Source organism: Citrobacter sp. Cf116 (assembly GCF_030336505.1).
GTDB lineage: Bacteria > Pseudomonadota > Gammaproteobacteria > Enterobacterales > Enterobacteriaceae > Citrobacter > Citrobacter freundii.
Genome location: NZ_JAOWEQ010000034.1, coordinates 1 through 115,343 on the forward strand (window position 1 = coordinate 1; position 115,343 = coordinate 115,343).

The 115,343-nt window shown below is 49.0% G+C and carries 81 protein-coding genes, 1 rRNA gene, 1 other RNA gene, 4 pseudogenes and 1 other annotated feature; of the genes and pseudogenes, 46 read left to right on the top strand and 41 right to left on the bottom strand.

Features of this window, described 5'->3' with window-relative positions; all coding sequences use genetic code 11:
* Positions 1 to 10 precede the first annotated feature (10 nt).
* The 4 genes from OGV74_RS05590 to rluD all read right to left on the bottom strand — a co-directional run bounded on the left by OGV74_RS05590 (position 11) and on the right by rluD (position 6,404).
* Positions 11 to 1,552 (bottom strand): 16S ribosomal RNA (locus OGV74_RS05590).
* Positions 1,553 to 1,992: 440 nt separating this feature from the next.
* Positions 1,993 to 4,566, bottom strand: coding sequence for an ATP-dependent chaperone ClpB (clpB, locus tag OGV74_RS05595; protein WP_003031249.1), 2,574 nt, complete (start codon positions 4,564 to 4,566; stop codon positions 1,993 to 1,995).
* Between the two features lie 129 nt (positions 4,567 to 4,695).
* A complete protein-coding gene (gene yfiH / locus OGV74_RS05600) occupies positions 4,696 to 5,427 on the bottom strand; it encodes a purine nucleoside phosphorylase YfiH (protein WP_003845843.1) in 732 nt (243 codons plus the stop codon).
* Positions 5,424 to 6,404 (bottom strand): 23S rRNA pseudouridine(1911/1915/1917) synthase RluD, encoded by a 981-nt coding sequence (gene rluD / locus OGV74_RS05605; RefSeq protein WP_003031246.1) that lies wholly within the window; start codon positions 6,402 to 6,404, stop codon positions 5,424 to 5,426. The genes yfiH and rluD overlap by 4 nt, the downstream gene beginning before the upstream one ends.
* 131 nt (positions 6,405 to 6,535) lie before the next feature.
* Here rluD and bamD point away from each other — a divergent pair, with 131 nt between their 5' ends.
* From bamD to pheA, 4 genes are all read left to right on the top strand, one after another.
* Entirely contained in the window at positions 6,536 to 7,273 is a 738-nt protein-coding gene (gene bamD, locus OGV74_RS05610) for an outer membrane protein assembly factor BamD (RefSeq protein ID WP_003031245.1), read from the top strand.
* A gap of 269 nt (positions 7,274 to 7,542) precedes the next feature.
* Positions 7,543 to 7,881 carry a ribosome-associated translation inhibitor RaiA gene (gene raiA / locus OGV74_RS05615; RefSeq protein WP_003031244.1) on the top strand — a complete coding sequence of 113 codons (339 nt, stop codon included), beginning with the start codon at positions 7,543 to 7,545 and terminating at the stop codon, positions 7,879 to 7,881.
* A 102-nt stretch (positions 7,882 to 7,983) separates the two neighbouring features.
* Positions 7,984 to 8,109, top strand: a sequence feature (Phe leader region).
* Positions 7,985 to 8,032 carry a pheA operon leader peptide PheL gene (gene pheL / locus OGV74_RS05620; RefSeq protein ID WP_100250063.1) on the top strand — a complete coding sequence of 16 codons (48 nt, stop codon included), beginning with the start codon at positions 7,985 to 7,987 and terminating at the stop codon, positions 8,030 to 8,032. (Overlaps the previous feature by 48 nt.)
* Before the next feature lie 22 nt (positions 8,110 to 8,131).
* The gene (pheA, locus tag OGV74_RS05625; RefSeq protein ID WP_086504437.1) at positions 8,132 to 9,292 is read left to right on the top strand and encodes a bifunctional chorismate mutase/prephenate dehydratase; all 1,161 of its coding nucleotides are present in this window, start codon (positions 8,132 to 8,134) and stop codon (positions 9,290 to 9,292) included.
* 96 nt (positions 9,293 to 9,388) lie between these two features.
* Here the strand turns inward: pheA and tyrA are convergent, their stop codons facing one another.
* Together tyrA and aroF are read right to left on the bottom strand one after the other, a co-directional pair.
* On the bottom strand, positions 9,389 to 10,510 hold the full coding sequence (tyrA, locus tag OGV74_RS05630) for a bifunctional chorismate mutase/prephenate dehydrogenase (RefSeq protein ID WP_086504438.1): 1,122 nt from the start codon (positions 10,508 to 10,510) through the stop codon (positions 9,389 to 9,391).
* 10 nt (positions 10,511 to 10,520) lie between these two features.
* On the bottom strand, positions 10,521 to 11,591 hold the full coding sequence (gene aroF, locus OGV74_RS05635; protein ID WP_003031241.1) for a 3-deoxy-7-phosphoheptulonate synthase AroF: 1,071 nt from the start codon (positions 11,589 to 11,591) through the stop codon (positions 10,521 to 10,523).
* 214 nt (positions 11,592 to 11,805) lie between these two features.
* Between aroF and OGV74_RS05640 the strand changes: the two genes are divergently transcribed.
* The 4 genes from OGV74_RS05640 (at position 11,806) to OGV74_RS05655 (ending at position 14,571) form a co-directional block, all read left to right on the top strand.
* Positions 11,806 to 12,180 (top strand): DUF2799 domain-containing protein, encoded by a 375-nt coding sequence (locus OGV74_RS05640; RefSeq protein WP_086504439.1) that lies wholly within the window; start codon positions 11,806 to 11,808, stop codon positions 12,178 to 12,180.
* 158 nt (positions 12,181 to 12,338) lie between these two features.
* On the top strand, positions 12,339 to 12,857 hold the full coding sequence (gene yfiR, locus OGV74_RS05645; protein ID WP_003839843.1) for a regulatory sequestration protein YfiR: 519 nt from the start codon (positions 12,339 to 12,341) through the stop codon (positions 12,855 to 12,857).
* Positions 12,850 to 14,076, top strand: a complete 1,227-nt coding sequence (dgcN, locus tag OGV74_RS05650) for a diguanylate cyclase DgcN/YfiN (RefSeq protein WP_032949832.1) — start codon at positions 12,850 to 12,852, stop codon at positions 14,074 to 14,076. The genes yfiR and dgcN overlap by 8 nt, the downstream gene beginning before the upstream one ends.
* A 12-nt stretch (positions 14,077 to 14,088) precedes the next feature.
* Positions 14,089 to 14,571 carry an OmpA family protein gene (locus OGV74_RS05655; RefSeq protein WP_044713232.1) on the top strand — a complete coding sequence of 161 codons (483 nt, stop codon included), beginning with the start codon at positions 14,089 to 14,091 and terminating at the stop codon, positions 14,569 to 14,571.
* Positions 14,572 to 14,702: 131 nt separating this feature from the next.
* Here the strand turns inward: OGV74_RS05655 and rplS are convergent, their stop codons facing one another.
* From rplS to ffh, 5 genes are all read right to left on the bottom strand, one after another.
* Entirely contained in the window at positions 14,703 to 15,050 is a 348-nt protein-coding gene (gene rplS, locus OGV74_RS05660) for a 50S ribosomal protein L19 (protein WP_002914145.1), read from the bottom strand.
* 39 nt (positions 15,051 to 15,089) lie between these two features.
* The gene (gene trmD / locus OGV74_RS05665; protein ID WP_003031232.1) at positions 15,090 to 15,857 is read right to left on the bottom strand and encodes a tRNA (guanosine(37)-N1)-methyltransferase TrmD; all 768 of its coding nucleotides are present in this window, start codon (positions 15,855 to 15,857) and stop codon (positions 15,090 to 15,092) included.
* A gap of 44 nt (positions 15,858 to 15,901) precedes the next feature.
* On the bottom strand, positions 15,902 to 16,450 hold the full coding sequence (rimM, locus tag OGV74_RS05670; RefSeq protein ID WP_003031230.1) for a ribosome maturation factor RimM: 549 nt from the start codon (positions 16,448 to 16,450) through the stop codon (positions 15,902 to 15,904).
* An 18-nt stretch (positions 16,451 to 16,468) separates the two neighbouring features.
* Positions 16,469 to 16,717, bottom strand: a complete 249-nt coding sequence (rpsP, locus tag OGV74_RS05675; RefSeq protein WP_003031228.1) for a 30S ribosomal protein S16 — start codon at positions 16,715 to 16,717, stop codon at positions 16,469 to 16,471.
* A 249-nt stretch (positions 16,718 to 16,966) separates the two neighbouring features.
* On the bottom strand, positions 16,967 to 18,328 hold the full coding sequence (gene ffh, locus OGV74_RS05680) for a signal recognition particle protein (protein ID WP_003031226.1): 1,362 nt from the start codon (positions 18,326 to 18,328) through the stop codon (positions 16,967 to 16,969).
* A 165-nt stretch (positions 18,329 to 18,493) separates the two neighbouring features.
* On the opposite strand from ffh, the gene OGV74_RS05685 reads away from it, so the two are divergent.
* The gene (locus OGV74_RS05685; RefSeq protein WP_003031224.1) at positions 18,494 to 19,285 is read left to right on the top strand and encodes a cytochrome C assembly family protein; all 792 of its coding nucleotides are present in this window, start codon (positions 18,494 to 18,496) and stop codon (positions 19,283 to 19,285) included.
* A gap of 18 nt (positions 19,286 to 19,303) precedes the next feature.
* Positions 19,304 to 20,593, top strand: a complete 1,290-nt coding sequence (locus OGV74_RS05690) for an HlyC/CorC family transporter (protein WP_008324538.1) — start codon at positions 19,304 to 19,306, stop codon at positions 20,591 to 20,593.
* 49 nt (positions 20,594 to 20,642) lie between these two features.
* Here OGV74_RS05690 and grpE read toward each other — a convergent pair whose 3' ends face one another.
* Entirely contained in the window at positions 20,643 to 21,236 is a 594-nt protein-coding gene (grpE, locus tag OGV74_RS05695; protein ID WP_003031221.1) for a nucleotide exchange factor GrpE, read from the bottom strand.
* Between the two features lie 122 nt (positions 21,237 to 21,358).
* On the opposite strand from grpE, the gene nadK reads away from it, so the two are divergent.
* From nadK to bamE, 3 genes are all read left to right on the top strand, one after another.
* Positions 21,359 to 22,237: an NAD(+) kinase gene (gene nadK, locus OGV74_RS05700; protein WP_003031220.1), complete on the top strand. Its 879-nt coding sequence runs from the start codon at positions 21,359 to 21,361 to the stop codon at positions 22,235 to 22,237.
* An 85-nt stretch (positions 22,238 to 22,322) separates the two neighbouring features.
* Positions 22,323 to 23,984 (top strand): DNA repair protein RecN, encoded by a 1,662-nt coding sequence (gene recN, locus OGV74_RS05705; RefSeq protein ID WP_003845854.1) that lies wholly within the window; start codon positions 22,323 to 22,325, stop codon positions 23,982 to 23,984.
* 149 nt (positions 23,985 to 24,133) lie between these two features.
* Positions 24,134 to 24,478 (top strand): outer membrane protein assembly factor BamE, encoded by a 345-nt coding sequence (gene bamE / locus OGV74_RS05710; RefSeq protein WP_003826401.1) that lies wholly within the window; start codon positions 24,134 to 24,136, stop codon positions 24,476 to 24,478.
* Positions 24,479 to 24,528: 50 nt separating this feature from the next.
* Here the strand turns inward: bamE and OGV74_RS05715 are convergent, their stop codons facing one another.
* Both OGV74_RS05715 and ratA read right to left on the bottom strand, forming a co-directional pair.
* A complete protein-coding gene (locus OGV74_RS05715) occupies positions 24,529 to 24,825 on the bottom strand; it encodes an RnfH family protein (RefSeq protein ID WP_003839823.1) in 297 nt (98 codons plus the stop codon).
* On the bottom strand, positions 24,809 to 25,252 hold the full coding sequence (ratA, locus tag OGV74_RS05720) for a type II toxin-antitoxin system toxin RatA (RefSeq protein WP_003031213.1): 444 nt from the start codon (positions 25,250 to 25,252) through the stop codon (positions 24,809 to 24,811). The genes OGV74_RS05715 and ratA overlap by 17 nt, the downstream gene beginning before the upstream one ends.
* Positions 25,253 to 25,406: 154 nt before the next feature.
* On the opposite strand from ratA, the gene smpB reads away from it, so the two are divergent.
* The 19 genes and pseudogenes from smpB to OGV74_RS05810 all read left to right on the top strand — a co-directional run bounded on the left by smpB (position 25,407) and on the right by OGV74_RS05810 (position 58,115).
* Entirely contained in the window at positions 25,407 to 25,889 is a 483-nt protein-coding gene (gene smpB / locus OGV74_RS05725) for an SsrA-binding protein SmpB (RefSeq protein ID WP_003031211.1), read from the top strand.
* 582 nt (positions 25,890 to 26,471) lie between these two features.
* Positions 26,472 to 37,697, top strand: coding sequence for a BapA/Bap/LapF family large adhesin (locus OGV74_RS05730; RefSeq protein WP_286520471.1), 11,226 nt, complete (start codon positions 26,472 to 26,474; stop codon positions 37,695 to 37,697).
* Between the two features lie 100 nt (positions 37,698 to 37,797).
* The gene (locus OGV74_RS05735) at positions 37,798 to 39,207 is read left to right on the top strand and encodes a TolC family outer membrane protein (RefSeq protein WP_086504441.1); all 1,410 of its coding nucleotides are present in this window, start codon (positions 37,798 to 37,800) and stop codon (positions 39,205 to 39,207) included.
* Complete coding sequence (locus OGV74_RS05740) at positions 39,204 to 41,390, top strand: type I secretion system permease/ATPase (RefSeq protein WP_286520473.1); 2,187 nt, start codon at positions 39,204 to 39,206, stop codon at positions 41,388 to 41,390. The genes OGV74_RS05735 and OGV74_RS05740 overlap by 4 nt, the downstream gene beginning before the upstream one ends.
* Positions 41,391 to 41,397: 7 nt before the next feature.
* Positions 41,398 to 42,561: a beta-barrel domain-containing protein gene (locus tag OGV74_RS05745; RefSeq protein WP_085951585.1), complete on the top strand. Its 1,164-nt coding sequence runs from the start codon at positions 41,398 to 41,400 to the stop codon at positions 42,559 to 42,561.
* A gap of 72 nt (positions 42,562 to 42,633) precedes the next feature.
* Positions 42,634 to 42,997: a transfer-messenger RNA gene (ssrA, locus tag OGV74_RS05750) on the top strand.
* Between the two features lie 165 nt (positions 42,998 to 43,162).
* Positions 43,163 to 44,392, top strand: a complete 1,230-nt coding sequence (locus OGV74_RS05755) for an integrase arm-type DNA-binding domain-containing protein (protein ID WP_174592890.1) — start codon at positions 43,163 to 43,165, stop codon at positions 44,390 to 44,392.
* Positions 44,393 to 45,758: 1,366 nt separating this feature from the next.
* Positions 45,759 to 47,306: a type I restriction-modification system subunit M gene (locus tag OGV74_RS05760; protein WP_286520480.1), complete on the top strand. Its 1,548-nt coding sequence runs from the start codon at positions 45,759 to 45,761 to the stop codon at positions 47,304 to 47,306.
* The gene (locus OGV74_RS05765) at positions 47,303 to 48,547 is read left to right on the top strand and encodes a restriction endonuclease subunit S (protein ID WP_286520482.1); all 1,245 of its coding nucleotides are present in this window, start codon (positions 47,303 to 47,305) and stop codon (positions 48,545 to 48,547) included. The genes OGV74_RS05760 and OGV74_RS05765 overlap by 4 nt, the downstream gene beginning before the upstream one ends.
* A gap of 58 nt (positions 48,548 to 48,605) precedes the next feature.
* Positions 48,606 to 51,845, top strand: a complete 3,240-nt coding sequence (locus OGV74_RS05770) for a type I restriction endonuclease subunit R (RefSeq protein WP_286520484.1) — start codon at positions 48,606 to 48,608, stop codon at positions 51,843 to 51,845.
* 117 nt (positions 51,846 to 51,962) lie between these two features.
* Positions 51,963 to 52,358: pseudogene (locus tag OGV74_RS23370) on the top strand (KwaA family protein); the annotation flags it as partial.
* Complete coding sequence (locus OGV74_RS05775; protein WP_112020170.1) at positions 52,339 to 53,325, top strand: ankyrin repeat domain-containing protein; 987 nt, start codon at positions 52,339 to 52,341, stop codon at positions 53,323 to 53,325. The pseudogene OGV74_RS23370 and the gene OGV74_RS05775, both read left to right, overlap by 20 nt.
* Before the next feature lie 356 nt (positions 53,326 to 53,681).
* Entirely contained in the window at positions 53,682 to 54,122 is a 441-nt protein-coding gene (locus tag OGV74_RS05780; protein WP_080917247.1) for a hypothetical protein, read from the top strand.
* A 15-nt stretch (positions 54,123 to 54,137) separates the two neighbouring features.
* Positions 54,138 to 55,082, top strand: a complete 945-nt coding sequence (locus OGV74_RS05785) for an ankyrin repeat domain-containing protein (protein ID WP_286520490.1) — start codon at positions 54,138 to 54,140, stop codon at positions 55,080 to 55,082.
* 176 nt (positions 55,083 to 55,258) lie between these two features.
* Positions 55,259 to 55,663, top strand: a complete 405-nt coding sequence (locus OGV74_RS05790) for a hypothetical protein (protein WP_001594377.1) — start codon at positions 55,259 to 55,261, stop codon at positions 55,661 to 55,663.
* Positions 55,660 to 56,871, top strand: coding sequence for a relaxase/mobilization nuclease domain-containing protein (locus tag OGV74_RS05795; RefSeq protein ID WP_113410398.1), 1,212 nt, complete (start codon positions 55,660 to 55,662; stop codon positions 56,869 to 56,871). The genes OGV74_RS05790 and OGV74_RS05795 overlap by 4 nt, the downstream gene beginning before the upstream one ends.
* Before the next feature lie 188 nt (positions 56,872 to 57,059).
* A complete protein-coding gene (locus OGV74_RS05800; protein WP_016246257.1) occupies positions 57,060 to 57,332 on the top strand; it encodes a hypothetical protein in 273 nt (90 codons plus the stop codon).
* A gap of 49 nt (positions 57,333 to 57,381) precedes the next feature.
* Positions 57,382 to 57,768, top strand: coding sequence for an SEN1984 family lipoprotein (locus OGV74_RS05805; RefSeq protein WP_286520493.1), 387 nt, complete (start codon positions 57,382 to 57,384; stop codon positions 57,766 to 57,768).
* A gap of 26 nt (positions 57,769 to 57,794) precedes the next feature.
* Positions 57,795 to 58,115, top strand: a complete 321-nt coding sequence (locus OGV74_RS05810; protein ID WP_286520495.1) for a cell wall-binding protein — start codon at positions 57,795 to 57,797, stop codon at positions 58,113 to 58,115.
* Between the two features lie 140 nt (positions 58,116 to 58,255).
* Here OGV74_RS05810 and OGV74_RS05815 read toward each other — a convergent pair whose 3' ends face one another.
* Complete coding sequence (locus OGV74_RS05815) at positions 58,256 to 58,681, bottom strand: hypothetical protein (RefSeq protein WP_016246259.1); 426 nt, start codon at positions 58,679 to 58,681, stop codon at positions 58,256 to 58,258.
* 995 nt (positions 58,682 to 59,676) lie between these two features.
* Between OGV74_RS05815 and OGV74_RS05820 the strand changes: the two genes are divergently transcribed.
* Together OGV74_RS05820 and OGV74_RS05825 are read left to right on the top strand one after the other, a co-directional pair.
* On the top strand, positions 59,677 to 60,240 hold the full coding sequence (locus tag OGV74_RS05820) for a helix-turn-helix domain-containing protein (protein ID WP_286520498.1): 564 nt from the start codon (positions 59,677 to 59,679) through the stop codon (positions 60,238 to 60,240).
* A gap of 70 nt (positions 60,241 to 60,310) precedes the next feature.
* On the top strand, positions 60,311 to 60,616 hold the full coding sequence (locus OGV74_RS05825) for a hypothetical protein (RefSeq protein ID WP_112016340.1): 306 nt from the start codon (positions 60,311 to 60,313) through the stop codon (positions 60,614 to 60,616).
* A 173-nt stretch (positions 60,617 to 60,789) separates the two neighbouring features.
* Here the strand turns inward: OGV74_RS05825 and OGV74_RS05830 are convergent, their stop codons facing one another.
* The 3 genes from OGV74_RS05830 to OGV74_RS05840 all read right to left on the bottom strand — a co-directional run bounded on the left by OGV74_RS05830 (position 60,790) and on the right by OGV74_RS05840 (position 62,453).
* Positions 60,790 to 61,065 (bottom strand): hypothetical protein, encoded by a 276-nt coding sequence (locus OGV74_RS05830; protein WP_001065761.1) that lies wholly within the window; start codon positions 61,063 to 61,065, stop codon positions 60,790 to 60,792.
* 204 nt (positions 61,066 to 61,269) lie between these two features.
* The gene (locus OGV74_RS05835) at positions 61,270 to 61,476 is read right to left on the bottom strand and encodes a helix-turn-helix transcriptional regulator (protein WP_032298274.1); all 207 of its coding nucleotides are present in this window, start codon (positions 61,474 to 61,476) and stop codon (positions 61,270 to 61,272) included.
* Positions 61,477 to 61,598: 122 nt separating this feature from the next.
* The gene (locus OGV74_RS05840; RefSeq protein WP_016246264.1) at positions 61,599 to 62,453 is read right to left on the bottom strand and encodes a DUF6387 family protein; all 855 of its coding nucleotides are present in this window, start codon (positions 62,451 to 62,453) and stop codon (positions 61,599 to 61,601) included.
* A 240-nt stretch (positions 62,454 to 62,693) separates the two neighbouring features.
* Between OGV74_RS05840 and OGV74_RS05845 the strand changes: the two are divergent.
* A pseudogene (locus tag OGV74_RS05845) lies at positions 62,694 to 62,820 on the top strand (IS3 family transposase); the annotation flags it as partial.
* A 66-nt stretch (positions 62,821 to 62,886) separates the two neighbouring features.
* On the opposite strand, the pseudogene OGV74_RS05850 reads toward OGV74_RS05845, so the two are convergent.
* Positions 62,887 to 63,035, bottom strand: a pseudogene (locus tag OGV74_RS05850) (ATP-binding protein); the annotation flags it as partial.
* 186 nt (positions 63,036 to 63,221) lie between these two features.
* Here OGV74_RS05850 and OGV74_RS05855 point away from each other — a divergent pair.
* Positions 63,222 to 64,202 (top strand): ankyrin repeat domain-containing protein, encoded by a 981-nt coding sequence (locus tag OGV74_RS05855; RefSeq protein WP_232101137.1) that lies wholly within the window; start codon positions 63,222 to 63,224, stop codon positions 64,200 to 64,202.
* Between the two features lie 734 nt (positions 64,203 to 64,936).
* Here the strand turns inward: OGV74_RS05855 and OGV74_RS05860 are convergent.
* Together OGV74_RS05860 and OGV74_RS05865 are read right to left on the bottom strand one after the other, a co-directional pair.
* The gene (locus OGV74_RS05860; RefSeq protein ID WP_016808123.1) at positions 64,937 to 66,706 is read right to left on the bottom strand and encodes an ATP-dependent nuclease; all 1,770 of its coding nucleotides are present in this window, start codon (positions 66,704 to 66,706) and stop codon (positions 64,937 to 64,939) included.
* A gap of 315 nt (positions 66,707 to 67,021) precedes the next feature.
* On the bottom strand, positions 67,022 to 69,286 hold the full coding sequence (locus OGV74_RS05865; protein ID WP_182944990.1) for an nSTAND3 domain-containing NTPase: 2,265 nt from the start codon (positions 69,284 to 69,286) through the stop codon (positions 67,022 to 67,024).
* A 329-nt stretch (positions 69,287 to 69,615) separates the two neighbouring features.
* On the opposite strand from OGV74_RS05865, the pseudogene OGV74_RS05870 reads away from it, so the two are divergent.
* Positions 69,616 to 69,757, top strand: a pseudogene (locus tag OGV74_RS05870) (arsenate reductase); the annotation flags it as partial.
* A 149-nt stretch (positions 69,758 to 69,906) separates the two neighbouring features.
* On the opposite strand, the gene OGV74_RS05875 reads toward OGV74_RS05870, so the two are convergent.
* Positions 69,907 to 70,563 carry an alpha/beta fold hydrolase gene (locus OGV74_RS05875; RefSeq protein WP_229837704.1) on the bottom strand — a complete coding sequence of 219 codons (657 nt, stop codon included), beginning with the start codon at positions 70,561 to 70,563 and terminating at the stop codon, positions 69,907 to 69,909.
* A 297-nt stretch (positions 70,564 to 70,860) separates the two neighbouring features.
* Between OGV74_RS05875 and leuE the strand changes: the two genes are divergently transcribed.
* From leuE to OGV74_RS05890, 3 genes are all read left to right on the top strand, one after another.
* A complete protein-coding gene (gene leuE, locus OGV74_RS05880; RefSeq protein WP_181631215.1) occupies positions 70,861 to 71,505 on the top strand; it encodes a leucine efflux protein LeuE in 645 nt (214 codons plus the stop codon).
* 931 nt (positions 71,506 to 72,436) lie between these two features.
* Entirely contained in the window at positions 72,437 to 75,979 is a 3,543-nt protein-coding gene (locus OGV74_RS05885; protein WP_086504443.1) for an inverse autotransporter beta domain-containing protein, read from the top strand.
* Positions 75,980 to 76,412: 433 nt separating this feature from the next.
* On the top strand, positions 76,413 to 80,768 hold the full coding sequence (locus tag OGV74_RS05890; protein WP_086504444.1) for an autotransporter outer membrane beta-barrel domain-containing protein: 4,356 nt from the start codon (positions 76,413 to 76,415) through the stop codon (positions 80,766 to 80,768).
* A gap of 214 nt (positions 80,769 to 80,982) precedes the next feature.
* Here the strand turns inward: OGV74_RS05890 and iolB are convergent, their stop codons facing one another.
* The 10 genes from iolB to OGV74_RS05940 form a co-directional block, all read right to left on the bottom strand.
* Positions 80,983 to 81,801 (bottom strand): 5-deoxy-glucuronate isomerase, encoded by an 819-nt coding sequence (gene iolB, locus OGV74_RS05895; RefSeq protein WP_032938049.1) that lies wholly within the window; start codon positions 81,799 to 81,801, stop codon positions 80,983 to 80,985.
* Between the two features lie 9 nt (positions 81,802 to 81,810).
* Entirely contained in the window at positions 81,811 to 82,701 is an 891-nt protein-coding gene (gene iolE / locus OGV74_RS05900; RefSeq protein WP_086504445.1) for a myo-inosose-2 dehydratase, read from the bottom strand.
* Positions 82,702 to 82,715: 14 nt separating this feature from the next.
* The gene (locus OGV74_RS05905) at positions 82,716 to 84,620 is read right to left on the bottom strand and encodes a bifunctional 5-dehydro-2-deoxygluconokinase/5-dehydro-2-deoxyphosphogluconate aldolase (protein ID WP_008321519.1); all 1,905 of its coding nucleotides are present in this window, start codon (positions 84,618 to 84,620) and stop codon (positions 82,716 to 82,718) included.
* A gap of 12 nt (positions 84,621 to 84,632) precedes the next feature.
* The gene (locus OGV74_RS05910) at positions 84,633 to 85,766 is read right to left on the bottom strand and encodes a Gfo/Idh/MocA family protein (RefSeq protein WP_032949849.1); all 1,134 of its coding nucleotides are present in this window, start codon (positions 85,764 to 85,766) and stop codon (positions 84,633 to 84,635) included.
* An 8-nt stretch (positions 85,767 to 85,774) separates the two neighbouring features.
* Positions 85,775 to 86,803, bottom strand: coding sequence for an ABC transporter permease (locus OGV74_RS05915; RefSeq protein WP_003839791.1), 1,029 nt, complete (start codon positions 86,801 to 86,803; stop codon positions 85,775 to 85,777).
* An 11-nt stretch (positions 86,804 to 86,814) separates the two neighbouring features.
* Positions 86,815 to 88,362 carry a sugar ABC transporter ATP-binding protein gene (locus OGV74_RS05920; RefSeq protein WP_003839789.1) on the bottom strand — a complete coding sequence of 516 codons (1,548 nt, stop codon included), beginning with the start codon at positions 88,360 to 88,362 and terminating at the stop codon, positions 86,815 to 86,817.
* Positions 88,363 to 88,413: 51 nt separating this feature from the next.
* Complete coding sequence (locus OGV74_RS05925) at positions 88,414 to 89,343, bottom strand: sugar ABC transporter substrate-binding protein (protein WP_032949851.1); 930 nt, start codon at positions 89,341 to 89,343, stop codon at positions 88,414 to 88,416.
* 38 nt (positions 89,344 to 89,381) lie between these two features.
* On the bottom strand, positions 89,382 to 90,368 hold the full coding sequence (gene iolG / locus OGV74_RS05930) for an inositol 2-dehydrogenase (RefSeq protein WP_003845960.1): 987 nt from the start codon (positions 90,366 to 90,368) through the stop codon (positions 89,382 to 89,384).
* A 343-nt stretch (positions 90,369 to 90,711) separates the two neighbouring features.
* Positions 90,712 to 92,637 (bottom strand): 3D-(3,5/4)-trihydroxycyclohexane-1,2-dione acylhydrolase (decyclizing), encoded by a 1,926-nt coding sequence (gene iolD, locus OGV74_RS05935; RefSeq protein WP_086504446.1) that lies wholly within the window; start codon positions 92,635 to 92,637, stop codon positions 90,712 to 90,714.
* Positions 92,638 to 92,648: 11 nt separating this feature from the next.
* Positions 92,649 to 94,154 carry a CoA-acylating methylmalonate-semialdehyde dehydrogenase gene (locus tag OGV74_RS05940; protein ID WP_061547963.1) on the bottom strand — a complete coding sequence of 502 codons (1,506 nt, stop codon included), beginning with the start codon at positions 94,152 to 94,154 and terminating at the stop codon, positions 92,649 to 92,651.
* 293 nt (positions 94,155 to 94,447) lie between these two features.
* Here OGV74_RS05940 and OGV74_RS05945 point away from each other — a divergent pair, with 293 nt between their 5' ends.
* The 4 genes from OGV74_RS05945 to OGV74_RS05960 all read left to right on the top strand — a co-directional run bounded on the left by OGV74_RS05945 (position 94,448) and on the right by OGV74_RS05960 (position 100,693).
* On the top strand, positions 94,448 to 95,302 hold the full coding sequence (locus tag OGV74_RS05945) for a MurR/RpiR family transcriptional regulator (protein ID WP_003839777.1): 855 nt from the start codon (positions 94,448 to 94,450) through the stop codon (positions 95,300 to 95,302).
* Positions 95,303 to 95,546: 244 nt separating this feature from the next.
* Positions 95,547 to 96,113 carry a Slp family lipoprotein gene (locus tag OGV74_RS05950; RefSeq protein ID WP_003839775.1) on the top strand — a complete coding sequence of 189 codons (567 nt, stop codon included), beginning with the start codon at positions 95,547 to 95,549 and terminating at the stop codon, positions 96,111 to 96,113.
* Between the two features lie 280 nt (positions 96,114 to 96,393).
* Positions 96,394 to 97,548: an efflux RND transporter periplasmic adaptor subunit gene (locus OGV74_RS05955; protein ID WP_003839773.1), complete on the top strand. Its 1,155-nt coding sequence runs from the start codon at positions 96,394 to 96,396 to the stop codon at positions 97,546 to 97,548.
* 28 nt (positions 97,549 to 97,576) lie between these two features.
* Positions 97,577 to 100,693 (top strand): efflux RND transporter permease subunit, encoded by a 3,117-nt coding sequence (locus OGV74_RS05960; protein WP_286520513.1) that lies wholly within the window; start codon positions 97,577 to 97,579, stop codon positions 100,691 to 100,693.
* Between the two features lie 207 nt (positions 100,694 to 100,900).
* On the opposite strand, the gene OGV74_RS05965 is transcribed toward OGV74_RS05960, so the two are convergent.
* Together OGV74_RS05965 and OGV74_RS05970 are read right to left on the bottom strand one after the other, a co-directional pair.
* Positions 100,901 to 101,248 (bottom strand): HdeA/HdeB family chaperone, encoded by a 348-nt coding sequence (locus tag OGV74_RS05965; protein WP_086504447.1) that lies wholly within the window; start codon positions 101,246 to 101,248, stop codon positions 100,901 to 100,903.
* A complete protein-coding gene (locus tag OGV74_RS05970; RefSeq protein ID WP_032949861.1) occupies positions 101,248 to 101,844 on the bottom strand; it encodes a DUF308 domain-containing protein in 597 nt (198 codons plus the stop codon). The genes OGV74_RS05965 and OGV74_RS05970 overlap by 1 nt, the downstream gene beginning before the upstream one ends.
* Before the next feature lie 281 nt (positions 101,845 to 102,125).
* Between OGV74_RS05970 and OGV74_RS05975 the strand changes: the two genes are divergently transcribed.
* Positions 102,126 to 102,758, top strand: coding sequence for a YfdX family protein (locus OGV74_RS05975; protein WP_008321509.1), 633 nt, complete (start codon positions 102,126 to 102,128; stop codon positions 102,756 to 102,758).
* Between the two features lie 74 nt (positions 102,759 to 102,832).
* Here the strand turns inward: OGV74_RS05975 and OGV74_RS05980 are convergent, their stop codons facing one another.
* The 6 genes from OGV74_RS05980 to dpaL all read right to left on the bottom strand — a co-directional run bounded on the left by OGV74_RS05980 (position 102,833) and on the right by dpaL (position 112,621).
* Positions 102,833 to 106,075 carry an ATP-binding protein gene (locus tag OGV74_RS05980; protein WP_286520515.1) on the bottom strand — a complete coding sequence of 1,081 codons (3,243 nt, stop codon included), beginning with the start codon at positions 106,073 to 106,075 and terminating at the stop codon, positions 102,833 to 102,835.
* Positions 106,076 to 106,079: 4 nt separating this feature from the next.
* Positions 106,080 to 106,694, bottom strand: coding sequence for an acid-sensing system DNA-binding response regulator EvgA (gene evgA, locus OGV74_RS05985; RefSeq protein ID WP_003839762.1), 615 nt, complete (start codon positions 106,692 to 106,694; stop codon positions 106,080 to 106,082).
* Positions 106,695 to 107,164: 470 nt separating this feature from the next.
* Complete coding sequence (locus OGV74_RS05990; RefSeq protein WP_003839760.1) at positions 107,165 to 108,451, bottom strand: MFS transporter; 1,287 nt, start codon at positions 108,449 to 108,451, stop codon at positions 107,165 to 107,167.
* Between the two features lie 78 nt (positions 108,452 to 108,529).
* Entirely contained in the window at positions 108,530 to 110,122 is a 1,593-nt protein-coding gene (locus OGV74_RS05995) for an N-acyl-D-amino-acid deacylase family protein (RefSeq protein ID WP_286520517.1), read from the bottom strand.
* Between the two features lie 67 nt (positions 110,123 to 110,189).
* Positions 110,190 to 111,374: a YgeY family selenium metabolism-linked hydrolase gene (locus tag OGV74_RS06000; RefSeq protein ID WP_003839756.1), complete on the bottom strand. Its 1,185-nt coding sequence runs from the start codon at positions 111,372 to 111,374 to the stop codon at positions 110,190 to 110,192.
* A gap of 32 nt (positions 111,375 to 111,406) precedes the next feature.
* Positions 111,407 to 112,621, bottom strand: a complete 1,215-nt coding sequence (dpaL, locus tag OGV74_RS06005; RefSeq protein ID WP_008321489.1) for a diaminopropionate ammonia-lyase — start codon at positions 112,619 to 112,621, stop codon at positions 111,407 to 111,409.
* A gap of 381 nt (positions 112,622 to 113,002) precedes the next feature.
* Between dpaL and OGV74_RS06010 the strand changes: the two genes are divergently transcribed.
* Positions 113,003 to 114,751, top strand: coding sequence for a sigma-54 interaction domain-containing protein (locus OGV74_RS06010; protein ID WP_008321488.1), 1,749 nt, complete (start codon positions 113,003 to 113,005; stop codon positions 114,749 to 114,751).
* 55 nt (positions 114,752 to 114,806) lie between these two features.
* Here the strand turns inward: OGV74_RS06010 and OGV74_RS06015 are convergent, their stop codons facing one another.
* Complete coding sequence (locus tag OGV74_RS06015; protein ID WP_199880190.1) at positions 114,807 to 115,094, bottom strand: tetratricopeptide repeat protein; 288 nt, start codon at positions 115,092 to 115,094, stop codon at positions 114,807 to 114,809.
* Positions 115,095 to 115,343 lie beyond the last annotated feature (249 nt).

The window sequence follows — 115,343 nt, forward strand, 5'->3', positions numbered from 1 at the left end:
TTCTTTAAGGTAAGGAGGTGATCCAACCGCAGGTTCCCCTACGGTTACCTTGTTACGACTTCACCCCAGTCATGAATCACAAAGTGGTAAGCGCCCTCCCGAAGGTTAAGCTACCTACTTCTTTTGCAACCCACTCCCATGGTGTGACGGGCGGTGTGTACAAGGCCCGGGAACGTATTCACCGTGGCATTCTGATCCACGATTACTAGCGATTCCGACTTCATGGAGTCGAGTTGCAGACTCCAATCCGGACTACGACATACTTTATGAGGTCCGCTTGCTCTCGCGAGGTCGCTTCTCTTTGTATATGCCATTGTAGCACGTGTGTAGCCCTACTCGTAAGGGCCATGATGACTTGACGTCATCCCCACCTTCCTCCAGTTTATCACTGGCAGTCTCCTTTGAGTTCCCGACCGAATCGCTGGCAACAAAGGATAAGGGTTGCGCTCGTTGCGGGACTTAACCCAACATTTCACAACACGAGCTGACGACAGCCATGCAGCACCTGTCTCAGAGTTCCCGAAGGCACCAAAGCATCTCTGCTAAGTTCTCTGGATGTCAAGAGTAGGTAAGGTTCTTCGCGTTGCATCGAATTAAACCACATGCTCCACCGCTTGTGCGGGCCCCCGTCAATTCATTTGAGTTTTAACCTTGCGGCCGTACTCCCCAGGCGGTCGACTTAACGCGTTAGCTCCGGAAGCCACGCCTCAAGGGCACAACCTCCAAGTCGACATCGTTTACGGCGTGGACTACCAGGGTATCTAATCCTGTTTGCTCCCCACGCTTTCGCACCTGAGCGTCAGTCTTTGTCCAGGGGGCCGCCTTCGCCACCGGTATTCCTCCAGATCTCTACGCATTTCACCGCTACACCTGGAATTCTACCCCCCTCTACAAGACTCTAGCCTGCCAGTTTCGGATGCAGTTCCCAGGTTGAGCCCGGGGATTTCACATCCGACTTGACAGACCGCCTGCGTGCGCTTTACGCCCAGTAATTCCGATTAACGCTTGCACCCTCCGTATTACCGCGGCTGCTGGCACGGAGTTAGCCGGTGCTTCTTCTGCGAGTAACGTCAATCGTTGCGGTTATTAACCACAACGCCTTCCTCCTCGCTGAAAGTACTTTACAACCCGAAGGCCTTCTTCATACACGCGGCATGGCTGCATCAGGCTTGCGCCCATTGTGCAATATTCCCCACTGCTGCCTCCCGTAGGAGTCTGGACCGTGTCTCAGTTCCAGTGTGGCTGGTCATCCTCTCAGACCAGCTAGGGATCGTCGCCTAGGTGAGCCGTTACCCCACCTACTAGCTAATCCCATCTGGGCACATCCGATGGCAAGAGGCCCGAAGGTCCCCCTCTTTGGTCTTGCGACGTTATGCGGTATTAGCTACCGTTTCCAGTAGTTATCCCCCTCCATCGGGCAGTTTCCCAGACATTACTCACCCGTCCGCCACTCGTCACCCAAGGAGCAAGCTCCTCTGTGCTACCGTTCGACTTGCATGTGTTAGGCCTGCCGCCAGCGTTCAATCTGAGCCATGATCAAACTCTTCAATTTAAGTTTGATGCTCGTGAATTAAACTTCGTAATGAATTACGTATGTTCACTCAGAGACTTGGTATTCATTTTTCGTCTTGCGACGTTAAGAATCCGTATCTTCGAGTGCCCACACAGATTGTCTGATAAATTGTTAAAGAGCAGTGCCGCTTCGCTTTTTCTCAGCGGCGCGGGGTGTGCATAATACGCCATCCCGCCACGAAGTCAAGCATTTAATTTCGCTTTCTTCGCCGGAGTTCTCAGTGGAACCCCGCTGACCCGGCGGCTTGTAATCCGTTGTTCCGTGTCAGTGGAGGCGCATTATAGGGAGTTATTTCGGGCTGACAAGTTAAAAATATAAAAAACTTATCAAGCGATTACTTTTCAATCAATACGTCTATTTTCGCCTGAATTTTAAACAAAAACGAGCCCCGCAGGGCCCGTTTATTGTTGTTTTGTGACTTACTGCACTGCCACGATGCGATCGTCATTCACTTCCAGACGAATCGTTTTGCCCGGAATCAGTTCACCAGACAGAATTTGCTGCGCCAGCGGGTTTTCGATCTGCTGCTGGATAGCACGTTTCAATGGACGTGCGCCATACACCGGATCGTAACCATTCGCACTCAGCAGTTTAAGCGCCTCGTCAGAAATATGGATTTCATAGCCACGCTCTTCCAGACGTTTGTACAGACGCTGCAGCTGGATCTGAGCAATAGAAGCAATGTGCTGCTCACCCAACGGATGGAATACAACAACCTCATCTATACGGTTGATGAATTCCGGTCGGAAGTTATGGCTCACGACGCCCAGCACCATATCTTTCATGTGGCCGTAATCCAGCTCACCAAAGCGTTCCTGGATTAGATCGGAGCCCAGGTTCGAGGTCATGATGACAACCGTATTACGGAAATCGACCGTTCTTCCCTGTCCGTCAGTCAGACGACCATCGTCAAGCACCTGCAGCAGAATGTTGAACACATCCGGGTGCGCTTTCTCCACTTCATCCAGCAGGATGACAGAGTAAGGACGACGACGTACTGCTTCCGTCAGATACCCACCTTCTTCATAACCGACATATCCCGGAGGTGCCCCAACCAAGCGAGACACCGAGTGTTTCTCCATAAACTCGGACATATCGATACGCACCATTGCGTCGTCACTGTCGAACATAAAGTTTGCCAGCGCTTTGCACAGTTCGGTTTTACCGACCCCGGTTGGACCAAGGAACAAGAATGAACCAATCGGACGATTCGGATCGGACAAGCCCGCGCGGCTACGACGGATGGCGTTAGAAACGGCTTCCACCGCTTCGTTCTGACCAATCACACGGCTGTGCAGCTCCTGTTCCATACGCAACAGTTTTTCCCGTTCGCCTTCCAGCATGCGAGCAACCGGGATCCCGGTCCAGCGCGCCAGCACCTCAGCAATTTCTGCATCCGTGACTTTATTACGCAGCAGACGCATGGTTTTGCCTTCAGACTGGGTGGCTGCTTCCAGCTGTTTTTCCAGTTCAGGAATTTTGCCGTACTGCAGTTCAGACATCCGCGCCAGGTCGCCAACGCGGCGCGCCTGTTCGATGGCGATTTTTGCCTGCTCCAGCTCAGCCTTGATAGTTTGCGTTCCCGAGAGGGAGGCTTTTTCAGCTTTCCACTCTTCCTCTAACTCAGAATACTGGCGCTCTTTGTCGTCCAGCTCTTCGTTGAGCATATCGAGACGTTTTTTACTTGCCTCATCAGACTCTTTCATTAATGCCTGCTGTTCCAGTTTGAGCTGGATAATACGGCGGTCGAGTCTGTCGAGTTCCTCCGGCTTGGAGTCAATCTGCATACGAATGCTGGATGCCGCTTCGTCAATAAGGTCGATAGCTTTATCCGGTAACTGACGATCGGCAATATAACGATGAGACAACGTAGCTGCCGCAACAATCGCCGGGTCAGTAATCTGCACATGATGGTGCAGCTCATAACGTTCTTTCAGGCCACGCAAGATTGCGATGGTGTCTTCCACTGAAGGTTCAGCCACAAACACTTTCTGGAAACGACGTTCCAGCGCCGCATCTTTTTCGATGTACTGGCGATATTCATCAAGCGTTGTGGCACCTACGCAGTGCAGTTCCCCGCGAGCCAGCGCTGGTTTCAGCATGTTCCCGGCGTCCATCGCGCCATCGGCTTTACCCGCCCCAACCATGGTATGCAATTCGTCGATAAACAGAATGACGTTGCCTTCCTGTTTCGAGAGATCGTTCAGCACACCTTTTAAGCGCTCTTCAAACTCACCGCGATATTTGGCCCCAGCCACCAGCGCGCCCATATCCAGCGCCAGTACACGACGGCCTTTTAAGCCCTCCGGCACTTCACCATTGATGATGCGTTGGGCCAGCCCTTCAACAATGGCTGTTTTACCGACACCGGGTTCACCGATTAACACTGGGTTATTTTTAGTACGACGTTGCAGCACCTGAATGGTACGGCGAATTTCTTCATCACGGCCGATAACTGGATCGAGTTTGCCCTGTTCAGCACGTTCAGTCAGATCGACGGTATATTTTTTCAAGGCCTGACGTTGGTCTTCAGCCCCCTGGTCATTCACGCTTTCACCTCCACGCATTTGTTCAATTGCCTGAGTGATATTGGCGGTCGTCGCCCCTGCTGATTTTAATAAATCGGTCAGCGTACCGCGTGACTCAAGCACCGCCAGAACGAACAGTTCTGACGAAATAAAGTTGTCCCCACGTTTTTGCGCCAGCTTGTCGCAAAGATTCAGTACACGCACCAGTTCCTGAGAAGGCTGCACATCACCGCCGGTACCTTCTACCTGCGGCAAGCGGCTCAACGCCTGGTCAATGGCTGTACGTAACTGGCCAGCATTAATGCCAGCAGACGTTAATAAAGGACGTACCGATCCCCCTTCCTGATTCAGCAAGGCGCTCATTAGATGAAGTGGTTCGATGAATTGATTGTCGTGCCCCAATGCGAGTGACTGGGCATCGGCAAGAGCAAGCTGGAATTTATTGGTAAGACGATCCAGACGCATAACTCCTCCCATAACAGGTCAAAATTGCTACTGGAGATTAAATGAGGTCATCCCTCAATTATTCAAGGTGAATGACCTGAATTATGTGAAAAGAAAATTACACGTACCGGATCGTCTTGATTCTTTAGGTTATATCAGCCAAATAAAACTTGCCATACGACCCGTGGTATTGTCGCGACGATAAGAGAAGAACGTCTCACTTTCACTAAAGGTGCAACGGTCGCCGCCGTGGATGTTCTCCACGCCGACATTTGCCAGCCGCTGACGGGCAAGCTGGTAGATATCCGCCAGATACTTGTCGCCGCGCGGTACAAATGCGAGGTCCGCTTGCGGATCTTTCGTCATGAATGCCTCGCGAACTTCTGCTCCCACTTCAAAGGCGTTTGGGCCTATCGCCGGTCCTAGCCAGGCAATAATGTTTTCAGGTTCGTCGGCAAAACACGCCACCGTCTCTTCCAGCACGCCAGCGCATAATCCTCGCCAACCCGCATGGGCCGCAGCCACTTCCGTCCCGGCGCGATTGCAAAACAGCACCGGCAGACAATCAGCGGTCATTACCGCACACACTGTGCCCGGCGTGTTGCTATACGACGCATCTGCGCGTTTGGAGGCGTAAGGCCCGCCTGTCAGTTTCAGGACATCCTTACCGTGGACCTGCTCCAGCCAGACCGGCTTTGACGGCAGATTGCCCGCAGCAAACAGTCGTTTGCGGTTCTCTTCAACATGCTCCGGGTTATCGCCGCAATGGGCGCCCAGATTCAGCGAATCGTAAGGCGGCATACTGACTCCGCCAATACGGGTAGAACTACACGCCGCGACACCTTGAGGTATCGGCCACTGCGGAACAATTAGCTTACTCATAGCCAGGCAATATCATCCTTATGTTCTTCGAAATCAGCGCGCATCACTTCAATCAATTGCACCATATCTTGTGGGATCGGCGCATGCCATTCCATTTCGATACCGGAAATCGGGTGATACAAACGCAGCATGGTCGCATGTAGCGCCTGGCGGTCGAACTTACGCAGTACGGAGATAAATTCGTCAGAAGCGCCTTTCGGTGGACGTGGACGACCGCCGTAGACCTGATCGCCCACCAGCGGATGAGTGATATGTGCCATGTGCACGCGGATCTGGTGCGTACGTCCGGTTTCCAGACGCAACCGCAGACGCGTGTGCACACGGAAGTGTTCCATAATGCGATAGTGCGTTACCGCCGGTTTCCCCATTGGGTGTACCGCCATGTGCGTACGCTTGGTCGGGTGACGGCTAATCGGTTCCTCAACGGTTCCGCCAGCAGTCATGTGACCAATTGCTACGGCTTCGTACTCACGGGTAATTTCGCGCAGCTGCAATGACTCAACCAGACGTGTTTGTGCCGGAACCGTTTTTGCCACCACCATTAATCCGGTCGTGTCTTTATCCAGACGGTGTACGATACCGGCACGAGGAACATCCGCGATTGGCGGGTAGTAATGCAGTAACGCATTCAATACCGTACCATCAGGATTCCCGGCGCCCGGATGCACTACAAGGTCACGGGGTTTGTTGATGACAAGAATATCATCATCTTCATAAACGATATCCAGTGGGATATCCTGAGGTTCAAAACGAACCTCTTCATCAATTTCTGCATTGATGGAGACACGCTCTCCACCCAACACTTTTTCTTTCGGTTTATCGCAAAGATTGCCATTTACCAGCACGCGCTGGTCGAGGATCCATTCTTTTATGCGCGATCGCGAATAATCAGGGAACAATTCGGCCAAAGCCTGATCTAAGCGTTGACCGAGCTGATTTTCGGAGACTGTTGCGGTGAGTTCTACTCGTTGTGCCATAAACTGCTTCTTCGTTTAACGTTGGGTTTTACGGCTTTGCCGTTTAATATAGTGTGCTATTGTAGCTGGTCTTAACCGGGAGCAGGAACAGAGAATCTCCCGTATTACATTTTGAGGAAAGTCAAAACGTCATGACGCGCATGAAATATCTGGTGGCAGCAGCCACGTTGAGCCTGTTTTTGGCGGGTTGCTCTGGTTCAAAGGAAGAGGTGCCCGATAATCCGCCAAATGAAATCTACGCGACTGCTCAGCAAAAGCTGCAGGACGGTAACTGGAAACAGGCAATAACGCAATTGGAAGCGTTGGATAACCGTTATCCATTTGGACCGTATTCTCAGCAGGTGCAATTAGATCTCATCTACGCCTACTACAAAAACGCCGATCTGCCACTTGCTCAGGCTGCTATCGATCGTTTTATCCGTCTTAACCCGACACACCCTAACATTGATTATGTCATGTATATGCGTGGCCTGACCAATATGGCGTTGGATGATAGCGCACTGCAAGGATTCTTTGGTGTTGATCGCAGCGATCGCGATCCGCAACACGCCCGAGCTGCGTTTAATGACTTTTCCAAACTGGTACGTGGCTATCCGAACAGCCAGTACACCACTGATGCCACCAAACGTCTGGTGTTCCTGAAAGATCGTCTGGCGAAGTATGAATATTCCGTTGCGGAATACTACACTGCCCGCGGTGCATGGGTTGCCGTGGTAAACCGTGTGGAAGGTATGCTACGCGACTACCCTGATACTCAGGCAACACGTGATGCTCTGCCGTTAATGGAAAAAGCTTATCGCCAGATGCAGATGAATGCGCAGGCAGAAAAAGTAGCGAAAATCATTGCCGCCAACAGCAGCAATACCTGATTTACCTCAGAATGCAAAACGGCAGCCCAAGGGCTGCCGTTTTTTTATCCGTTAACGCTACAACTGAAGCGGTTTAGCTCCGACGCATCCCATCAAATATGGCCTGCTTTCAGGTATTCCTCAAGTAAAAAATCGCCTGTTCCTGCGGTGCCTCACAAAAAGGTTTTCTTGACAAAAAGCGACAAAAAAATGTGATTTAGATCACGCATTTTGACATTGGGAACGGTATGCTGGAATCACCAAGACGGGAAAGACAAGAGGTAAAATTTATGACAATGAACATTACCAGTAAACAAATGGAAATTACTCCGGCAATTCGCCAGCATGTCGCAGACCGTCTCGCCAAACTAGAAAAATGGCAAACTCATCTGATTAATCCACATATCATTCTGTCTAAGGAGCCACAGGGTTTCATTGCTGATGCCACCATCAATACACCGAACGGACATCTGGTCGCCAGCGCAAAACACGAGGATATGTACACCGCAATTAACGATTTGATCAACAAGCTGGAACGGCAGCTCAATAAAGTGCAGCACAAAGGCGAAGCCCGTCGTGCAACAACTTCAGTCAAAGACGCCAACTTCGTCGAAGCAGAAGAAGAGTAGTCCTTTACATTGAGTGTATCGCCAACGCGCCTTCGGGCGCGTTTTTTGTTGACAGGGTGAAAACAGTACGGGTACTTTACTGACGTAGCCAAAGGAAAATTACATGAAACTTGTCCCGTTCTTCTTCGCATTCTTTTTTACCTTCCCCTGAATGGGAGGCGTTTCGTCGTGTGATAAAGAATGCGAAGACGAACAATAAGGCCTCCCACAACGGGGGGCCTTTTTTATTGATAACAAGAAAGGCAACACTATGACATCGGAAAACCCATTGCTGGCGCTGCGCGATAAGATCAGCACGCTGGATGAAAAATTACTGGCCCTGCTGGCTGAGCGACGTGGACTGGCCGTAGAAGTTGGTAAAGCTAAACTGCTTTCACATCGTCCGGTACGAGATATCGACCGTGAACGTGACCTGTTGGATCGCCTGATTCAGTTGGGCAAAGCACATCATCTCGATGCTCACTACATTACCCGCCTGTTCCAGCTCATAATCGAAGACTCCGTCCTGACTCAACAGGCTCTGCTCCAGCAGCACCTGAACAAAATTAACCCACACTCCGCGCGCGTGGCCTTCCTTGGGCCAAAAGGATCATATTCCCATCTGGCAGCACGTCAGTACGCCGCCCGCCATTTTGAACAATTTATTGAAAGCGGCTGCGCAAAATTTGCCGATATCTTTAATCAGGTCGAAACCGGACAGGCTGACTATGCTGTGGTTCCGATTGAAAACACCAGCTCCGGTGGGATTAACGACGTTTACGACCTGCTACAGCACACCAGCCTGTCTATTGTTGGCGAGATGACCATTACGATAGACCACTGTGTACTGGTGTCCGGCACGACGGATCTTGAGGCCATTGAAACGGTATACAGCCATCCACAGCCGTTCCAGCAGTGCAGCAAGTTCCTGAATCGCTACCCGCACTGGAAGATTGAGTACACTGAAAGCACCTCTGCGGCAATGGAAAAAGTTGCGCAGGCTAACTCGCCGCGCGTGGCGGCTCTGGGGAGCGAAGCCGGAGGCGTGCTGTATGGTTTGCAGGTTCTTGAGCACATTGAAGCTAACCAAACACAAAACATCACCCGCTTCGTGGTGCTGGCACGTAAAGCAATCAATGTATCCGACCAGGTTCCGGCAAAAACCACGTTGCTGATGGCAACAGGACAACAGGCCGGTGCTCTGGTAGAAGCATTGCTGGTGCTGCGTAACCATAATCTGATTATGACTAAACTGGAGTCACGCCCGATTCACGGCAATCCGTGGGAAGAGATGTTTTACCTTGATATTCAGGCCAACCTGGAATCCCCGCAGATGCAAAAAGCATTGAAGGAGCTGGGTGAGATTACACGTTCGATGAAAGTACTGGGATGCTATCCGAGTGAGAACGTGGTGCCGGTCGATCCGAGCTAACGTTTGACAGTGCCGGATGGCACTACGCTTATCCGGCCTACAATTCATGCGATTTTTGTAGGCCGGATAAGACGAAGCCGCCATCCGGCATCTTAATTAAGGACGGCTGTCATTCGCCTGGCGTAACAAAGTACGGCTTTCACTCTGGAAGCGTTTCGCATAATCGCCAAACCAATGCTCGACCTTACGGAAACTGTCGATAAACGCTTGCTTATCGCCCTGTTCCAGTAAACCAATCGCCTCACCAAAACGTTGGTAGTAGCGTTTGATCAGCGCAAGGTTGTTCTCAGACGACATAATAATATCGGCATAGAGCTGCGGATCCTGGGCAAACAGACGGCCAACCATCGCCAGTTCAAGACGGTAAATCGGCGAAGAGAGCGCCAGCAGCTGCTCCAGTTGAACATTCTCTTCCGCTAAATGCAGACCGTAAGCAAAGGTCGCAAAGTGACGCAATGCCTGAATAAACGCCATGTTCTGATCGTGTTCAACGGCGCTGATCCGATGTAGTCGTGCACCCCATACCTGAATCTGTTCCAGAAACCACTGATAGGCTTCCGGCTGACGTCCATCACACCAAACGACGACCTGCTTTGCCAGGCTGCCACTGTCCGGACCAAACATTGGGTGTAACCCCACCACCGGGCCATCATGTGCAGCCAGCATCGCCTGCAAAGGACCATTTTTCACTGAAGCCAGATCCACCAGGATGCAGTCAGACGGCAGACGCGGTAGTTTGGCGATCACCTGCTCGGTGATGTGGATCGGCACACTGACGATCACCATCCCAGCATCAGAGACGATCTCCGGCGCGCGATCCCAATCCTGCTGTTCCAGGATCCGCACCTGGTAACCTGACAGGGTGAGCATTTTTTCAAACAGACGCCCCATCTGACCGCCGCCACCGACGATCACTACCGGCCGCAGAGAAGGACAAAGCGTTTTAAACCCTTTGTCGTTCTCACTGGAATAAGACTCACGCATAACGCGGCGTAGCACATCTTCAATCAGATCCGGCGGCACGCCAAGGGCTTCCGCTTCTGCCCGGCGAGAGGCAAGCATAGAGGCTTCCCGTTCCGGCACGTAAATCGGCAACCCAAAACGGCTTTTTACTTCACCAACTTCGGCAACCAGCTCCAGGCGGCGTGCCAGTAAATCCAGCAGCGCCTTGTCGACTTCATCAATTTGATCGCGTAATGCGGTCAATTCAGCAACCATAACCAACCTCTTATGCTACACGCGCCGACAGCTGACCGTTTAAATCTTGACTAATTTCACGCAGCAGCGCATCCGTCATTTCCCAGCTAATGCAGGCATCGGTTACGGACACGCCGTATTTCATTTCGCTGCGCGGCTGTTCAGAAGACTGGTTGCCTTCGTGAATATTACTTTCAATCATCAAACCAATGATCGAGCGATTGCCATCTTTGATTTGTGCAATTACGGATTCAGCCACGGCAGGCTGACGGCGGTAATCTTTATTGGAATTACCATGACTGCAATCTACCATCAGAGAAGGTCGTAGTCCCGCCTGCTCCATCTCTTTTTCGCACTGGGCGACATCTGCCGGGCTGTAGTTCGGCGCTTTACCCCCGCGCAGGATCACGTGGCCGTCCGGATTCCCCTGAGTTTGCAACAGCGCAACCTGCCCGGCCTGATTAATACCAACAAAGCGGTGCGACTGCGCAGCCGCACGCATGGCGTTAATGGCGGTCGCCAGGCTACCGTCAGTACCATTCTTAAAGCCAACCGGCATCGAAAGACCGGAAGCCATTTCGCGGTGTGTCTGCGATTCCGTGGTACGGGCTCCGATTGCGGACCAGCTAAACAGATCGCCCAGGTATTGCGGGCTATTTGGATCCAGCGCTTCAGTTGCCAGCGGCAGTCCCATATTTACCAGTTCAAGCAGCAGCTGGCGCGCAATTTTCAGACCTGCTTCAACATCAAAAGAGCCATCCATATGAGGATCGTTAATTAACCCTTTCCAGCCAACGGTGGTACGGGGTTTTTCAAAATAGACGCGCATCACCAGGTAGAGGCTATCGCTGACCTCTGCGGCAAGGGCTTTAAATCGACGAGCATACTCAATAGCCATTTCAGGATCGTGAATGGAGCATGGGCCACATACGACCAGCAGGCGCGGATCGCGACCGGAGATAATATCTGAGATGGTTTTACGCGACTGGGCGATTTGCGCCTCTTGCTCCTGGCTCAGCGGAAATTCAGCTTTCAGCTGCTCCGGGGTCATCAGAACCTGTTCGTCGGTAATATGTACGTTGTTCAGCGCGTCTTTTTGCATGATGGTGATCCTGTTTAGCTCGTTTGCGATAGTTGATCCTCAGCGAGGAGGAAATAACGATACCACAACAGGTAAAGATTTCAATCCACAATCCGTAAATTTTAATTTACACAGCTTTATTTTAAGGCAAAAACAGCCCTTATAAATGTACACTTATATTTACATCGCGAATTTTAAGATCCGCTATGCTTAAAAAAACAAGGGAGCACAGGCAATGAAGCAACTCATCAGCACCTTATTTCTATTCCTTCTTAGCGGATGTCAGATAGATCCCTATACCCATGCCCCCACCTGGACTGGTACCGACTGGTATAACGCCGGGATACAAGATGCCATTTCGGGCTATGCCGTTAAAGATAATGAAACTCTTGCCGACAACTTCAATGATCCCGAAGTCGATCGTACGAAATATCTTAAGGGTTACGCCGAAGGGCAACGCAAAATCTGCCAGCAAGATTTTGTTTACGCCAGAGGTCTGACCGGGAAAACCTTTCCTGCAAGTTGTGATACGGTCGAAAATATTGACCAGTTACACGATGCCTGGAAAAAAGGAGCAAACGAAGGTGCTGCCTCAATAAGATTAAACTAAACAATGGTTTAAATATTACAGACAACTAGGATTTAACTTAAATCGCCATCTGCTTTACCCCTAGAATAATGACGGCTTAGGAAAATAATGTTATTTTGTCTTAAACAATCTTGAATGTATTTCGACGCTTTACGGCAAACGCTGGTAGGTAACTATTCATGAGCTATTCTTACCGACTCATACTTCTACTGGCACTGCTCCTGACCGGGTTACCGCTGTACGCCCAAAGCGTTACAGAAGAAGCAAAATCTGTACGTGCTATGGTTTCCGGCATCGTCAGTTATACACGCTGGCCAGCACTTTCCGGGCCACCCAAACTGTGTATTTTCTCTTCATCGCGTTTTTCCAGTGTTCTGGAAGATACCAGTACTGGGGCATTACCCTATCTTCCCGTCATCATTCGTACGGAACAAGAAATATTAGTTTCGCAATGTGACGGTTTTTATTTTGGAAAAGAATCACCTACTTATCAGGTGGAATTAAAGAATAAATATCCGACTAAGGCATTGCTATTAATTGCAGAACAAAATCCCGAATGCGTTATTGGCAGCGCCTTTTGCCTCATAATTAAAGATGAAGATGTGAGATTTTCCGTAAATATGGATTCCCTTTCACGCAGCGGCGTAAGGGTAAGTCCTGACGTATTGATGCTTGCACGGAATAATAAGCATGGATAAGGGCCATTTTCCTGTAACACGCCCAACGTTTAAACGGACATTACGGCGTATCAGCATAATCAGTGTCCTGGTGACGATGACGTTGATCTGGCTGCTGCTCAGCATTTCTTCCGTGCTGGCATTAAGACAGTATGCGCAAAAGAATCTGGATCTGACTGCCGCTACCATGACCCGCACGCTTGAAGCTGCATTAGTCTTTTCTGATAGTGTTGCAGCAACTGAAACACTGGCGGCACTGGGCCAGCAAGGGCAATTTTCCGTTGCGGAAGTTCGTAATAAACACCAGAAGGTGATCGCCACCTGGCGCTATAACGCGCAAGACACCACGGAGAAGATCAGCGGACTGATCAGCCACTGGCTGTTCCCACAACCGGTCACTCAGCCTATTTTGCATAATGGCAACGTCATCGGCGAAGTACGATTGACTGCACGCGATAGCGTTATCAGCCGTTTCATCTATTTGTCGCTGGCCGTTCTTACCGGGTGCATTTTGTTGGCATCAGGCATAGCATTAATGCTCACCCGCTATTTACACAATGGCGTCGTGGAAGCCCTGCAAAATATAACCGAGGTGGTACATGATGTACGTACCAACCGTAACTTTTCGCGACGCGTTTCCGAGGAACGCATTGAGGAGTTTCATCTTTTTGCCCAGGACTTTAATAGTCTGCTGGACGAGATGGAGGAGTGGCAACTTCGGCTGCAGGCAAAGAACGCTCAACTTTTGCGTACCGCGCTACATGATCCTCTGACGGGCCTGGCAAATCGCGCCGCTTTTCGTAGCAGTATTAACGCGCTGATGAATGACGATGCCGCCCACAGCAGCTCCGCTTTGTTATTCCTTGATGGTGATAATTTTAAATTTATCAATGATACCTGGGGCCACGCTGCGGGGGATCGGGTTCTGATTGAAGTCGCTAAAAGGCTGTCCGAATTTGGCGGTAATCGACATTCGCCATACAGACTTGGCGGCGACGAGTTCGCGATGGTGCTGTATAGCGTTCATTCTGAATATGAGGTTCAGCGGATCTGCGCGGCACTGTCACAAGAGTTTAACCGACCTTTTGACCTACATAATGGTCATCTGGCAAGCATGACACTCAGCATTGGATTTGCGCTGACGTGGGAACATGCCTCTGCCGAAAAATTACAAGAACTTGCCGATCAAAATATGTATCAGGCTAAACATTTGCGTTCTGAACGCATTATTAAAAAATAAGGAATTACACACATGCTAAAACGTTTATTATCCCCGTTTCTTCTGCTTTTACTGATTCTGGCAGGCTGTCAGGCACCTCAGGGGAAATTTACCCCAGAGCAAATTGCAGCCATGAAATCATACGGATTTACTGAAGCATCAGGAGACTGGTCTCTGGGCCTGTCTGATAACATCCTGTTTGATAAAAACGACTACAAGCTCCGCCCCGAAAGCGAAAAGCAGATCCAGGAGATGGCTTCTAAACTGGCTGCTACCGGGCTTAACCATGCGCGCCTGGACGGTCATACTGATAACTACGGTGAAGACAGCTATAACGAAGCTCTGTCGCTCAAACGCGCGAATGTGGTTGCCGATGCCTGGGCGCAGGGCGCTAATATTCCCCGCACCAACCTGACGACTCAGGGACTCGGGAAGAAATATCCCATTGCCAGCAACCAGACATCAAAAGGTCGTGCTGAAAATCGTCGCGTGGCGGTAGTGATCACGACGCCATAATTATCCCCCAACTGGCTGCGCGCCGCGCAGTCATTCCATTGCCATAAAGAACAACAGAGCAAACGTCGGGATAAAAAAAGGGCCAGCCTTTCGGCCAGCCCTTTTCTAACAGGATGTCGCTTGCGCGAATCTTAGTTAAGACGCTCTTTGATACGAGCAGACTTACCAGTGCGCTCACGCAGGTAGTACAGTTTAGCTTTACGAACAGCACCACGACGTTTAACAGCAATGCTGTCAACTACCGGAGAGTGAGTCTGGAAGACACGCTCAACGCCTTCGCCGTTGGAAATTTTACGAACAGTGAATGCAGAGTGCAGACCGCGGTTACGAATAGCGATAACCACGCCCTCGAATGCCTGCAGACGTTTTTTGGAACCTTCAACAACCCATACTTTCACTTCCACGGTATCACCCGGACGGAAGGAAGGTACGTCCTGCTTCATCTGTTCTTGTTCAAGTTGCTTAATAATGTTGCTCATAATTTAATCTCTTATCCTGGGTAAACTGATATTGGGGGCTTACGCCTGCCCATCATGTTTATGTTGCTGTTGTGCGTGTTCCTTTTTGAACTCCGCCAGCAACCTTGCTTGCTCTTCAGTCAGAGCCAGGTTTTCCAGAAGTTCAGGTCTTCTAAGCCAGGTCCGGCCCAGCGACTGTTTCAAACGCCAGCGACGTATCTCAGCGTGGTTTCCTGACAGTAACACTGCCGGTACTTCCATCTGCTCTAACACTTCAGGTCGGGTATAGTGCGGGCAATCCAGCAATCCATCAGCAAACGAATCTTCGATTGCTGAAGCTTCATGACCCAGAACTCCCGGAATAAATCGGGAAACGGAGTCGATCAGCGTCATTGCCGGTAACTCACCACCGCTGAGTACGTAATCGCCGATTGACCATTCTTCGTCAATTTCGGTTTGAATCACGCGCTCATCTATTCCTTCATAGCGACCACATACCAGAATCAGCTTTTGATTCGTGGCCAGTTCGCTAACGCCCGCTTGATCAAGCTTGCGTCCCTGAGGTGAAAGATAAATCACCTTTGCGCCTTCACCAGCCGCAGCTTTTGCTGCGTGAATGGCGTCCCGTAAAGGTTGCACCATCATTAACATCCCCGGTCCGCCGCCGTACGGACGATCGTCCACGGTACGGTGCCGGTCATGAGTAAAGTCACGAGGACTCCAACTCTGGATGTTCAGCAGGCCATTTTTTACTGCCCGGCCAGTTACCCCGTAATCGGTAATTGCGCGGAACATTTCTGGAAACAGGCTAACGATACCTATAAACACAAGCCAATCCCCATAACGCCGACTTTTACCGTTTATCCGGTGGTTTAAAAACCAGGATCCCAATCTACTTCGATAGTTCGAGTAGCGAGATCGACTTTCTTGATAACCTGCCCATCGAGGAACGGCACAAGACGTTCCTTGATACCAAACGCATCTTTCAGGTTTGCCTTGATGACGATGACGTCATTCGAACCGGTTTCCATCATATCGACGACTTTACCGAGATCGTAGCCTTCAGTGGTCACTACCTGGCAGCCCATAAGGTCTTTCCAGTAGTAGGAACCATCTTCCAGCGCTGGCAACTGCGAGGAATCCACGACAATTTCGCAATTAGTCAGTAGATTCGCCGAATCACGATCGTCAACGCCTTTCAGCTTGATGATCAGATCCTGATTGTGGTGCTTCCAGCTTTCCAGCTGTACTTGCTGCCACTGACCCGCCTTCTGGATAAACCAGGGCTGATAGTCAAAAATGCTTTCGGCGTCTTCAGTGGAAGAAAACACTCTGAGCCAACCACGGATACCGTAAGAAGACCCCATTTTCCCCAAAACGATGGGTTCTACAGGAGCCTGTGCGGCGAGTTGCTTGCTCATCATGACCACCGTGACAGATTAAGCTGCTTTGTTTGCTGCTTTGATCAGCGTAGCTACGCGATCAGAAATAGTCGCGCCCTGGCCAACCCAGTGAGCGATGCGATCCAGATCCAGGCGAGTGCCTTCTTCTTTTTCGCTAGCGATTGGGTTAAAGAAGCCAACGCGCTCGATGAAGCGACCGTTGCGTGCATTACGGCTGTCGGTAACAACAACCTGGTAGAACGGACGCTTTTTAGCGCCGTGACGAGCTAAACGAATAGTAACCATAACATCCTCTTGTGTGAATAAAACACCCAGGCCCCATCGAGGAACGGAGCCCGGGTGTCATATTAAAAGCCCGAAAATTTTACTGATTTCTGGGGAAAATGCAATCAGCAGTTGATAACTCTGCTATAAAAGGCCGTCGGCGGTGCCGTCAGTTCGGTGCCGGTGTGTGCGCAGCCACCGGAGCGTACACGCAGTACGTGAGGATGGCGAGCACACCCCAGTGCCGAAATGGCAAACAAGCCAGGCCGATTAGCGGCCAGGGAAGCCGGGCGGCATCATCCCCTTCATACCACGCATCATCTTCGCCATACCGCCCTTCTTCATTTTCTTCATCATGCGCTGCATGTCGTCGAACTGTTTCAGAAGGCGGTTTACGTCCTGTACCTGCATACCGCAACCGGCAGCGATACGGCGTTTACGGGAACCTTTGATAATTTCCGGCTTAGCGCGTTCTTTCATCGTCATCGAATTGATGATGGCTTCCATACGCACCAGAACTTTATCGTCCATCTGCGATTTCACATTGTCAGGGATCTGACCCATGCCCGGCAGCTTGCCCATCAGGCTTGCCATACCGCCCATGTTTTTCATCTGGTTGAGCTGTTCAAGGAAATCATTGAGATCGAAGCCATCGCCTTTTTTCAGCTTGCTGGCTAATTTTTCTGCCTGCGCGCGGTCAACCTTGCTTTCGATATCTTCGATCAGCGACAGCACGTCGCCCATGCCGAGAATACGCGAAGCAATCCTGTCCGGGTGGAACGGCTCCAGCGCTTCGGTTTTCTCGCCGACGCCGAGGAATTTAATTGGCTTACCGGTAATATGACGAATAGAAAGCGCCGCACCGCCACGGGCATCACCATCAACTTTTGTCAGTACTACGCCGGTTAACGGTAGCGCTTCGTTAAAGGCTTTTGCGGTATTCGCGGCATCCTGACCGGTCATGGCGTCGACCACAAACAGCGTTTCTACCGGTTTGATAGAAGCGTGGACCTGTTTGATTTCGTCCATCATCGCTTCGTCAACGTGCAGACGACCGGCGGTATCCACCAGCAGCACGTCATAGAATTTGAGTTTGGCTTCTTTCAGCGCGGCGTTAACGATATCGACCGGCTTCTGGCCAACATCCGACGGGAAGAAGTCCACGCCGACCTGCTCGGCCAGAGTTTCCAACTGTTTGATCGCCGCCGGGCGATAAACGTCCGCGGAGACCACCAGCACTTTTTTCTTGTGCTTCTCGCGCAGGAATTTACCCAGCTTACCGACGCTGGTCGTTTTACCCGCACCCTGCAGGCCCGCCATAAGCACCACGGCTGGCGGCTGTGCAGCCAGATTCAGGGTCTGGTTTTCTTCGCCCATTGCCGCAACCAGTTCGTTACGGACAATCTTGACGAATTCCTGACCCGGCGTCAGGCTTTTGTTAACTTCATGACCAACCGCTTTCTCTTTTACGCGATTGATAAACTCACGCACTACCGGCAGCGCTACGTCAGCCTCCAGCAGCGCCATGCGCACTTCGCGCAGCGTCTCTTTAACGTTGTCTTCAGTAAGGCGTCCACGGCCACTGATATTGCGCAGCGTGCGCGACAAACGATCGGTTAAATTATCAAACATTGTCTCTCGCCTGGGGTGGAAACGGTCGGTCGCGACAGCGACACATCAACAGAAATTTGTCGCAGTATAACATGAAGCCGCCTTTGTTGTTATGCAACGGTTGGAGCAGCGGTCACGTAACGCTATACTGCTTTTCTTTATCACTGGCCAACTGTCGACACCTATATGCCCGTTTTTGCTCTGCTCGCCCTTGTCGCCTACTCAGTCAGCCTCGCGCTGATTATTCCCGCTCTGCTGCAAAAAAACAGCGGCTGGCGGCGTATGGCTATTCTCTCTGCGGTTGTCGCGCTGGTAAGCCATGCTATCGCCCTGGAAGCGCGTATTCTGCCCGGCGGTGAAAGCGGACAAAACCTGAGTCTGTTGAACGTCGGCTCGCTGGTGAGCCTGATGATCTGTACGGTAATGACCATTGTCGCTTCCCGCAATCGAGGCTGGCTATTGCTGCCCATTGTCTACGCCTTTGCGCTGATAAACCTGGCCTTCGCCACGTTTATGCCTAACGAGTTCATCACCCATCTCGAAGCTACGCCGGGCATGATGATCCATATCGGGCTTTCGCTTTTCGCTTACGCCACGCTGATTATCGCCGCACTCTATGCGCTACAGCTTGCATGGATTGACTACCAACTGAAAAACAAAAAACTGGCTTTCAGCAATGAGATGCCGCCGTTGATGAGTATTGAGCGGAAAATGTTTCATATCACCCAAATTGGCGTGGTTCTGCTGACACTCACCCTGTGCACAGGCCTGTTTTACATGCATAACCTGTTCAGTACCGAGAACATTGATAAAGCCGTTCTCTCTATCGTGGCATGGTTTGTCTATATCGTTCTGTTGTGGGGGCATTACCATGAAGGTTGGCGCGGACGTCGCGTCGTATGGTTTAACGTCGCAGGCGCAGGCATTCTGACACTGGCCTATTTCGGCAGTCGTATCCTGCAGCAGTTCGTGAGTTAAATCTTTAAGGAATCCTACGTGGAACACATCTCCACCACCACGCTCATTGTCACGCTCCTCATCATGGTGGTCATTTCCGCCTATTTTTCCGGTTCTGAAACCGGAATGATGACCCTGAATCGCTATCGTCTACGTCATCGGGCCAAGCAGGGAAATCGACAGGCAAAACGCGTTGAAAAGTTACTTCGCAAGCCGGATCGCCTGATAAGCCTGGTGCTCATCGGCAATAATCTGGTGAATATTCTGGCCTCCGCGCTCGGTACTATTGTCGGTATGCGCCTGTATGGCGATGCGGGCGTCGCCATTGCCACTGGGGTACTGACGTTTGTGGTACTGGTTTTTGCCGAAGTACTGCCAAAGACGATTGCCGCACTATATCCGGAAAAAGTCGCCTATCCGAGCAGTGTCCTGCTGGCTCCCCTGCAGATTCTGATGATGCCGTTGGTATGGTTACTCAACACCATCACGCGGCTGCTGATGCGCATGATGGGCATCAAAACGGATATCGTAGTGAGCGGTTCGCTGAGTAAAGATGAACTGCGAACGCTGGTGAATGAATCGCGCTCGCAAATCTCACGCCGTAACCAGGATATGCTGCTGTCAGTGCTGGATCTGGAAAAAGTCAGCGTCGATGACATCATGATCCCGCGTAATGAAATTATCGGCATTGATATCAACGATGACTGGAAATCAATCGTGCGTCAGCTTTCGCACTCTCCGCACGGTCGTATTGTGCTGTATCGTGACTCGCTGGACGACGCTATCAGTATGCTACGCGTACGTGAAGCCTGGCGATTGATGGCCGAGAAAAAAGAGTTCACCAAAGAGACCATGTTACGCGCCGCCGACGAAATTTATTACGTTCCGGAAGGCACGCCACTCAGCACCCAGCTCATTAAATTTCAGCGTAATAAGAAGAAAGTGGGCCTGGTCGTCAATGAATATGGTGATATTCAGGGACTGGTTACGGTCGAGGATATCCTGGAAGAGATTGTTGGTGACTTCACGACCTCAATGTCACCGACGCTTGCCGAAGAAGTCACGCCGCAGAATGACGGTTCGGTTATCATTGACGGTAGCGCCAACGTTCGTGAAATCAATAAGGCGTTTAACTGGCACCTGCCGGAGGATGATGCACGTACCGTGAACGGTATTATTCTTGAAGCGCTGGAAGAGATCCCGGTTGCCGGAACACGTGTGCGTATTGGGCAGTACGATATCGATATTCTCGACGTGCAGGACAATATGATTAAACAGGTGCAGGTGTTGCCCGTCAAACCGCTGCGGGAAAGCGTATCGGACCAGTGAGAGTAATCCAGACCGGGTAGCGCATCAGCATTACCCGGTCTGAGGCTGATTAGCCTTTGGCTTTCGCCACAGAGACCATCGCCGCACGGATGGTACGTCCGTTCAGGGTATAGCCTTTCTGCATAACCATCAGCACATTACCGGCAGCAACGTCGTCAGACTCTACCATGGCAATCGCCTGATGCACGTTCGGGTCCATCGGCACGTCGATATCCGCAACCACTTGTACGCCAAACTTCGCCACAACATCCAGCATTGACTTACGGGTCAGCTCAATACCTTCAACCATCGCCGCCATCGCGTCATTATCTTTGTCCGCAACTTCCAGCGCACGGTCCAGGCTATCCAGCACCGGCAGCAGCTCGTTGACGAATTTTTCCAGTGCAAACTTATGCGCTTTTTCTACGTCCAGTTCGGTACGACGACGCAGGTTTTCCATTTCCGCTTTGATACGCAACACGCTGTCGCGCTCGCGAGTTTCGGCTTCAGCAAGCTGAGCTTCCAGATTCGCAATTTTTTCATCGCGCGGATCCACCTGCTCAGCAGAAGCGTCTGATTCAACCGCCTCAACTTCTTCGTGCTGATCCATGATAATTTCTTCCGGGGCTTGCCCCTCAGGCGTTTTCTGTTCTTTACTACTCATGAATTTCTCCGCGTTTTTTTCGCATTCATCTCGCTAACCTGGATTATTATGGGGATAAGATTCAGGGTTTCAAGGGAAGTACTCACATTGTCACTAATCTTCGTTACAAGGACCTCGAGAAAATGAACAAACATTTCAAGTGTATTGGCATTGTGGGGCATCCACGTCACCCCACTGCACTGACCACACATGAAATGCTCTACCGTTGGCTGTGCGCCAAAGGTTATGAGGTAATCGTTGAGCAACAAATCGCCCACGAGCTGCAGCTGAAAAATGTGAAAACCGGTACGCTCGCAGAGATTGGCCAGCAGGCAGACCTCGCCGTGGTTGTCGGTGGCGACGGCAATATGCTGGGCGCCGCACGCACCCTGGCACGTTATGACATCAAGGTTATTGGCATTAACCGCGGCAACCTCGGTTTCCTGACCGACCTTGACCCAGACAATGCACAACAACAGTTAGCTGACGTGCTGGAAGGCCACTACATCAGCGAAAAGCGCTTTTTACTCGAAGCCCAGGTGTGCCAACTGGACTGCCAGAAGCGTATTAGCACTGCGATCAATGAAGTCGTGTTGCACCCCGGAAAAGTGGCGCACATGATTGAATTTGAAGTCTATATCGATGAAATTTTTGCCTTCTCCCAGCGTTCAGACGGCTTGATTATTTCCACACCGACCGGCTCTACCGCCTACTCACTCTCTGCCGGAGGCCCGATACTGACGCCTTCGCTGGATGCCATTACGCTAGTCCCGATGTTCCCACATACGCTTTCCGCACGACCGCTGGTGATCAACAGTAGCAGCACCATTCGCCTGCGCTTCTCTCATCGCCGTAACGATCTGGAAATCAGCTGTGACAGCCAGATCGCCCTGCCTATACAGGAAGGTGAAGACGTATTAATTCGCCGCTGTGATTATCATCTGAACCTGATACACCCAAAAGATTACAGCTATTTCAACACATTAAGCACTAAGCTAGGCTGGTCAAAAAAATTATTCTAATTTAAAGCCAACCTCTTTACTGTATAAAAAACCAGTTTATACTGTATGTAATTACAGTTATGGTTTTTCATACAGGAAAACAGCTATGTTGGCACAACTGACCATCAGCAATTTTGCTATCGTTCGTGAACTTGAGATCGATTTCCAGAACGGAATGACCGTTATTACCGGTGAAACCGGTGCGGGTAAGTCCATTGCCATTGATGCTCTCGGTTTGTGCCTGGGCGGACGCGCAGACGCCGACATGGTACGTGCAGGCGCCACGCGAGCTGACCTCTGCGCCCGCTTCGCCTTAAAAGACACCCCCGCGGCCCTGCGCTGGCTGGAAGAAAACCAGCTTGAGGAAGGCCGTGAGTGTTTGCTACGTCGCGTTATCAGCAGCGACGGACGTTCACGTGGCTTCATTAACGGCACTGCCGTACCGCTGTCACAGCTGCGCGAGTTGGGCCAGTTGCTTATTCAAATCCACGGTCAGCATGCGCATCAGCTCCTGACAAAATCAGAACACCAAAAATCCCTGCTTGATGGCTACGCCAATGAAGCGTCCCTGACTCAGGAAATGGCTGTGCGCTACCAACTGTGGCACCAAAGCTGCCGTGACCTGGCACATCATCAACAACAGAGTCAGGAACGCGCAGCCCGGGCAGAGCTATTGCAATACCAGTTAAAAGAACTGAACGAATTCAACCCGCAGCCAGGTGAATTTGAGCAAATTGATGAAGAGTACAAGCGTCTGGCTAACAGCGGGCAATTGCTCACCACCAGCCAACAGGCACTGGCTATCATGGCAGACGGCGAAGACGTTAATCTGCAAAGCCAGCTGTACACGGCAAAACAGTTGGTTAGTGAATTGGCAGGAATGGACGGTAAGCTCTCCGGTATTCTGGACATGCTGGAAGAGGCCACTATCCAGCTCAGCGAAGCCAGCGACGAGCTGCGCCACTATTGCGATCGTCTGGATTTAGACCCTAACCGTTTGTTCGAACTTGAGCAGCGTATTTCCAAACAAATCTCATTGGCGCGAAAGCATCATGTTGCCCCTGAAGCGCTGCCACAGTTCTATCAGTCATTGCTGGATGAACAACAGCAGTTAGACGATCAGGCCGACTCTCTCGAAACCTTAACCCTGGCGGTGAACAATCACCACCAGCAGGCACTGGAAACGGCAAAAATGCTGCACCAACAGCGCCAGCATTATGCTCAGGAACTGGGACAACTTATTACAGAGAGCATGCATACTCTCTCAATGCCGCACGGTGTCTTTTGCATTGATGTGAAATTTGAGGAACATCATTTGAGCTCAGACGGTGCCGATCGCGTAGAGTTTAAAGTGACCACTAACCCAGGCCAGCCGTTGCAGCCGATTGCGAAAGTCGCTTCCGGTGGGGAACTGTCGCGCATTGCGCTGGCTATTCAGGTTATTACCGCACGTAAAATGGAAACACCGGCGCTGATTTTCGATGAAGTGGATGTCGGCATCAGCGGCCCGACTGCTGCGGTGGTGGGAAAAATGCTGCGTCAGTTGGGCGAGTCAACCCAGGTAATGTGTGTTACTCACCTGCCGCAGGTTGCTGGCTGTGGCCATCAACATTTCTATGTCAGCAAAGAAACAGATGGCGCGATGACCGAAACACACATGCAGCCGTTGGATAAACGCGCTCGCCTGCAGGAATTAGCCCGCCTGCTTGGCGGTAGCGAAGTGACGCGCAATACCCTCGCAAATGCAAAAGAACTGCTGGCGGCATAAACTTTTTTACCTTGTTAAGGTCTGAGTTCAACATAAAATCGCCGACCGACCCGACAGCAAAAGGTTTTAAAGTGGTGAAAGGTCTATTATCATCGGCATATTACATATGAGCCGCGTACTGCTCGGGCCCGAAAAGGAATCAAATCACTATGCGCTGTAAAACGCTGACTGCTGCTGCAGCAGTACTACTGATGTTGACTGCAGGCTGTTCCACTCTGGAGCGAGTGGTTTACCGCCCTGACATCAACCAGGGAAATTATCTGACACCTACCGATGTCGCCAAAGTGCGCACGGGTATGACGCAACAGCAGGTTGCTTATGCTCTGGGTACACCAATGATGTCAGATCCTTTTGGCACTAACACCTGGTTTTATGTGTTCCGTCAGCAACCTGGTCATGAAGGCGTAACCCAGCAAACACTGACGCTGACTTTTAACAGCAGCGGCGTTTTGACGAACATTGATAACAAACCTGCGTTGACCGACAACAAGTAGGATTAACAGATCAAAAAAAGGTGCTCAATGAGCACCTTTTTTATTGTCTGCTATTTTTTTGCGGATTTCTCTGCTCGCTGTCTGCGCAGCTCTTTCGGATCAGCAATCAGTGGCCGGTATATTTCCACCCGATCGCCGTCATGCAGAACATCAGCAAGCTTTACCGGACGGCTGTATATCCCGACTTTATTTTTGCTGAGATCGATATCGGTACGTAATTCCAGCAGCCCGGAAGCGCGGATAGCCTCTTCCACCGTAGCACCCTGTTGCAGCGTTACACGCTGTAGATACTGTTTCTCGGGCAGCGCATACGCCACTTCAACGACAATTTTAGCCGACGCTGACACTGTAAACCTCTTTCGCGCGAACCGTGAAGGCCTGCACCATGTTTGAAGCCAGTTCTTTAAAGATACGACCAAACGCCAGCTCGATTAACTTATTGGTAAACTCAAAATCGAGATGAAATTCAATACGACATGCTTCATGACTCAGTGGCGTAAACTTCCATCCGCCAATGAGTTTCTTGAACGGGCCGTCGACCAGATGCATCAGGATGCTCTGGTTACTGGTCAATTGATTGCGCGTGGTGAACGTTTTGCTAATCCCTGCTTTCGAGACATCCACAGCCGCGGTCATCTGTCCCGGAGTTGACTCCAGCACACGGCTACCGGTGCAACCCGGTAAAAACTGGGGATAGGATTTAACATCATTCACTAGCTGATACATCTGTTCCGCACTGTAAGGTACTAAAGCGGTCCGGCTAATCTGAGGCATAACAATTTCCATCAATATCAATCACACAAATAATACCATTTATCCCCCGCTAAAAAAAACGCTATAGCCTAACTCGTGCTAAGATAGCGCCTTGCGCCCCGCTGGATGAAATGGGGTGTTTTTCGATTCCAGATTACCTATACTGAGCGGCATTATGACGAAGAAAAAAGCACACAAACCTGGCTCAGCCACAATCGCGCTTAACAAGCGCGCACGACACGAATACTTTATTGAAGAAGAGTTCGAAGCAGGACTCGCTCTGCAAGGTTGGGAAGTCAAATCTCTGCGCGCAGGTAAAGCTAACATCGGCGATAGCTATGTCATCCTTAAAGACGGCGAAGCGTTCCTGTTTGGCGCCAACTTCACGCCAATGGCTGTTGCCTCAACGCATGTGGTATGTGATCCCACCCGTACCCGTAAGCTGTTGTTAAACCAGCGTGAACTCGACTCCCTGTATGGTCGTATGAATCGTGACGGTTATACCGTCGTTGCGCTTTCACTGTACTGGAAAAATGCCTGGTGCAAAGTGAAAATTGGCGTCGCAAAAGGTAAGAAACAGCACGACAAGCGCTCCGATGTGAAAGAACGCGAATGGCAGTTAGATAAAGCGCGCATTATGAAAAATGCTGGTCGCTAAACGCTACTCCTCTGTGACCAGTCTCTCACCCTGAGACTGGTTCTTATTTTTTAGTTATTGAAACCCACCCAATACATTCATCAAATTTATGGTTTATTTGTGCTGAATCGTTCAGGTATGAAATAAACTCCCATGGCATTACCGTAGCGACCCATAGTCTAATAAAATAAAACTTCAAGACCATATTGCCTATATTTAGATTTATTTTATAACACTATTATTACTGTTGTTTATTATATCCACCTCATTTCAATTTAAATAAAAAACATTAAAATACAATAAGTTAACAAAAAACAAATCATTAAATACGCACCGGAAAGTATCCTTTTCAATTAGCCAAATATATTTTTAATATGGATAAGTTGCAGAATACTTTCTTTCTGACTATATCATCTAATACGAAAGAACTATTCAGTCGGCAGGTCCCGAACGTATTTACTAAGTAAACGAACATCTGCATGACCTAATCAATGTAATTACATGTGTAAATTCATCTTTATGATGAACGGGGCCCCTGTCTGCTCATTTTCCCAGCGCGCTGTTGCGGATTAATACTCCCGACATGCCATCAGGAGTGAACATATGCGTCTACTCGCCGTTGTATCAAAATTAACTGGCGTTTCCACAAATGTTGAATCCTCTGAAGTTACGCTCAGTTCGCCTTCTATCGTGAAACTGTCGGTGTCGCGTGAGGAGGTAAGTCAACTAACACGCGTTAATCAGGATCTGGTTGTCACACTCCGCTCGGGTGAAACCATCACCATTAAAAACTTCTACGTCGGAAAAGGTGATGCGCAAAACCAGCTTGTTCTGGAAGACAGCAATGGCGCGCTGTGGTGGGTTCAGGATACTGATGGAGCGTTCCACTTCCAGCATTTAGACGATCTCACTCCGCTAATGACTGCCGAGGGAAGCCATGAAGGCGGCGCCGTCTGGCCGTGGGTTCTTGGCGGGATCGCGGTTGCTGGCGGAATTGGCCTTGCCGCAGGTGGCGGCGGTGGAGGTGGCGGCGGTGGGAGCGATAACAACGCCGGAAGCGGTAATGGCAACGGTAACGGTAACGGTAACGGTAACGGTAACGGCGATGGTGGTGGAAACGGTAATGGCGATGGCGATGGTGGCGATCCGCCAACGACAACACCTAACGCACCAGATGTGCCGGTTATTACCAGTGTAATCGATGACCAGGAGCTGATTACTGGTCCTGTTAATCAGCAGGAATCCACCAACGATAATACGCCCACTCTCCAGGGTAACGGCCCCGCAAATGCTACATTGCATATTTTTGATAACGGTGTAGAAATCGGCCAGGTCGCTATCGATGCCAACGGCAACTGGTCGTTTACGCCATCCTCTCCACTCGCAGACGGTACCCACAAGTTTACCGTCAGTGCATCAGACGGTACAGGCAGCAGCGGCATGTCAGACAGTTGGGAGATTATTGTCGATACGCTTGCCCCCGACGCCCCTGTGGTCACAGAAGTAACTGACGATTCCGGTTCCATTAAAGGCTTGATCGGTATTAACGGCGTAACCGACGATGCCACGCCAACGCTCACAGGCACTGGCGAAGCCGGTTCTTACATCAGCATTTCTGATAACGGCATTCTGATTGGCATGGTTCCGGTGGATGACAATGGCAACTGGACGTTTACACCGGACACAGCGCTTAGCGACGGTGTTCACAATCTGACGCTGACGCAAACTGACGATGCGGGTAACGTGAGCGCGGAAACGAGCGTACCTACATTCACCGTCGATACTACCCCGCCTGAAGGCGCGGTCATTTCCTCCGTTAATCCGGAAGGCACTGAGGTAACCGGTAGTGCTGAGGCTGGAAGCCTGGTGATGATCATCGGTAGCAATAATCAGGTTCTGGGTTCAATAACGGTCGGCCAAACCGGCAATTTCGTCATCGCGATTTCACCTTCACAGACGCACGGTGAAGCGCTAATCGCGAAGATTCAGGACCAGGCCGGTAACATCGGGCCAGATACCCCATTCAATGCGACGAACTCGGGCTATCCTGGCGTACCGGTTATCGTCAGCGTGATGGATGACTTCTCCCCATCAACCGGGCCATTGAGCAACAATCAGGCCACCAACGATAATACCCCCACGCTCTCTGGCACTGCCGATGCCAACAGCACAGTGACTATTTACGACAACGGCACAATTATCGTCAGCGTACTGGCTGACGGTAACGGTAACTGGACATGGACTTCCAGCTCCCCGTTATCAGATGAGTTACACGCCTTCACCGCCACCGCGACAAACCAGTCAGGTACAGGAGGCATGTCACCAGCGTTCAATATCAACATCGACACCCAACCACCGTCGCCACCTGATGATCTCAACGTATCTGCGGATGGGACTGTCGTCACCGGAACGACCGAGCCAGGCAATACCGTAGTTATCACCAGCAGTAGCGGAACTCAGATCGGCAGCGGAGTCGCCGGGCCGGATGGCTCATTTACCATCACCATTAACCCACCACAGACCAATGGCGAAACCATTGAAGCCATCGCAACCGATCCGGCAGGAAACCCAAGCCTGCCAGAAACTGCGCTTGCACCAGACATTACCGCGCCACAGCCCCCAACAAACCTGCTAGTTAATGGCACTGGAGACCAGGTCACCGGCAAGGCCGAACCCAACAGTACGGTCAATATTCTGGATCCGGATGGCAATATCATTGGAACAGCAACTGCCGATACAAATGGGGATTTCACCGCAACGTTGGTTCCGCCACAAACCAACGGCGAGACCCTTACGGCAAATGCGACCGACACCGCAGGCAACAAGGGCGACGACGCCTCTGTCAACGCACCGGACACCACCGCACCTGATGCGCCGACAGGCGTCACAGTTGCAGGAAATGGTGGAGCGGTTAGCGGTCACGCCGAAGCCGGAAGTACCATCACCGTCAAAGACAGCAACGGGGCTCCTATTGGCGTGGGTCAGGCTGACAGCGGCGGCAATTTCACCGTCCAGATCACCCCGTCGAAAATCAACAATGAAACAGTAAACGTCACCGCAACGGACAGCACTGGTAACGAAAGCCTGCCAACTTCGGCTGTTGCCCCGGATCTCACCGCGCCAAACCAACCCGTTATCATTGCCGTTACTGATGACGTCGCCGATATCACAGGCCCCATCAATAACAATGGGTTAACCAACGACGATAAACCGAAAATTGAGGGCAAAGCTGAGGCCGGTTCTCAGGTCAAAATTTACGATAACGGAACTCTGCTTACGACCATTACCGCTGATATCAACGGTAACTGGAACTATACGCCCACCTCAGCATTGGGCCAGGGGGCACATGTATTTACAGTGACGGCAACCGATGCCGCTAATAACACCAGCGCCGCCGCCAGTTGGAAAATCATTGTCGACAGCATTGCCCCCAGCGTACCAGTTATTACGCTTATCTACGATGACGTTGGCAGCATCACCGGCAACGTCGCGAACAACGGATTCACCAACGACAAAACGCCAACAATCTCAGGAACCGGTGAACCCGGTTCGCTGGTGACGCTGTATGATAATGGTCTGCAAATGGCAGTCTTTTTTATCGACAGAACAGGCACCTGGAGCCATAACGTTACAACCGATGAGGCCCTCGCCGAAGGCACTCACCGTTTTACGGTGACCGCAACGGATGCCGCCGGGAACGTCGTCACTTCCCCCAATCCTGTCATCGTGACCGTTGATACCCAGGCACCCGCAGCGCCCGTTATTGTGAGCGCCACGGACGACGTCGGGAATGCACCAACCGATCTGCCCACCGGTAGCCGTTCAAACGATACCCTGCCGCTGCTGAAGGGAACCGGGACCGTCGACTCCACCATCACTATCTATGATGGCGCCACGCCAATAGGCACCACCACGGTCCTGGCCGGGGGCACCTGGAGTTTCCAGGTCACTCAACCGCTGAGTGAAGGTCCACATGCGCTGTCGGCTATCGCAACCGACGCGGCGGGTAACGCCAGCAGCGCCGGGAACTTCACGCTGACCATCGATACCACCCCACCCGCCGCCCCAGTCATCTCATCGGCGGAAGGCCTGGTTGGCAGCAGCACACAAACGCTGATTAACGGTGGCAGCACGAAAAGCGCCGACCCCACACTGTCGGGAACCGGTGAACCGGGTGCGACTATTACTATTTATGATAATAGCGCCCCGATTGGCAGCGCCCTCGTACAGCCAAATGGGACCTGGACATTTATCCCAGACACTCCGCTTCTGGATGGCCCGCACAAATTCACCGCCACGGCGACTGACGTAGCAGGCAACGTGGGGATCCCATCCGCTGGCTTTACGCTGACGGTGGATAATCTACCACCAGTGAAACCCGAACCACCAACCATCACTGACGACGCCAATCCGATAACGGGGATCGTCACTAACGGTATCACCAACGATACCACGCCAACCTTTAGCGGCACGGGAAGCGCCGGCGATCTGATTACCATTTATCTTAGCGGTACTCCGCCATTGCAAGGTACGGCAACGGTTGGCGCAGACGGCACCTGGAGCTTTACGCCACCCGTCCCTGTCGCCCCAGGCAGTTACCAGATAACCGTCACCGCAACCGATCCGGCTGGCAACGTTAGCCAGCCATCAGTGGCGACTAACCTGGAAATCGACACCACGCCATCAGCGCCGCCAGCCATTACTGCGGTGAGTGATGATGTCGGCGACTTCAAAGGTGATCTCGCCTCCAACGCGGTAACCGACGACACAACCCCGACTATTCGCGGAACCGGCACAGACGGCGATACCATCACCCTGTACAACGGCAGTACGGTGATCGGCACCACCACGGTCGTTGGCGGCGTCTGGAGTATTACTCCCGGAACGGCGCTGGCAAACGGCAGCTACACGCTGACCGCCACCGCCACCGATCCGGCAGGTAATACCAGCGGTAGCTCAAACAGCGTCTCGTTTACGGTTAACACCACAACGCTGACCCAGCCGCAGGTAACGGATATTCAGGATAACGTCGGGATCATTACCGGCTCACTGACCAACAACAGCGTGACGGACGATACCACCCCGACGATAAGCGGGACCGGCACGCCAGGCAGTACCGTGCTCATTTATGAGGTTGGCAATCCTGTTGCAATTGCCACGGCCACCGTTGCCGCGAACGGCACCTGGAGTGTGGATGTTCCTCTGACACCAAATGCCACCCATACGCTAACGTTCGGTGCCAAAGATGCCGCGGGTAACGTGCTGGCGGCAGGCAATCCGGTGATATTGAAGATTGATACGCTGCCTCCCGGCGACCCAATTGTTACTAGCGTTAACCCTGATGGCACACAGGTTAGTGGTACGGCCGAAGAAGGCAGCACCGTCATTATTCGCAGCGGAACAACGGTTCTCGGTCAGGGGATCGCAGACAGTTCAGGAAATTACGTCATCACGATTTCACCAGCGCAAACGGCTGGTCAGGCACTGAATGCCATCGCCCAGGATCCCGCGGGTAACCAGAGCAATCCCACCCCGTTTACCGCTGCCACCTCCAGCGTTCCACATCCGCCAACTCTTGAGATCGTGGATGACGTAGCCCCCGGCATGGGCGAAATCGGCAGCGGTAAAACCACTAACGATACCTTACCGTTGTTGCAAGGAACCGCCACGGCTGGGGCTACAGTGACTATCTATCAAAATGGCGCGTCTATCGCCACGGTCACCGCCGATGCGGTTTCCGGTGCCTGGAGTTATCAGTTGCTCACCCCGCTAACTAACGGCACAACCTATAACTTCGCAGTGTCACAAACCGTCAACTCAATACCCAGCGGGCAGTCACCCAATTATGCCATTACCATCGACACCACCGCGCCGCTGGCACCGCTCATCACCAGCATTATCGATGACGTTTCGCCCGGCAGTGGGCCGCTGGATAAAGGACAAATTACCAATGACTCACGCCCGACCTTAAACGGAACCGGCGAAGCGGGAGCAACCATCACCCTCTACGATAACGGTATCGCTTATGCCACAACCACGGTAAACAGCAACGGATTCTGGAGCTTTACCCCGACAGACGCGCTGGGAGAAGGCAATCACCTCTTTACCGCTCGCGCAACCGATGCTGCTGGCAACCAAGGCGATGCCTCCGCTGATTTTCTGATCATTGTTGATACTTTAATTCCGAATGCCCCCTCCATTGTCACAGTCACAGACAACGTTGGCACCATTCAAAACCTGACATCCGGACAGTCAACCAACGATAACACCCCGACGCTTGCTGGCGTCACTGAAGCGGACTCTGTGGTCACTATTCGCGATAATGGCGCGGTGATCGGCACGACGATCAGCGACGGAAGTGGCAACTGGAGCTTTACGCCAGCTCCTGCGCTCAGTGAAGGCAGCCACTCGCTGACTGCAACCGTCACGGATGGCGCAGGTAACATCAGCCCTGCGACACCACCGTTCACACTGGTCGTCGATACGCTACCGCCCGCTGCCCCGGTCATCACCTCAGTCATTGACGATCAGCCAGGCAATACATCGCTGGCAAACGGGCAACTGACCAACGACGCGCAGCCTACGCTGAACGGCACAGGGGAAGTGGGTGCCATCATCACCATTAAAGATAAAGGTGTCGACATCGGTACTGCGCAAGTAGATGGCTCAGGCAACTGGACCTTTACACCGGGAAGCGCACTGGGCCAGGGTCAGCATGTCTTTACTGCAGTGGCTACTGACCAGGCCGGTAACACCGGGGGAGCCTCTTCATCCTTTACCCTCGAACTGGATTCTATTGCTCCCGTAGCGCCGGTCATCAGTACGGTGCAAGACAACACGGCTCCCACCACCGGGCCGATCGGTAACGGTCAGACGACGAACGAAACCCGCCCGGCACTGAGCGGCAGCGGTGAAGTTGGCGCAACCATCACCGTTCTGAGTGACGGCTTGCCGATTGGCACCACCACCGTCGGCGCTGGCGGCACCTGGAGTTTTACCCCAACGGATGCGCTGGGTAACGGTACGCATACGCTGACCGTCACCGCCACCGACAGCGCGGGCAATACCAGCCCTGCCTCCAACGGCTTTACGCTCACGGTTGATACCGTATCGCCGAACGCACCGCTCATCACTCAGGTCACCGATGATGTCGGCCCGCTGACCGGAAATCTGAACAACGGCCAGGCGACAAACGATGCGCGCCCTACCCTCAGCGGCACGGCAGAGGCCAATTCAACGGTTAAAATTTACGACAACGGCACGCTGATCGATACCGTTTCGGCAGACGGGGGCGGTGCATGGATTTTCACGCCGGGAACAGCGCTGAGCAACGGCAATCACACGCTGACGGTGACAGCAACCGACGCAGCCGGAAACGTTAGCTCAACGTCCGCTGGATTTAACATCGTTGTTGATACTGTTGCCCCGCTTGCGCCAACGATTATCCAGGCTTTTGATGACGTGGCGCCGGGAACCGGAACGCTGTCGAACGGCGCTTACACCAATGATACTCGCCCCGTACTGAACGGCTCGGCGGAAGCCGGTGCCCGGGTAGCCATCTACGATAATGGCACGCTGCTGGCGACGGTGACAGCAGCAATAGATGGCACCTGGGAATATCTGCCTGCCACACTGGGCAACGGCCAGCATGTCTTTACCGCCATTGCCACGGATGCCGCCGGGAACGTCAGCCCCACCTCAAGCGAATTTATTATCAACGTTGACACGATCGCGCCGTCAGCGCCACTCCTGACCTCGGTGGTGGATGACGTCGCAGGCGGTGTGTTCAACGCGGGACTTAGCAACGGGCAACTGACTAACGATGCCCGACCAACGCTCAACGGTACCGCCGAAGCAGGCAGCACCGTCAGCATTTATGACGGCAGCACCCTGTTGGGTACCACGCTGGTGCAAAGCAATAACAGTTGGTCGTTTACCCCAACCACGCCGCTGGCAAATGGATCGCACACCTTTACCGTCACCGCCACCGATGCGGCGGGCAACACCAGCGGCGCAACGGCAGGCTTTAGCGTAGTGGTCGACACCACGGCACCAACGCAGCCTTCAATTAGCAGTATTGTTGATGATGTCGGACCAAACACCGGGGTGATTGGCAATAATCAGCCAACCAACGACGCACGCCCAACGTTAAACGGCACCACGGAAGCCAACGCTCGGGTCGATATTTATGATAACGGCACCTTTGTAACCAGCGTAACGGCGGACGGCAGCGGCAGCTGGAATTACACGCCACCTACGGCGTTGGGTCAGGGGACGCATTCCTTCACCATCACAGCAACAGACACCGCAGGTAATACCAGCGGGCTATCGTCTGCCTCCGCAATTGTGGTCGATACCGTCGCACCGGGTATTCCAACCGGTCTGGCGGTCAACGCCAACGGCACCACGCTGACCGGCGCTGCCGAAGCGAACAGTACGGTGATCATCACCTCCAGCAGCGGAACCGTACTTGGTACCGCAACAGCCAACGCCTCCGGTAATTTCACCTTCACGCTGAGCCCACCGCAAATCAGTGGGCAAACGCTGCTGGTCAGCGCACAGGATGCCGCAGGCAACATCGGCACAGCGGGTAACGTGCTGGCACCGTTTACTGGCGTACCGCCTGCGCCAGTTATTGCCAGCGTGCTCGATGACGTTGGCACTATCATGGGACCCGTCGCTCCCGGTAAAACTACCAATGATACCCTGCCAACGCTTAGCGGAACGGCGCAGGCTAACGCCATCATCAATCTGTACAACAACAGCGTACTCATGGGCAGTACGACCGCAGATAGTAACGGGCTCTGGAACTTTACCCCATCCGGCGCGCTCAGCGAAGGTAACCACGCGTTTACCGCCACGGCAACAAACGCCAACGGCGTAAGCGGGGTGTCCGACTCGTTCAGCGTGATTGTGGATACCACGCCACCGACCGCGCCAACGATACTGATCAGCGCCGATGGCGGTACCATCAGCGGCGTCGCCGAAGCGGGAAGCACGGTTACCATCTCTCTGCCCGGCGGCACCAGCGTGACGGCAATCGCCAACAGCAGCGGTGTATACAGCGTCAACCTGCCGGTTCGCCAGATTGAGGGGCAGTCGCTGTCCGCCACGGCGACCGATGCGGCGGGAAATACCTCATTGCCAACAAGCGCTATCGCGCCGGTATTGCCGCTGCTGGCTGAAGACAATGTCACCAGTCTGCCTCTACAAGCCGATGTCACCGTCAGCACCGAGCATCAAAGCGATTATGGTTTCCTGTTGGTCAATGCGCTGGGAAATGTCGCCAACGTGCTGGGGAACGATACAGCAAGCGTCAATTTCAGCATCGCTTCTGGCGGCAGCGGATCCATTACAATCAATGCCGCAGCGACCGGCGTGGTGCTGTCGCTGTTAAACACGCTTGAAGTCGTCATCCAGCGCTTTGACACCGGGCTGAATGCCTGGGTAACGGTGGTGGATACCGGGAAACCAGACTTTGCCAGCCTGCTCACCCTGGGCGCCTCGGGCGTAACGCTCAATTACAGCGGACTGACTGGCGGGGATTACCGCGTGGTCAGCTACAACACCAACCTACTGGCGACAGGGGCATACACCAGCCTTGATGTCTCGGTGGTAAAAGCCAGCGCAGGGACCATCACCGGTGGTACTACCGAGTCTGGCAATATCATCACCGATACCGATCCCGCCAATGGGCAGGATAACGCCCCTTCCGGCACGCTGGTCACCACCATCACTGACGGTAACGGCAACGTGGTGAACATCCCGGCGGGCGGCATTGATGTGCAGGGTAAATACGGCACCCTGCATATCAATCAGAATGGTAGCTACACCTATACTCTGACCAATACGTCAATCTCAGTGTATGGACGTTCCGAAAGCTTTACCTACACGCTAACGCATGGCAGCGATCACTCCTCGGCAAAACTGGTGGTCACGCTGGGTCAGGCCCCAACCACCAGCACGGTAACTGCGGCAGACGATGTGGCTGCGCTGACTTACGGGACGCAGGTCATCGCAGTCGACAACCATCCATCACAACAAACCGGCTTCACGCTCGCCAGCGTTGGTTTGGGACAATTGTTGGATGTTAGCCTGGTCAACGGTTTGACCAACCCGATTAAATTCAACGTTGATGACGGCGCGACGCGAACGATCACGGTTCAGGCCAACGTACTTGGCGTAACGCTGGGCGGCTTTGATCTCTATGTCTACCGCTTCAACGAGTCTATTCAGCAGTATGAGCAGTACCGGGTACAGCCGAACTGGGTCACCGCCCTGCTGGGCGGCAGCTCACCGGCGTATACCATTACACTGCCGGGCGGTGACTATCTGTTCCTGCTTAACGCTTCCGGCGGCCTGACGCTGTTAACCAGCTATACCCTGAATATTCAGGCCGATCACACCTACGCCGTCGACAGCCTGAGTGCAGCAACCAATGGAAATCTGCTGGCCAACGACTCGGCTCCGGCTAATACCGTTATCACCGAAGTTAACGGTGTCACCGTTAACACAACAGGCACTACCACCATTAACGGACAGTACGGCACACTGACTATTGATGCGAAAGGGAACTATACCTACACGCTGAGAAGCGGACTGGGCGCAGACGGTATCAATACGCCGGATAGCTTCGTGTATAAGGTCAAAGCACCAAACGGCGATACCGGTAGCGCGTCGCTGAACATTACGGCAACCCCACAGGCGCTGGATGCCGTAAACGACATCAGCAGCCAGATGGCGGTCACCACCCAGGCCGATACATCCAGGTCGTTTACCGACAACAGCGTTGGCAACGCCAGCTGGAGCGCCCAACTCCTTTCACCCACCTCACAAAATGGTACTGGCGTCATTGAAGTCGCGACGGGAACGGCGGTGCAAAACGCCATACTGCATTTTAACGTCGCTTCAGGTCTGACGCTGGGCGGACTGACCGTCACCTGGGCGCTGTATGACAGCAACAACGTCAAGATTGCCGGTAACTCATTCAATGGCGGATTGCTGATTGGCGGCAATATTGATATTGCCCTCAGCGGGGTAGTACTGCACCCCGGCAACTATCGCCTCGACTATACCGGCAGCGTCGGGGCTCTGGGGCTGGGGAATATCACCATCACCCCCAGCGTGAAAGGCACGATAATCGACCTGCAAAACTTCGAGACTTCCACAGCGAATAGCGTCACCGGCAATATTTATGACGGAGACCATATTGCCAGCGTGCATACCTTGCTAACGGTGAATGGCACGGGCGGCAGCGCCGCCACGCTGGATCCGCTGAGCAGCACGACCAGCGCCATCATTAACGGGTTGTACGGCAAACTGACCATTGGCATTGATGGTCAATACACCTATGCCCTCAACAGCGATGTCTCGCTCTCCACCATCGTCACCAAAGAGACATTTACCTACACCCTTAACGACCTGAATGGCCATACCGATACCGCTACGCTGACCATCAATATGAATCCGCAAGTGGTGAGTACCGTCGATGCCAATCGCCTGACTGGCAGCGCCTACGGCGATACGCTGATTTATCACCTGCTCAATGCCAACGACGCTACCGGCGGTAACGGAACAGCGGACACCTGGACCAACTTCTCGCTGGCCCAGGGTGACAAAATCGATATCGGTGACCTGCTGGTGGGCTGGAACGGGCAGAACGCGACGCTCGGTAACTACCTCACCGTTACCACCAGCGGTAACAACACGGTTATTGCCATCGACCGTGACGGTACGGGCAACACTTATCACTCAACCAATCTCATCACGCTGGAGAACGTACACACCACGCTCGACGAGCTGGTGCAACAAAATCACATTGTGCCCTGAAGTGAACATATAGCGTTAAAGCGCCATAACTACAGCCCCGGATGCGATGACATCCGGGGCAATAACAGTCGTCGCTGCCGTATTTTGTAAGGGATAATCTATGAGAAATGTCGCGCCTGTTGCCCTACTGCTGGCATTAACGCTCTGTACCCTGCGGGTGAATGCCGAAGATGAACCGCAAATTATTACGCCGGAAGGACTGGCCACTAGCCAGATGCTTCCCTCGCTGGACGGCGCGGTTGCCGATCTGCCGCTAAGTGCCGCCGCTCCCGGTAGCCTGACGCTCAACGACGCGGTGAGTCGTGCCGTGAGCTGGCATCCTTCTATTCGTGAATCCATCGGCAAACTGCTCTCGCAAAACGAGCAAATCGACGTGGCGAAGTCAAAATATTACCCGCAGGTTTCTGCCGGAATGAACAACGGTTACAGCAATACCTACACCGACCACGGCTTTAGCCCGGCGCTGGTGATTTCGGTATCGCAAATGCTGTACGACTTCGGCAAAGTGGCAAGCCAGGTCCGCGCCGAGACCGCCGGAGCCGCGCAACAGCAGGCGAATGTGTTACTCAGTATTGATACCATCGCCCACGCCACCGCCAACGCAATAGTCCAGGCGCAGACGTGGCAGCAAATGGTGGACGCCGCCGAAGAGCAGCTCACCGCCTTAAACGGCATTGGTCGACTGACCCGTCAACGCAATGATGAAGGGGCAACCTCGCTGTCAGACGTGGTGCAAACCGATGCGCGTATCGAGTCTGCACGTTCTCAGTTGGCGCAGTATCAGGCCAATCTCGACAGCAGCAAGGCAACGCTGATGAGCTTCCTCGGCTGGAACTCGCTTAACGGCATCAGCAATGAATTCCCGGTCAAACTGGACAGCAGTTGTGATGTGGTCAAACCGGACGATAAACTGGTTCCCGCGGTCCTGGCGGCCTGGGCGCAGGCGAATGTAGCGCAGGCAAATCTCGACTACGCCAACGCGCAGATGACGCCCACCATCTCTCTGGAACCGTCGGTTCAGCACTATCTCAACGACAAATACCCCAGCCATGAGGTACTCGACAAAACCCAGTATTCTGCATGGGTAAAAGTTGAAATGCCGCTGTATCAGGGGGGCGGACTCACCGCCAGACGCAACGCCGCCAGCCATGCGGTAGAATCTGCACAATACTCCATCCAGCGCACCCGACTCGAAGTACGGCAGAAATTACTGGAGTCCCGCAGCCAGGCGATGAGCCTCGCCACCGCCCTGCAGATTCTGCGTCGCCAACAGCGGCTGAGCGAACAAACGCGCGAGCTTTATCAACAGCAATATCTGGACCTTGGCTCGCGCCCACTGCTCGACGTGCTTAACGCCGAGCAAGAGGTGTATCAGGCCCGTTTTGCTGAACTCCAGACTCAAAACCAGCTGCGCCAGCTCCAGTTGAACTGTCTCTATAACACCGGCTCGCTTCGCCAGGCGTTCGCCTTAAATAATCGCAGCATTCAATCGGTGGAGATCAAGCTATGAGCGACCTCGATTCACATGCGGATGATGTAATTGGCGAACACGCCCTGAGCCAGTGGGCGCAGGCGATGACGCATATTGCCAATCACTATCGCGTGGCCTGTTCTCCTGGCGCAATCCAGGCCAACGCCCCATGGTTTGCGGGAAAAAGCCGGGCCACGGCCCTGTCGCAACTGGCGCGTCAGGCGGGACTGTCATTTCATGCGCTGAATACCGCCGCGCAGGCGTTCGGTCAATGGCGCCTGCCGATGGTGGCGGAACTGCGCGACGGCCAACTGATGGTAATAGAACATTTCAACGGCGAAGGTACGTTAGATGTTTTCATCATCGCCGAAGAAGGCCAGCGTAACAGGTTAACGATAGCAGAACTTCTGCCGGAGATCGTGAGCATTACCTCGCTGCGCCCACTGTCGGCGCTGAAGGACAGTCGGGTAGACCGCTATATTTCTCGCTTCAAGCCCGACTGGATGCGCGAACTGGTGTTAAAGGACATCCGCCCTTACCTGCCGGTCATGATTGCCGCCTTTCTGATTAACGTCCTGTCGCTCGCCGGGATTATCTTTTCCATGCAGGTCTATGACCGGGTGATCCCCGCCCAGTCTTATCCAACGCTGTATGTTCTCTCTACCGGTGTTCTGGTGGCGGTGCTGTTTGGCTTTTTGCTGCGCGAAGCGCGTACCCACATAATGGATCTGCTCGGCAAACGCGCCGATATGCGCATTTCCGATCGCGTGTTTAGCCACGCATTGCGGCTGCGCAACAGCGCCGTCCCCCGCTCGACGGGGAGCTTTATTTCTCAACTGCGCGAGCTGGAACAAGTTCGCGAGATGATCACCTCCTCAACCATGTCGACCATTGTCGATCTGCCGTTTTTCTTTCTGTTTATCGTGGTGCTGGCCTGTATTGCCCCACCATTGGCGTGGATAGCCCCCGTCGCGGCCCTGTTGATGATACTGCCTGGCTTGCTGTTACAGAAGAAGCTGGCGGTGCTCGCCAACCAGGCTGCCCATGAATCCACCCTGCGCAACGCGGTGCTGGTCGAAAGCGTCCAGGGGCTGGAAGACATCAAGCTGATGCAGGCGGAAAACCGCTTTTTACAGCAGTGGAACAGCTATATCCGTATTACCGGAGAGTCAGGGCTACGCACGCGTAAGCTGACTCAAGGGCTGATTGGCTGGGGCATGTCGGTACAAAGCCTGGTCTACGCCGCCATCATTATGTTTGGCGCGCCGATGGTCATTGAAGGCACGATGACCACCGGCGCCGTGGTGGCGGCTTCAATGCTCGGTTCCAGAATGATTGCCCCGATGGCTAATCTGTGCGGCGTGCTGGCCCGCTGGCAACAGGTTAAGGCGGCGAAGATGGGATTAGACAGCATCATGCAGCTTCCCACCGAAACGCAGTACGACGAAGACCGGGTGCATCAGGAGATTTTTCACGGCCATTATCTTTTTGAAAACGCACACTTTCGCTACCACAGCGACGATCAGCGCGTTCCACTGCGGATCACGCGTCTGGAGGTCATGCCCGGCGAACGGGTGGCGATCCTCGGGCGTAACGGTGCCGGAAAATCAACGCTGCTACAGGCCATGGCGGGTGGTGTGGAGATTATCCAGGGCGATGTCCGGCTCGATAACCTGAGTCTGGCGCAAATTGATATGGCCGATTTACGCCGCAATATCGGTTTTCTCAGCCAGAATGCGCGACTGTTTTTCGGCACCCTACGCGAGAACCTGACCCTCGGCGCACCGCACGCCAGCGACGCGCAGATCTTCGAAGCGCTGGAGGTCAGCGGCGCGGCTGCTTTCGTTAAACAGCTCGCCAAAGGGCTGGCGCATCCCATTATGGAAGGCGGCAACGGTTTGTCCGGTGGACAACGGCAGTCGATCCTGCTGGCTAGAATGCTGCTGCGATCGCCCAATATCGTGCTGCTCGATGAACCCAGCGCCTCGCTGGATGAACATACCGAGCGGGAATTTATTCAGCGCCTCAACCAGTGGTTGGGTAACCGCACATTGATTGTCGCCACCCATCGCGTACCGGTTCTGGAACTGGTCGAGCGCGTGGTGGTGTTGAAAGAAGGTCAACTGGTCATGGATGCCCCGAAAGCGCAGGCGTTGAATGCGAGCCGGGCACCTGCCCCAACTCACGGTCGGGAGTGGAAAAATGAAAACCAATCCGCATGATGCCGCCATGGACGACCTCGATATCCGCCGCGAGCACCGTTTTTCCGGGGCCAGCCGCATTATTCTGCTCAGCACGCTGCTGTTTGCCGTCCTGGGTATCTGGGCATATTTCGGCAAGCTGGATGAAGTCTCAACCGGCAGCGGGAAAGTGATCCCCAGCTCGCGTGAACAAGTCTTGCAATCACTGGATGGCGGTATTCTCGCCGAACTGACGGTCCGTGAGGGAGATAAAGTCCAGGCTAATCAAATTGTTGCTCGCCTCGACCCCACCCGTTCAGAGTCCAACGTTGGGGAGAGCGCCGCCCGTTATCGCGCCTCACTGGCCTCCAGCGCAAGGCTCAATGCCGAAGTTAACGATCTGCCGCTGGTCTTTCCCGATTCACTGCGCGCCTGGCCGGATCTCATCGCCTCCGAAACTCGCCTGTATAAAAGCCGCCGCGCACAGCTTGCGGATTCAATGGCGGAACTGCAGGATGCGCTGGTCTCGGTAAATAAAGAATTGGCCATTACTCAGCGACTGGAGAAAAGCGGTGCCGCCAGCCACGTAGAAGTGCTGCGCCTGCAACGCCAAAAAAGCGATCTGGGATTAAAAATCACCGACCTGCGCTCGCAATATTTCGTGCAGGCGCGGGAAGCGCTGTCAAAAGCCAACGCCGAAGTGGATATGCTGGCGGCTATTTTAAAAGGACGCGAGGATTCCGTCACCCGCCTGACCGTACGCGCGCCGATGCGTGGTATTGTGAAAAATATCCAGGTCACCACCATTGGCGGCGTTATTCCGCCCAACGGCGAGATGATGGAGATTGTGCCGCTGGACGATCATCTGCTGATCGAAACCCGCCTGTCGCCGCGTGATATCGCGTTCATCCATCCTGGCCAGCGGGCGCTGGTGAAGATAACCGCCTATGACTACGCCATTTACGGCGGTCTGGAAGGCGTAGTCGAAACCATCTCACCGGACACCATTCAGGATAAAGTGAAACCGGAAATCTTCTATTACCGCGTGTTTATCCGCACCCATCAGGACTTCTTACAGAACAAACTGGGACGCCATTTCTCCATCGTACCGGGCATGATTGCCACAGTGGATATAAAAACAGGTGAAAAAACCATCGTCGACTATTTAATCAAACCGTTTAATCGCGCAAAAGAAGCGCTGCGTGAGCGCTAAATCCTTGAGGATTAGGGGTTGCGGGGGCTGGTCACGCGTGTCACAAGTCTGTTATACTTGTCCTAACACATTGGGGCTGATTCTGGATTCGACGGGATTCGCGAAACCCAAGGTGCATGCCGAGGGGCGGTTGGCCTCGTAAAAAGCCGCAAAAAAATAGTCGCAAACGACGAAAACTACGCTTTAGCAGCTTAATAACCTGCTCTGAGCCCTCTCTCCCTAGCTTCCGCTCTTAAGACGGGGATCAAAGAGAGGTCAAACCCAAAAGAGATCGCGTGGATGCCCTGCCTGGGGTTGAAGCGTTAAATCTAATCAGGCTAGTCTGGTAGTGGCGTGTCTGTCCGCAGGTGCCAGGCGAATGTAAAGACTGACTAAGCATGTAGTACCGAGGATGTAGGAATTTCGGACGCGGGTTCAACTCCCGCCAGCTCCACCAAATATTGATGTACCGAAGTTCAGTAAAGTCTACTAAGCCCGCACAGCACAAGCTCTGCGGGCTTTTTTACGTCCATTGTCGTCTAGTGAGAATTGCTGAGAACCACGAGTTATGGCACCCTAAATGGGACCCAAGACAAAGGGTCCAAAAATCGAGGGTCCCAAAATGGCAAAGATCGCGAAGAAACTCACCGACACTGAAATCAAAAACACCAAGCCAGCAGACAAAGAAATCAACTTGTTTGACGGTGATGGCTTGATTCTACGAATCTCTCCCCTCTCAACAGGTGGGAAAAAGAATTGGTATTTCAGGTATTCAGTACCAGTGAGCAAGAAAAGAACCAAGATGAGCCTTGGGACCTACCCTCACCTTACCCTGGCAAGAGCAAGAGCCTTACGTGATGAATACCTCTCCTTGCTTGCCAATGGCACGGACCCTCAAGTCCATAACAACGATAAAGCTAATGCATTAAAGAATGCCACAGAACACACATTACAAGCCGTGGCGAGAAAATGGTTGGATGAGAAGGTAAAGACCTCTGGCATCTCACAAGACCATGCAGAAGACATCTGGCGGAGCCTTGAACGAAATATTTTCCCCGGTCTGGGTAATGTGCCAATCAATGAGATCCGTCCCAAGCTCTTAAAACAGCATCTTGATCCAATTGAACAACGGGGAGTACTGGAAACCTTGCGGCGGCTAATTTCCAGGTTGAATGAAATCTTCCGTTGGGCGGCTACAGAAGAGCTGATTGAATTTAACCCCGCAGATAATCTAGGCCAACGTTTCAGTAAGCCTAAAAAACAGAATATGCCTGCCTTACCCCCCTCTGAACTCCCTCGTTTTCTGGCAGCACTGAACAATGCTTCTGTCCGTTTAGAAACAAGACTACTGATTGAATGGCAACTTCTCACATGGGTTCGCCCTGGTGAAGCTGTCCGCGCAAGATGGTCTGATATAGATATGGATAACAGCATGTGGAACATCCCAGCTGAATTTATGAAGATGAAAAAACCTCATAAGGTCCCATTAAGCAAACAATCTCTTCGGATACTCAAGTCTATGGAATCAATCAGTGGGCACCGCGAGTGGGTATTTCCCAGCATAAAGGCTCCCTTAAATCATATGCATGAACAAACAGCCAATGCAGCAATTATCCGTATGGGCTTGGGAGGTGAACTTGTTGCCCACGGGATGCGATCTATTGCAAGAACGGCAGCGGAAGAGTCAGGTAAGTTCAGGACAGATGCCCTTGAAGCGGCCCTTGCCCACTCAAAAAAAGACGAAATTATCGCTGCATATAATCGTGCGGAATATATTACCGAACGAGTAGCTCTCATGCAGTGGTGGGGAGATTATGTCCTGGCGCAACAGCTTAAAATTTTTGCTGCTTAAAGGGACGAAAGGCTACTAATCAGTAGCCTTTCCAGTATCCCCATACATGGGGCAAATAACAAACTGTACATAGTACAGGATACATATCAGCAAAAACACTTGATGACATACATTATTAATAAATCATTTTTAAATAATGTCAACGTCTGTGATGTGATTTATTTCTATAATTAATGTTAGATCTGGCAATGCCATTATACTTTTAAAAAAAATAAAATCCATACTATCCCCCCCCGTTACTTATAATCAAATGAAAATATAACTTATCCTAATCCTGTCAAATAAAATTTATTTTTCACTTACAAATAATCAGCCTTTAAAAAAAATAACTAATACAAATTCAATACACAATAATAATTTCACACCTATACATTTACCATTCACTGTTATAGCCCATTATAATCTTGAGCTAAAGAAATGTATTACCGGGTTTCACTTGCACAATCGAAGATGTATATTAGAAGCACTACCTGCGCTGCAAGAGAAGCCTTTAAAATCAATACAAGCGAAGCATTTAAACAACCTTTTCATATAACTTCCTTTAAGCTACCGAAGCGATGCATTCGGAGCTTCTCCTGAACTGCAAGAGAAGCTTTAAAATCAATGCAAGCGAAGCTGTATATATTTACATAAGAATATCCGTTACTACGTTTTTTATTATTATAACTAAAGCAAGGGCTAACTCTGCGAAGCCGCTGCGCTTGCTTCTTCGAGTTCCCCTTGCTTTTCTTCCCTTCGGTTAGAAAAGAAAGAAAACCTCTGCCAACCTTGCATATCAATAATTATACTCAGGAAAATATCATACATACTTCTCTTAAGCATTTCTTCCAAAAATAAACCTCTCACTTTACAAACAACTTGACACATCATTTTAGCTTGACATCCTATTCGTTTAGAATATTAACACCCGATGAATTTTAATGACCAAGTAAAAACTTTCACCATGACAAAAAATTTAATAACTAAACGTGATGTAAGTACATTAAGACAGTTTTTTGATTACAAAGTTTTGTATCTTTTGCTTTATCTTCCTGTAAATATGCAAGAAGAGGATAGAGTGAAGGGTACAGAAAATTCTCACAGTTATGTAGTATGGAACTCACTTGGTGTTAGTCCGAGTAATAGAAATTCACCCAGACAAACATTAACAACTATACAGCAATTATGCCTATGACCGTGACTTCATTGAGGGCCAACGACTGACATCAACAACCCTGTTACAAAGCACTTACTCCATGAGTCATTGCACTTGCTGAGCTAAACAAACACACTAAAACCAGACAATAATTAATCGCTGTATAAGCTCGTAACAAGCGGAACTTTAAGGCAAAATAGGGCCATCGTCCCCCTTCACAAGGTTACGCTAATGGCCAGAAAACCTAAAGAAATCAAAACAGACCCGTTAGAGGTCATCCTGTGGAAAGCAGCTGACAAGCTACGTAAGAACATTGATGCAGCCGAGTACAAGCATGTCGTGCTGGGCCTGATTTTCCTTAAGTATATTTCTGATTCTTTTGAATCTCATTATGAGTTGCTGAAGGCTGGTGAAGGCGAGTTCACAGGCGCTGACCCGGAAGATAAAGACGAGTACACTGCTTACAACATTTTCTTTGTCCCTGAGCTTGCACGCTGGAACTATCTAATATCTAAGGCCAAGCTACCCGAAATCGGTAAGCTGGTTGATGATGCTATGGAGCTTATCGAAGCGGGTAACCCACAGCTAAAAGGTGTGTTGCCGAAAGTCTACGCTCGCCAGAACCTCGACGCCACTGTACTGGGTGAACTGATAGATCTGATTGGCAACATTGCACTGGGAGATGCCAAAGCGCGTTCTGCTGATGTATTAGGCCACGTATTCGAATACTTCCTTGGTGAATTTGCACTGGCAGAAGGCAAACAGGGCGGTCAGTTCTATACGCCAAAATCCATCGTAAGCCTGCTGGTTACCATGCTGGAACCCTATAAAGGCCGAGTCTTTGACCCTTGCTGCGGTTCCGGTGGTATGTTCGTTCAGTCAGAAAAATTTGTTGAAGCGCATCAGGGAAATATTGACGATATTTCGATTTACGGTCAGGAATCCAACCAGACCACCTGGCGTCTGGCAAAAATGAACCTGGCAATTCGTGGCATTAACTCCGAACACGTTCGCTGGAATAATGAAGGTTCATTCCTTAACGATGCTCATAAAGATTTAAAATCTGATTTTATCATTGCTAACCCACCGTTTAACGTTTCCGACTGGTCCGGTGAGCAGCTTCGTGGTGATGCCCGCTGGCAATATGGCATTCCACCTGCTGGCAACGCTAACTTTGCATGGATGCAACATTTTTTGTATCACTTGTCTCCTAAAGGGCAAGCGGGTGTTGTTCTGGCAAAAGGGGCATTAACTTCTAAAAGCTCTGGTGAAGGTGATATTCGTGCTGCACTGGTAAAAGATGCCAATGTGATTGACTGTATCGTCAACTTACCGGCAAAGCTGTTCCTGAATACTCAGATCCCTGCTGCATTATGGTTTATGCGCCGTGACCGTCATAACAGCAACCAGTATCGTGATCGCAGTAAAGAAATTCTGTTTATCGATGCCCGTAATCTTGGTCATTTGATTAATCGTCGTACCAAAGTGCTTTCTGACGACGATATTAAAACCATCGCAGACACCTACCATAACTGGCGTAACAAAGGTGGCGACTATGAAGATGTGGCGGGTTTCTGTGCGTCCGTAGACATTGATGAAGTGGCTAAACTCGATTATGTGCTGACTCCTGGCCGTTATGTTGGCCTTGCTGACGAAGAAGACGATTTTGACTTTAAAGAACGCTTTACGGCTCTTAAAGCCGAGTTTGAAGCACAACTGGAAGAAGAAACACGCTTGAATAAGGCTATCGCTGATAATCTTGCGAAGGTAATATTATGAGTGAGTGGGAATTTTTACAAATTAAAGATCTGGTAAGTGATGGTAGCCTTGAAAAACCACTAGATGGTAATCATGGCGGCATACACCCAAAGGGTGCAGACTTCGTATCGTCTGGAATTCCTTTCGTTATGGCTTCAGATATAAACAATAGCCAAATCGATTTGGTTGGATGTAAGTTTATATCCAAACAACAAGCATTGTCTCTACGTAAAGGATTCGCAAAAACAGGGGATGTTCTATTAACACATAAAGCAACATTAGGCCGGACAGCTATCGTTCCGCCATTAAAAACCGACTTTATAATGTTAACACCACAAGTTACTTATTATAGAGTAAAAGACAAGAACAGAATAAATAATCATTATTTAAAATATTATTTTGACACCCCTGATTTCCAACAAACTCTTGCTAATCATGGAGATGCTGGTTCGACAAGAGCTTACATAGGTATAACTGCTCAACATGATCTACCAGTTATTCTTCCTCCAATAAATGAGCAAAAAGCCATCGCGTCTGTGCTGTCCTCTCTTGATGACAAAATAGACCTGCTTCATCGCCAAAATAAAACGCTGGAATCTATGGCTGAAACACTGTTTAGGCAATGGTTTGATGTGGATAGCAATGATGAATGGCAAGAAAAAAATGTCCTAGATATATTCACATTAGTTGGAGGTGGAACGCCAAAAACTTCAGTTGCTGAATATTGGACCGATGAGATACCTTGGATTTCCGGAGGAGATATTTCAGCAGCTCATCAAGGCTATCTGTATAGCACAGAAAAGTCTATAAGCTTAGCGGGACTTCAAAACAGTTCAGCTAAATTGCTGCCTAAAAACTCAACCGTTATAAGTGCTCGTGGTACAGTGGGAAAGTACGCTCTTTTAGCAAGAGATATGGCTTTTAGTCAATCCAATTATGGCATTGTTTCAAAAATTGGAAGCTATCCTTTCTTCATATATCTTCTGGTTGGATTTATTGTCGATGATTTGCTGACAGCGGCTTATGGCAGCGTATTTGACACTATTACGACAAGAACTTTCGAGTCTGTAAACTTGAAGTTTCCTTCTTTAAATTCAATTGAGAAATTTAATGAAGAAATATCTCCGATATTTAGTAAGAAAGAGACGAACACTCAGCAAATTAAAACACTAGAAAATCTCCGCGATACCTTACTTCCCAAACTGATGAGCGGTGAAGTACGGGTTCAGTATGCAGAAGAAGCAATCGCATCAGTAGCATAAAATAATTATGCGGGTGTACAGCCCGCTCTCTGGTTAAGCGGCAATAAGGACAGTACGCATGGCAAAGATGACCGAATCCGATATTGAAGTAATGGCAATTGAGCACCTGCAAGGGCTGGGCTATGAGTATGTTTACGGCCCGGACATTGAACCCAGTGGAATCAATCCGTTACGTAGCTATCAGCAGGTTATCCTTGAAGATAAAGTGCGTACAGCATTGCAACGAATTAATCCGCACCTTGGTGAGCAGAAGTGTGAGGAAGCCCTGAAACAGGTGATGCAGATCAGCACACCTGACCTAATGACAAACAATCTGGCCTTTCATCGCCTGTTGACCGAAGGAATCAATATCGAAGTCAGCAAGGATGGTAATACACAAGGAGAGCTGGCCTGCCTGATCGACTTTAACGATCCCACGAATAATGAATTTCTGGTCATTAATCAGCTCACCATCAAAGAAGGCAACCATACCCGCCGACCGGACCTTATTTTATTCATCAACGGTCTACCATTAGTCGTTATCGAACTTAAAAATGCCGCTGACGAAAATGCTACGGTAACAGGTGCCTATAATCAGATTAAAACCTATCAGAACCAAATCCCCGGTCTGTTTAACTACAATGCTTTTAATGTGATATCTGACGGGCTGGAAGCCAAAGCGGGGACGGTTTCTGCCGATTTCAGTCGTTATATGACGTGGAAAACTGCTAACGGTAAAACGCAAGCCACCAGTACCCAACCACAGCTTGAAGTTTTATTACAGGGGTTGCTTAATCCTGTAACGCTGCTGGATATGATCCGCCACTTTATCGTGTTTGAGGCCAGCAAACATGAAGACAGCAAAGGGATTATCAGTATCCGTACTGTTAAAAAAATGGCAGCTTATCACCAGTACTACGCGGTTAATGCAGCAGTACTTTCCACTATTCGTGCCTCAGGTGTAAATGCAGATTCCCCCTCTGCCGAAGTAGCACTGCGCCAGCAGGGACGTAACAGTAAAGTTCTTGTTAATGCGCAAAAAACCGGAGATCGTAAAGCGGGGGTCGTGTGGCATACCCAGGGTTCCGGTAAATCGCTTTCGATGGTGTTTTATACCGGGAAGATTGTACTGGCGCTGAATAATCCAACAGTGGTAGTGATCACTGACCGTAACGATTTGGATGATCAGCTATTCGGTACGTTTTCTTCTGCCACTCAGCTACTTCGTCAGACACCAAAACAGGCCAACAACCGGGAAGAACTCAAAGAATATTTGCGTGTCGCCTCTGGCGGTGTGGTGTTTACTACTATTCAAAAATTCCAGCCTGATGATGGCAGCAATATCTATGAGTTGCTGTCCGACAGAACTAATATTGTCGTTATCGCTGATGAAGCACACCGTTCCCAGTACGGTTTCAGCGCCAAAGAAGTTGACGTGAAAGACAGCGAAGGCAAAGTAACAGGTAAACGTACCGTTTATGGCTTTGCCAAATATATGCGTGATGCCTTGCCCAATGCTACCTATCTTGGTTTTACCGGAACCCCCATAGAAAAAACGGACGTAAACACACCTGCTGTTTTTGGTAACTACGTTGATATCTACGATATCTCACAGGCCGTAGAAGACGGTGCAACCGTGCGTATCTTCTATGAAAGCCGTCTTGCCAAAATTGCCATCAGTGACGAAGGTCGCCAGCTAATTGAAGACTTCGACGATGAGTTTAACGAAGACGAGCTGACGCTTACCCAGAAAGAACGGTCTAAATGGGCCAGAATCGAAGGTCTGATTGGCAGTTCAAAACGTATTAAAGCCATTGCGGCGGATATGGTTCAACACTTTGAACAGCGCTTAAAATCTAATGCCTATCATGGCAAGGGCATGATTGTTACCATGTCCCGACGTATTGCTGCTGAACTATATAAAGAAATCATAGCCTTAAAGCCTGAATGGCACAGCGATGATTTAAATGACGGTATAATAAAAGTCGTCATGACCTCTTCTGCTGCTGACGGGCCAGAAATCGCTAAACACCACACCACAAAAAAAGAACGTCAGGTTTTGGCTAATCGTATGAAGGATGACGACGACAAGCTGAAACTGGTGATAGTGCGTGATATGTGGTTAACCGGCTTCGACGCTCCCAGCATGCATACGCTGTATATCGACAAACCAATGAAAGGCCACAACCTCATGCAGGCAATTGCCCGTGTGAACCGTGTGTATAAAGATAAGATAGGCGGTCTGGTTGTTGACTATCTGGGCATTGCCTCTGATTTAAAAGAAGCCCTCTCCTTTTACTCTGATGCAGGTGGACGTGGAGATCCTGCTGAGGTTCAGGAAGAAGCCGTAACGCTCATGCAGGAAAAGCTGGAAATCCTGGAAGGCATGATGCATGGCTACGATTACAAAGCTTACTTTGCCGCAACTACTTCACAACGCCTGACAATTATTCTTGAATCAGAAAACCATATTTTAGGGCTGGATAACGGTAAAGGTAAAATGCGTTTCCTGGCTGCGGTTGCAGCCTTGTCGCAGGCATTTGCATTGGCGACACCGCACGATAAAGCAATGGAAGCGGCACCCGAAGTAGCATTCTTCCAGGCCGTAAAAGCCAGACTGAATAAATTTACTGAAAACTCAGACGGATCAGAAGAAGAACACAATGACAGTCTGGAAGTTCGGGTAAAACAGACTATCGATCAGGCTCTGGTTACCGATAAAGTTGTTGATATTTTTGACGCTGCTGGGATACAAAAGCCAGATATTTCCGTTCTTTCTGAAGAATTCCTTCAGGAAATGAAGGATTACCAACACAGAAATATTGCTTTGGAAACGCTTAAAAAACTGCTTTCTGACGAGATTAAGGTTCGCTCGAATCAAAGTATCACCCAAGGCAAAAAACTGATTGATATGCTGACCTCTGCAATCAATGGCTACCAGAACAAGGTACTGACCGCAGCGGAGGTAATTGATGAGCTAATCAAGCTTGCTAAGACTATCCAGGAATCTGACAGCCTTGCCAGCCAGTTAAACCTCAGCGCTTATGAATATGCCTTCTATTCTGCTGTTGCAGATAACGACAGTGCTCGCGAGTTAATGGAAAAGGAAAAACTACGAGAACTGGCAGTCGTACTTACAGAGGCTATCCGCAACAATGTCAGTCTTGACTGGACAGTGAAAGAAGCAGCAAGAGCAAAAATTCGCGTGGTGGTAAAACGTCTGCTCAAAAAATATGGTTATCCACCCGATATGTCCTTGCTCGCCACAGAGACCATTTTGAAGCAGGCTGAACTTTTAGCTGGAGAATTAGGAAAATGATTCCCCTAAATTTTAACATACAAACTATTTTAAGTTATACAGGAGAAGCTAATGGATAGCAGGCCATATCTTAAAACAGTACTATATATACTATCACTGTGACTTTTATTTTTATCATTATTAATTATGTCCTACGATAAGGTTTTGATAAAAAATGTGTGGGACTATATTTTCACGAAAAACTTTACTCTCTCAATCTCGTCATTGAAAGTGAGAAATATCGTTTTCATAGTTAGTTTGATTTTCATCTTTATTGGTGCAATTATTTTAATAGTCCTTGCAAATAGCTTTGGTTCGGGTTGGTCTGTTGCATGCACTGTCTCGGATATCAGCAATGAAAACCATGAACATTTAGAGTTTTTAACCACTTATATAATGCCCTTAGTTTGTAGGCGAGATGCCAGCTCGCTTACTAATAAAACAAAAATAAATTTGAATACCGTACAATCTGGTGTCATTAATATCTTGAAAACAACAAAAAAGGAGATAAATAATGATATCAAGAGAAAATAATAAAAATAACCTATTCCGTGTAAAGTCTAAAAATGGTGTCCTTCGTTGTCTTAAGGCTGGCATGGATATAAATATGTGCAATAGTAAAGGTCAAACTGCTCTTTTTACCTGTAATGTACCTGAAGCTATACAGGCAATGATTGACGCTGACATTGACATTCACCACTTGGATAATGAAGGTAATAATGCATTATTCTATGCTCAAAATGTTGAAACAGTGGAACTTCTTGTCAGCAATGGTATTAATGTTAACCACCGGAATAAGTCAGGTACCCTTGCGATTCAACATATTGATGTTTCACCAGGGTTAGTAAAATATCTTATCAAAGCTGGACTAGATATCCATACCAAAGATAGCTATGGCAACTCCTTTCTTTTCATTCCATTTGAAGGATATGTATACGATGCACTCATTGAGGCTGGTTGCGACATTAATCATAAAAATTTAAGCGGGCAGACAGCATTCGATTACTGGCAGTCAGAAAACCACAGCATAGCTGGTAAATATACTCACTGGGAATCTAAAAACGATAACTACATTCGTTTTCTTATCCGTAATATTCATCTTAAAGACAGTTCAAAAATTGTATTCACGAACATTACATTTAAATCAATTGAGCTGTTGTCGTTACTTATAAAGCAAAAAAATGAATTTGAGATAAGTGATAAGTGCATTATCACACCAACAAATGCCGACGTTAAAAAATTAATTTTACAACTAAAGAAACTGACAGACATTAGTCATGTTTGGTTTTACATAAACAGTACATATCTACTGACTCACTATGCAGGAAGACTGCTAATTAAATGGTTAATATGTCATGATATAAAAGTTGATATAGAATCACTAAAAGAACGCTACTTCTATGAAGAAATCCTCCAGGAAAAATCACAGAGAGAGCAAAAGGTTTTACCAACAACGATTCAACCAGTTACCTGTAAAGCAATTACAAAAAAAAGATTATGAATTGAATCTGCCTGAACACTCTCCCCTTGGCTTTAACCTTTAGTTAGATAGCCAAGGGACGCTAACATCATTAATTTAATACAAAGCCCCACATTGCACCTTAGCACTTTGAGAAATTTATTTTTTAAAACACCCTCATCGCCAATTCATACAATATCAATCACTACTCTCAAACCAAATCAATCAAATAAAACACAGCACTTTTTGATAAAAATAATATAACAATGAAAAACAACACCTTATATGAAATATAATAAAAATATAACTATTTAATTAAATAAATATAAAAATATATTTGCATTTTGTTTATTTAATAATATATATTTCCTTTGTTAATTAAATAAAGGAGAACTAAAATGAATAAAACAAACTATCCAAGCCTGACTAACTATCTCGCCAAAACAAAAAAGAACGCAGATCTTTATAGATTATATAATCCACAATTTTCTTTTTTCTGCAAAAGTGACACTCAGGAGCAAAGATTTTATTTCGATTATTTCTCAAGACATGTGGTCTCGAAGAGAAATATTTTAACCGTATTCTCTATCTATACATTCACCTCTTATAACATGAACAAAAAAGAGACAATAAAAAATTTCATTCGATTTCTCAAAACGACGAATGAAAGTACATTCCATAATGCTTTTTCATTTCGCGGTGGTAACATTTTGTATGTAAGCAACAAAAACATGTTGAAAGAGATCTCATGGTTTTCACTCGCTCGAATTTACGAAGACATTAAAAAAATAAAGGAATATAAAACCAACCATGAAAACTATATCAGATTAGTCGCTTAACAGAGGAGAAAAATTATGAATAACAACGCAATAAATGCATTACTCTCTTGTAAAACTCCAAAAGACATTCAGGCTTGCATTACTGCAGGCTCCGATATTAATACACTGGATTCGTTTGGAAGAAATATACTGTTTTACTGTAAAAACCCAAGAATGATTGACACTCTGGTTAAAGCAGGAATAGATTTTAACCATGTTGACAACTATGGTCACAATGTTTTGTTTAACCAGCGAAATCCTCACATACTGAAAAAATTGATTGATTCCGGCGTAGATATACACCACAAAAATGGTCTCGGCCAAACCTGTTTATGCTCGTTAGCTGATAATATATCCTGTTGCAAAACCCTGATCAATGCTGGAATTAATGTCAACAATGTGGATAAATGCGGAAGAACAATACTTTTTTACGTAAAAAATCACTCTATCTTTGATTTGATGGTACAGGCCGGTTGCGATATAAACCACAGAGATAACCAGGGTCATGGTATTTTTGAAATTTGCTATTCATTAGGCGATTTCAAAGCCAAAATGCTCATTCGTCATATTAGTATGAAGGATAGCAGTCCAGTAATTTTCAACTACCTCAACAGCGAAAGTCTGCAGATAATGGATTTGCTTCAGAAGAAAAACCTTAACTTTACTATCTCTGATAACTGCCAGGTTTATCTAAGTGCCAATGAAAATGAAATGAGCTCTTTCTTCAGTAAACTAAAGAAGAAGACAGATATCAGCAACACACATTTTCGCCATATTGTACTGCGAGGTTATGATTTACGCGGGGACATTGAAACCATTAAATGGTTTATCCGCAATGACATAAAAATAGATAAAAAACAACTGGAACAGCATATTCGACATGATGAGATTTGTAAATATATAGCAGAACATGAGAGAAAGAAACTTAGCGAAATTATGAAACAAACAATCTCTTTAATGCCAGTAAAACGTAGATTGTAACCTCCACCCCTCCTCACTGTCATAATGAATTTAATATGAACCCTATTTTTACCCAGAGCAGATTATCTAATTAGCAATCTGCTCCACCTCTCTTATTTATAAATTTCGACACTGCCTTGACTTATTTTACCAATGCGCTAACTGTAGATCATGAACACATTTTAAAAAGGTTAGATATGCATAAAAATGAAAGTAAAGAAGATCTATCAAGAAGCTCAAGAAGAGGTAAATTCCATACAGCAAAATATTCACCTAATGAAGTTCGAACTCACTGCGTCAGCGTTCGGTTAAACGAAGAAGAATTATCTATTCTCGATAGTAAAAGAGGCCCTTATAAAAAAGGGGAATGGCTAAGAATGGCATCCCTCAACAAACTCCCACCGGTATTACCTGAAATCAATCGTGAAGCATGGATTAAACTCGGCAACCTTTCACAGGATTTAAACCGCCTGCTGAATCATCTCGACAGCAAAAGCCCTGACAGCGAACTGACCCGTACAGAACTCTTCGCCCTGCGCAGACAAATCAAAACTCTCAGGGATCACCTTATTCCATCAACCTTTCTGGAGCAAGACCAGTGAAAGGCATGCAGAAAATAAAGCGGGGTAAACAGTTTGCAGGTGTGGTTCTCTATAGCCTTAAGTCAGGATCTCACCACAAAATCACGCCTTATATTATCGGTGGCAACATGACGGGAAGCACTGCTGCTGAACTTATCAGTGAATTTGAAGGCACAAGACTACTGCGCCCCGGTGTCGCCAAACCTGTCTGGCATAATTCGATTCGCCTGCCAAAGGGAGAAACACTGTCAGTCAGACAATGGGCGGCATTCGCTGACGATTATATGACCCGGATGGGATTCACTGAAACCCATCTTCGCTGCTATATCATGCACGATGATTCGGACGGACAGCATATCCATATAATAGCTAACAGAATTAACATGGTCGGTGGGAAGCTGTACCTTGGGAAAAATGAAAATCTTATCAGTACCCGGATTATCAGCGAGCTGGAGAAAGTCCACAAACTCACTCAAACCACATCTGCAATCAGTAGTCATAGTCAGGAGAAAAGAAAGCCTTCCCGCAACGAGCTGATGATGGCTGAAAGAACGACAACTCCCTGCCCCAGGTCCACTCTGCAGAGCCTGATTGATAATGCGTTAACCGGCCGCCCTGATTTGCTGACTTTTATCACTATGCTGGAAAAGGAAGGCGTGAACTGTAAACCCAATATCGCCTCAACGGGAAAAATGAACGGCTTTTCATTTCAGTACCAGGGCATTGCCTTTAAAGCGTCTCAGCTTGGAAAAAAGTATGGCTGGTCTTCTCTGCAAACACAGATTGATTTTACACCAGAGCACCTGGCTTTACTGAAAAAAGAGCAACAGCAGACTGTGCCAGTGCCAGTGCCAGTGCCAGTGCCAGTGCCATCATGCGAGCCTGAAGAACAGGCTGCAAACCGGGAAACGATTCTGGAGAAAATCCTTCAGCTTGAAGAAAAAATTCGTCTGGAAAGACAACAGGAAACAGTGGGTGTCATTCAACTCAGGAGCAAACTGCACAATACAGCTCGTCAGATACCCCGCCAGCGTCGTCTGCATTCGTGGCTTGTATTACTCGGCCATATTGTGGCACTTCTCAGGCGCAGGGGCATGTCTCTGTTACATGCCACTGCACATCCTTTCCACCAAATCCTGCACCTGCATCTTCTGACACCCTGTCATTCCATGACAACAAATCCCATTAAAGAACAATTAGTTAAAAACAACCCCCATCCTGCACCATAAGTTAAACAGTCCATACTTTAGTAATAGTCAACAAAATATTGATCGTTTATATAGATCGATAAACTAGTTATGATAGTTACAACCTATCAAGCAAGATCCATCGATCGGTACAAGCAATTTTACTAAAGCGGATCATTCATCGAAAATGTTCAAAAATACATCACCTTAAATCAGGCCACGGAGTCATGATGGATAGTAAAACGATTAGCTGCCCCTTCTGCTTTACACAAAGCCCGTACGGCGTGCGGATTTGCAAAGGTTGCCATGCAAAAGTGGCCTATGGTGAAAGTCCGCTCAGTGTGGCATTCCTGTTTCAATTCGTGGCATTCGGTCTCGCCTGGTTAGTATTTTCATTGACCGGTAGCACTCCTGTCTCAGTCATTACATTTTTTTCCAGCGTCATTATTCTTATCTGCATAATTAAAAAGAAATATGCAGACAGAGTTGTTTTTATACGGTGATATTAATTTCGCACCACCGCAAACATAAAAAATTAATATGGGAGAACTTATGAACAGATTCATGATTTCTGTTTTTTTTATTTCTGCATTCCTTATTTCTGGTTGTTCAATATCAGGCAACCAGCATCTAAAAAAAGAAACATCACAAAGTCTGCAGTCGAAGATTATCAAAAATAAAACAACGAAATCAGAAATCATTACCGCATTAGGTGAGCCGGAAACCAAAACTACATTTGATAGTGGCAATGAAGAATGGACTTATTCCATGGATAACAATCAGTTTGATGCCACCACATTTATTCCCGTGATTGGACTGCTGACAGGGGGTTCACAGACGCAGGCCAAAACGCTGGAAATCGAATTTAAAGGCGAAACGGTCAGCAAGTGGACGTTCTCTGAAAACAACAGCAAGATGAAAACCGGTCTTATTCAATAACGTACTCTACAGTCTGGGATTATTTTATGAAAACATATGCATTTGCCACACTCATTGCGTCCATTTTTTTGCTGAGTGGCTGTACCGGTGAACCGTCTGAGCAGGATATTTACACTGCGATGAATAAGGTCGTGGAGCAGACGAATGCCATCGTTAAATCCATAGCAGGTAAAGATGTCCCGAAAGACGCACTGCGCGAATTAAAATCAGTCAAAAAGCATGACTGCGTAGAAGTCTCTGATAAAAGCTATAAATGCAATGTGACGGCTATTGTCGATAACGAAAAGCGTACTGCTGCTGTAACCCTTGTCAAAACGGATGATGGCTGGCAGGTCGTTGATAAGTAAACCCACCGTAAAACCATCACGACAGGCGGGACACCGAATGGGTGGCCCTGCCTTTTTAATGCCCGGTAATGTCTTGCGGGAAACGACTGCTCTTATGTCACTCTGCCATACTCTGCCTTGCCCGGCGCATTTCCGCTGCCTCACAGCCTTTTCCTGACCACGGATCCTGGTGGTGTATAAGCCAGAGAACGTGCAATGCGTTTCTTTTCATACTGTGCCAGTAAATCAGCATAAATGTGCTCTGCTTCATCCAGATTGCCTGAAATATAATTCACGAGCGAATTCAGGCAATGCAGCAATGTGTCACTGTTAGCGAGTTGCCTGAGCAGAGGGGGCTTCAGGGTAGAAACGACACCCATAAACATCTGCATGATATTATCAACGTGATAACACGAATAGCGATATTGCGCCCGTGAATAAAAATACTTCAGATGATATCCAGCGAAAAGCACATAAAGTTTTCTGTAAAAATTATTGTTATTAACACTGTCGCGATGGTGTGTTATATATTTATCAACAACAAATATAAACTTTTCTTCCTGAGATGAAACACAAATATTACTCATAACCCTCTCCTTTTTTGTTTTTATAATTAAGTACTATCAGCTTTAAAATTTAAATCAATACAAAATTGAAAATATTTTATTTTAAAATGACAACTATTTATTCTGTTAATACTGGAAACAGCTTTCGCTGTTGCAATGTTGAGTCCGATCGATTGCATTACCACTTCCTTTTTTCAAAAGCCAGGTAGTTTCTAGATTTCAGATAAAACCCCTTCAGGAATTTTTTTGAGAGAGTGCTACGCACTGGCTCACGCCCCCGACGACAGATATATGTAGATTATTTTTACCCGTCAGATGAAAACCCAACGCTTAATCCCCCTTGCAGCGCCGCTGAGTGCCCTCAGCACTCACTCGCTGAAGCAGAAAGGATTTTTCCGAAGGGGTTCCGGCGTGAGCCGTATTAAGTTAACGGGTAAATCATGTAGTTGGATCCACTCTTTCGCTAAACTCAGCAGTCTGAATCCTGCGCGAAGCATATTTGTGCTGAGAGCTAAACCCAACTGTCTGAACTCCTGCGCGAAGCGTATTTCTACTGACAGTTAAACACTATAGCAATGTTCTGAAGCCCAGTGGCGCAACACACAGGTGCGCAGGCTTCACTTAAGGAATAATATTACGAAGGAAAATCAGCAATAGCAGTGTTTGTCAAACTGTGTACAATGGAATTTTGTGTCAGTCTAAAGCTAAATTTCGGTTTCTTGTTTCTTTATCACTCTTTTATCTTGCAAATTCAAAAAGAAAATTAATCAATTACATCAACAAATTAAGATGTAATATTGGTTGTATCTTTCAGAACCAAAAATTATTAAGGACATAACAGGTGATGGTGAAATTTAGCACCCTTCGTAATAACTCTGACAACCCTTAATATTCCACTAAAAAAAATAATCACAGAGCAATAAATATAATATTTTTTAAATTTTTATTACTAAGAATATTGACAAACAAATTTAATATGCCATATCTGTTATCAGAATAATAAAAAAGGAGCCATTATGTCAAACACAAGTGTTATGTTAACTAAAGAACAAAAAGCAATTATTGCAGAAGCATTAGATGTTATGCCCGAAGATCTGGAAGAAATAAAAGTTAAAGCAAGTGCCTGTAAAAAGACATCCTTTCGTGACGATTTTTCGATGGTCTTTAAAGATAATACGGCCACACTCGCCCGAATGGATCTGACACCAACGGCATTCAGAATTGTTCTTTATCTTTTCTCAGCCATTGATTATGGAAATATTATCCCTGGCTTTTCACAGTCACGTACCGCCAGAGAGTTAGGACTGAATAAATCGAATGTTTCACGTGCATTCAGAGAATTATTTGAGAGGAAAATACTGATCCGTAATGCTGAAGATAGTCAGGTTTACCTGAATTCTAATTTATGCGTGAAAGGTATTCCTCATCGTTTCAATGAAGATCTGATGGATAAATTCAGTAAATCAAGACTTGAGACTGAAGACTTTGCCACTTCATTCAACTTTTATCGCGCAGGGCGAAAAACAAAGCCTGTAAAAAAATCCAGAAACAGATATCCAACTGACGGCATTCCATTTTAAAAGACATAACAGCGCTGGTGATTTTACTCCTGACACCAGCGAAAAATTTAACAAAATAAAGGATATCTTTATGAAACAAAGACTCCCTGCTTACCTTCACCAGAATAAATTATCAGATGAACAACGCAATCTGAACAATACTGTTCACAATGTGTTTTGGCTTCTCACATTAATCGCTTCATACACACCAGATAAAAGCACTGTTTACCTGAGTTTTCACCGTGCAACATCCATCGCACAGCAGGAAGAGATACATATCACACCAGCCCGATTTTATCAGGCCATCGATAAACTGATTGATACAAATGTTATTATGTGTACTGAGTTTAAATACCAGTATCGTTTAAACCCTGTATTTTTCAGTTATCTTAAATAAAACAAAGGGCAGAGAATGAAAGTTCAGGATATTCCTATCCTGCCATGCTTGCTATAGCAAAACCACATGACCACTATCAAAAGCACATAATTTTTATATATCATTGCCAGTAGGATTAAAATAAGAAGGTACAGACTTGTGCTGTCTGTACCCATGATAATTTATTACAGACTTTACACCTTTTTACCTGCGTTATTCTTTCTGATAATATTTTTTTCATTGACAAGGTGCTCAATACACATTCGTACTTCATCATTAATGGTAACATCTGTAGCACCCTCGACCAGTATAGAACACAACAAATAAAGAAGGACGTGCTCAAACTCTATCTCTTCGACTGGATCTACATAATTACGATAGGTTTCAATAGCCTCATACAAGCTATCCGGTGAAGTCACAAATGCACATACAAAATCTTTATCTTCCGGTACTCTGATTGAATTATTCATTTTAAATCTCCTGTACTTATTAATCTATAATGTCACGGTAAAAATGCCATCATAATTTTCACCAATGACTATTGTTATTACTTCTTAATACCAAAGCCTGACCTAATACTACTTATAAAATATCAGGCGGCCCTCTACTCATTGTTGAATAGCACCATTTATTTTTACACACCAAATTTAATACACTCATCATTAACCCCGTAATCAGGCTGCATTTTTACGTGAACGCTCAATTGCAGATGCGATCCATTCATCAACTTCGCTTTCGACAAATGCAATTGCACGCGAACCAATTTTTATTGGTTGTGGAAATAAACCTTCGTTGATTAGACGATAAATCCAGGCCTTGCCATAGCCGGTTCTGTTCATAACTTCTGGGAAGCGAATTAGGCGAGTATTTTGATTGTTCATTTTGTTTTCCCTTTGTCGTTGTGATGGGATCACTATACGAACAGTTGGGAAAAGATAGGAGCGAGCTTCCTAACTGCAGGGTTACGGTCTGCCCTGCAGTAGTAGACTTCGGGAATTCGAGATCAGTTAGAATCAGAGAGTTTCATCACATCTGAAACTCTCATGTTTTTCAGGTGGGGATTTCGGTTCATGAAAAAATTGAACTGCCTAATGAAGTCTATCGTTGCAGCTTTCATCGCAAGCGGACGATCTGAGTCTTTAATGTGATACCCTAAACGGGTAGTTGTTTCTTCATCTTCATCAGTATAAAGAAGCCGGGAGAGGCGATCATCTGAGATTCTTAGTTCTTTCCTTTTTGCCCAAAGTAAGATGTCCAGCATCGCAACCAACCTGTAATTTATGATTTTTTTAATGGTTCCGTAGCCGAAACGAACGATACCGGTTTCATTAACTTCCACTCCTTTTACCGATCTCCATTGTGGCAGGGCCGCTTTTATCGATTCGGCTATTTCATCGTCAGTACCACTACCAAGATCGATTTCAAGCAACACCGTTTTCTCACATAAGGGGGACAAGAGTTGTGACACATAAGCTTCGTGATGAGGCGCATTAACACAATATTCATCGTTTCCTTCCTCCCAAGTGAAAAGATTCACACTAAGGGCCATCACACTAAGTTCAGCAAGCCTGGTGATATCCGTGATAAAAATGTGTGGAGGACTGTAGAGAGTATCGTTAACTGTTGGATAATCGAGTTGTTTCCCTTTGAAAAGATGGGGGTTCCCACTGAAAATTTCAGTCATGTACACCCATAGCCCTTTCTTTTCTTCGTCAGTAGGCCCTGGCTTGTACAGAAGCGCTCTTGCCCAAAGTTCGTGATACAAGGCATTTAAACTGATGTCTTCGAGCTTGCGATAGTTATCTATGTCAAGCCAAGCTTTGATTTCTTTAGTATGCTCTGGTGACCAGTTTTTCAAAATTCAAATCTCCTGCCTTCTTAAAGATTTAAGTCATACGAATAGAGTTCAGTTAGTTTGAAAAAACTACCGTATTCACTAATCGATGAAAAGCAGTTCCTGCTTGCACGTTAACCTAGCCAGAAGGAAGTTGAACTGAGAAATTTGTTATCTTTTGATGCAACTTGCCAGGGTCTACGTCCTGTCAGGAGAGAAGAGGCAGGGATATGACCCGACTACGCCCTGCCTCTTACTTTACTCTGGGCGTATCTTGTCGTTGTTCTCGACCTGTTTGCCAGAAAACCCGGTGGGTGGCAATGAAATTCAATTCTCACCTGACAGCAAACTTACCATCAGAGCACTGGAAATGGCTTGGGAGCGCCGGGGGTCAACAACGGGTAAAAAGTGATCCACATACCGCCACCACCGAAGGTCTAATGTTGATCCACCTTGTTTACTCAGGATTAGCTTCAGCGACAACCCCGGCTTTCCGTTTTTGCTTCAGTCGATAGCCTTCTCCTTTTATTTGTACGACGTGTGTGATGTAAAATCCGGTTCAACATTGCCGATATAATCGGTAGCATCTCCCACGAAGGTTTGGTCCTATAGTCCGGACGGTAGGTTACAGGCGTAAATTTACTGCAGGTGTTTCTGATGTATCCACGGGTGGTTTGTTGAAATTTTTATTCCGCACATCATGAACACCTTTCCCCAGTTGTTGCATTTCACAGAATTTCTGATATTTAATGACTTAAACATTTTTTCATGGGGGTGTTTATGGACTTAGTCATGTCCTTATTACAAAAGGGATTATTAGAAAAGGCATTAGACCTTGCCATTTCTGAATCATTCTTCAATGCAACGTCGCCTGATGGTATAAAGAATGCTTTAAAAGCTGGCTATGATATTAATGCTGTTAATAATAACGGTGACAATGCCCTTTTTAGCTGCAGAACCCTGGAAGCCATGGATTGCCTGCTAAGTTATGGAATTAATATACATCATATCAACGGACATGGGCAAAATGCGCTCTTTCATCAAAAAAATCCAGAAATACTGAAGAAACTGATTGGACTGGGTTTAGACACCTCGCATACGGATACTAATGGCTACACATGCATTTTTGAACATTACAGGAATGCTGAAGGACTGACAGAATTAATTAATGCTGGTTGTGATATAAATCACATCGATAAAAAAGGAAGAAATATTCTCTTCCTGCCCCTCTCCCCGGAAGTTTTATCCGTAGCAATAGATGCTGGATGCAATGTCAATCAAATTGATCATTCAGGGAAAGGGTTTATTGACAATGTATATGATTATGAATTACATGATATCATTCTTTCGCATATTGATAGATTTGACAGAAGAACGCTGCATGTAGATTTTTGTAATCTCGACTCAGCCTTTTTCTTGTATTACCTTTCTGAACATGGATTCAAAATAGAACTTAATAAAGACCATTTCACCATTAACAGTTACATTGGTGATTATAAAGAAATCTTATCCATACTTGATTTCATCAGTGAAATTCATGATATTCACTTCTATAAATACAAAGGCGGCCCTCTCTATAAAGATATCGACAAGCAAATTGTAAAGTGGATGATAAGAAATAAGCTCTTGGTTGATTTATCAAAAATAAATAAACACAAGGATTACGAAGAAATTAATTCATACAAAATCCGTCGCGAACAGAAAGAAATCTCCAAGCATTTAAAACCTGCTAAAAGTATATCTGTAACAGTTAAAAATGGCGGAAGATTGTGAGAGCTTATATGTGTGATTTATTCGAATTGTTTCAATATACTGCCTCAACATGAACAAAGAAATTCAGCATTAACTATATTGGGAATTACTCTATGAAACGTATGGTGCTAAGGGTCTGACGCCTCTGCCTGATGATGTGGAAGCAGCAGGCAATTTGAAAATATCTGCTCGTTGTTTAGTAAACTTGTCAATCATTACCCAAGTGATATTGGTTATCAGCACTCGTGCTGGATCACGGCACTTCTGAAAATAAAAACTAATGAGGTAAAGAATTGTCAGACGTATTCAGGAACTGCCCGTCGCTGATAGCCAGTATCAATGTCAAATCAGGTTCTGATCTCCTAATCGTGCTCTCGCGATCAGTTTTCATAGAAACAGTATCCTTTATGCTCAGAAAGGCATATACCCCTAAAGTAGCTCAGGTTTATCTGGTTGAGGCTAGGACGCGAAGCCATTGGGGAATCTGAAAAAAGTAAAGACTGTGTGATTTGTGAGCTTGATTGAATGCACTGTGAGCTCCCGCCGCTGGCGATATTGCTTAAACACCACCTGCAAATAGATCGATAGTCCCCACGAAGGAACGAGGGCATATGCCAGCTTACGTTGTTCGGGAACTTCTGCTTAGTGCCAGGAGCGGACGTTACACGTTGTTTCACACTAATCATAGTACTCAATTGAGATAATACATTTTTTATCTTATCCCCTGACTACGTATTATTTAGTCAGGGGAAGAGTCAAATCCATAAGATAAAATCTTCCATTTCATCATAGTTCTTAATAATGGCACGGACCTCTTTTTCATCATCGCTTAAGCAATCTAATAAATTATCCCATTCGCTTTGTTTTTTTCCAAATCCGTATACTTGCTCAATATCCCCTGACTTCCAAATATATATTCCATCACTCTTTAATTTATCATGAATTTTTTTGATTGAGGCTTTTACTTCATGATGATTACAGATTTTTATAAAGTCTTTGCTTGAACTGCTTTTTAGTGAGTCTATAGAAATAATGGGGTTAGTAAGTTGCAAGCTTTGTGGATCAGACAAATTGGTTAAAGATGAGAGTAATTCATCGCATTCACTACTTAATACTTCATTATGAGAGGTTGTCAGTAGTATTGATAGAAAATCGCAATCGGCAAGGATTCGCGTTCTTATACCTATTGAATTGATAACATTGGCCATTTTCAAAAGACTGCCTTTGCCATCTACAGCTACAATACTTGTCTTGGTAGGGTTGAGTTCATTGTTTCTAATTTTTTTATAAAGTGCGCATAAAACATTCGTTTCTGTTTTGCCCTCGACTAATAAAACTTCTTCTGAAAATAAGAAAAATGATGAATTAGATAAGGTAAATGCAGAGTGAAGTTGTGGTGAGGATGCCTCATATAATTCTTGTATTTTTTCCGAAATGGTTTTCCGGGCTATAGTACCTTCGGAACTTTTAAAGACCTGTATAGCATTGCAGGCATGTTTTGCTGAGAGCATGCTGGCCGAGTGAGTTGAGATGATGACTTGGAATCCAAGATCGCTTAAAGCAACCAGAGATTCTCTCACAGAGTTTATGGCAGATGGATGTAAGTATAACTCTGGTTCATCAATGAAAATAAGAGTGTTTGATTTTTTTGTATCATCGCTTCTTTTCTTAATATCAGCTAAATATTGAATCAAAGCCATCTGTATTGAACGCTGCGTACCATGGCCGAATCGGCTGATGTCTTGCATTATTGAGGAACCAGCTCGTTCTTCAAATACTTTCAAGGTTCCTGATTTGAATATTTCATCCAGAGTGGGGGTAGGAAAGTGTAGTTTCACACTCACATCGGGGAAAAACTGATTTACTTTCTGACTAACGCCACTGTCTATTTTGTTCAAACCATCTAACCTAGTAGAACCATCATGAGCAAGATATTTACCGATTTCCGAGATGTTTTCAGAGAATTTTACTTCATATTCTTTTTTTATTTCGCTAACAATTGCAGCTAATATTTTCGCGATTGTTGTACCGGCTTTATTTTTGGTTGCATCTTCTACAGCATCAGACATCGCAGGAATATGAATTGGTTCAGGGAAAAGATTCGAGATAGCGCCATCGATTCCACCAGGATTTTTTTTCCATGTGGTACCATCAAAAACCTCAAGTGTTTTTTTGACTTTTAACTTATCACCATCAACAACTTCTCTGTCCTGCTTTCTTGCAAACCTCAAAGTTTTATCTATGATGAATGGTGCAATTTTTTGCTGATTTTCTTCGCTAAGTAACGTCAGGGTATCATCAGTAATCCCTTCAATGACTCCCTCTACTCGCACTGGATTTTGTGGGTCGTACATATCAGCATCGCTTAGTAGGGAGCCATCTAAGAGCCATTTTATAGCCAATATAATATTTGATTTACCTGCGTTATTATAGCCGACCAATGCTGTATATGGCCTTAGAAAAGCTTCGGTGTATTTGCAAGACCTGAAGTTAGTTATTGATACTTTATTCAATCGAACTGTCATTATATTATCCTTGTTCTAATCTCATTTGGGTCTAACCAACAGTTGTTTCATCATAGTTTCTGCTTGAACTTTATCGATAATCTAACTTCGCGACCAAGGATACAATGAGCTGAATCACAGCCCGGTTAAAACGTCTGTTTTTCGCTCACTGCGGACCTTCAGCTCAGTCAGAACGTCCGCTTCGTGCCAGGAGCGGACATTGCTAAGTTCGGAACGTACTAAGCGTAGGGGCAGGTCAGGCTGGCCTCCGGTGGTCTGCGCATTTGTGCAATAATATTTTTCATGTGTGGCCAAAAGGGTGAGTTATGAAATTAGTTAATGTTTTTGAAATAAATCGTTTATATAGCTTTCGCTATGTTCTTTTTCATCTCTGTGGCTATGGAAGCGATCTCTTTCATCCTCATCATAATCGTAAGAGTCATAGAGGTGTGTAGACGCATCAACTTTACTATACATATATTCAATTTCATTGTCCTCAAAGGGCAAATCGTATTCATTAATTAAATCATGTAGCATGTCATATGCAATGTCATCAGCTTTAGATCTTTCGTCATAATCTAATGATTGAATTTTCCCTGTTCCAGATAAATGTTCGTCATAATTTTCATGCCAATATTCTTTGATATGTTCCATTAGTTCATGAGTAACTTCCTCTCCTTTTATTGCAGGTCGAAGATTGATTAAGTGTGCTAAGGGGAGGTAATCGTCATGGTTGAGGGTATATCTCCAACTAGACCTCATGGCATAATTTATAAAGTCAGAGATGAATTGATCTGAAAATAGACTTGGAGCATTTTTTACAGCCCATAACACGCACTCCCCAACTTCGTAATCGTAAGTGAGATATTCTTCTTCAATGTTTAAAAATAAGCTTGGGTACACCATTCTATTTTTATTGGTGGAGATTAGATTGGAATGTATGATCGAATGAAGGAGATGAATTGAGTAATCATTTAAGCATTTAAGATCAACAGCATTGAGTACTGACTCAAGCACTGAAATAAATACATCAGCACTGATTTTCCTATTGCTGTGCAAAGAGAATAAAGTGTTAATTGATTGATTTGTCTTAAGGGCTGAAAAGTAAAGTGCAAGAGAGGTTTCATCAGTAGCATAGCGATTGATGATATAGTCAGACACCGATGGGTTGAATGGTGTCAATCTTATCATTACATTTTTATTTAGCTGTGTCAGACTTCTATTAAGTGTTGATTTTATTGACTCTTTTATGTATTCATCTATTTTATTTACTTTGGAGTGAAAGTTATTTTTATATTTGATATTGAAAACACGCTTTAATGAATTTTTACACTCCCGTTCTTCCATGTTATTAGCATTAAAAACAACCAAGCAAACTAGATCAATGACTTCCTCACGTGTTTGATTATTGAAACAGTGCGACCAGATCATTTCTGGATTGTCTAATGAATTTTCGATATACGACCAAAAATTCGAACTGTCGATTCCTGATATTCTGTCGCTATCTGTAATAAACGATATAAGTCGTGGGTTAAAGTTTGGATGATGTATTATTTTCCAATAATTACGATTATCATAAAAAGTGTCAATGTACTCCTGTGGTAATGAACTATGCCAAACATGATTGTAAAGTATATCAGCCTTTTCTATATCAGTAAGATCTGATACATTTATCTCAATTTCTTTTTTTCCAATTTTTTCTATATTAAATATCTCACTGAGATTTTTAGCTCTGTTTAATATGTTGGTTCTTGACGTCAAAATCATCTTTTTGTTTTTGTCGGTAATGATTTTTTTAATAAACTGAACGATTTTAGAATCAGAGTTTCTAGTGAAAATTTCTAAAAGAGTAGCGCCGAGAAAATCATCAAAATAGAAAAATTGCTTTCTCTCTTTTAAATATATAGATTCTATTTCTGAAATTGATCCTTCAATGTGGTAAATTTCATAGTCGCGATTACAATGCATGAGCATCACTTGTTTTGCAAGAGTGGTTTTACCAACGCCAGGCAAACCAGTGATGATTACAACTTTGTTTTCATCTAAAATCTCTAAAGCTTTTTGTAATTGCTTGGTTTCGATGAATTTGTATGATTCTTTTCTCGCATCTTCAATCAGAAAGTTACTATTTTGAATTGCAGCATTATTTAGCAGACTCATTAAAAAATTTGTACTGGAAAGCCAAAGTTTGTAATGGTTCCGTTCTGTTTCGGGGTAAAGTGCTAAAAGATCATTGAGATGCTCAGGACCAATGATGTCATTATTGCTTAGAATGTAAGGGTTAAATAAATCGAAGATTTCTTTTTTATTAGCAGGGGATAAACCAACGCTTGTGATGAAAATGTATCGATTAGGTTTTAAGTTTTTAACTTTTGCAACTTCTTCGCTTTTAAGTTTACTTAATAATCCACTATAACCAGTTTTAACATAGTGTTTAACTTGGATTATTACTTCGCCAGAGTGATAAAAACGACCATCAATCCCACCATCTTTTCCTGATTTAAAACGCTCAATAAGCAGATTTTCTCTCTTGCTTAAGAGGTCCGTAGCTAGTCTTTCAAACTCTTCATTATTGAGTGCTCTAAAATCATAGTTTGTCATTGGAGTTCTTAATAAGTGGCTGAAAATGAAAGCAATGTTACATGGTGGAAAAATCAAAAAAAAGTGGAATGATGATAGATTGTTATATTCATAGAGTTCATAAGGATTAAATTGTGATTTAGTGCATGATTTTGCGCAAAATTGCACAATTTTTCAAGGTAACTAAAAGTTGTGCCGCGTCGTATATGGCGCAGCTTTGCTGCCTTTCAGAAAGAGCACAAAAATGGGGTCGTAATGTGCGCAGGCGAGGCGGGGGAGCAAGCGCGCGCAAAGGTGGACAGGTCACTGGTTCACTGCATTGAATGACTCTGTACCTCCGCAGACCTGCATTAGTCGTTACGCCGCTTGGCACTCGTCTTTGCCGCCCTTCAGAATATAGTACTGGATATTCTAACGGAAGGTCAGAAAGGAGCGTTTACCAAAGAGGATGGCGAGAAGGTCATTGACGAAACGGGGAAGCGGGTTAAGTAATCTGCCCACTTCAGAATATCGGACGCCTGTTTACACTATGTGGGCGTCCGGTTTTCGCTCACAGCAGACATTCAGTTGCATTCGTTCGTTCGCTCCATGCCAGGAGCGGACATTTAAAAAAAACGCGACCAGGTGCTTAGTTCGCAGTTTCAAAGGTCTTTTTTATTGAGCCATACGTACATGAGTTGGGCCAATTCATACGGTTTCTCCAGAGGAATAAGATGCCCACAGCCGTCAATATAAACAGCACAGGTGCCGGTTAGCTTGGCCAGTTCTTCTGCCTCCTCTTTTGAACGCAGCCGGTCATGTTCAGCTGCAATGACATAGGTCGGGCATGAAACTGGTTTTAACGTTATTCGCTCACGGTTTAGCCCTGACTGGACACTGAATGCATGTGCTCCCAGCCTTTTTCCCATGTCACGGATTTTATCAATAAGGGGCGTATTATCGGCAAGATCAGCGTGAAGCGACTTTCTAATTGCCATGGTGCTCAGTCCACTGAATGCTCTGGAGGAATGAGTAACCGCAGTCGCTATGCGTGTTTTTTTCTGCTCTGGTGAATCTTCTCTGAGAGAGGTAGCAATGAGAATCATAGCCGCTGTCCGTTCCGGAAAAGCTTCATAAATAGCTCTGGCTACGTAGCCACCCAACGAAAAACCTGCCAGAACAAAACGCTCAGGTAGTTTCTGGGCTATGTTGGCGGCAATATCCTGGATTGTTGTTCCCCCATTCAGGCTCACAGGAATAAAGCGTCTACTATCGGGAAATGCAGCGATAAAATCGTCCCATAATGTTTCATCAAGCATAAATCCTGGAATGAGTACAACAGGGAGGTTCTCTAGGTTATCCGGCAAGCTCATTTCTTGACTGCGGCTCCATTGCTATGGTTTCAGAATTGATAAACATAGCCTATTGCGGAGCATGAATACATTGCCACCTCGTTGAAGTCCGCTTCTCGCTCGTAGCAGACATGATGGTCACGCATCTTGTCCTCTGCGTGCCAGAAGCCGACGTTGGTTGAATAGAAAGTAGCTGCGATGTGTTTTCATTAACGCTGGCTACGTTAGAATAGCCTCGTTGAAAACGAATGAACTGGAGTGAAAATGTTTGCTGATTTTGGTGTCGTGAATTTCTGGACGTACCTGCTTGGTGCGACGCTGATAGTCCTTGTGCCTGGTCCTGAAAGAATGTTCGTGATTAAAACGAGCATTACCAGCGGCATAAAGCGGGGCTTCGCTGCAATATTTTCGATTCTGCTGAGCGACGTTATTCTGGTTCTGTTGGCATGGTGTGGGCTGGCGGCGGTCATAAGTTCAACCCCAGCCTTGTTTAACGCCATCAAGTACGCAGGCGCTGCTTATCTTTTCTATCTCGGTGTCCAGACATTACGCGCTATCTTTAAGCCGGCTGTCGAAACGAGTGAGGAAAAGAAATCTTCAGCTGATGCCGGGGGGATCATCGGACGCGGAATGTTGGTTACGCTATTGAATCCGAAGACGCTGCTGTTCTATATCTCTTTCTTCGCCCAGTTCATCAATGTTCAGGCTGAACACTCCTGGATGGCGTTCATCATTCTGGCAGCAGTAATGTTCGCAATTACTCTCGTTTATTTCGGCTTTCTCGTTTTCTGTGGCTCTTATCTGCTTAGCCGTCTTAAAGGCAACCGACGTCTTTCTGCAATCGGAAACGCGCTGGTAGGGATGTTCTTCATTGGATTTGCAGCAAGACTCGCAAGCGCAACTTCCTGAATGGATAGTTAAACCGCCGTGAGGCGGTTTTTTTACGTTCTTCCTGGGACGGGACGTCAGCTCCTCGCTCATAGCAGACATGAATACTCTGCTGATTGGCCGCTCCGTGCCTGAACGGGCGAGGTACACCATCTACTCAAACGGACAAGTTTATGGATCACTACAGTATTTGAGATAGAGCAGTTTTTATTGACCCCCTCAGTAATCAGACGCTAAATATCCCGCCACACTTACATTTAGTATGCCTATAGAGGGTGTTATTTTGAAGTCGCTAGGCATGTTGGAACCATGCGAGGTACTGTGGTTCTACTTTATGGTTCCTTTTTGGAACCCATAAAGAAATTAATTTAAACAAAAACATTAAATATCAATACACTATGATTAAAAGTACAGGGACGCCAGCCCACCAATCATGATTGGATAGTGCCAGGACAGCACTAGCAATAACAGGAAGTTAGCAGTCTCAGCAGGACACCGACCAGACGGTGAGGAGACAAAAAAAGATACGCAAAGGAGCCGCGGCTCCCGAGTGATAAAAAAGCCCGCTTAAGCGGGCTTTTTTATGCTCTTTGACCCGTCCTGAATAGCGTTGGCACGTTCCAGACTTAAATCCGGAGAACGTGATGATAGATGAATACGAACAAGCAGATTAATTTCCTGATACCCCTTTTTATTTAACAGTGAACGACCAGGCTTAAAGAATATCCCTATAAGCTTAAAATCGTCACTATAAAAAGAAACGTATTTTTTAGAACATTCGCCATTTAAACGTTCGACATCGCTAGACAACCCCGACAGAGGATCGTGTAAAAACATCCAGTTAACTTCTCCATGAATAACTCTTGAATTTTCCTACTAAATACATATATTACGCATCCCGTTCAGTACATAGAATAACCTTTGATTTTTTTAATTGATATTGGAGTTACGAATGTCAAATAAGAAAATTTCGCGGAGCAATGGGGCAACAGGCCCCGTTAATAAGGTTGTCGCATGGTCAACAATCGCTTTGCAGGCCCTGTATCCTGCCCTTCTTAGCTTCACGCCAACCATTAGCCATGCGTCAGCCGTTAAGGCATCGCAGACCGCCGCAGAACAGCAAGAACTGCGCGGCCTGTCTTCTCTCGCCGCGCAAGCTGGCAGAAGTATTGAAAACGGCCATGCGGGCAGTTTTGCTGCCAATACCGTCTCAGCACAGGCAACGAAGGAGGTGGTAGAGTGGCTACAGAAGTACGGTAATGCGCGTCTTCAACTCAACGTCGATGACGCTTTCTCGTTGAAAGATTCGTCGTTCGATTTCCTTTATCCGTGGATTGATACAAAGCAGCATGTTTTATTTAGCCAGACATCGCTTCACCGTACCGATGACAGAACCCAAACTAATATCGGTATGGGTTATCGCTACTTCACGGCGGATAATTCAATGCTGGGCGCAAACTTATTTTATGACTACGATTTAAGTCGTCATCACGCACGTATGGGTGCAGGCGTTGAGTATTGGCGAGATTATTTACATGCAGGCGCAAATGCTTATTTAAGATTATCAAAATGGAAGGATTCCCACGATCTGGATGATTATCAGGAACGTCCGGCGGATGGATGGGATATCTATACCCAAGGTTGGTTGCCATCGTATCCGCAACTGGGCGCATCGCTTAAATATGAAAAGTATTACGGCAAGAATGTCGGCCTCTTTGGCAGCGATCATCTTCAGGAAAATCCGTACGCCTTTACAGGTGGGATCAGCTATACGCCGGTTCCGCTAGTTACGCTTTCCGCTGAACACAAGCAGGGGCAGAGCAATACTCATGATTCACGCTTCGGCGTAGAGATTAACTATCGCCCCGGCATCCCGCTGGCGAAGCAGTTGGATAGCGACAATGTTGCGTTGATGCGCGAAGTTCAGCACGGACGCTACGATTTTGTCGAACGAAATAACAATATTGTTCTGGAATACCGCAAAAAATCGGTTCTGAAAATCCGCCTGCCTGAAAGCGTGCAGGGGGAAGGTGGCGCCGTTGTTCCGGTGACTATTTCACTGGATAAATCCCACTGGGGCATTCAGTCGGTAGAGTGGAACGATAGCGCATTTGCCGCCGCTGGCGGGCGCATTTCCGGTAGCGGCACGTCATGGCAACTGACGTTACCCGCTTATACACCCGGCGGCACCAATCAGTGGCAGATCGGCGCAACGGCGCGAGATGTTAAAGGAAACGTCTCTAACTATGCAGTGATGAGCGTAACGGTGACGGGGAATTCAGCCTCTGTCGGCACAATGGATTTTACATTGAACGACGAGCAGCAACCGATCATCGCGGCTGATGGGAAGTCACAGCATCCGGTTAAGCTGGTGCTTAAAGATACCAATGGCAATCCGTTAACAGGGCTTGCACATGACATTGAATTGTCTTTGGCATTTACGCCTGACGCACAGAGAAATCGTGAGCGTTCGGCACAGGCTCCAAAGCTTGGTGAAGTGCAGGAAACCCGTTCCGGGGTGTATACCGCTATGCTGACGCCGGGTTTAACGGCGGGGACGGCACGCATAACCGCTAAAGTCCAGGGTAAAACAGAAACCCTGACAGTGACACTTAAAGCGATTTCCGCCGAGTCGGCAAAATCGACATTCACGGTAATGCCCATGGAGCAGGTCGTAGGGCACCCGATTAACCTGGCGTTAGAAGCAAAAGATAAAGACGGGAATGCCATCACCGGCGACGACAGCTTACGTTTTTATGCTGTTTCAGCCAGCGGCGAGATCCGTTTTACTGCAGTAGAAGAGAAAGACGGCGTGTACAGCGCTAAGGCAACGTCTGAACTGGCTCAGGCGACACGCATTGGTGTGACGTCACAAAAACATGATTTCTCCGGGCTGGAAAAACAAGCCAACTGGATTGCAGACAAAACGCAGCCGGTGGTGCAGGCGTTTAACCTGACCAGGGACAATGCGCTGGCGGATGGCAAACAGAGTAATGTCGCGGTCGTTACCCTGACCGACCCTTATGGTAACGCGCTATCCGGATACACGGTCACCCTGGCGTTACCGTCACAGGTCAAGGTTGCGAATGGCGAGAACGTTGCCACCACCGATGCCAAAGGTGAAGCAAGATTCTCACTGACCAGTTCAACGCCGGGAACTTATGATATTACGCTAAGCGCGGGGAACATCAGCTCATCGCTAAGCGTCACATTTGCCTCAGCAATGGAGGGGGCAACATTGTCTCTGACAGCCAAAGACAATGGCGCAATCACCAATATTGCAGCAAACGGTCGCGATGGTGCCACGCTTGAGATCATGCTCAACAATACCAACGCGTCGGTTGAAGGACAGAAAGTGGAGCTTATCGTAACGCCACAAGGGCTCGTGTACCCGGACAAAATCACCACCAATAAAGAGGGTTACGCGACGGTAACGTTAACAACGGTTAAGGCGGGTCATTACACCGTTAATGCCAGGGTTACAGATGGGCAGCACAGCGTTGAGTCCTCAAGCGTTGACCTGGAATTCGTACCTGATATTAACAGCGCAGTGCTGAATTTGGCGGCACCTGCTGAGAACATCGTGGCAAACGCATCAGCTACGCATGAAATTCAGGTACAGGTTGTCGACGGTGAGAACAACCCATTTAGTGGCAACGTGCACCTGACCAGTACCCCTGCCAGTGGATTAAAACTGGGCCAGTCAGAACTGACATTGGATGAGAAAGGAATGGCATCAACAACCTTTGTTGCCACAGAAGCCGGGCACTATCAATTGCAGGCAACCTTCATCAAAGAGGGTAAACGCGTTACGGCGGGTAAGGCGATTGAGGTGGTATCAGATCTGCAAAATGCAGCGTTGACGATCGAACCGTCAACCACATCCGCCGTAGTGAGTGATGTGGATAACGTGGCGTTTACCCTGCATCTGAGCGATACATCGGGGAACAGCGTCAGCAACCGTAAGCTGAAGATTACGGCCACAGGCCCATCGCCACGCGATCCTCTGGTGATTGATAATACGCTTGTCACCACCAATGCTTCCGGTACTGCGACCGTAAATGTCCACGGTCAAAAGGCGGGTCGTTACACGCTGACCGCCACATTGGCTGAACACGGTAGCAACGTCTCGGCAAATGCTTCGCTGATGCTGAATGCTGATGCCCAGAATCCAGTACTCACTCTGGAGCAGGATTTTGGCTACGTCGTTGCCAACCTTGAGCCGATGGGCTTTATGGCCCGATTGCGGGATAAATTTGGCAATCCGTTAAACGGCAGTGTCGAATTTAGCGCAGGCAGCAGAGCCAAACCCGACAGCGGAACCTTTACGATGACACCGGATAAAACCAACTTTAAGTTAGGAAATGCCTACTCTGAACTGAGAACGGATACTGCTGGTGAAAGTTGGGTGAAAGTGAAGGCAACGACGGGAGATAAAACGTTGGAAAAAGAACTCACCGTCTGGGTAGTTGAGAATCATCAACCGAATTCCTGATCGGGATATAAACAGGAGATAGCCGCAACATGGCGGCTATCTCCCTTTCTATATATTGCCCACACGTCTTCTACCCACTAAGACTCAGAACTATAATAGGTATAGCAAAGCTAAGTTCACTCTCGACGATTCCCCCTCCCCCGTTGATTTGAAAACAAGCAGCAATATAATAAAGGGGCTGGAAATATCAGCAAAGCCTCAGGTAAAATATTTTCAGACTGATGGCTATATTATCAAAATTAATTTATCACGTGACAAACTACGCAGGGAGACTTGAATCGAGTATCCAGTACCGATGTTTACATCACATTAATGACACATGACATATATCATCAATTCGGAGATCTGCATTTTCACTCTCAAAAATGTAGCCCGATAAATACCTTACCCCAAAAGTGTTAAATTTTTATTATGATTATTTTGCGGAGAGTTTATGAACAAAATATATCAAATAAAATGGAGTAAAGTCCGTAATTGCTGGTGTGTGTGCTCCGAACTGGGAAGGAAGAACACGAAAAAAAAGTCCAGGGCGTTATTAGCCGGTGCTGTAGCGCTATGTTCATCAATGGCCTTTGCTAATGATATTGATGTCAGCACAGATAACACCGTTGATTTTGGCGAAAAAAACCAGTCTATTAATTACCATATCAATGTAAAAGATAATGCTAACCTGGTAATCAATGCACCGGACTCTCGCCCCCGCCTGACCTTCACATCAGGTGGTGGACTGGATATTACCCAAGGAACAGTACGTATCAATGGCGAGCTAAACGTTCTGCTGAGAGGTACGGGTTACCTTAACGTGTCCAATGCAGGCAGCGAACTCTATGCTGACGACTTATATGACAGCGCATCAGACAACTGGCGAACTGGTGGTTATTTTAACGTGTCTGATGGCGGTAAGATTCATGTTAAAGGGACCAGTCGTCTTACCTATGAAAGGGGAAACATTAGCGGCGAAGGTAGCCAGGTAAATACACAAACATTCTTTATGGGTGTTTTCAAGAGCTACGGTGGCGATCAATTCCTGTCGGTTAATAACAAGGGTGAAATTAACGCCAGTGAGAAATTAAGCCTGGGGTATTACAATCAAGATTCAAATACCACGCTGGTGGTATCTGACATGGGGAAAATATCTGCCCCAGAAATTAGCTTGAGTACGAACTCAGAATTAGCATTAGGCGCTCAAGAAGGTGAGAAAGCTAAATCTGCTGGAGTTATTGACGCCAAGAAAATAGAGTTTGTCTGGGCTAGCACAGACAATAAAAAAATCACACTGAACCACACCAGTGATAACGCAAATATAACAGCTGATATATCAAGCGGCAGTGAGGGGCTGGGTAATATCAATGCGCTAAATGGTACAACGTTTTTATCTGGTGATAACTCAAAATTTAGCGGCAACGTAAAAATTGCCAGGAATGCCACCCTTGGGGTTACGCAGAACCTGGGAACCGCTGATATTAGCAATAGCGGCAAACTCTTACTGAACGCCCAGGACAACATGGCGTTTACCAATAAGGTTTCGGGGAACGGCATTATCTCCGTCGGCGCCGGAAATGTGGCGTTATTAGGTGATAACACCGCCTTTAAAGGAAAGATCAATGTTGAATCGGGTGCCGTTGCAACCGTGTCCGATCAGAAAAACCTGGGTTCTGCCGGGTTATCCGTTGACGGGAAACTGCAGCTCAATAGCACCAGCGACTGGTTGTTTAGCCACCAGATTTCAGGGTCTGGCATCCTGGGGGTCGATACGGGAAATCACGCTTTCTCTTTTAAAAATAGCGCAGCGACCTCTGGGTTCACTGGTGCTCTGGCATTACAAAATACGACATTCAACCTGCAGGGAACCAACACCGATGCTCTTGCAAAAGCAGGGCTGATTGCAGGAAAAGGGAGTGAAATTTCACTGGGTACAGGCACACAGTCCATCGGAAGTCTGGCCTTTTCTGGCGGTACCATTGAGTTTGGTAACATTACCCCCGGCATACACCAAACCGACAAAATGGTGAATGTTAAAGACCGGTTAGACCTGACAGGGTCTGGTGCTGTGCAGGTGAATCCTGTGGGCGTAGTGGACGCCATATCTCAAGGTATTGATACCGGTCTCTCCTTAATGGAGCAGGAAGACGCCAATGCGGAAATTAAACTGGTTTCCACCAATTCAGCAACCGTTGTAACAGGAGATGCCGGAAACCTGCAACTGCAGGATCTGAACGGTAACGCGATAACCGACGCTGTTCAGCATGACATCAGCCAGGACGGGCAGGTTGTAGCAAAGGGAACATACGACTATCGCCTGACCAGCGGGCAAAACCATGACGGCCTTTATGTGGGCTACGGTCTGACGCAGATTGAACTACAAGGACAGGGTCAGAATGCACTGAGCCTGAACGCCAACGGAAAAGTCGGGGCGGCTGCGGAATTGAGTTCCCGCCTGACCGGCTCCGGGGATCTGGCGCTCGACAGCCAGAAAGGCCACACAGTTTCACTATCTGGTTTGAATAATGATTACACCGGTCTGACCGATTTGCGCAGCGGTAATCTACTGATGCTCAATGATAATGTTCTGGGCCATACAGCAGGTCTGCAGATGGCAGAAGAGACCGTTTTGGATATGAATGGGCATAGCCAGACGATTGGGCAGCTAACCAGCGCAGCGGGATCAGTTCTGAATATTAATGGCGGTAGCCTGACGATTTCTAACGGCGGAACATCCGCGGGGGCATTGGTCGGCAGCGGTAATCTGAATATCGATAACGGTGTCTTTAGCGTGAAGGGCTCTAATGCGTCCTTAAGCGCAACAACGGCCATCGCCTCCGGCGCAGAGGTCACTCTGGATAATGTTCAGGGATTGGGAACCGGGAAGATTATTGCCGATGGTCATCTCAACCTCAATGCCGTTGAGGGACATTTGTCCAACAACCTTAGCGGTAAGGGTGAAGTTTCATTCAGCGAATCTAACGTCGCTCTTAAGGGGGATAACAGTGGATTTAGCGGCCAGCTAAGCCTGGATAAAAACACACAATTAGTGGCGTCAGCCGCCGAACATCTGGGGGAGGCGACGATTCACAATCAGGGTGACATGATCCTTAACAGCATGGATGACTGGACCATGCAAAACCAGGTCGATGGCAGCGGTAATATCATCAAGCAGGGCCAGGGCACTGTCACTCTGACTGCGAATTCCACCTATACCGGCACCACGGATATTCAACAAGGGGGGCTGATGCTGGGTCAGGAGGATGCGCCTGTTACTTTAGCGAGCCAGCAGGTCAATATATCTTCTGCCGGTATGCTTTCAGGCGCGGGAACAGTACTAGGCAGTATCCATAATGCCGGACTGTTTGTTGCCGGAAATGGAGCATCAGGCCACTTTACTGTTGGCGGAGATCTCACCAATCAGGGTGCGATATCTTTGGGGAATATTGGACAGTCCGCCGGCAACCAGCTGATTGTTGAAGGAAATTACCACGGCAGCAATGGTCATATTAATTTTGATACGGTTCTGGGGGACGATCGTTCGGCCACCGATAAGCTTATTGTAAAAGGTGATACCACTGGCAATACTCAAGTAAGTGTCACCAATGCAGGAGGCCAGGGTTCACAAACTCTGGAGGGGATTGAGCTTATTCATGTTGATGGCCGTTCTGATGGTGATTTTGCTCAGAGCGGGCGTATCACTGCGGGTGCGTATGATTATTCATTGGTTCGAGGTCAGGGGGCTAACAATAATCACTGGTATCTGACCAGTCAGTTGATTAAGCCTGAAAATCCCGAAAAACCGGTTTCGCCCACAGAGCATATGCTTCGCCCGGAAGGAGGAACCTATACCGCGAACCATGCTGCAGTAAACACCATGTTCAACATGCAGCTACATGATCGCTCGGGCAAAGCTCAGTACACAGATGTGTCAACCGGAGAGATGAAAACCATCGGTATGTGGATGCGTCAGGCAGGTAGCCACCAAAGTTGGTATGACGGTAGCAGCCAGTTGCGTACTCAAAGTAATCGCTATGTGATGCAGCTCGGCAGCGATATCGCGCAGGGCTCAACCAACGGGCATGATAGCTGGCGTCTCGGGATCATGGCCGGATATGGCCATGACAATAATCAGACCCGCTCATCAGCAACGGGTTACACCTCGCGAGGTAGCGTCAATGGCTATAGTACTGGCCTTTATGCCACGTGGTTTGCCGATAACACTGATCATAAAGGCCTGTACTTCGACGGTTGGGCACAATATGGATGGTTTGATAACCATGTCAAAGGTGAAGGACTGGCTTCTGAGTCCTATAAATCCAAAGGTCTGACGGCATCTGTTGAAACAGGGTATACCTTTAAAGTTGGCGAATTCTCTGGCAGCAAAGGAACCGTTAATGAGTGGTATGTTCAACCGCAGGCGCAGGTTACCTGGATGGAGGTCAAATCTGATGACCATCGGGAAGCTAACGGAACGCGTATCGAGATGAATGGTAACGGTAATATTCAAACCCGTCTTGGAGCCAGAGCCTATCTGAAAAGCTTTAATAAAATGGATGAGGGCAAAGGCCGCGAATTCCAGCCATTTATTGAAGCTAACTGGCTCCATAATACACGCAGTTTTAGCACAAAAATGGACGACGTTAGCGTCAGCCAGGAAGGTGCACGCAATCTGGGAGAGATTAAACTGGGTGTCGAAGGCCAGATTACGCCAGATTTAAATCTGTGGGGTAATGTGGGCGTCCAGATGGGAGACAACGGTTACAACAACAGCGCGGCAACGTTAGGACTGAAATATCATTTCTAATCAGCCCGCAACAAAAGATAGCCGGGGTGTTTTCGACAGCACCCTGGCTACTGCCATAACCCCAAATATATCGACGCTTGCATTATTCTCATAGCCAGGCGAGCTATGAGAATAATGAGCACTTAAATAGTACCAACCGTCATCCCATCCCTCCCATTTTACTGATCAAGAAGAGGGAAAAAACGACTCGCTTTTAACAAAGCCATTCAAAACCTTACTTATCAACTGGATACTCGCGATTAATCCACGCATGTTCATCTTCCCAGGTGAACATCCATTTGCGTACCGGGCCCGCCATCACGTTGAGGTAGTAGCTGTCATATCCTGCCAGGGTTGCCACCGGGTGATACCCTTTTGGCACCATCACGACATCGCGGTTATAGACAGCCATACACTCGTCAAGCGACCGGTCGTCGGTGTATACCCGCTGCAGACAGAATCCCTGCGGCGGGTTGAGGCGATGGTAGTAAGTCTCTTCCAGATAGGTCTCCTGCGGCGGATTGTCGGTATCATGCTTATGACTTGGCCAGGAACTGGTACAGCCTTCGTTGGTCCACACTTCCACCACCAGCAGGCTATCAGCAGGTTTATCTTCCGGTAAAATGTTATGCACATAACGCTGGTTGTGACCTTTGCCGCGCGCTTCCCCGTCGATATCCTTAGGTGCGATCAGCCGTGTTGGGTGTGTGCCTTTCCCCGGCGCAGCGCAGACCGCCAGCTCCAGTCTGGTCACCGCCTGAACCTGTATGGTTTCACCAGCGGTGACATAGACCGCCCACGGTTTGATCCGTTCGAACGGGCTCATCCGCTCGCCGATATCCGTAAAGGTTGCACCCGGCGTGGTGACGGTCGCGCGTCCGGCGACCAATACCAGGCAACGTTCTTCGCTGACGGCGGGCAGCGTAAGCTGCTGCCCCTCTTCCAGTTCGTACGCTTTAAAGCCAACATATTCCCAACCGGCGCTTTCCGGCGTCACTGACTGCGTACGCCCCTGCGCGTCCGGCTGCTGCCAGCGTGATAATAAACGTGACATATCACCTCCTCAGATAAGACCAGCGTCACGCGCCAGACGGCTAAGGTTGTTATAGCCCAGACGCGCATACGTTAGCGGATGCGCGATGGCCGGATCCTGCTCCGCCTCCACGACTAACCACCCCTGATACTGGTTCGCCTTCAGCAAGGCCATGATCGGCGGATAGTCAACGTAGCCATCGCCCGGCACGGTAAAGACCCCACTCAGTACCGCATCGAGAAAGCTGGTTTTGCGATTTTTGACATCCGCCAGCACGTCGGCACGCACGTCTTTACAGTGAACATGGTTGATACGCGATGCCCAGCGCTGCGCCACCGCCAGCGGATCGGCCCCGGCGAAGGTCAAGTGTCCCGTGTCGAGCAACAATCCAACTTCATCACCGGTATTCGTCATCAGATTACCCACATCTTCAGCAGATTCAATCACCGTTCCCATGTGGTGGTGATAGGCAATCTGTACCCCCTGCTGCTGGGTGTAGCGCGCAAACTCGGTGAGCTTTTCACCGTATTCTTGCCAGCGCTCTTGCGGGAAGCGCGGACGCAGATGTACCGGCGTCTGCTGCTCGCCGTGAATGCAACCACTGACTTCGGCAAAGACCAGCACCTTGGCCCCCAGCTCGCGCAGTAACGTCAGATGTGACTGCACGGCGGCAATCTCCTCCTCCACGCTGCGTTCCAGCAGACGTCCGGAATACCAGCCGGAAACCAGTTGCAGGTCGTGACGCTGCAAAATGGGGCCGAGCAGTCGCGCCTCGCGCGGGAATTTATTACCCAGTTCGAAACCAGCAAATCCGGCCTCTTTACCCTCGCTCAGACAAGTATCAAGCGACGTCTCAGCGCCCAGTGAAGGAAGATCGTCATTCGTCCATGTCAGTGGATTAATACCTAATTGTACCGTCATTATCTTCTCCTGAATTATGCTTGTCCGCGCTCGCGCCACCAGGCGATAAGCTGCAAGTAGTTATCTTTAATGCGCGCCACCAGTTGCGCATCGTCAATATCGTGTTTCAACCACGCGCGGGAAGCGTCGCCAAACAGCGTGCGTCCCACGGCAAATCCTTTCACCACCGCATGACCCGCAGCCGCTTTGAAATCCGCGCGCAGTTGCTCTGCCGGTGCGTCCAGACCAAGGATCACCACGCCACGGCAGTGCGGATCGCGCCGTTCGATAATGTCACTCAACGCCGTCCAGCCAGCAGAAGTCAGCGGTGGGAGTTTCCACCAGTCGGGGTAAATCCCTAAGTTGTAGAAGCGGGAAATGGCGCGCAAATACAGTTCATCACTGCGCGGCATACTGGCCGGCAAAATCACCTCCAGCAGCAGCTCATGACCAGACTGACAACAGGCGCGGTACACCTCGGCGATTTTCTGTTCTTGCTCCAGACGCAACGCGTGGGCATCTTCCGGATGGAAAAAAACCAGACACTTCACCACATGTTCCTGCGGCCAACTGATGAGCTGCGAGCCAATATTGCCGTGTTCCATCTCCAGCGGGCGAGATCCCGGCAGTTCGATAGGGCGACCTATCCACCAGCCCTCTCCGGTTATCGAATTCAGCGCATCCTGACCAAACGTACCGTCGCAAAGCAGCCCGGCCTTGCCCTCCAGCCCGGCGCTGTTGGCCGCTTCACGGCTGGCCTGCAAAATAAGCTGTTTCAATGCCGGAATACGCTTCAAAGACGCGCCGCACTGTAGCGCCATCTCTTCAAGCTGACTGCGGTGATCGAAAGCCATCACGCACAGTTCCGGCCATTCGCGGCGACGGGTGGTGACGCGGTGCAGATGGTTTAGACGCGGGTCAAGATCCGGACGCGGAACCTCCGCAGCACGAGAAAGATAATCATCAAGCTCAACTTTGCTCGGCATCGCCGGCGCACAGCCGTGACGAGATACCACCAGCGCACCACAGGCATTAGCATAGCGGCACGCCTGCTCCCATCCCTCATCGTTGAGGTAGCCGCGCAGCAGGCCGGACATAAACGCATCCCCCGCCCCCAACACGTTCAGCACCTCCACGCGTACGCCGGTCACCGTCAGGCCATCGTCCAGCCGGGCCGGGATCGCGTCGGTATACACCGAGCTACCGAGCGCACCGCGCTTGCAGACCAGCGTCGCGTTACTCACGCCGCGAACCTGCGACAGCGCCTGCAGCGTATCGGTACTGCCGCCCGCGATATGAAACTCCTCCTCGGTGCCGACAATCACATCAAAAAGATGCAACACCTCCTGCAACTGACGGGTGACCTGATCGGCGGCGATAAAACGTGTTTCGCCGTCGCCTAAGGATGTAAGCCCCCACAGTACCGGGCGATAGTCGATATCCAGCGCCGTACGCACGCCGTGACGGCGGGCGTAAGCGAGCGCCGTCAACACCGCCTCGCGGGTTTGCGGATGAGAAAGATGCGTCCCGGTGATGGCAAGACAACGAGCAGAAGCGATGTACTGTTCATCAACATCGCTGGCGGTAATCGCCATATCCGCGCAGTTATCACGGTAAAAAATCAGTGGGAAGGTGTCCCGGTCTTTAATGCCGAGTAGCACCAGCGCTGTCAGGCGGTCTTTATCGGTAATCAGATGGCTAGTATCGCAGCCTACCTGGTTTAATTCTTCACGCAGGAAACGCCCCATATGTTCGTCGCCAACCCGCGCCAGCATTGATGAACGCAGTCCCTGTCGCGCCGTTCCGTAGGCCACGTTGCCGGACGATCCGCCAAGATATTTGGCAAAGCTCGACACATCTTCCAGGCGTGCGCCAATCTGCTGACTGTAGAGGTCAACCGCCACGCGGCCCATGCATATCACATCAAACTGCTTTTCCACGTTGATACCTCTTCAGACAATGTCGTTCACATTCAGCCAGCGGCCTTCCTGGTGCGAGAGTGCGATGGCGTCAAGCACACGCGACACCTTCCAGCCCTCTTCGAAGTCCGGCCACATCGGCGCGTCGGCGGCAATGCCGTCCACCAGGTCGCGCACTTCCACAGTTTTCTGGTCGTTAAAACCGATACCATGCCCGGCTCCCATGCAAAACGCGCCGTAGTCCGGATGCGAAGGACCAACCAGTAAAGTGCGAAACCCCTGGCGGTTGACCGGATCGTCATGCAAATAGAGCTTCAGCTCAGCCATGCGCTCCTGGGTAAAACTGATGGTTCCTTTGGTCCCGGTAATCACATACGACAACCCCATCTTGCGGCCACAGGCGACGCGAGAGGTTTCAATCACCCCTTGCGCACCGCCTGCAAAGCGCACCATAGCGTGGGCCTGATCTTCGTTCTCTACCGTCACCATTTGCGAGGAACCGACCTGCGCCGGACGCTGTGGCACCACGATCTTCAGGTCGCCGCAGACCTGATGAATATCCCCAACCAGGTACTGCGCCATATTAACGATATGCGCCGCCAGATCGCCAAGTGCCCCCAGACCCGCCGTTTCTTTAAAACAGTGCCAGTGGATCGGCGCAAGCGGATCGGCCATGTAGTCTTCGTTGTGGGTGCCGTAGAAATGGATCACCTCGCCAATTTCTCCGCGCTCAATGATCTCTTTCGCCAGCTGCGCCGTTGGGTTCTTCATATAGTTGAACCCCACCAGGGTTTTCACTCCTGCCCGCTGTGCAGCCTCAACCATTTCACGCGCGTCGTGGGCGTTCAGCGCCAACGGCTTTTCCGAGTACACATGCTTGCCGTGGCGAATCGCTTCCAGCGCCATCTCTTTGTGCAGATGGTTGGGAGAGCAGATATCCACCACATCAATGGCCGGGTCGGCCACCAGCGCCCGCCAGTCTCCGGTTGAGCGATTGAAGCCAAACGCCTGCGCCCGCTCGGCGGCCAGCTCCGGAGAAACTTCCGCTACCATTTCACGCACCAGTTTGCCGCGCAGGTTAAACACCGTCGGGGCCTGGGCATAGGCGATAGCGTGCGCCTTGCCGATATACCCGGTGCCAATCAATCCAATACGAACCTCTTTCATCATGATCCTCACAGTGCGCCGCGACGGCTCTTGGCGTAGGTATCGAACGCCACCGCCAGAACGATAATTAAGCCGGTAATAATTTGTTGGTAGTAAGCCGAGACGTTCATCAGCACCAGACCGTTAATCAGGATGCCCATGATGATCGAGCCGATAATGGTGCCGCCGATACGCCCGTACCCACCCATCAGCGAGGTGCCGCCAATGACCACCGAAGCGATGACGCGCAGCTCAAAGGAGATCCCGGCGACCGCTTCCGCACTGCCTAAACGCGCACTGAGGATGAAGCCCGCCAGCCCAGCCAGACAGCCAATCAATACGTAGACGCTCACCAGCACGCGCTTCACATTGACCCCTGCCAGACGCGCCGCCTCCGGGTTGCCGCCGATGGCGTACACGAAGCGCCCCCAGCGGGTTTTATGCAGTGCCAGGTAACCGCCAATGGCGACCAGAGCAAAGATCCAGATAGGAATCGAAATGCCGAGCAGTTCGCCGCGTCCCCACCAGCGGTATCCCGCGTCGAAACCGGCAATCGGCGCGCCGTCGTTGATCACCAGCGTCAGGCCGCGCCAGATGGTCATCCCACCGAGGGTGACGATAAACGGCGGAAGACGCAGGCGGGTCACGCCGAGGCCATGCAGAAAACCAATCGCGGTGCCCATCGCCATACAGATACCAAGGCCAATCAGCCAGCTCATGCCGCCCCAGGCGTTCGGATCGACGGTGGTGAAGTTGTCGCCCTTGATCACATACGCAGCGGTCATAGCGCAGACCGCCAGGATAGAGCCCACCGACAGATCGATGCCGGCAGTCAGAATGACAAACGTCATCCCCACCGCCATGATTCCGTAGATGGAGACTTCGGTCAGAATGTTGAAAATGTTGCGTTCAGAAAGAAAATTGCTGTTCTGCAACTGAAAGAAAATCAGCAGCAGGATCATAAAAATCAGCACCCCAAAGCGCTCAAAAAAGGCAATGGGATCAAGACGTCCACCGCGTTTGGCTGGAACCTGCGTTTTAGAAATAATCTGCGTCATGAGTCACTCCGTTATGCCGCATTCAAGGCGTTATGGTTGATGGCCATCATCGTCATTAGCCGCTCTTCGTTGGCGTCATCGCCGTGGATCTCGCCAGTCACCCGACCTTCACTCAACGTGATGATCCGATCGGAAACCGCCATGACTTCCGGCAGATCGGAGGAGATCACAATCACCGCCACGCCCTTTTTCGCCATATCAAACAGCACCTGATGGACTTCTGATTTGGTGCCAACATCGATGCCGCGCGTCGGTTCATCCACAATCAACACCCGAGGGTTAAGCGCCATGCAGCGCGCGAGGATCACTTTTTGCTGGTTTCCGCCGGAGAGCTTGCGCACCTCCTGCGCACTGTTGACCATTTTGATCTGCAGCGCCTGGCGGTAAGACTCAATCAGGGCATCTTCTTTGCGGGTATTCACAAACCAGCGCCAGTGCAGCAGTGACGACAGGCTGGAGAGCGACAGGTTGTCGCGGATCGACAGTCCCAACACTGCACCCTCTTTTTTACGATCTTCCGGTACCAGCGCCAGCCCCTGATCCAGCGCAAACAGCGGATCGCGCGGCTGATACGGCACGCCATCAAGTTCAAAGCTACCGGAGGTAAAACCGTCGGCGCCAAACAGGCAGCGGGCCACTTCGGTGCGCCCGGCACCCACCAGTCCGGCAATACCTAATACTTCGCCAGCATGTACGTGGAAGCTAATGTCGTGCAGCGCGATGCCATGCGGGTCCAGCGGCGGTTTTTCGCGGCTAAGCCCCTTCACCGCCAGACGCACAGGTTTATCTTCATGGTGAGTTTCGCTGGCCGGGCGGCGATTAAAGGCCACATCGCGCCCCACCATCAGGCGGATCAGCTGTTCTACGGTGGTCTGTGCAACCGCGCCATTCCCGGTGAATCGTCCATCCTGAAAAACGGTGAACTGGTCGCAGAGTTGAAAAACTTCATGCAGGCGATGGGTGACGTAGATAATGCTCACGCCACGCCCTTTAAGTTCCCGCACCACCCGGTGCAGACTTTCTACTTCGCTGTCGCTCAGCGCGGCGGAAGGTTCGTCCATGATGATCAGCTTCGCGTTCAACGTCAGCGCCCGCGCAATTTCCACCATTTGCTGCTGCGCCACGCTCAGTCGGGCCACGGCCGTGGTTGGCGCAACGTTCAGTTGCAGGTAATCCAAAATTACCTGCGCCTCCTGATTTACCGCCTTTTCGTCCACAATCAGATTGCGTTTACGCGGTTCGCGTCCGAGGAACATATTCTCGGCGACGGTCATATTGGGCAGCAGATTAAATTCCTGATAAATCGTGATAATGCCTTTGTTCTGCCGCTCAACCGGAGAGTCTTCTACCGGCAATGTTTCGCCGTTGAACCAAATATCCCCGCGTGTTTGCGGCTGTGCGCCCGCCAGCGCTTTCAGCAGGGTCGATTTTCCGGCACCGTTCTCACCTAACAGCGCATGAATTTCGCCTGCTCCGACAGTCAGTTGTGCGCTGCTCAGCGCCCAAACGCCGGAAAAGCTTTTCGCCAGGTCGGTCACTTTCAGTAAGGGTTGCGACATCGGTCTGCTCCTCCTTTAGAGGGAGCCGCCGTAACGGCGGCTCCGGACATATCAGTTACCGGCCTCACCGATACGCTCAGCCTGCTGCAAATTTTCTTTAGTGATAAGCGTTGGCGGGTAGTCAGCCCCGGTGATCGCAGTCTTCTCACGGACGTTATTCACCAACTGGCTCATGGCCGTTTTCACCGCAAAGCCAGGACGTTGATCCGCCGTCACTGCCAGCCAACCGTCGCGCACACGCGCCAGTGCTTCCGGCACGGCATCGAATCCCGTGACCAGAACTTCACCCGGCTTCAGTCCTTGCCCCTGTAACGCTTCAATCGCGCCCAGCGCCATATCGTCGTTAGCGGAGAGGATCACCTGCGGGCGTTTCGGCAGCGAAGGCAGCACGCTTTCAACAATGCGCATCCCTTCAGAACGCATCCAGTTACCGGTCTGATCGGCAACGATCTTGTACTTTTCACCACCCGCCTTCAGGCTGTCGCGAATACCTTTAGTACGTTCAATGTTGGAGGAGGAGCCTGGCTGGCCGGTCAGCAGAATAATGTCTGCCCCGTCTGGGAATTTGGTTTTGACAAAGTCGCCAATCGCCTGGCCGCCTTTGTAGTTGTTCGCGCCGAAGTGCGGCACTTTTTTCTGGCTGTCAACGGAGCGGTCGAGCGTGACCACGGGCAGTTTCGCATCCTGAATTTCATCTACCGCGCTGGATACCGCGTTGACATCGTTCGGCGAAACAATAAAGCCCTGTGCGCCACGAGTTATGGCGTTTTCCAGGTCAGCGACCTGTTTTGGCGAGCTACCCTGCCCGTCCAGGACCTGTAAATTCACGCCCATCTCTTTTGCGGCTTTCACCGCCGTGCGCTGCATGTGAACTTCAAATGGCATCGCCAGGTTTGGCGTACTGAAAACAATTTGCTCGTTTTCAGCAATGGCTGCCCCGGATGTCATGGCGATGAGGACAGCTAAGATCAATTTTTTCATTATTATGTCTCTCTGTGTAGGGTAGGTTGTGGTGACAATCAGAGGAGAACTTCACGCTGGCTATGCAGTGACTCCAGCGCTTTATCCGCCAGATACAGCGCACGCTCGCCATCGTCCCCGCTGCAATCAGGGACCGCTTCGCCGCGCAGTACCGCAACAAAGTGTTCCCATTCCGCGGCATAGGCCGATTTATAACGCTGCAGGAAGAAGTGTTCAGGTAACGCGCTGGTGCAGCCCTGTTTGCCGTAGTGCTGCACCTGGTTTTCGAGAATATTGCCCGCGCACAGCAGCCCTTCAGAGCCGTGCAGCTCAAGGCGCTGATCGTATCCGTAAGAAGAACGGCGGCTGTTGACGATGGTCGCCATCGCGCCGGAGGCATATTTCAGTACGATGAACGCGGTGTCGATATCGCCCGCTTCGCCAATCGCCGGATCCACCAGATTACTGCCCTGGGCATACACCGAAACCGGCTCTTCGCCCATGATAAAGCGCGCCATATCAAAATCGTGGATGGTCATATCGCGGAACATACCGCCGGACACACGCACATATTCCGCAGGCGGCGGCGACGGATCGCGGGAGATGATCAGCAGCGATTCCGGTTTACCGATACGCCCGGCCAGTGCGTCAGTTTTCACGCGGCGAAACTGCGGATCGAAGCGGCGGTTGAAACCGATAAACAACGGTACGTCGTACTCTTTGACCACTTTCAGGCAGTCGCGTACACGGGCCAGATCCAGGTGGACCGGTTTTTCACAGAAGATGGCTTTGCCGTGGCGTGCGGCCATTTCAATCAGATCCGCGTGGGTATCGGTCGCGGAGGCAATCAGCACGGCGTGAACGTTAGGGTCCGTCATCGCCTCATCCAGGCTTTGCAAACGAGCCTGGTACTGTGTGGCAAGACGAGTGGCAAATTCCTGATTCGGGTCGACGACCGACCAGAGGGTAGTAGCACTGTGACTGGCAATGTTAGCTGCATGTACCTGGCCAATTCGGCCAGCGCCCAGTAAAGCAATGTTAAACATAACGGCTCCCGGTGTTGGTGAATGCGATGAACTAACGACCCTTTAAATAAAACATTTATTTCATTTTTATAAATAGTGAAAATTATGTTTTTGGGTGCAAGTTAACACTTTTGAGATGATCGAGATAAAATTTGTTATCAATATCACAACATAAAGACAGGAAAGATGAAGGAATTGGCCCCCTTCCGTTCAGGAAGGAGGTGATGGATGAAGAGAAAGGAAAAATGAAATGAAAATTTCGTTGTCGCAGGTTGCCGGATGACGACGCTAACGCCTTATCCCGCCAGAAGGTAGAATCCGCTGCAGGCCGGATAAGCGCAGCGCCATCCGGCATTAATCGCTTTTAGTACTGACGTGCGTTTTTCACCTGCTCAAACGTCTGCTCAGCCGCTTTTCGCACCGACGGAGAGTCTGCCACCTGCGCATCGCCAGTGCGCCACCAGGAGGCATAGTCGTGGGTCATGGTTTTCGGCAGAACTTTGATATCCAGCAGCACAGGCCCCGAATGCACACGGGAGGCTTCCAGCGCCGCCAGCAGGCTTTGCTCGTCATGTACGCGCCATGCCCGACAGCCGTAGCTTTCCGCATTTTTAGCAAAATCGACCTTCACCAACGGTCCATCTAACCGTCCGGTTTGCGGGTTGCGGTGGCGGTTTTCCGTACCGAAACTCCCCATCCCATGCCCCATCTGCAGGTTGTTAATGCACCCGAAGCTGGCGTTATCAAACAACAGGATAGTGACTTTTATCCCCTCCTGAACGGCGGTTTGTAGCTCGGAATGCAGCATCATGTATGAGCCATCCCCCACCATGGCATAAACCGGCTGCTGTGGCTTCGCCAGCCTGGCCCCAATAGCAGCCGCAATTTCATAGCCCATACAGGAGTAGCCGTATTCCAGGTGATAGCTGTCCGGGGTTTTGACCTGCCAGATACGCTGTAAATCGCCAGGCAGCGATCCAGCGGCCCCTACGACGATAGCGTTATCTTCAATGTGCTGATTGATAAGTCCCAGCACCTTCGTCTGGGTCAACCGGGTGTTTAGCGTGTCGCCATATTCCGCCAACTGAGCGTCAAGATGCCCTGCCACTTCGGGTTCGTCGTCGGGACGCCAGTCGCGATCCCATAAACGTTGGCACTCATCGCGCCAGGCCTCTTGCGCCTGCGTGACCTCCTTCCCCCAATCGCTGCGGTAGTCTTTCAGCGTTTCAGTTAACGCCGTAAGCCCGGTACGGGCGTCGGCGATAAGCGCGGTGGCATCAAGCTTCAGCGCGTCAAACTCCGCCACGTTCAGCAGCAGGAACTCAACCTCCGGATGAGAAAACAGCGCTTTCGAACCGGTGGTAAAGTCGGTGAGGCGCGTACCGATGCCGATCACCAGATCGGCTTGCGGTGCGAGCTGATTCGCTGCCATCCCTCCAGTTACCCCAATGCCTCCGAGGTTAAGTGGGTGGTCACTAACCAGTGCGCCTTTTCCGGCCTGAGTTTCGGCAAACGGCAGTTGCAGCGTTTCAACAAACATACGAAACGCCTCATGCGCACCGGAATATCGTACCCCGCCGCCGCATACCACCAGCGGACGGCGTTTGCGGGCAATCAGCGCCCGCGCCATCGCCAGACGCTGTGGGTCGGGCGGTCGACGTTCAATCAGATGAACGCGGCGCGCAAAGAAACTCTGGGGATAGTCCCAGGCTTCTCCCTGTACATCCTGTGGCAGGCAGATGGTCACCGCACCAGTATCTGCGGGGTCAGTAAGCGTTCGCATCGCGTTTAGCATCGCACTCATTAACTGCTCCGGGCGGTTAATCCGGTCCCAGTAACGCGAGACCGGGCGGAAGCAGTCGTTGGTGCTGATGCCGAGGTCATGGTATTGCTCAATTTGCTGCAATACCGGGTCCGGCTGACGGCTGGCGTAGACATCGCCTGGCAATAACAACAGAGGAATACGGTTCGCCGTCGCGGTTGCCGCTGCGGTCACCATGTTTGCAGCTCCCGGCCCAACCGATGACGTCACGGCAAAAATACGCTGGCGCCGATGCTGTTTGGCGAATCCGGTCGCCATGTGCGCAATTCCCTGCTCATTACATCCCTGCATCACCTGCAAATGACCGGGATCCTGCTCCAGCGCCTGGCCAATGCCAAGCACATTACCGTGACCAAAGATGGTGGCGACACCCTCGACAAAGGGCGTTTCCACGCCATCGACAGAGATATATTGTTGATTAAGGAATTTGACCAGCGCCTGAGCCATGGTCATACGTTCGGTTTGCATAAACCCTCCTGTCAGCCCAGCGTTGGCATGGAGAACGCTGCCCCTGTGTCCTGCAGCATCTCCGGCCAGCGTGCGGTGACGGTTTTCATCCGGGTGTAGAAGCGTACGCCATCATTGCCGTGAACATTGAGCGCACCAAAAATGGACCGCTTCCAGCCGCCAAAACTGTGGAACGCCATCGGCACCGGAATAGGCACGTTAACGCCCACCATGCCCGCCTGCACCTCTTCACAGAAACGACGCGCACAGCCGCCATCACGTGTGAAAATTGCCGTGCCGTTACCATATTCATGACGATTAATCAGTTCCACCGCGCTGCTGTAATCTGCTACGCGCACCACAGAAAGCACCGGTCCAAAAATCTCTTCTTTATAAATGGTCATCTCCGGCGTGACGTTATCAAACAGGGTCGGCCCAACAAAATAGCCCTGCTCATGACCTTTGACGCTAAAATGCCGACCATCCACACGCAGGCTGGCCCCCTGCGATTCCCCACTGTCGATATACCCGAGCACTTTATTCCGATGCACCGAGGAGATAAGCGGTCCCATTTCGTTTTCCGGTGTCTGATCAAGCCCCGGCCCGACACGCAGCGCCGCAATCTGTTTTTCCAGTCTCGAGCACAGCTCATCTGCCGTTTTATCACCCACCGCCAGCACGACAGAAAGCGCCATGCAGCGTTCACCCGCCGCGCCGTAAGCGGCACCCATAATGGCGTTGGTCGCCATATCCATGTCGGCATCCGGCATTAAAATGCAGTGATTTTTAGCACCACCTAACGCCTGGCAACGCTTACCGTGGGCTGACGCTGTCTGATAAATGTATTCCGCAATCGGCGTAGAGCCGACAAAGCTCACGGCTTGCACGCGCGGGTCAGTCAGCAGCACGTCGACGGACTCTTTATCTCCCTGTACGACGTTGAACACGCCGTCCGGCAGGCCCGCCTCTTGCAGCAGTTTCGCCAGAGCCAGGGCGAGAGAAGGATCTTTTTCCGAGGGTTTCAGCACAAAGGTATTCCCGGTTGCCAGCGCGATGGGGAACATCCACATCGGTACCATTGCCGGAAAGTTAAACGGCGTGATCCCGACGCAAACCCCGAGAGGTTGCATCAGCGAATGGCTATCGACGCCGGTGCCTACGTTGGCTGAGTGTTCGCCCTTTTGCAGATGTGGGATGCCGCAGGCAAACTCCACCACTTCCAGGCCGCGGGTCAGCTCACCAACTGCGTCAGAGAACACCTTGCCATGCTCTTCGCTGATGATGCGAGCCAGCCTCTCCATGTTTTCTTCCAACAGCGCCTTAAAGCGGAACATCACTCGCGCACGTTTTAACGGAGAATGGCGCGCCCACCCGGGGAATGCGTCGTGCGCTGCCGCAATGGCCTGCTCGGTTTCCTGTATCGTACTCATCACCACCTGGCGGATCTGCTCGCCGGTGGCCGGGTTGAAGATTGCCTGAACGCGCTGGCCTGAACCGGTGACACATTCGCCGTGGATAAAATTCGCTACTGTCTCCATCCTTAACCTCTCGCTGTTGATACGTGACTGTTACCTGAACACTGTTATCTGTGTACTATATATGAAACAAACATTCCATTTTAAGTTGAAATAAAATAATTAATGATTAATGTGATCAAGGATGGGTTTTTATGTTAACAAGCGGAATCGCATGATTAGCGTGCACTGGCAGAACGTTTCAGCGAACGGCAAACCTGAAGCTTTTGTTTCGTTTTTACAGCCAGATGAATGAGTGACATTTCAAAGACGCGGTTTTGCGTTTAGAATCATAAAACTATGTACCAGGAGGTAAAATGACAACAGCAACCAGCCTGAACGAGCTGCAGCAGCAAATCCGCGATCGCTACGATAGCCTGAGTAAGAGGCTGCAGCAGGTGTCCCGCTATGTGCTGGATAATACCAATAGCGTGGCCTTTGATACGGTTGCCGTCATTGCTGAACGTGCCGGAGTGCCACCCTCAACGCTGATCCGCTTCGCCAATGCCTTTGACTTCACCGGCTTCAACGAAATGAAACAGCTGTTTCGTATGAACCTGGTGGAGGAAACCGCCAGCTACAGCGACCGCGCGCGCATGTTCCGTGAGATGGAAAGCGAAGCCGTGCCGGAAACCCCGCTCGATATCCTGCAGGAGTTCGCCCGTTCGAATACTCAAGCGCTCCAGCAGCTGGCAGCCCGTGCCGAACCTGAAATGCTGGAACGCGCCGTACAATTGCTGGCAGAAGCCGACACCATTTACATCGCCGGTCTACGTCGTTCGTTTAGCGTCGCCGCCTATCTCACCTACGCCCTGAGCCATCTTGAGTGTCGCCCTATTTTGCTCGACGGAATGGGCGGAATGCTGCGCGAGCAGATTAACCGCATTAAAGCGCGCGATATCGTGGTGTCGATAAGCTTCTCGCCTTATGCGGAAGAAACGGTGATGGTCAGCGAAACTGCAGCCAATGCCGGCGCGCGCCAGATCGTGATTACCGACAGCCAGATAAGCCCGCTGGCAACGTTCAGCGATCTCTGCTTTGTGGTGAAAGAGGCGCAGGTCGACGCGTTTCGCTCCCAGTCAGCGACGCTGTGCCTGGTACAGTCACTAGTCGTGGCGCTGGCTTACCGGCTAGGTGACGGGAGTAATGAACGCGGTCATTCTGTCGGTTGATGAGCGACGCGAAAATTGATGATCCGCTTTATTACATTCCCGCCAGCGTGACGTGAAATCGTGATGTCTGCAGTTACTTTTATGGTCGTTGAAAATATCGCCATCATTCAGCGACCGGATAAAATACAATCCGTTATTACCATGAGCTACAATTATATTAATTTTAGATAATCAACAATGCGTCTGCTGACAATAATACGCAAAGGTTTACTATAGCCCTGTCTTTTTTAAGCAGGAAAGTAAAATGAAAAATACAAAAGGGTTGATGATTATTGCCCTTGCTTTCACCCTGGCATCATGTGCCGCCATTCCTGAGAATATCAAAGGTAATAATCAACCCGATATCCAAAAAAACTTTATCTCCGTGCATAACCAGCCTGGTTTATATACCGGTCAGCAGGCCCGCTTTGGCGGTAAAGTCATCAATGTGATTAACACCAAAAAAGATACGTTGCTGGAAATCGCCGTTTTGCCACTGAACGACTCTGCTAAGCCACAAATTGACGCGAGCTATCAGGGACGTATTCTTGCCCAGCAGAAAGGTTTCCTCGATCCGGTAAACTACAGAAACCATTTCGTGACTATTTTGGGAACAATTCAAGGAGATGAGTCAGGTTTCATCAACAAAGTCCCGTACAACTTTGTTAAAGTTGATTTACAAGGTATCCAGGTTTGGCATTTAACTGAGTCTGTCAACACCACTTATAATATGTGGGATTATGGTTACGGTGCGTTCTGGCCAGAGCCGATGTGGGGAGCGCCTTACTACGCTAATACAGTAACTCAGGTAACTCCGGAGCTAGTGAAATAATCCCAGAGGTAAGATGGCGCGACTATATTCCGGAGTCAGGTGTTGGCAAACAACCCTTCTCATTACCCCGCGTTTATCTTATTGCGCCATCCTGCTTCAGGAGATCCTTCGCTTAACATGCATTCTTCCTGTTACATATAATTTTTAACCGCTAATTCTTTAGCGAAGAAATGGGCTTTACCCTTCTCATGCCTGACCATCTTTTGTTATTTACCGACAACTCCCCCACCCTGCATGCAATAAAAGAACATTTGTGTTTACACATTATTCAGGGATTACTATGAACAGAAAATGCTTACTGTTGATACCATTATTCTTTAGTAGCGTCATCATCACCGCCTGCGATAATAAACCTGCAGTAAAAACCACCATGGAGCCCGAGGTCGGCGTTGTTACCTTAGCCCCCTCCTCAGTAAATATTAAAAGTGAACTTCCGGGTCGCGCGCTTGCGTTCGAGATCGCCGAAATCCGCCCTCAGGTTGGTGGGATCATCATAAAACGCAACTTTGTTGAAGGTGATAAAGTCAGCAAAGGAGAATCACTGTATCAAATTGATCCAGCCCCACTGCAGGCACGACTGGACTCAGCCAAAGGCGCGTTGGCAAAGGCACAGGCTACCGCCAATAATGTTCGTCTGACACTAAATCGGCAGTCAGCATTAATAAAATCTAATTACGTCAGCCGCCAGGACTATGACACCACGCTTTCACAGCTTAATGAAGCGCAAGCCAATGTTGCCGTCGCTAAAGCGGATCTTGAACAAGCCACTATCAATCTTCGATATGCCAATGTTACCTCGCCCATTGATGGCATTAGCGGCAAATCTTCCGTGACCGTGGGTGCCCTGGTTACTGCCAATCAGGAAAACTCGCTGGTCACCGTTCAGAGATTAGATCCGATCTATGTTGATTTAACGCAGTCAGTACAGGACTTCTTACGCCTGAAAGAAGAGAAAGCTAACGGCAAAATTGCCCAGCAACAAGGCAAAATTCCGGTTGAGCTGATGCTGGAAAACGGCAAACCCTATCGCCATACCGGTACGCTTGAGTTTTCCGATCCCGCTGTTGATGAGACCACCGGTTCGGTAACCCTGCGCGCCGTATTTCCCAATCCTGAAGGTGAAATTTTACCCGGCATGTATGTCACTGCGTTGCTGGACGAAGGCAGTCAACAAAACGTGTTGATGGTCCCCCAGCAAGGAATTACGCATAACGAGCAAGGAAAAGCCACCGCGCTGATCCTTGACCAGGAAAACGTAGTGCAACTGCGTGAAATAAACGCAGTGAAGGCCGTTGGTAATCAATGGTTAGTGACCGCGGGATTACGCCCCGGCGATCGGGTCATTGTGTCCGGATTACAAAGAATTCGTCCGGGAAGCAAAGCCCGGGTCCTCCCTTCAAAACTGAACACACCTGACACGGTAGCTGAACAGTAATATTTCAGGTATTAAGGACACTTTCTTTATGGCCAACTTTTTTATTGAGCGCCCAGTTTTCGCCTGGGTGCTCGCTATTATCATGATGTTTACGGGCGGTATCGCGATAATGAACCTGCCAGTCGCCCAATATCCACAAATTGCGCCCCCAACCATTACCATCAGCGCGGCCTACCCCGGGGCAGATGCAAAGACCGTTGAAGACTCCGTCACCCAGGTGATTGAACAGAATATGAATGGTCTTGATGGCCTGATGTATATGTCATCCACCAGTGATGCGGCAGGTAATGCCTCGATTATCCTGACCTTCAAAACGGGTACATCACCCGATATTGCGCAGGTTCAGGTACAGAATAAACTGCAGCTGGCGATGCCTTCCTTGCCACAGGAAGTACAACAGCAAGGGATCAGCGTTGATAAATCCAGCAGCAATATCTTAATGGTCGCCGGTTTTATCTCTGATAATAACAGCCTGAGCCAATATGATATTGCCGACTATGTGGCCTCGAACATTAAAGATCCGCTAAGCCGCACTGCCGGGGTGGGGAGCGTGCAGTTATTCGGTTCGCAATACGCCATGCGCATCTGGTTGGATCCGCAAAAGCTCGACAAGTATAACCTCACTCCCGAGGACGTCATTACCCAGCTCAAAGTACAGAATAATCAGATATCTGGCGGGCAACTGGGGGGCATGCCTCAGTCAGCCGATCAGCAATTAAATGCGTCGATAATCGTCCAGACGCGTCTGCAAACAACCGATGAATTTGGCAAGATCTTCCTTAAAGTTCAGCAAGATGGTTCTCAGGTTCTACTGCGTGATGTCGCACGCATTGAGCTGGGTGCGGAAAATTATGCCACGGTTGCACGTTACAACGGCAAACCCGCCGCCGGGATTGCGATTAAACTTGCCGCAGGCGCCAATGCCCTTGAAACGTCCCAGGCTGTTAAACAAGAGCTGAACAGATTATCAGCCTGGTTTCCGGCCAGCATGAAAACCGTTTATCCCTATGACACCACGCCGTTTATCGAAATTTCGATTCAGGGTGTTTTTCATACTTTGATCGAGGCAATCATTTTGGTATTCCTCGTCATGTACCTGTTTTTGCAAAGTTTTCGTGCGACGCTTATCCCCACTATCGCCGTTCCGGTGGTTATCCTCGGCACCTTTGCCATTCTCGACGTCGCCGGTTTTTCGATTAATACGCTCACGATGTTTGGCATGGTGCTGGCGATAGGGTTGTTAGTCGATGATGCTATCGTGGTGGTTGAGAACGTAGAACGTATTATTGCTGAAGAGCACTTGTCTCCAAAAGCGGCAACGCATAAAGCAATGGGTCAGCTCCAGAGGGCGCTGGTTGGTATTGCCGTGGTGTTATCCGCCGTATTTATGCCGATGGCATTTATGAGCGGCGCAACAGGAGAAATTTTCCGTCAGTTTTCCATCACCTTGATCTCCTCCATGCTGCTGTCGGTGTTTGTGGCGATGAGCCTGACGCCAGCACTCTGCGCCATGCTGTTAAAAGCACACGATGACGAGCAGGCAAATACGCATTTTCTGTTTACCCGATTCAATCATTTCATGGAGAAATGCACTCAGCACTACACGGACAGCACCCGAAAACTGTTACGTTGCACGGGCCGTTACATGGTCGTTTACTTAGTCATTGGCGCGGGCATGATGGTGCTGTTTTTACGTACGCCGACCTCCTTTTTGCCTGAAGAAGACCAGGGGGTATTCATGACCACGGCGCAATTGCCCTCAGGTTCAACGATGGTGAACACCAGCAAAGTGCTCGGGGAAATAACGGACTACTACCTGACGAAAGAACAGAAAAACGTTGCTTCTGTTTTCACCGTCGGCGGATTTGGTTTCAGCGGTCAGGGACAAAATAATGGCCTGGCGTTTATCAGCCTGAAGCCGTGGTCAGAACGCGTTGGCGAAGAAAACTCGGTTACCGCCATTATTCGACGGGCAATGATGGCCTTAAGTACCATCAATAATGCCGTCGTTTATCCGTTCAATTTACCCGCGGTCGCGGAATTGGGCACCGCATCAGGGTTTGATATGGAGTTGCTGGATAACGGTAATCTTGGGCATGAAAAAATGATGCAGGCCCGAAACGAGCTTTTGGCTCTGGCCAATCAGTCCTCAGGTGAGGTCGACGGGGTGCGCCCAAACGGCCTGGAAGATACGCCGATGTTCCGCATTCACGTCGACGCCAAAAAGGCTGAAGCTATGGGCGTTGCGTTATCGGATATTAATCAGACCATCTCCACCGCGTTCGGTAGTCGCTATGTCAATGATTTCCTGAACCAGGGGCGCGTAAAAAAAGTGTATGTCCAGGCCGATACGCCGTTCCGTATGTTGCCGGACAATATCAATCACTGGTATGTACGTAATGCCTCTGGCGCGATGACCCCGCTTTCCGCCTACTCATCAACCGAGTGGACCTACGGCTCTCCACGCCTTGAACGCTATAATGGTCAGCCAGCAATGGAAATTCTGGGCCAGCCGGTAGAAGGGAAAAGCAACGGTGATGCGATGAAATTTATGGCATCACTGATTAATAAACTGCCCGCAGGCGTCGGTTATGCCTGGACCGGTCTGTCTTATCAGGAGGCGCTATCCACAAACCAGGCACCAATGCTGTACGGCATTTCGCTGATCGTCGTATTTCTGGCGCTGGCGGCGCTGTATGAAAGCTGGTCGATCCCTTTCTCGGTGATGCTGGTTGTGCCAATCGGGGTGGTCGGCGCGTTGCTGGCCACCGATCTGCGCGGCCTGAGCAATGATGTTTATTTCCAGGTCGGCCTACTCACCACGATGGGGCTATCGGCTAAAAATGCTATTTTGATCGTCGAGTTTGCCGTCGAGATTATGCAGAAAGAAGGGAAAACGCCGCTTGAAGCCGCGGTGGAAGCCGCGCAAATGCGCTTACGTCCTATTCTGATGACCTCACTGGCCTTCATCCTGGGGGTAATTCCACTAGCAATAAGCAACGGCGCGGGCTCTGGCGCGCAAAATGCCGTCGGTACGGGGGTTATCGGTGGGATGCTGGCCGCGACGGTACTGGCGATCTATTTTGTTCCAGTATTCTTTGTACTCGTTGAAAATACGTTAGCGCGATTTAAAGCCCGACGTTGATCCCCTGCCCTATCCCTGGGTTTAGATTATTAAATCCAGGGATGGGACTTCATTTGTCAGGTCTACAGTTATTAGCGGGCACGGCTATCCAGCGAGTTTCTCGTGGATAGCAGGGTAAGCATTACGCAGATTTTCTTGTAGGGGAACAACTGGGGCAGGTACAGAGGTTGTCAATTCTAACTAAAGCCAGGCTATCAAAACGGTTAATCAATAGTGCAGACCGGAACCTTTCAGATTTACAGCCAGTTCACCCAGTTTTGTATTCGGATGCTGATGACATATTTTAACCATTTTCGGTACAGCTTCCGTTTCCACCTCATGCAGGGGAACATAATCATCGCCTTTAAAGTCCGAATTTTTATTAACAATCACAAAGGCAATTGCCGTCTTGTATTGCTGACTCATATCAACGAATTCTTTACAGGTCATATCTTGTGGCGCAGCTTCCGTTGCCTGAGTAGCAAAAGCACGGGTCATTGGCGCCATAACAGAGGTCACAAGAATAGCTGCAGAAACCATCATTTTAATATTCACTATGCGCTCCAGAGGTAGCATTATTTTTTATCGGCGAGCTTATCAGTTTTTACCAGCGTCGCATTTCTACGCAGACTGATAAAAGCTAAAGAACTAAAGATCATCTCGACACCAATAAAAATTGAGGTAAATACATACGATCTGTCGGGATCCATATTTAGCCAGACGCCGGCAATAAGCAGGTCAAAAATACCAATAAAAATGTTCCATCCATAACCCGGACTGTGGAACAGTTTGACCCCAGATGCGATACGAAAAATACCACCCAGAATAAACAGGCAGCAAAATACCATTGCCAATGAATTCATGCCTATCACAGGATTCACCAGGAAACAGTAACCCAGCAGTAACCACGCGATAGCAAAAAAGGCATAGGTAAATTTGGCTTTCAATTGCTTTTTACTTGAGCTAAACAGGCTATAAATAGAATAAAAACCACATACCAGGAACATAAAGCCAGTTGCATAGCTTAAATAAACACCTGCAGCAATCGGATAAATCAAGCAGCAGATGCCACAAATCAACATCAACACCGCCATAATCGTCGCATGCTTTTTATAATGAACGAGTGTTTTTTCATTAAACGCTCTCAGGCTACGCTGATTAAAAACAAACATACATCCTCCGTTATACATAAACGCAATGTAACCTGTTGACACAAGAATTATTACTCACTCAACATATGTTACTTACAATGGAATGATAAGACTTCCGCTAAGGAAGCGTATATAAGAACAAGAGAATGTCGCTATGCGTATATTCCTACACATGTCAGACATCTGACACTTGTAAGATTAAACGGTCATTATTCTATCGTGGTTCTGATTTCGCTCTTTAACATTATTTAATATGCTTATTGCGTTTGGTGACATATACCAAATTTATTCAGGAGAAAGTAATGAAAAAGATTATTCTTGCGGGTGTGCTTGCAACCATGATGGGTTCAGCACCAGTGATGGCTGCTACTGCTACCACAACTACTCCGGCGCAAGCTACTACCGCAAATGTACAAAAAGAAGCTGCCGATATTATGCAGGTCGCAGTGCAAGGCGCAAATGCGATGCGTGATATTCAGCTTGCTCGTTTGGCCCTGTTTCATGGACAGCCTGACAGCGCTAAAAAATTAACCGATGACGCCGCTTCCCTGCTGGCAGGCGACAGCAAAGATTGGGCGAAATTTGTAAAAACTGCGCCTAAAGCCAAGATGATTGACGATCAGTACGTGGTTATTAACGCTACGATCGCGCTGTCAGAAGACTATATTGCCACTCCAGCCAAAGAATCCGCTATCAAAACAGCGAATGGCAAAATGGCCAAAGGCGACTGGAAAGGTGCAGTGGATACCCTGCAACTGGCTGGTATCAGCGTGCTTCAGACCCAATACCTGATGCCCCTGAATCAGACTCGTAAAGCCGTTGCCAGCGCGCAAAAACTGCTGTCTTCCGGTAAATATTATGAAGCAAACCTTGTGCTAAAAGGTGCTGAAGAAGGTATTGTGATCGATAGTGAGATGATCGGCGCAGGCCAGTAATACTCAGCACTACGGAGTGTTGAACCAGGACTTTCTCTCCTGATCGGGCAGCTACGGCCACCCGATCAGGGGGATTAATGGCTAATCAGACTGTCTATCTCAATCTCAATTTCCCGCATAACAGCAATAATCTTCTGCAATGCCTCCTGGCGTACTGCCAGAGGAAGATCGTCATGCCGTCTGGATTCGAAAGGTTCGCACAGGTTTTGTAGCGCAGTGATGCCCAGAATTTGCGCCGAGCCATGCAACCGGTGAAGAGCGCGCAAAAACAGCTGAGGTTCATCTTGCAGAACAGCTTTCTCAGCCGCTTGTATATCATTCAGCGTTGCCTCGCGAAATGTCTCGAGAATCTCGTTCATTAGTGCGCGATCGCCGCCGGTATTCTCCGTCAACACATTGAATTTCAAATGCCGGATTGAACAAGGAGACGAATAACCGGTTTCGATTTTACTCAACTCATGTGTCAGTGTCTGAATCGACACAGGCTTGAACAGGCACAAATTCATACCATTTTGCAGGCATCGATCGCGTGACTGTGGAAGTGCGCTGGCCGTCAGTCCCCATATTTGTAAATTCGGCTGTTGACGACGTAGCGAAGCCGCGAGATCAAACCCGTCTTTTTTCGGCATATTTACATCGGTTATCAGCAGATCGTACGATTTTTTCGCCAGTTTGGCTTCTGCCTCCTCCCCATCACACGCTTCATCCACGTTGTAGCCAATGGCATTCAACTGTCGCTTGAGCAGCAGGCGATTGGTTGGGTTATCGTCTGCAATCAAAATAGACAGACACGGAAGCGGTAACAGAGTACCAGGCGCATCGCCATCCGGTACAATCGACTGTCGAGCCGTTTCAACCGGCAGCGTTATGGTAAACGTGGTTCCTTGCAACGGGACGCTCATCAACTCCAGCGTCCCACCCATCAGCGTCACCAGTTCTTTACAGATAAATAATCCCAGACCGGAACCGGTTTGTTGACGCCCGCAACGCCCCTGAGCGTAACGATGAAACAGCCCCGCCTGCTCCTCTTCACTAATCCCGCAACCGGTGTCGCTAATGGCAATGGTCAGGGTACCGTGATTCTCCCCGTCAGGCGACAAACGGGCCGTCACATGAATACTGCCCTGCTCGGTAAACTTCAACGCATTACCTACCAGGTTGGTGAGAATTTGCCGCAAAGCCTGCTGATCGACAAATACCCGTTCGTTTGCCGGCAACTGGCTAACGCAAGCCAGCGTAATGCCTTTCTGTCTGGCTAAAGCATCGAAAGAGTGGCACTGCAATTCAATGAGCTGCGAGAGATCCGTCCATTGAGGAACAACCTGGTATTTACCAGACTCAATCTTATCCAGATCCAGAATCTTACCGATCAGCCCAAGCAATGACTGGGCTGTCGCCCCGGTAAGGGCAATCGCCTCTTTTCGCTGTGCCGGGCTGAGTTCTGAACTCGACAGTAATTCCACAAAGCCAACAATCGAGCTTACCGGGGTACGTAATTCATGGCTCATACTCGCCAGAAAGCGACTTTTGGCCTTGGTTGCTTCAATCGCTTTATTCTTTTCGTTTTCCAGTTCTTGAGATAATGCCTCTTTGAGATGAAGCTGCTCTTCCAGTAGCCGCTGAGATAGTTTCCTTTTTTTTACCTCACGGGAGAGTGAGATCCCCCAGATCAGGCTAATCGCTATCAGCAGCAGCGCGAATATCCCCAGTTGATAGAACTGTTTGCTATATCGACTCCATAAATCAACCTGCGTATTGGAAATTTTCGACCACTTCTCCGTCATCTGCAAAATCTCCCGTGGCGGTATGGCCTGTAGCGCTTTATCCATAACAGACTTCAACATAGGCTCGTGGGAAGAAATCGCAAAACTTACTGAGGCACCAGGCATATCTGGAAGCCTAAAAAAGTGCATATTTTTCTGATAGTAATGATCGACCATAAACCTTGCTGACAATTCGGTAGCAATTGCCGCATCAGCGCTGCCCTCCTTGACCATGACCATCGCAACACTGCTAGTATCAGCATTAACCCAGGTGGCCTGCGGATAGCGTTGCTTCAGCTCGCTTTCCAGTACATGCCCGGCTGGTAGCGCAATACGTATCGGCTTCTCCAGTAGCGAGTCGGCGGTTTCCTCACGGGAAGTGATCATCACAAATGCCACATTCATCAGAGGATCGCTAAAGGTCGAATTGTGCGGGTTTTGATGAGTGAGCGTGATAGTGGGATACATATCCCACTGTTCGCCGCTTATTTGCTTTGTCTGCTCGCTTTTAGAGTTAGCTAAAATGGGTTCAAAATCGAGCCCCGTTTGCAGATGAATAATATTCAGTAAATCGCCAAGAATACCGCGTAATTCACCGCTGCGATCGACCAGCGTATAGGGCGGGTAATCTGGGTTGATTAAAATGCGGATAGCATGCTTTTTCTTCAACCACGCTTTTTCCTGAGCGGTGAAAGGTATAGGTGCATTCAGATAAGCAAGGTTGCCGCGGTTCAGCCAGTTCTGCATGACTTGCATATGAATTTCATTACTGATTGACGTAATGAAACCATCAAGAATATTTCTTAATACCGGCTGATCTTCGTTAACGACAAAATAATTATATTGTTCTTGCTTATCAAAGTAGTGCGTAATAACCAGTGATTGTGAGAAGTATCGAGAGATGCAATGGCTGCTGGTGATATTGTTACCAATATAATATTGGTTATCACCATTCACTACCGAGGCCATGGCCTGATACTCGTCGTCATAAAATGAGACTTTAGCCTCAGGAAAAGCCCCCTGGATAACATCGAGAAAAGGGCAATCCCGCACGCACGCGACGCTAACCTGATGGTTCGTGGTCAGCGGCAGCATAGTGTTTTTTAGCGATGTTACAAGCGTCGGCCACGTCGTCAGCAATACCGAAGTACGCAACAAATTTCCGCCAACATCCTGGCGTCGGGACAGTTGGGTTATCAGCGTATCAACATCGTTACTGGCGAGCGCGGCCAGCGCCTCTTGCTCATTATCATACTGCTTTATAATAATTTTTAGATCGAGGTTCTTTTGCATTAACGCAAGGTAATCTGCGTTGACTCCCCGATAATATTCGCCGCTATTTTGATAAACAATGGGGGAGACTTCAGGTAACCAGGTACCAACAACCAAGGTTTTTTTATGCGCTAACCAGTTTGTTTCTTCCCTGTTCAAGCTGATATTTTGTACTGAAGTATTATAGTTACTTTTTAGCTCAACTTGCCGAGCTGAGCTTACACCCGTAGACAACCCGATGGTAAATATGACCATCAAAAAAATAAACAAGCGTTCCAGCATTACTCTATCCTATTTTATTTCTCTGCGCATAATCATAGATTTCCATTAATGATGAACAATCTAATTTTTCCATCAACCGGCTTTTATAGGTACTCACCGTTTTATTACTGATATTCATTTTGCTGGCAATTGAGCTGTAATCCATGCCATTAAGGATATAACGCAATACTCTCATTTCCTGATTCGACAACGTATCAAGCTTATCCTGCTCGCTGACGGATGAACCAGTAAAATGCTCAAGGGAAAAGGGAAAATAGCTATAGCCATTTTTTGCTGCTTCGATTGCGGCAAGAATATTATTCATACCTTCTTTTTTACTCACAAATCCGTTGGCACCGTATTCGGCGCTACGTTTGCCGTAAAAAAATTCATTTTTGGCTGAAATGATAATGATTACACCAGCATAGTGCCGCTTTCTCAGTTGCTCCAGCACTTCGATGCCACTGATACCGGGAATATCTACATCGATAATCAACAGCTCCGGCTTAGTTTTTTCAACGGTTTGAACCACTTGATCTCCGCTGTCGAGTTCAGTGGTCACAGCGATACCATTAGTATCGAGTAAGTTGCGGATGGCAATGCGTGCCAATGGGTGATCGTCAACGATTATCGCGTTCATTGCGTATAAGAATCCCGATAAATAAAGAGAGGCGATGGCTATAGAGCAGGCGAGCCTTCAACATTATAATTTCTGAAAATAAGGCTTTATCAGGTAAATCCTAACATAATCACGCGTATATTTTATTCATTTTTTATAAAAAATGCAGAACAAGGTATAAACGCAACACTGTAATTTACAAATTTTAAACCTTGCGCCTATCTAAATATCAAACCATTAACACAACATAAAAGGAATATTCCTACACGCGTAGGACAAATCTCTCATTTATTATGATTTATTCTTAATGCTTTGGGACATATAACCGGGATATTGTTCATCAGAACTGCGAGGGGGGATATGCGAATAGCTATCTAAAAATAAATTTCATACCAGGTCAAATATGGAGAACAAGAGTACAAACCTGCTGAATTTAGAGAGAAACTCCCTGCAGCTCTGGAGCAGCAGTGCCACAGGGAGGCAGCGATTAATCAGGCTTTACTGGGCAATGCCCCTACTGCATGCGAGCTTTTCACAGTCAGTGTAACGACGGCAGAACACAACAGTGCGGCAATCATAAAGATAAAGGCGCTGTTATAGCTTCCACCGCTACTTTGGATCAACCAGCCGATGATGGGCGCTGATACAACCCCTGCCATCTGGCCGCCAAAGTTAACAATACCGGATGCCCGCCCCATGATGTTGCTGGGAATGGTATCCATCAGAATACCCCAGAACGTTGCCATAGCGAAAAACATGAACAAGGCTGAAATACACTGATAAACCACCGCCATATCTGCACTGCTCACGCTGAAGGTCAGATACAGGAAACCCGCGGCAATAACAGAGGTTACGACATACAGCGTTTTACGCTGGGGTTTGAATTTGTCTGAGCAATAACCACCTAATAATGTTCCGCCAGCCCCGAACAGGAAGGGAATGGCCGCCATGACACCGGTCTTTGCCAGAGAAAACTCTCGTACGGTAATCAGGTAGCTTGGCAGCCAGGTTGAAAAACCCCAGAAGGTGATATCAAACAAAAACCAGATACTGGCCATTTGCCAGAGCACCGGCATTTTGAGTACGTCTTTAAACGCGATAGCACTGGTGTTTTGCAGGCTCCCCTGGTCGTCAGCAGCCAGCTCCGCCAGGTCTTGTTGCGTAATGGCAGGGTGATCTTTCGGGTTGTCACGCGTAAATAAGTAGATACCTGCGGCGATAAACAGACCGGGAATACCCAGCACGATAAAAACCATGTGCCAGCCAAATGCCCCAATGATGCTTGCCGCCACGACTACCGCCAGCGCTGGGCCTAAGGTGTTTACCGTTGACTGAATCGCCGTGGCGCGGCCACGTTCTTTCGATGGGAAATAAGTTGATATCATCTTCCATGAGGCCGACGGGAAACATCCCTCACCGATACCAAAGAAGAAACGTACTGCTAACATCAGCGGCAGCGTCAGCACAGCGCCGGTTAAGCTGGTGAACACAGACCACCATGCAATACCAATGGCCATGATTTTTCGCGAGCCAAACTTATCCGCCAGTAATCCACCGGGAATTTGAAACGCGGCATAACCAATAAAAAAGGCGCTAATAATTAAACCTTGTTGAGTCGTATCAAGATTTAAATCTTTGCCAATATAAGGGAGTGAAACGCTCATCACCATTCTGTCGAGAAAAGAGAGCAGCCACGCCAGCCAGATCAGTGTCAGGACGGTATATCTTGCTTTCCAGGTCTTGGGTTTACCTGAAGGTAAAGACGTTTGTAGGTTCATTGTGATGTCCTTAGGGTGTAGTGATCTACCGCGGCCATAAATAGTCGCGATAGATCCATGCGTGTTTAGCGTTATTTATTAATATTGTTTTCTAATAACCGTACCGCTACAGGCATAACTTTCCGTGCCATTGATTAAGGCAATGCGCCCATTAACCATGACAATTTCAATCCCTTCCGGGTACTGATTGGGTTCAACAAAAGTGCCTTTATCCGCAATTGTGTTCGGATCGAACATCACGATATCCGCTGCATAACCGACTTTCAGCAGTCCGCGATCCTGCAAACCCAATACTTCAGCAGGTTTCCCCGTCATCTTGCGGATTGCCGCTTCCCAGCTCAGACATCCCTCTTCACGAACATATTTACCGAGCACGCGAGGGAATGCGCCAAACACGCGCGGGTGCGGTTTGCCAGCCCCCATCAAGCCATCGGTACAGACGTTTTGTTCAGGTCGACAGAGAAACTTAATCACGTGCTCTTCGGTACCGTAGAAGTCGACCATCCCCACGGCGTTTTCCTCTTCAAAGAGCAGATCGAAGGTGGCGTTGTACGGATCTTTTCCACGCAGCTCGCCCAACTGGACGAGGTTCAAACCGACAGCATCCTGATTTTTTGCCGTTTTGACGCTGGTGACAAAAATCTGGTCCAAACCGGCAAAATCGATAAAGTTATCCCAGCCAGGAATGCCCTGCTGAATATCGTCAATCATTTTGGCGCGCAGTTCGGGCGAGGCGAGACGCTCAAGTAATTTGTCCGTACCACCGGAGTGAACCCAGGGCGGCAGGATCACGCCGAGCATCGTGCTGCCCGCCACATACGGATACTGGTCGAAAGAGATACGAATCCCCTTTTCCTGCGCCTGTTCCAGCATGCCCAGCATTTGGTCGATCAGCCCCCAGTTTTTCTTGCCGCAAACCTTCATATGCGAAATATGCAGCCAGACGCCGGTGGCTGTGGCGATATCAATCAGTTCCTGGGTTGAGTTGATAATATCGTCAGCTTCACTGCGCTGATGCACCACAAAAATCCCGTCATATTTCGCCGTGACCTTACACAGTTCAATCATTTCGGCAGTATCACCAAAGGCGCAAGGCATATAGATAAGACCAGTGGAAAGTCCAAATGCCCCGGCTTTTAACTCCCGCTCAAGGACCTCACACATCTTCGCCACATCTTCACGGGTCGAAGGACGCCCATCCAGGCCCATCGCTTCCATGCGCACGTTGCCATGAGGAACTAAATACGCGAGGTTTGTCGCCGGATGACGCGATGCCAGCAGATTGAGATAACCGTCTGTATTTTTATATTTCCAGTCAATTTTGTCGGTGTCACCGTCCAGTCCGGCGATATTTTTACGCCAGGCTGGAATATATTCTTCCGGTAGCGGCGCTAAGGCGACGCCATCCTGGCCCAACAGTTCGGTGGTGATACCCTGACGAATTTTTGCCGACAGAGCGGGGTTAATAATGGCTGACAGGTCAGAGTGCGTATGGGTATCAATAAAGCCAGGGCAAACTATTTTTCCTGTTGCATCAATAACCTGCTCATTGACACCAACCTCAATTTGGCCGATTGCGACAATACGTCCTTCATCAACCATCACATCGGCAATTCTGCCTTCACTGCCCGTCCCATCAATTACATTTCCGTTTTTGAAAATGGTTTTCATCGTTATTCTCCATGGCGGTGCTGCTGAGCTACACCGCCTGTAAGGTAAGAGGTGGTTATCTTTATTTTTATTGGCGATAGAGTGTCTGGATAATGCTGTAATAGCCGCTGGCCGAGCCGGTTAATTGCTCGATCTCGATATACTCATCAATGGTGTGTGCCAGGTTTTCTCGTGAAGGACCGAAGCCGATGGTTTTGATTCCCGCTTCGCCCGCATAGTGGCTACCGTTGGTACAAAATGAGTACTGCGTAATGGTTGGATTAAAGCCAGCCTCACGAACGCCCGCCAACGCTGCCTGCACGAATTCGTCGGACTCGTCGTACACCCAGCCTGGGAAGAACCGCTCTCCCTCAATCGTGGCGCCGGTATAGCAAGACTCCTGACCCACCGCGTAGGACACTCGGGCCTTAAACTGCGGATCCTGAGCAATAAGTTCCGCAAGCGCATTTTCCAGCGGAGCAATCACGCTTTCTTTGGTTTCACCCACCAGCAAACGGCGATCGTAGGTTGCGCGACAGTAATCCGGTACCACCGAGGCCCCCGGGTACGGCGAAGATTTAATGTCGGTCAGTTCCAGAATGCCAGGCCCCAGAACCGGATGCGTTGGCGGCGTGATCGTGCGAATTTTGTCGATCAATTGCGCCATTTTGTACACCGCGTTAATCCCCGCCTGCGGGTTAGCGGAGTGCGCGGGTTTACCAAAGGTTTCGACCACAATTTCAGCGCGGCCACGTTGACCAATTTTCAGGTTTAACTCGGAAGCTTCACCGATGATCACATAGTCTGGCTTATAGCGCTCGCTGACCAGGCGAGCGGCAATACCTTCAAAACACTCTTCATGCACGATGCACGCAACGTAGATTTTCCCGGCAAAATTTCGCTGATTGTCCTGACCGAAAAAGCCCACGGCGGAGATCATCGCCGCCACGGCACCTTTCATGTCAGTTGTGCCGCGACCATAAATTTTGCCATCTTCAATATCGCCGCCGTATGGGTTGCGGGACCACTTCTCTTCGTTCACCGGCACGGTATCGATATGTCCATCGAGAACCAACGTTTTCCCTGGCTGGTTGCCGACAATACCGCCAACAATGTTGCCGTACTTATCAACGTGGATGTCATCGAATTGGTAATGCTGCATCATTGTTTTTATGGCATTAACCACTTCACCTTCCTGACCGGAATAACTTTTTTGTTGGATCAGCGCCTGACAGTTTTTAATGACTTCTTCAATGCGGTTTGCAGATAACATGGGTTTCTCCGTTATATCTCTTAATCAGGGAATTATTTGTTGATGCCCGGGTACTGTCCGCCCCAGACAATATCCAGATATTGTTGCGGGTCGGTATCCCCTTCGGTGCTGACTAACAGCACGCGAGAGTGCGCATCCAGCCCCAGTTGCTCACGCGTTTGCGCCAGTTCAGGTGAGGTCATCAACAGCGCCAGCAGACCGGTAGTAACCGCACCTGACTCACCCGAAATAATCTGTGGATCGCCTGCCAGCGGGTTGCCCAACATGCGCATGCCTAACGCTGCAACTTCATCCGGGCAGGAAGCAAATGCGTTGGCATAGTCGCGCAGCAGTTTCCAGCCGATACTGTTCGCCTCACCGCAGGCGAGACCGGCCATCACGGTTTGTAAATCACCGCCCACCGCAATGGCATCCCCCTCTTTCGAACGGGCTGAGCGGTAGAGGCAATCGGCAATTAACGCTTCGGCGACGATCACTTTCGGGCGATTCTCACCCCAGGCTGCCGTCACCATTCCCTGAACCATGCCGGCAAACGAGCCGACGCCTGCCTGCACAAAAATGTGAGTCGGCGCAACCTGATGCAGCTGATCTATCGCCTCCAGCATCAGCGTGCCGTAGCCCTGCATAATCCACTGCGGGATCTTTTCGTATCCTTCCCAGGCGGTATCCTGCACGACAATCCAGCCATACTTTTCGGCCTGCTCTGCGGTCATACGAACCGCATCGTCATAGTTCATATCGACGATCTCAGCGGTAGCGCCTTCGTTACGGATAGAGGTCAGACGTTGCTGCGAAGAGCCCTTTGGCATATAAACCACGGCGTTTTGCTTCAGTTGGCGCGCCATCCATGCCACGCCGCGACCGTGGTTGCCATCAGTGGTGGTAGCAAACGTGACGGTTTGCAGATCGTGGCGTACCTCTTCGCTGGTCATCACGTCAAACGGCAGTTCACTGATATCCTTACCAACTAATTCAGCGATATGGCACGCCATCGCATAGGAGCCACCCAGCGCTTTGAAGGCTTTCAGGCCAAAACGCTGAGATTCATCTTTGAGGTAGATATTTTTTACGCCCAGTTTTTGTGCAAGCGCCGGTAGCGTATACAGCGGCGTCGGCGCGTAGCCCGGAATAGACCGATGAAAATTCAACGCTTTTACCAGTTCCTGGCGGCTAAACGGTGCCAGCGGCGCGTTCGGATGTTCGGTAAACGGTGTCTGGTTGATAAAAAATGATAAGTTTTCCTGCATCATAAAACCTCATTGTCCTGGTATTTCATTCCCTGTAATCGGTGCAATACAGAGATATTTCCGTTATCGGTATTGGCAATAGAGCAAAATACTTACCAGCTTTTTATTAATTGAGTAAATTCTTATAAATATTTTAATAAAGGCTTTAATTTCAATAAATTAAATGAAATTTTAAATTGAAAACCGAAAATATCAATGCCTCAGTTTATCGCCTCGTTTTGATAAATTCTCATCATTGATAAATAGTGTGATCGCGGAAGATAAAATAAGAAAAACATTCAAAAACAGCGTGGTAGATTGATTTTTCGCAAATCATTTTTGCATTGTTTCGCCTATTTATCATTTTCCTTGAGAAATGTGACACACCGCCGGAGAAGTACCATGATTTCAGTACTCAGCAATATTCAGGATGATATATGCAATTACGCCGACGCTATTTCTGGCATAACGGGCACGGACGTTGAAATCATTGATGAATCTTTAATGCGCATCGCGGGTACCGGGAAATACCGGCATATGCTCAATGAGAACGTGGCCAAAAATGGCTACATTTATCATCACGTATTGCAGGTGCGAGAAACGGTACTGATCAAAAACCCCGGCGAGCATCCGCTGTGTCAGTTATGTGAAAAACACCACTACTGTTCTGAAATGCTGGATTTGAACGCACCTATTTTTCTCAATAATCGCGTGATTGGCGTGATCGGGATTATTTGCTCAACCCAGGCACAGCGTGACACGTTACTGAGCCAGATTGATAAATTTGTCACCTTTATTGAGCAAATCGCCGTAATGATCTCCAGTAAGGTCTTTGAATGCCTGGAACGCTTACGCGCACAGGAAACGCTTGGCGCATTTCGGCGTCTGATCGATGCCATGGACCGCGGCGTGGTGGCGATTGATGGCAAGGGTCTTATCTGGCATGCCAATCATTCAGCCGATCGCATCCTCAACCGCGAGGTTCAGGGATTACCTCTGACCATTGAAACAACCGGGGACAGCCTGTATGGCGATGAAGAAGCGTGGCTGACGCTTGAAGGTCAGAAACATCATGTACTGTGCAAACAAATTTCGCTCTCCTCGCAGGATAACGATCGCTTAACCATGGTTATCTTTCGTGATGCACACGACTACCTGAGTAACCTTACTCCATCCCCTTATGAGTCCGACATACAGGTACGACTAATTGGTCACTCTCCCTCAATGGAACAGCTCAGAAGTACCATAGGTAAAATCGCCAACAGTTACGCCAGCGTGCTCATCACCGGGGAAAGTGGCTCGGGGAAAGAGGTCGTGGCATTTGCCATTCACCAGAGCAGTCCACGTAAAGCCGCGCCTTTCGTAACAATCAACTGCGCAGCTATCCCAGAACAACTGCTGGAAAGCGAACTGTTTGGTTATGTTCGCGGCGCATTCAGCGGGGCCGATCCCAAAGGGCGAATGGGGAAATTTGAACTGGCCAACGGCGGCAGCCTGTTTCTGGATGAGATTGGCGATATGCCACTGCACCTGCAGGCCAAGCTGCTCAGGGTATTGCAGGAAAAGGCGATCACCCGCGTTGGCTCTAATAACACCATCAATATTGATGTGCGCATTATTGCTGCAACTAACAAAAACATTAACGCGATGGTGGAAAATAATCAGTTTCGTGAAGATCTTTTCTATCGCCTGAACGTGGTCCCTCTGGTACTTCCTTCCCTGCGTGAACGCCGAGCTGATATTGCGGTCCTCGCACAGTATTTTGCCGATGAGTTTTCGGTCAGTTACCAGCGACCACCGCAAAAACTGCCTGATGACGTTATTAATCGCCTTTATGCCTGGCACTGGCCGGGTAACATTCGTGAATTACGCAACGTGATCGAATACATTTTTGTGATGCGCGGAGAAGCCGCTGGGATCAACGCCAGCCATCTTCCCCCTTACCTGCTTACCGCCGCTGACGGTAGAAAAACGACGATGACCGCGCAACCCCGACAGCTTGCCAGCAAAGGAAAACAGGCGGAAAGGGAGGCTATCGAAAACGTCATCCAGCGATTCGGCTCAAGCGTTGAGGGAAAAAAGCAAGCCGCGACAGAACTGGGGATCAGCATTGCCACGCTCTATAGAAAAATAAAACTGTACGGTTTGTGAGCCTCCCTCTCTTAACGAAAAGGCTCACGTAAAACCTGCTGTGTAACCGAGTGAGTTACAGGGTCGATTGATTTCGATGCTGCTCGAAATAGCGTCGAGCCTTATCGTCAGCTTCTTTCAGAGCTGTCGGAGTCAGGTTCTTCTGCGCGATATCCAGTCCATTTTGCGCATCAGAATTCCCATTAGCGAAGGCCACCGCACTCCAGATATACGCCTGAGCATAATCCTGAGTTACTCCTTTGCCTTCAAGGTACATGGTTCCCAGCATCCCCTGAGCTTTGGCATCCCCTCGTTCAGCCGCTTTACTCAATGACTTAACGGTGTTGTAGCCATCTAATAGCAACGCCTTACTTTCAAGAAAACGCTTTGCGTCAGGATTGCCCTTCTCAACCGCACGATGGAGCCACTCAATGGCATGATAGTTTCCGCGCTCGGCAGCAATGCTTAACCACTCGACGGCCTGCTTGTTGCCTTTTCCGACTTCGTTGTCAAACCACTCAATGACCTTACCGTCGTACCAGCGCGCCCCCTCACCATCGAAGTAGACTAAGATTCCACTCTTTTGCTTGTCCCTGTGAAGATCCCGCCCCCC

Excerpts from the sequence above, each read along its gene's own strand:
- OGV74_RS05960 (WP_286520513.1), top strand. The coding sequence starts at position 97,577 with ATGGCCAACTTTTTTATTGAGCGCCCAGTTTTCGCCTGGGTGCTCGCT.
- clpB (WP_003031249.1), bottom strand. The coding sequence starts at position 4,566 with ATGCGTCTGGATCGTCTTACCAATAAATTCCAGCTTGCTCTTGCCGAT.
- OGV74_RS05990 (WP_003839760.1), bottom strand. The coding sequence starts at position 108,451 with ATGAACCTACAAACGTCTTTACCTTCAGGTAAACCCAAGACCTGGAAA.
- OGV74_RS05790 (WP_001594377.1), top strand. The coding sequence starts at position 55,259 with ATGCATAAAAATGAAAGTAAAGAAGATCTATCAAGAAGCTCAAGAAGA.
- OGV74_RS05805 (WP_286520493.1), top strand. The coding sequence starts at position 57,382 with ATGAACAGATTCATGATTTCTGTTTTTTTTATTTCTGCATTCCTTATT.
- OGV74_RS05835 (WP_032298274.1), bottom strand. The coding sequence starts at position 61,476 with ATGAACAATCAAAATACTCGCCTAATTCGCTTCCCAGAAGTTATGAAC.
- OGV74_RS05890 (WP_086504444.1), top strand. The coding sequence starts at position 76,413 with ATGAACAAAATATATCAAATAAAATGGAGTAAAGTCCGTAATTGCTGG.
- OGV74_RS06000 (WP_003839756.1), bottom strand. The coding sequence starts at position 111,374 with ATGTTATCTGCAAACCGCATTGAAGAAGTCATTAAAAACTGTCAGGCG.
- OGV74_RS05800 (WP_016246257.1), top strand. The coding sequence starts at position 57,060 with ATGGATAGTAAAACGATTAGCTGCCCCTTCTGCTTTACACAAAGCCCG.
- OGV74_RS05995 (WP_286520517.1), bottom strand. The coding sequence starts at position 110,122 with ATGAAAACCATTTTCAAAAACGGAAATGTAATTGATGGGACGGGCAGT.
- OGV74_RS06010 (WP_008321488.1), top strand. The coding sequence starts at position 113,003 with ATGATTTCAGTACTCAGCAATATTCAGGATGATATATGCAATTACGCC.
- OGV74_RS05810 (WP_286520495.1), top strand. The coding sequence starts at position 57,795 with ATGAAAACATATGCATTTGCCACACTCATTGCGTCCATTTTTTTGCTG.
- OGV74_RS05655 (WP_044713232.1), top strand. The coding sequence starts at position 14,089 with ATGCTAAAACGTTTATTATCCCCGTTTCTTCTGCTTTTACTGATTCTG.
- OGV74_RS05785 (WP_286520490.1), top strand. The coding sequence starts at position 54,138 with ATGAATAACAACGCAATAAATGCATTACTCTCTTGTAAAACTCCAAAA.
- smpB (WP_003031211.1), top strand. The coding sequence starts at position 25,407 with ATGACGAAGAAAAAAGCACACAAACCTGGCTCAGCCACAATCGCGCTT.
- grpE (WP_003031221.1), bottom strand. The coding sequence starts at position 21,236 with ATGAGTAGTAAAGAACAGAAAACGCCTGAGGGGCAAGCCCCGGAAGAA.
- OGV74_RS05965 (WP_086504447.1), bottom strand. The coding sequence starts at position 101,248 with ATGCTACCTCTGGAGCGCATAGTGAATATTAAAATGATGGTTTCTGCA.
- leuE (WP_181631215.1), top strand. The coding sequence starts at position 70,861 with ATGTTTGCTGATTTTGGTGTCGTGAATTTCTGGACGTACCTGCTTGGT.
- OGV74_RS05755 (WP_174592890.1), top strand. The coding sequence starts at position 43,163 with ATGGCAAAGATCGCGAAGAAACTCACCGACACTGAAATCAAAAACACC.
- ratA (WP_003031213.1), bottom strand. The coding sequence starts at position 25,252 with ATGCCTCAGATTAGCCGGACCGCTTTAGTACCTTACAGTGCGGAACAG.
- OGV74_RS05980 (WP_286520515.1), bottom strand. The coding sequence starts at position 106,075 with ATGCTGGAACGCTTGTTTATTTTTTTGATGGTCATATTTACCATCGGG.
- OGV74_RS05925 (WP_032949851.1), bottom strand. The coding sequence starts at position 89,343 with ATGAAAAAATTGATCTTAGCTGTCCTCATCGCCATGACATCCGGGGCA.
- OGV74_RS05780 (WP_080917247.1), top strand. The coding sequence starts at position 53,682 with ATGAATAAAACAAACTATCCAAGCCTGACTAACTATCTCGCCAAAACA.
- OGV74_RS05920 (WP_003839789.1), bottom strand. The coding sequence starts at position 88,362 with ATGTCGCAACCCTTACTGAAAGTGACCGACCTGGCGAAAAGCTTTTCC.
- bamD (WP_003031245.1), top strand. The coding sequence starts at position 6,536 with ATGACGCGCATGAAATATCTGGTGGCAGCAGCCACGTTGAGCCTGTTT.
- OGV74_RS05815 (WP_016246259.1), bottom strand. The coding sequence starts at position 58,681 with ATGAGTAATATTTGTGTTTCATCTCAGGAAGAAAAGTTTATATTTGTT.
- nadK (WP_003031220.1), top strand. The coding sequence starts at position 21,359 with ATGAACAAACATTTCAAGTGTATTGGCATTGTGGGGCATCCACGTCAC.
- rplS (WP_002914145.1), bottom strand. The coding sequence starts at position 15,050 with ATGAGCAACATTATTAAGCAACTTGAACAAGAACAGATGAAGCAGGAC.
- ffh (WP_003031226.1), bottom strand. The coding sequence starts at position 18,328 with ATGTTTGATAATTTAACCGATCGTTTGTCGCGCACGCTGCGCAATATC.
- pheA (WP_086504437.1), top strand. The coding sequence starts at position 8,132 with ATGACATCGGAAAACCCATTGCTGGCGCTGCGCGATAAGATCAGCACG.
- OGV74_RS05915 (WP_003839791.1), bottom strand. The coding sequence starts at position 86,803 with ATGACGCAGATTATTTCTAAAACGCAGGTTCCAGCCAAACGCGGTGGA.
- OGV74_RS05745 (WP_085951585.1), top strand. The coding sequence starts at position 41,398 with ATGGACGACCTCGATATCCGCCGCGAGCACCGTTTTTCCGGGGCCAGC.
- OGV74_RS05775 (WP_112020170.1), top strand. The coding sequence starts at position 52,339 with ATGATATCAAGAGAAAATAATAAAAATAACCTATTCCGTGTAAAGTCT.
- OGV74_RS05825 (WP_112016340.1), top strand. The coding sequence starts at position 60,311 with ATGAAACAAAGACTCCCTGCTTACCTTCACCAGAATAAATTATCAGAT.
- rluD (WP_003031246.1), bottom strand. The coding sequence starts at position 6,404 with ATGGCACAACGAGTAGAACTCACCGCAACAGTCTCCGAAAATCAGCTC.
- raiA (WP_003031244.1), top strand. The coding sequence starts at position 7,543 with ATGACAATGAACATTACCAGTAAACAAATGGAAATTACTCCGGCAATT.
- OGV74_RS05950 (WP_003839775.1), top strand. The coding sequence starts at position 95,547 with ATGAAAAATACAAAAGGGTTGATGATTATTGCCCTTGCTTTCACCCTG.
- OGV74_RS05730 (WP_286520471.1), top strand. The coding sequence starts at position 26,472 with ATGCGTCTACTCGCCGTTGTATCAAAATTAACTGGCGTTTCCACAAAT.
- OGV74_RS05955 (WP_003839773.1), top strand. The coding sequence starts at position 96,394 with ATGAACAGAAAATGCTTACTGTTGATACCATTATTCTTTAGTAGCGTC.
- OGV74_RS05970 (WP_032949861.1), bottom strand. The coding sequence starts at position 101,844 with ATGTTTGTTTTTAATCAGCGTAGCCTGAGAGCGTTTAATGAAAAAACA.
- yfiR (WP_003839843.1), top strand. The coding sequence starts at position 12,339 with ATGAGCTATTCTTACCGACTCATACTTCTACTGGCACTGCTCCTGACC.
- OGV74_RS05940 (WP_061547963.1), bottom strand. The coding sequence starts at position 94,154 with ATGGAGACAGTAGCGAATTTTATCCACGGCGAATGTGTCACCGGTTCA.
- recN (WP_003845854.1), top strand. The coding sequence starts at position 22,323 with ATGTTGGCACAACTGACCATCAGCAATTTTGCTATCGTTCGTGAACTT.
- iolB (WP_032938049.1), bottom strand. The coding sequence starts at position 81,801 with ATGTCACGTTTATTATCACGCTGGCAGCAGCCGGACGCGCAGGGGCGT.
- tyrA (WP_086504438.1), bottom strand. The coding sequence starts at position 10,510 with ATGGTTGCTGAATTGACCGCATTACGCGATCAAATTGATGAAGTCGAC.
- bamE (WP_003826401.1), top strand. The coding sequence starts at position 24,134 with ATGCGCTGTAAAACGCTGACTGCTGCTGCAGCAGTACTACTGATGTTG.
- OGV74_RS05875 (WP_229837704.1), bottom strand. The coding sequence starts at position 70,563 with ATGCTTGATGAAACATTATGGGACGATTTTATCGCTGCATTTCCCGAT.
- OGV74_RS05735 (WP_086504441.1), top strand. The coding sequence starts at position 37,798 with ATGAGAAATGTCGCGCCTGTTGCCCTACTGCTGGCATTAACGCTCTGT.
- OGV74_RS05760 (WP_286520480.1), top strand. The coding sequence starts at position 45,759 with ATGGCCAGAAAACCTAAAGAAATCAAAACAGACCCGTTAGAGGTCATC.
- dgcN (WP_032949832.1), top strand. The coding sequence starts at position 12,850 with ATGGATAAGGGCCATTTTCCTGTAACACGCCCAACGTTTAAACGGACA.
- rpsP (WP_003031228.1), bottom strand. The coding sequence starts at position 16,717 with ATGGTTACTATTCGTTTAGCTCGTCACGGCGCTAAAAAGCGTCCGTTC.
- OGV74_RS05640 (WP_086504439.1), top strand. The coding sequence starts at position 11,806 with ATGAAGCAACTCATCAGCACCTTATTTCTATTCCTTCTTAGCGGATGT.
- OGV74_RS05830 (WP_001065761.1), bottom strand. The coding sequence starts at position 61,065 with ATGAATAATTCAATCAGAGTACCGGAAGATAAAGATTTTGTATGTGCA.
- OGV74_RS05975 (WP_008321509.1), top strand. The coding sequence starts at position 102,126 with ATGAAAAAGATTATTCTTGCGGGTGTGCTTGCAACCATGATGGGTTCA.
- OGV74_RS05765 (WP_286520482.1), top strand. The coding sequence starts at position 47,303 with ATGAGTGAGTGGGAATTTTTACAAATTAAAGATCTGGTAAGTGATGGT.
- OGV74_RS05860 (WP_016808123.1), bottom strand. The coding sequence starts at position 66,706 with ATGACAGTTCGATTGAATAAAGTATCAATAACTAACTTCAGGTCTTGC.
- OGV74_RS05910 (WP_032949849.1), bottom strand. The coding sequence starts at position 85,766 with ATGAAAGAGGTTCGTATTGGATTGATTGGCACCGGGTATATCGGCAAG.
- OGV74_RS05770 (WP_286520484.1), top strand. The coding sequence starts at position 48,606 with ATGGCAAAGATGACCGAATCCGATATTGAAGTAATGGCAATTGAGCAC.
- OGV74_RS05855 (WP_232101137.1), top strand. The coding sequence starts at position 63,222 with ATGTCCTTATTACAAAAGGGATTATTAGAAAAGGCATTAGACCTTGCC.
- evgA (WP_003839762.1), bottom strand. The coding sequence starts at position 106,694 with ATGAACGCGATAATCGTTGACGATCACCCATTGGCACGCATTGCCATC.
- iolG (WP_003845960.1), bottom strand. The coding sequence starts at position 90,368 with ATGTTTAACATTGCTTTACTGGGCGCTGGCCGAATTGGCCAGGTACAT.
- OGV74_RS05820 (WP_286520498.1), top strand. The coding sequence starts at position 59,677 with ATGTCAAACACAAGTGTTATGTTAACTAAAGAACAAAAAGCAATTATT.
- yfiH (WP_003845843.1), bottom strand. The coding sequence starts at position 5,427 with ATGAGTAAGCTAATTGTTCCGCAGTGGCCGATACCTCAAGGTGTCGCG.
- OGV74_RS05865 (WP_182944990.1), bottom strand. The coding sequence starts at position 69,286 with ATGACAAACTATGATTTTAGAGCACTCAATAATGAAGAGTTTGAAAGA.
- iolD (WP_086504446.1), bottom strand. The coding sequence starts at position 92,637 with ATGCAAACCGAACGTATGACCATGGCTCAGGCGCTGGTCAAATTCCTT.
- aroF (WP_003031241.1), bottom strand. The coding sequence starts at position 11,591 with ATGCAAAAAGACGCGCTGAACAACGTACATATTACCGACGAACAGGTT.
- rimM (WP_003031230.1), bottom strand. The coding sequence starts at position 16,450 with ATGAGCAAGCAACTCGCCGCACAGGCTCCTGTAGAACCCATCGTTTTG.
- OGV74_RS05685 (WP_003031224.1), top strand. The coding sequence starts at position 18,494 with ATGCCCGTTTTTGCTCTGCTCGCCCTTGTCGCCTACTCAGTCAGCCTC.
- OGV74_RS05885 (WP_086504443.1), top strand. The coding sequence starts at position 72,437 with ATGTCAAATAAGAAAATTTCGCGGAGCAATGGGGCAACAGGCCCCGTT.
- dpaL (WP_008321489.1), bottom strand. The coding sequence starts at position 112,621 with ATGCAGGAAAACTTATCATTTTTTATCAACCAGACACCGTTTACCGAA.
- OGV74_RS05945 (WP_003839777.1), top strand. The coding sequence starts at position 94,448 with ATGACAACAGCAACCAGCCTGAACGAGCTGCAGCAGCAAATCCGCGAT.
- OGV74_RS05740 (WP_286520473.1), top strand. The coding sequence starts at position 39,204 with ATGAGCGACCTCGATTCACATGCGGATGATGTAATTGGCGAACACGCC.
- iolE (WP_086504445.1), bottom strand. The coding sequence starts at position 82,701 with ATGACGGTACAATTAGGTATTAATCCACTGACATGGACGAATGACGAT.